This window comes from Streptomyces sp. OfavH-34-F (assembly GCF_022347745.1).
Lineage (GTDB): Bacteria > Actinomycetota > Actinomycetes > Streptomycetales > Streptomycetaceae > Streptomyces.
This window is the reverse complement of record NZ_JAKRGC010000001.1, coordinates 56,677-138,532: the sequence shown is the minus strand read 5'-3', so window position 1 is coordinate 138,532 and position 81,856 is coordinate 56,677. Positions and strand designations below refer to the sequence as shown.

General features: G+C 70.2%; 75 protein-coding genes and 3 pseudogenes (1 of these 78 cut by a window edge). 47 read left to right on the top strand and 31 right to left on the bottom strand.

What is annotated here, in order from left to right; translation table 11 throughout:
* The 5 genes and pseudogenes from MHW47_RS00665 to MHW47_RS00645 all read left to right on the top strand — a co-directional run.
* A pseudogene (locus MHW47_RS00665) lies at window positions 1–228 on the top strand (hypothetical protein); the annotation flags it as partial.
* Window positions 228–1,766 (top strand): class I adenylate-forming enzyme family protein, encoded by a 1,539-nt coding sequence (locus MHW47_RS00660; protein ID WP_239220577.1) that lies wholly within the window; start codon window positions 228–230, stop codon window positions 1,764–1,766. The pseudogene MHW47_RS00665 and the gene MHW47_RS00660, both read left to right, overlap by 1 nt.
* Entirely contained in the window at window positions 1,753–2,397 is a 645-nt protein-coding gene (locus MHW47_RS00655) for a hypothetical protein (protein WP_239220576.1), read from the top strand. The genes MHW47_RS00660 and MHW47_RS00655 overlap by 14 nt, the downstream gene beginning before the upstream one ends.
* Window positions 2,394–3,305, top strand: a complete 912-nt coding sequence (locus MHW47_RS00650) for an NAD(P)-dependent oxidoreductase (protein WP_239220575.1) — start codon at window positions 2,394–2,396, stop codon at window positions 3,303–3,305. The genes MHW47_RS00655 and MHW47_RS00650 overlap by 4 nt, the downstream gene beginning before the upstream one ends.
* On the top strand, window positions 3,302–4,252 hold the full coding sequence (locus tag MHW47_RS00645; RefSeq protein ID WP_239220574.1) for an aldo/keto reductase: 951 nt from the start codon (window positions 3,302–3,304) through the stop codon (window positions 4,250–4,252). Before MHW47_RS00650 ends, MHW47_RS00645 begins: the two co-directional genes overlap by 4 nt.
* Here MHW47_RS00645 and MHW47_RS00640 read toward each other — a convergent pair.
* A complete protein-coding gene (locus MHW47_RS00640) occupies window positions 4,237–5,325 on the bottom strand; it encodes a hypothetical protein (RefSeq protein ID WP_239220573.1) in 1,089 nt (362 codons plus the stop codon). The genes MHW47_RS00645 and MHW47_RS00640 overlap by 16 nt on opposite strands.
* A gap of 66 nt (window positions 5,326–5,391) precedes the next feature.
* Here MHW47_RS00640 and MHW47_RS00630 point away from each other — a divergent pair, with 66 nt between their 5' ends.
* Window positions 5,392–6,120: a PIG-L deacetylase family protein gene (locus tag MHW47_RS00630; RefSeq protein ID WP_275448673.1), complete on the top strand. Its 729-nt coding sequence runs from the start codon at window positions 5,392–5,394 to the stop codon at window positions 6,118–6,120.
* Here MHW47_RS00630 and MHW47_RS00625 read toward each other — a convergent pair.
* On the bottom strand, window positions 6,071–6,514 hold the full coding sequence (locus MHW47_RS00625) for an NUDIX domain-containing protein (RefSeq protein ID WP_239220572.1): 444 nt from the start codon (window positions 6,512–6,514) through the stop codon (window positions 6,071–6,073). The genes MHW47_RS00630 and MHW47_RS00625 overlap by 50 nt on opposite strands.
* 203 nt (window positions 6,515–6,717) lie before the next feature.
* Between MHW47_RS00625 and MHW47_RS00620 the strand changes: the two genes are divergently transcribed.
* Together MHW47_RS00620 and MHW47_RS00615 are read left to right on the top strand one after the other, a co-directional pair.
* The gene (locus MHW47_RS00620) at window positions 6,718–8,112 is read left to right on the top strand and encodes a hypothetical protein (protein ID WP_239220571.1); all 1,395 of its coding nucleotides are present in this window, start codon (window positions 6,718–6,720) and stop codon (window positions 8,110–8,112) included.
* A complete protein-coding gene (locus tag MHW47_RS00615; protein ID WP_239220570.1) occupies window positions 8,109–8,690 on the top strand; it encodes a GNAT family N-acetyltransferase in 582 nt (193 codons plus the stop codon). The genes MHW47_RS00620 and MHW47_RS00615 overlap by 4 nt, the downstream gene beginning before the upstream one ends.
* On the opposite strand, the gene MHW47_RS00610 is transcribed toward MHW47_RS00615, so the two are convergent.
* The 7 genes from MHW47_RS00610 to MHW47_RS00580 all read right to left on the bottom strand — a co-directional run bounded on the left by MHW47_RS00610 (window position 8,669) and on the right by MHW47_RS00580 (window position 21,520).
* Window positions 8,669–9,568 (bottom strand): hypothetical protein, encoded by a 900-nt coding sequence (locus MHW47_RS00610; protein WP_239220569.1) that lies wholly within the window; start codon window positions 9,566–9,568, stop codon window positions 8,669–8,671. The two genes, MHW47_RS00615 and MHW47_RS00610, sit on opposite strands and share 22 nt — an antisense overlap.
* A 117-nt stretch (window positions 9,569–9,685) precedes the next feature.
* The gene (locus tag MHW47_RS00605; RefSeq protein ID WP_239220568.1) at window positions 9,686–12,688 is read right to left on the bottom strand and encodes a DUF499 domain-containing protein; all 3,003 of its coding nucleotides are present in this window, start codon (window positions 12,686–12,688) and stop codon (window positions 9,686–9,688) included.
* Window positions 12,689–12,737: 49 nt separating this feature from the next.
* On the bottom strand, window positions 12,738–15,458 hold the full coding sequence (locus tag MHW47_RS00600; RefSeq protein ID WP_239220567.1) for a DUF1156 domain-containing protein: 2,721 nt from the start codon (window positions 15,456–15,458) through the stop codon (window positions 12,738–12,740).
* Entirely contained in the window at window positions 15,455–18,691 is a 3,237-nt protein-coding gene (locus MHW47_RS00595) for a helicase-related protein (protein WP_239220566.1), read from the bottom strand. The genes MHW47_RS00600 and MHW47_RS00595 overlap by 4 nt, the downstream gene beginning before the upstream one ends.
* The gene (locus MHW47_RS00590; RefSeq protein ID WP_239220565.1) at window positions 18,688–19,806 is read right to left on the bottom strand and encodes a hypothetical protein; all 1,119 of its coding nucleotides are present in this window, start codon (window positions 19,804–19,806) and stop codon (window positions 18,688–18,690) included. Before MHW47_RS00590 ends, MHW47_RS00595 begins: the two co-directional genes overlap by 4 nt.
* A 215-nt stretch (window positions 19,807–20,021) precedes the next feature.
* Window positions 20,022–20,687 carry a M15 family metallopeptidase gene (locus MHW47_RS00585; RefSeq protein WP_239220580.1) on the bottom strand — a complete coding sequence of 222 codons (666 nt, stop codon included), beginning with the start codon at window positions 20,685–20,687 and terminating at the stop codon, window positions 20,022–20,024.
* A 602-nt stretch (window positions 20,688–21,289) separates the two neighbouring features.
* The gene (locus tag MHW47_RS00580) at window positions 21,290–21,520 is read right to left on the bottom strand and encodes a hypothetical protein (protein WP_239220564.1); all 231 of its coding nucleotides are present in this window, start codon (window positions 21,518–21,520) and stop codon (window positions 21,290–21,292) included.
* 28 nt (window positions 21,521–21,548) lie between these two features.
* Between MHW47_RS00580 and MHW47_RS00575 the strand changes: the two genes are divergently transcribed.
* Genes MHW47_RS00575 through MHW47_RS00560 form a run of 4 tightly spaced genes read left to right on the top strand, consistent with a single transcriptional unit; the run spans window position 21,549 to window position 27,458 of the window.
* Window positions 21,549–23,021, top strand: coding sequence for a tyrosine-type recombinase/integrase (locus tag MHW47_RS00575; protein WP_239220563.1), 1,473 nt, complete (start codon window positions 21,549–21,551; stop codon window positions 23,019–23,021).
* On the top strand, window positions 23,018–24,835 hold the full coding sequence (locus tag MHW47_RS00570; protein WP_239220562.1) for a hypothetical protein: 1,818 nt from the start codon (window positions 23,018–23,020) through the stop codon (window positions 24,833–24,835). The genes MHW47_RS00575 and MHW47_RS00570 overlap by 4 nt, the downstream gene beginning before the upstream one ends.
* Window positions 24,832–26,988 carry a hypothetical protein gene (locus tag MHW47_RS00565; protein ID WP_239220561.1) on the top strand — a complete coding sequence of 719 codons (2,157 nt, stop codon included), beginning with the start codon at window positions 24,832–24,834 and terminating at the stop codon, window positions 26,986–26,988. The genes MHW47_RS00570 and MHW47_RS00565 overlap by 4 nt, the downstream gene beginning before the upstream one ends.
* Entirely contained in the window at window positions 26,985–27,458 is a 474-nt protein-coding gene (locus MHW47_RS00560) for a hypothetical protein (protein WP_239220560.1), read from the top strand. The genes MHW47_RS00565 and MHW47_RS00560 overlap by 4 nt, the downstream gene beginning before the upstream one ends.
* A 207-nt stretch (window positions 27,459–27,665) precedes the next feature.
* Here the strand turns inward: MHW47_RS00560 and MHW47_RS00555 are convergent, their stop codons facing one another.
* The 4 genes from MHW47_RS00555 to MHW47_RS00540 form a co-directional block, all read right to left on the bottom strand.
* Window positions 27,666–27,887, bottom strand: coding sequence for a DUF397 domain-containing protein (locus MHW47_RS00555; RefSeq protein WP_239220559.1), 222 nt, complete (start codon window positions 27,885–27,887; stop codon window positions 27,666–27,668).
* A 437-nt stretch (window positions 27,888–28,324) separates the two neighbouring features.
* A complete protein-coding gene (locus MHW47_RS00550) occupies window positions 28,325–28,954 on the bottom strand; it encodes a DUF305 domain-containing protein (protein ID WP_239220558.1) in 630 nt (209 codons plus the stop codon).
* 117 nt (window positions 28,955–29,071) lie between these two features.
* On the bottom strand, window positions 29,072–29,407 hold the full coding sequence (locus MHW47_RS00545; RefSeq protein ID WP_308381172.1) for a DUF6153 family protein: 336 nt from the start codon (window positions 29,405–29,407) through the stop codon (window positions 29,072–29,074).
* Between the two features lie 159 nt (window positions 29,408–29,566).
* Window positions 29,567–30,412 carry a class I SAM-dependent methyltransferase gene (locus MHW47_RS00540; protein WP_239220556.1) on the bottom strand — a complete coding sequence of 282 codons (846 nt, stop codon included), beginning with the start codon at window positions 30,410–30,412 and terminating at the stop codon, window positions 29,567–29,569.
* A gap of 109 nt (window positions 30,413–30,521) precedes the next feature.
* On the opposite strand from MHW47_RS00540, the gene MHW47_RS00535 reads away from it, so the two are divergent.
* Entirely contained in the window at window positions 30,522–31,103 is a 582-nt protein-coding gene (locus MHW47_RS00535; protein WP_239220555.1) for a TetR/AcrR family transcriptional regulator, read from the top strand.
* A gap of 252 nt (window positions 31,104–31,355) precedes the next feature.
* Window positions 31,356–32,393, top strand: a complete 1,038-nt coding sequence (locus tag MHW47_RS00530) for a C40 family peptidase (RefSeq protein WP_239220554.1) — start codon at window positions 31,356–31,358, stop codon at window positions 32,391–32,393.
* 28 nt (window positions 32,394–32,421) lie between these two features.
* On the opposite strand, the gene MHW47_RS00525 is transcribed toward MHW47_RS00530, so the two are convergent.
* Both MHW47_RS00525 and MHW47_RS00520 read right to left on the bottom strand, forming a co-directional pair.
* The gene (locus MHW47_RS00525; RefSeq protein WP_239220553.1) at window positions 32,422–33,303 is read right to left on the bottom strand and encodes a M56 family metallopeptidase; all 882 of its coding nucleotides are present in this window, start codon (window positions 33,301–33,303) and stop codon (window positions 32,422–32,424) included.
* On the bottom strand, window positions 33,300–33,668 hold the full coding sequence (locus tag MHW47_RS00520) for a BlaI/MecI/CopY family transcriptional regulator (RefSeq protein ID WP_129266808.1): 369 nt from the start codon (window positions 33,666–33,668) through the stop codon (window positions 33,300–33,302). Before MHW47_RS00520 ends, MHW47_RS00525 begins: the two co-directional genes overlap by 4 nt.
* 982 nt (window positions 33,669–34,650) lie before the next feature.
* Between MHW47_RS00520 and MHW47_RS00515 the strand changes: the two genes are divergently transcribed.
* From MHW47_RS00515 to MHW47_RS00460, 12 genes are all read left to right on the top strand, one after another.
* Window positions 34,651–35,808, top strand: coding sequence for a PLP-dependent cysteine synthase family protein (locus MHW47_RS00515; protein ID WP_239220579.1), 1,158 nt, complete (start codon window positions 34,651–34,653; stop codon window positions 35,806–35,808).
* Window positions 35,805–37,070, top strand: a complete 1,266-nt coding sequence (locus tag MHW47_RS00510) for an MFS transporter (RefSeq protein WP_239220552.1) — start codon at window positions 35,805–35,807, stop codon at window positions 37,068–37,070. Before MHW47_RS00515 ends, MHW47_RS00510 begins: the two co-directional genes overlap by 4 nt.
* 199 nt (window positions 37,071–37,269) lie before the next feature.
* Window positions 37,270–37,686 (top strand): DUF6153 family protein, encoded by a 417-nt coding sequence (locus tag MHW47_RS00505; protein ID WP_275448672.1) that lies wholly within the window; start codon window positions 37,270–37,272, stop codon window positions 37,684–37,686.
* Window positions 37,687–37,762: 76 nt separating this feature from the next.
* Entirely contained in the window at window positions 37,763–39,391 is a 1,629-nt protein-coding gene (locus tag MHW47_RS00500) for a multicopper oxidase family protein (protein ID WP_239220551.1), read from the top strand.
* Between the two features lie 348 nt (window positions 39,392–39,739).
* A complete protein-coding gene (locus MHW47_RS00495) occupies window positions 39,740–40,090 on the top strand; it encodes an NADH-quinone oxidoreductase subunit A (RefSeq protein WP_239220550.1) in 351 nt (116 codons plus the stop codon).
* On the top strand, window positions 40,081–41,505 hold the full coding sequence (locus MHW47_RS00490; protein WP_239220549.1) for a hypothetical protein: 1,425 nt from the start codon (window positions 40,081–40,083) through the stop codon (window positions 41,503–41,505). Before MHW47_RS00495 ends, MHW47_RS00490 begins: the two co-directional genes overlap by 10 nt.
* Complete coding sequence (locus tag MHW47_RS00485; protein WP_239220548.1) at window positions 41,498–42,427, top strand: NADH-quinone oxidoreductase subunit H; 930 nt, start codon at window positions 41,498–41,500, stop codon at window positions 42,425–42,427. The genes MHW47_RS00490 and MHW47_RS00485 overlap by 8 nt, the downstream gene beginning before the upstream one ends.
* 19 nt (window positions 42,428–42,446) lie before the next feature.
* Window positions 42,447–43,016, top strand: coding sequence for an NADH-quinone oxidoreductase subunit J (locus MHW47_RS00480; RefSeq protein WP_239220547.1), 570 nt, complete (start codon window positions 42,447–42,449; stop codon window positions 43,014–43,016).
* On the top strand, window positions 43,013–43,318 hold the full coding sequence (locus MHW47_RS00475) for an NADH-quinone oxidoreductase subunit K (RefSeq protein ID WP_239220546.1): 306 nt from the start codon (window positions 43,013–43,015) through the stop codon (window positions 43,316–43,318). Before MHW47_RS00480 ends, MHW47_RS00475 begins: the two co-directional genes overlap by 4 nt.
* Window positions 43,315–45,186: a proton-conducting transporter membrane subunit gene (locus MHW47_RS00470; RefSeq protein WP_239220545.1), complete on the top strand. Its 1,872-nt coding sequence runs from the start codon at window positions 43,315–43,317 to the stop codon at window positions 45,184–45,186. Before MHW47_RS00475 ends, MHW47_RS00470 begins: the two co-directional genes overlap by 4 nt.
* A gap of 6 nt (window positions 45,187–45,192) precedes the next feature.
* Window positions 45,193–46,701, top strand: coding sequence for a NuoM family protein (locus tag MHW47_RS00465; protein WP_239220544.1), 1,509 nt, complete (start codon window positions 45,193–45,195; stop codon window positions 46,699–46,701).
* On the top strand, window positions 46,698–48,119 hold the full coding sequence (locus MHW47_RS00460; RefSeq protein ID WP_239220543.1) for an NADH-quinone oxidoreductase subunit N: 1,422 nt from the start codon (window positions 46,698–46,700) through the stop codon (window positions 48,117–48,119). Before MHW47_RS00465 ends, MHW47_RS00460 begins: the two co-directional genes overlap by 4 nt.
* Before the next feature lie 785 nt (window positions 48,120–48,904).
* On the opposite strand, the gene MHW47_RS00455 is transcribed toward MHW47_RS00460, so the two are convergent.
* Complete coding sequence (locus tag MHW47_RS00455; protein WP_189898459.1) at window positions 48,905–49,564, bottom strand: class I SAM-dependent methyltransferase; 660 nt, start codon at window positions 49,562–49,564, stop codon at window positions 48,905–48,907.
* Between the two features lie 162 nt (window positions 49,565–49,726).
* On the opposite strand from MHW47_RS00455, the gene MHW47_RS00450 reads away from it, so the two are divergent.
* Window positions 49,727–51,001: an APC family permease gene (locus MHW47_RS00450; RefSeq protein WP_189898461.1), complete on the top strand. Its 1,275-nt coding sequence runs from the start codon at window positions 49,727–49,729 to the stop codon at window positions 50,999–51,001.
* 40 nt (window positions 51,002–51,041) lie between these two features.
* Here MHW47_RS00450 and MHW47_RS00445 read toward each other — a convergent pair whose 3' ends face one another.
* Window positions 51,042–51,347 carry a PadR family transcriptional regulator gene (locus tag MHW47_RS00445; protein WP_189898462.1) on the bottom strand — a complete coding sequence of 102 codons (306 nt, stop codon included), beginning with the start codon at window positions 51,345–51,347 and terminating at the stop codon, window positions 51,042–51,044.
* Window positions 51,348–51,537: 190 nt separating this feature from the next.
* Between MHW47_RS00445 and MHW47_RS00440 the strand changes: the two genes are divergently transcribed.
* From MHW47_RS00440 to MHW47_RS00430, 3 genes are all read left to right on the top strand, one after another.
* Window positions 51,538–51,987, top strand: a complete 450-nt coding sequence (locus MHW47_RS00440; RefSeq protein WP_189898464.1) for a hypothetical protein — start codon at window positions 51,538–51,540, stop codon at window positions 51,985–51,987.
* 100 nt (window positions 51,988–52,087) lie between these two features.
* Complete coding sequence (locus tag MHW47_RS00435) at window positions 52,088–53,023, top strand: hypothetical protein (protein WP_189898466.1); 936 nt, start codon at window positions 52,088–52,090, stop codon at window positions 53,021–53,023.
* 121 nt (window positions 53,024–53,144) lie between these two features.
* Entirely contained in the window at window positions 53,145–54,320 is a 1,176-nt protein-coding gene (locus tag MHW47_RS00430; protein ID WP_189898598.1) for a permease, read from the top strand.
* Between the two features lie 73 nt (window positions 54,321–54,393).
* Here MHW47_RS00430 and MHW47_RS00425 read toward each other — a convergent pair whose 3' ends face one another.
* Window positions 54,394–55,329: a M56 family metallopeptidase gene (locus MHW47_RS00425; protein ID WP_189898468.1), complete on the bottom strand. Its 936-nt coding sequence runs from the start codon at window positions 55,327–55,329 to the stop codon at window positions 54,394–54,396.
* 18 nt (window positions 55,330–55,347) lie between these two features.
* Window positions 55,348–55,734 carry a BlaI/MecI/CopY family transcriptional regulator gene (locus MHW47_RS00420; RefSeq protein WP_239220542.1) on the bottom strand — a complete coding sequence of 129 codons (387 nt, stop codon included), beginning with the start codon at window positions 55,732–55,734 and terminating at the stop codon, window positions 55,348–55,350.
* Window positions 55,735–55,871: 137 nt separating this feature from the next.
* Here MHW47_RS00420 and MHW47_RS00415 point away from each other — a divergent pair, with 137 nt between their 5' ends.
* The 7 genes and pseudogenes from MHW47_RS00415 to MHW47_RS00385 form a co-directional block, all read left to right on the top strand.
* Complete coding sequence (locus MHW47_RS00415; RefSeq protein ID WP_189898471.1) at window positions 55,872–56,573, top strand: phosphatase PAP2 family protein; 702 nt, start codon at window positions 55,872–55,874, stop codon at window positions 56,571–56,573.
* Window positions 56,570–57,406 carry an undecaprenyl-diphosphate phosphatase gene (locus tag MHW47_RS00410; RefSeq protein WP_189898473.1) on the top strand — a complete coding sequence of 279 codons (837 nt, stop codon included), beginning with the start codon at window positions 56,570–56,572 and terminating at the stop codon, window positions 57,404–57,406. The genes MHW47_RS00415 and MHW47_RS00410 overlap by 4 nt, the downstream gene beginning before the upstream one ends.
* A gap of 58 nt (window positions 57,407–57,464) precedes the next feature.
* A complete protein-coding gene (locus MHW47_RS00405; protein WP_189898475.1) occupies window positions 57,465–58,097 on the top strand; it encodes a DedA family protein in 633 nt (210 codons plus the stop codon).
* Between the two features lie 214 nt (window positions 58,098–58,311).
* Window positions 58,312–58,815 (top strand): CrcB family protein, encoded by a 504-nt coding sequence (locus MHW47_RS00400; protein ID WP_189898477.1) that lies wholly within the window; start codon window positions 58,312–58,314, stop codon window positions 58,813–58,815.
* Window positions 58,812–59,165, top strand: a complete 354-nt coding sequence (locus tag MHW47_RS00395) for a DUF190 domain-containing protein (protein WP_189898479.1) — start codon at window positions 58,812–58,814, stop codon at window positions 59,163–59,165. Before MHW47_RS00400 ends, MHW47_RS00395 begins: the two co-directional genes overlap by 4 nt.
* Window positions 59,162–59,539 carry a fluoride efflux transporter CrcB gene (gene crcB / locus MHW47_RS00390; protein ID WP_189898481.1) on the top strand — a complete coding sequence of 126 codons (378 nt, stop codon included), beginning with the start codon at window positions 59,162–59,164 and terminating at the stop codon, window positions 59,537–59,539. Before MHW47_RS00395 ends, crcB begins: the two co-directional genes overlap by 4 nt.
* A gap of 65 nt (window positions 59,540–59,604) precedes the next feature.
* Window positions 59,605–59,931: pseudogene (locus tag MHW47_RS00385) on the top strand (FAD-dependent oxidoreductase); the annotation flags it as partial.
* 147 nt (window positions 59,932–60,078) lie between these two features.
* On the opposite strand, the gene MHW47_RS00380 reads toward MHW47_RS00385, so the two are convergent.
* The 10 genes and pseudogenes from MHW47_RS00380 to MHW47_RS00340 all read right to left on the bottom strand — a co-directional run bounded on the left by MHW47_RS00380 (window position 60,079) and on the right by MHW47_RS00340 (window position 71,734).
* Complete coding sequence (locus MHW47_RS00380) at window positions 60,079–60,486, bottom strand: hypothetical protein (RefSeq protein WP_189898483.1); 408 nt, start codon at window positions 60,484–60,486, stop codon at window positions 60,079–60,081.
* Window positions 60,483–62,624, bottom strand: coding sequence for an integrase (locus MHW47_RS00375; protein ID WP_189898484.1), 2,142 nt, complete (start codon window positions 62,622–62,624; stop codon window positions 60,483–60,485). The genes MHW47_RS00380 and MHW47_RS00375 overlap by 4 nt, the downstream gene beginning before the upstream one ends.
* A complete protein-coding gene (locus MHW47_RS00370; protein ID WP_189898486.1) occupies window positions 62,621–64,354 on the bottom strand; it encodes a hypothetical protein in 1,734 nt (577 codons plus the stop codon). Before MHW47_RS00370 ends, MHW47_RS00375 begins: the two co-directional genes overlap by 4 nt.
* The gene (locus MHW47_RS00365) at window positions 64,351–65,901 is read right to left on the bottom strand and encodes an integrase (protein ID WP_189898487.1); all 1,551 of its coding nucleotides are present in this window, start codon (window positions 65,899–65,901) and stop codon (window positions 64,351–64,353) included. The genes MHW47_RS00370 and MHW47_RS00365 overlap by 4 nt, the downstream gene beginning before the upstream one ends.
* A gap of 237 nt (window positions 65,902–66,138) precedes the next feature.
* Complete coding sequence (locus MHW47_RS00360; RefSeq protein ID WP_239220541.1) at window positions 66,139–67,251, bottom strand: NUDIX hydrolase; 1,113 nt, start codon at window positions 67,249–67,251, stop codon at window positions 66,139–66,141.
* A gap of 47 nt (window positions 67,252–67,298) precedes the next feature.
* A complete protein-coding gene (locus MHW47_RS00355) occupies window positions 67,299–68,057 on the bottom strand; it encodes a PIG-L deacetylase family protein (protein WP_239220540.1) in 759 nt (252 codons plus the stop codon).
* A gap of 802 nt (window positions 68,058–68,859) precedes the next feature.
* Window positions 68,860–69,153, bottom strand: a complete 294-nt coding sequence (locus MHW47_RS36050; protein WP_374230034.1) for a hypothetical protein — start codon at window positions 69,151–69,153, stop codon at window positions 68,860–68,862.
* A gap of 292 nt (window positions 69,154–69,445) precedes the next feature.
* A pseudogene (locus MHW47_RS36045) lies at window positions 69,446–69,703 on the bottom strand (class I SAM-dependent methyltransferase); the annotation flags it as partial.
* A gap of 166 nt (window positions 69,704–69,869) precedes the next feature.
* Complete coding sequence (locus MHW47_RS00345; RefSeq protein ID WP_239220538.1) at window positions 69,870–71,249, bottom strand: phosphotransferase; 1,380 nt, start codon at window positions 71,247–71,249, stop codon at window positions 69,870–69,872.
* A complete protein-coding gene (locus MHW47_RS00340) occupies window positions 71,246–71,734 on the bottom strand; it encodes an LD-carboxypeptidase (protein WP_239220537.1) in 489 nt (162 codons plus the stop codon). The genes MHW47_RS00345 and MHW47_RS00340 overlap by 4 nt, the downstream gene beginning before the upstream one ends.
* 411 nt (window positions 71,735–72,145) lie before the next feature.
* Here MHW47_RS00340 and MHW47_RS00335 point away from each other — a divergent pair, with 411 nt between their 5' ends.
* From MHW47_RS00335 to MHW47_RS00315, 5 genes are all read left to right on the top strand, one after another.
* Window positions 72,146–72,415 (top strand): hypothetical protein, encoded by a 270-nt coding sequence (locus tag MHW47_RS00335; RefSeq protein WP_239220536.1) that lies wholly within the window; start codon window positions 72,146–72,148, stop codon window positions 72,413–72,415.
* Window positions 72,416–72,524: 109 nt separating this feature from the next.
* Window positions 72,525–73,550 carry a site-specific integrase gene (locus tag MHW47_RS00330; RefSeq protein ID WP_239220535.1) on the top strand — a complete coding sequence of 342 codons (1,026 nt, stop codon included), beginning with the start codon at window positions 72,525–72,527 and terminating at the stop codon, window positions 73,548–73,550.
* Between the two features lie 7 nt (window positions 73,551–73,557).
* Window positions 73,558–73,716: a hypothetical protein gene (locus tag MHW47_RS00325; protein ID WP_239220534.1), complete on the top strand. Its 159-nt coding sequence runs from the start codon at window positions 73,558–73,560 to the stop codon at window positions 73,714–73,716.
* Complete coding sequence (locus MHW47_RS00320) at window positions 73,713–74,063, top strand: helix-turn-helix transcriptional regulator (RefSeq protein WP_239220533.1); 351 nt, start codon at window positions 73,713–73,715, stop codon at window positions 74,061–74,063. The genes MHW47_RS00325 and MHW47_RS00320 overlap by 4 nt, the downstream gene beginning before the upstream one ends.
* A gap of 4 nt (window positions 74,064–74,067) precedes the next feature.
* Window positions 74,068–76,380, top strand: a complete 2,313-nt coding sequence (locus MHW47_RS00315) for a hypothetical protein (RefSeq protein ID WP_239220532.1) — start codon at window positions 74,068–74,070, stop codon at window positions 76,378–76,380.
* A gap of 26 nt (window positions 76,381–76,406) precedes the next feature.
* On the opposite strand, the gene MHW47_RS00310 is transcribed toward MHW47_RS00315, so the two are convergent.
* Window positions 76,407–77,150 (bottom strand): hypothetical protein, encoded by a 744-nt coding sequence (locus MHW47_RS00310; RefSeq protein ID WP_239220531.1) that lies wholly within the window; start codon window positions 77,148–77,150, stop codon window positions 76,407–76,409.
* A 120-nt stretch (window positions 77,151–77,270) separates the two neighbouring features.
* Here MHW47_RS00310 and MHW47_RS00305 point away from each other — a divergent pair, with 120 nt between their 5' ends.
* Window positions 77,271–78,233 (top strand): transposase, encoded by a 963-nt coding sequence (locus MHW47_RS00305; protein WP_239220530.1) that lies wholly within the window; start codon window positions 77,271–77,273, stop codon window positions 78,231–78,233.
* Between the two features lie 159 nt (window positions 78,234–78,392).
* Here MHW47_RS00305 and MHW47_RS00300 read toward each other — a convergent pair whose 3' ends face one another.
* The gene (locus MHW47_RS00300; protein WP_239220529.1) at window positions 78,393–78,998 is read right to left on the bottom strand and encodes a TetR family transcriptional regulator; all 606 of its coding nucleotides are present in this window, start codon (window positions 78,996–78,998) and stop codon (window positions 78,393–78,395) included.
* Between the two features lie 137 nt (window positions 78,999–79,135).
* Here MHW47_RS00300 and MHW47_RS00295 point away from each other — a divergent pair, with 137 nt between their 5' ends.
* The 4 genes from MHW47_RS00295 to MHW47_RS00285 all read left to right on the top strand — a co-directional run.
* Entirely contained in the window at window positions 79,136–80,059 is a 924-nt protein-coding gene (locus MHW47_RS00295) for an SDR family oxidoreductase (protein WP_239220528.1), read from the top strand.
* Between the two features lie 128 nt (window positions 80,060–80,187).
* Window positions 80,188–81,171 (top strand): alpha/beta hydrolase, encoded by a 984-nt coding sequence (locus MHW47_RS00290; RefSeq protein ID WP_239220527.1) that lies wholly within the window; start codon window positions 80,188–80,190, stop codon window positions 81,169–81,171.
* 111 nt (window positions 81,172–81,282) lie between these two features.
* Window positions 81,283–81,405, top strand: coding sequence for a hypothetical protein (locus MHW47_RS35645; protein WP_275448670.1), 123 nt, complete (start codon window positions 81,283–81,285; stop codon window positions 81,403–81,405).
* Between the two features lie 121 nt (window positions 81,406–81,526).
* Window positions 81,527–81,856: the beginning of an MFS transporter gene (locus MHW47_RS00285; protein WP_239220526.1), read on the top strand. It continues 1,041 nt past the right edge of the window; the window shows 330 of its 1,371 coding nt (coding positions 1–330); the start codon lies at window positions 81,527–81,529; its stop codon lies beyond the right edge, outside the window.

The following is an 81,856-nucleotide window of genomic DNA, read 5'->3' as shown; positions in this document are numbered from 1 at the left end:
CAGCGGGCGCTGCTGCGCACCGCGTGCTGCCAGATGGCCGAGGCCGCCGAAGCCGCGTGCCGGACGCTGTTCGACGCCGCCGGGGCGGCCGCGATCCACCGCGCCGCGGGCCTGGAGGGCTGCTGGCGCGACGCCCTGGCCATCTCCCGTCACGCGCTTGTCGCCGCCCGCGGCCGTCAGCTCGCCGCAGCCCACCACCTGACCGCGACCACCGCCCGGGACCTGTGATGGCCGACCGTCTCCTTACCCGCTTCCTCGCCCACCCCGGCAGGCAGCCGGCCGTCGTCGACCTGAACGGCACCGCCTGGACGTTCGACGAGGTCCTCGGCCGGGCACTGACCCTCGCCCAGCAGCTGCGCGCCACCACCGACGTGACCGGACGCGTCGTGCTGCTGCGCACCGGGCCTGGCCCGCTGTTCTCCGTCGCGGACCTGGCCGTTCTCCTGGCCGGCGCGGTCCCCGCCGTCCTGCCGGACCTGCCCCGCGACCAACTCGCCGCGCTGTGGCCGGTGGTGCGGCCCGCCGCCATCCTGGACACCGTCGGCGACGGCGCGCTCGCCGCCGGCCACGCCCGGACGCCCGTGCTCACCGTGGACGAGCGGAGCACCCGGCCGGGCGGCACCCCCGCGCAGTGGCGCACGGCGGCCCGCCGCCTGGCCGGACGCCGACTGGAACAGACCGCCGCCCTCGTGTTCACCTCCGGCACCACCGGCGTGCCGCGCGCCGTCGCCCTCACCGAGGCGGCTCTGGTGCACGGAACCGACACCTGGACCGCCCAGTGGACCGGCCGGCCCACGCGCACCCTGTGCTACCTGCCCGTCTCCCACATCGCCCAGCGGATCATGGGCCACACCCTGATGTGCCTGTACGGGACCACCGTCATCGCCTCCACCCCGGCCCGCCTCGAACAGGACCTGCGCCAGCACCAGGCGGACACCCTGCTCGGCGTCCCCCAGGTGTGGGCCCGCCTGGCCGCCGCCTGCCGGCAGCCGGACGAAAGCGGACAGCGGCTGCGGCAGGCCCTGGCCCAGGTGCGCACCGCCGTCAACGGCGCCGCCGCCCTCGACCGCACGGTCGCCGACACCCTTCACCAGCACACCGGACTGCGGATCTGCGGCGCCTACGGCGCCACCGAGACCACCGTCCCTGCCTTCCACCAGGACGACGCCACCGCCCCCGGGCTGGGCCGGCCGGTCGGCGTGGACCACCGGATCGACGACGGCGGCCAACTCCTCCTGCGCGGCCCCCACGTGGCCGCCGGATATGTCGAGCGGTGGCCGCGGCTGAACGCGGTCACCGACCCGGACGGCTGGCTGCACACCGGCGACCGGGTGAGGAGCACCAGAGACGCGTCCGGCGAGCTGTGTCTGACCGGCCGGATCGGATCGGCGTTCAAGACCGGCGCGGGCGAGATGATCCACCCCGAACCGGTCGAGGCGCACCTGCTCACCCACCCCGCCGTCGACGCCGCGTGCCTGCTTGGCCCCGGCTTGCCCCGCGCCGTCGCCCTCGTCTCCGCGCCCACCACCGCCGACTGGCTGCCCGACCGGGTCGCCGCGCTGGAGGGCGAGCTGTTCCACGGCATCGAGACGGCCCGGCGCGAAGGCGAACTGCCCTACTGCGACCTGGCGGCCGTCCACGTCCTGCCCGACCGGTGGCCCGACCTCCTGCTGGTCACCTCCACCGGCAAACCCCGCCGCGACCTGGTCACCGTCCACTACAGCCACCTTCTGCCGACCCTGGAGACCACCCGTGCCCTCGTCTGACCGCCCCCGCCGCGTCCTGCTCGTCGACATGGGCGGCGTCTTCTTCAGCTACTCCTTCCTCAAGGCCCTCGACGCATGGGCCGACGCCGCCGGGCAGGACCCCGAGCAGCTGCGGGAGCGCTGGCTGATCGACGCCCCCTTCGACGCCTTCGAACGCGGCGACATCGAACCCGCTGACTACCTGGAACACCTGCGCCGTCTCCTGGCCGTGGACCTGAGCGACGAGCAGCTGGAGGCGGGCTGGAACGCGATCTACGGCACCACCGACCCCGCCCTGCTCGCCCTGCTGGCCGCCCCGCCGGTCCGCAGCCGGTTCGACGCGGTCGTCGGAGTCTCCAACACCAACGTGCTGCACGCCGCGTTCTGGCGAGACCTGTTTCGCGAGGACTTGCCGGTGCTGGACACGGTGCACTGCTCGCACGAGATCGGAGCCACCAAGCCCGGCGCGGAGTTCTTCGACCACGTCGCCGCCGCCCACCACACCACCCGCGAGCACCTCGTCCTCGTCGACGACATCGCGCTGGTCACCGACGCCGCGACCGAGCTCGGCATCCGCGCCCACACCTACCAGGGCCCCGCTGCCCTGGCCTCCTACCTCGACACCCTCGACCCCGCCAAGGACCGCTCGTGAACCTGCTGATCACCGGCGCGGCCGGCTTCATCGGCTCCGCCCTCACCACCGCCCTGCGCGCCGCCGGGCACGCCGTCACTGCCCTGGACGACCTTTCCGTCCGCTCGCCCCGGCCCCGCCCCGACCACCTGGTGAAGCGCGACGTCCGCACCCTCAGCCCCGCCGACCTGGACGACTTCCACACCGTCGTGCACCTGGCCGCCCACAAGTCCGTCCCCGCCTCGTTCGACCCGGGCGGCTTCGAGCACAACACGACCGTCGACCGGCACATCATCCACACCTTCACGGCCTCCGGCGCCGGCCGCCTGCTCCTCGCCTCCTCCTGCGAGGTCTACGGCGAGCAGAACGGGCCGCTGGCCGAGACCAGCCCGCACCGGCCCCGCTCCCCGTACGCGGCCGGGAAGGCCGCCACCGAGCACCTGGCCGACATCTACCGTCCCCGCCTCGGCCCCGGCCGGCAGATCGGCACGGTCCGGTTCTTCAACACCTACGGCCCGTGGGAGGACCCAGACGCGGTCGTCCCCGCCTTCATCGACGCCGCCCTCGCCGACCGGCCCCTGATGATCGAGGGCACCGGCAACCAGGCCCGGGACCTGACCCACATCGACGACACCACCGCCATGCTCGGCCGCATCCTGCAGACCGACCGGCTGCTGCCCGTCGTCAACGTCGGCTCCGGGCAGGCCACCACCGTCCTCGAGCTGGCCCGGGCGGTCATCCGCGCCACCGGTCGCGGCACCCTCGCCCACACCCACCCCCGGCCCAACGAGATCCGCTCCTTCACCGCCGACACGACCCTGTTCACCTCCACCTACGGGCCGCTGCCCACCCGGCCGCTCGAAGAGGCCCTCGCCGACACCGCCCGCACCCGCGCTACCGCCTGGACCCCGGCCGGGGCACCCCAGTGACCCTCGCCCCCGCCGGCGCCGCCACGCCCCCGACGGGCGTGGCGGCGCTGGGCACCTTCGAGTTCGGCACCCGCGCGCTGCCCGCCGACGTCGCCCACCAGCTCCTCGACACCTACCAGGAGCTCGGCGGCCGGCTCATCGACACCGCCCCCACCTACGGCCCCCACAGCGGCGCGTTCCTGGCCGAGCCGCTGATCGGCGCCTGGCTGCAAGCCGTCGGCGCCCCCGGGATGCGGGTGATCACCAAGGCCGGACTCGACCCCACCCGCCCCGACCGGGGAGACCTGCGCCCCGAGACGATCCTTGCCTCCGCCCGACGCAGCGCCGAACGCCTCGGCCGGCCCACCATCCTGGTACTGCACCGCGACGACCCCACCGTGCCGGTCGGCGAGATAGCGGACGCCGCCGACCGGGCCGTTGGGGAGGGCCTCGCCGAACAGGTCGGCGCCTCCAACTGGACAACCGCCCGCCTGAACGCCTGGACGACGTACGCCGCGGCAGCCCGACTCGCCGCCCCGGCGCTCACCGCGCCGCTGTGGAGCCTGGCCGCGCGCGCCGATCCGCCCGCCGAACCCTGGCTCGTCGAAGCCGACCCCGCGCACCTGGACATGGCCGCCAGGCACGGCATGACCCTCACCCCGTACCGGACGCTCGCCGCCGGCTACCTGGCCGCCCGCCACAGCGGCCGCCACCGCGCCCACCACAGTGCCGCCTACGACACGGCGGCCGGGCGCGGACGCCGCGCCCGGCTCCACCAGGTGGCGGCCGCCCTCGGGATGACTCCGCACGGGCTGGCCCTGGCCTGGCTGCGCGCCCACCGCCCGGCGCCGGTGATCCCCGTCATCGGCCCGCGCACCCCAGAGCAACTGGCCCAGAGCATGGCCGGCGCCGCGCAGGCCGACCGCGTCACCCCCGCGCTCGCCGCCTACCTTCAGGACGGCCCGTGACCGGCGCCGTCCAGCAGCCGCGCGAACCGCTGCGGCACCAGACCCCGGCTGTTCGACCCGTACGGGAACTGCCACGTCGCCCTGCGGCAGTGATCGCGCAGATCGTGCCCGAGCTCATCCAGCACCCCGCGCACCGTCAGCGGCTCACCGAACCCGAACACCACCATCTCACCACCGTCCGGCCGCAGTTCGACGCGCACCGCCCCGGCGCCGACCGCAAGGAGGACCGCCCAGCGTCCGCCCCGGCCCGTCACCTCCCACCCGGCCCGGCCCACACCGCCCGGCACCGGACGCACCGCCAGGCCCTTGAACGCCAGGCGCTCGATCCAGCCCTCCACCAGTGCGGACACCATCTCGCGCCGCCTCGCCGCATCCAGGGCCCGCGGCTGAAGACGGCGCTTGACCACCGCGGGCACGCCGGCCGCGAGCACCCCGGCGGGCAGCGGCCGCGTCACCGTGGCGCTCGCGGCGACCACGGTGCCCGCTCCCACCCGTACCCCGGGCAGCAGCACCGACCGCAGGCCCAGCCACACCCCGTCCTCGACCTCGACGCCGGCGAACGCCGCCGCGTGCCCGTCCCGGACCGGGTGCCCGGCGTGGTAGCCGTGGGTGAAGACCGCCACCTGGGCGCTGATGCCCACCTCGTCGCCGATCACGACCGGCTCCGTGCAGTTCAAGGTCACGTCCGGGGCGATCTGACACCGGGCCCCGATCCGCACCAGCGAGCGCTCCTCCATCGTCGCCCCCGCGCCGATCCGCAACCGGTGCCCCACGTAGGTGCCCTCGGCGATCGTCAGCTCCCGGCACACCACCTCGGCGCCCGCGTCGACGACCGTCGCGGCTCCCAGCCGGGCCAGGTCCGCGACCAGCCACCGGCCACCCTCGCCGACCCGGGCGCCGGGGCCGAACTCCAGGCACGCGGAGCGCAGGTCGCAGCCCGGCCCGATCACCGCCCCGGCGCCCAGGACCAGGTCGTCGGCCACGATCACCGTGCCCTCACCGATCCGCACCCCCTCGCCGATTTCCATCCGGCCGACCCGCAGCTCGACTCCGGGAAAGCACGTCTCCCGCATACCAGTTCCCACCCCTTCTCCAGCGGGCCGCGACGCGACCCGAACCGATCCGCCGACAGGAGCGCCATGAACACCACCACCGCCCGTACCGTGCTGGCCGTCGCCGCCCACGCCGACGACGAGACCCTGGGCGCCGGCGGCACCCTCGCCGAGCACGCCGCCGCCGGGGACCGGGTACGGATCCTGGTGCTCAGCGCCAGCTCCACCAGCCGCCCCGAACACGACCACGACCAGGCCTTCGCCCACCGCAGCGCCTGCGTCCACCGGGCCGCCGCCCTCTACAACGCCCAGGCCGAGATCGCCGCCTTCGACGACAACGCCTTCGACACCGTGCCCAGGCTGAAGATCACCCAGGCCGTCGAGAACGCCGTCCGGACCTGGCAGCCCGACATCGTCTACACCCACAGCAGCGCCGACCTGTCCCTGGACCACCGCATCACCGCCGAGGCCGTCGCCGCGGCCACCCGGCCCCAGCCCGGCTGCCCGGTCACCACGGTCCTGGCCTGGGAAGTCCGCTCCGCCACCGAATGGGCCCCCCAACGCCCCTTCCGCCCGACCTGGTTCCAGCCCCTCACCCCCCACGCGCTGGCCGTCAAGGAACAGGCCCTGGAGGTGTACGCCACGGAGATGCGGCCCTGGCCGCACACCCGCTCCCCGGAAGCCGTACTGGCCGCAGCCCGGCTGCGCGGCGCCCAGATCGGCCACGACGCCGCGGAAGCGTTCGAGGTGCTCCGGCACACCGTCCTCACACCGGCCGGAACCACGCCCGCTCCCGCTCCTCCAGGCCGAGCCTGAGCAACTCGCCGGTCCTCGCCCGCATCGGCGGCAACGCGTCCACCGGGAACCAGCCGACCTCCAGCGACTCGTCGTCCGCGACCCGGGCCACCTGGCCCGGGCCGTCCGGACGGCACACGAAGACCAGCTCCAGGTACTGCGCCCGGTGCCCGTTGGTGTGCACCACCTGCGGGGAGACCGTTACCCCGGCGAGGCGCTCGACCACCACTCGCACCCCGGTCTCCTCCGCCACCTCGCGCACCACCCCGGCCGCCGGCTGTTCGCCCGGGTCGAGGATGCCGCTCAGAATCGACCAGTCCCCGGTGTCGGAACGACGGTGAAGCAGCACCTGCCCCTGGTCGAGGACGACCGCGTTCACCCCCGGCAGCCAGAGCCGGTGCTCAGGGCCGACCAAGGAACGGAGCTCGGCAACGTACTCAGGAATCATGAAAGCCACCGGGTGACGTGAGGAAGCAGGAGGTACGGCATCGTCCCAGCCCACCACCTCCGCCCGGCACCTGCCAGATGCCCGGGCCGTGAAGGACGTGAAGCAGGCACCGGAAGCGTGAAATCCCGTGAAACCTCCCACCCTCACCGGTTGTGACCTAACGTCATGGCGTGGTGACTGATCTCGTCCCCTCGTCCGTACTCGCCGACGCTCTGGACCGCGCCAAGTGGTCGGCCCGTGAGCTTGTGAAAGCCATCAACCCGCGGCTGAACGCCATGGGCCAACCCTCGGTAGACCTGACCGCGGGCTACAAGTGGCTGCGCGGGCACCGGCCCCGCTCCGCCGCCGTGCGCGACGTCGTGGCAGTCGTCCTGACAGAGGCGACAGACCTGCGCTACACCTCCGCGCAGCTGTGGGGCGTCGACCAGCCGGCTGCCGAGGCCGCCGAGACCGAAGACCTGCTCGGCCCTCTGCCACTCGAACACGTGCTGCGCACCGCGTCCGAGTGGACAAGCGGCGCCGTCCAGCCCGCCCTCGTCCACTCAGCTGCCGCCGAACACCTCACCGCGGCCGTGTGGGACGCCACCCGCCAAGCCCCCGTCCCTCCCGCCCCCGGCCTGGGCGACGGCAACTACGTCGCCCCCGAGTTCGTCGACATGCTCTTCGAGCAGCTCGCCGCACTGCGCCGTCTCGACGACCGCGCTGGCGGCGGCCCCCTGAGCCAGCGCCAGGCCCGCATCGCCCTGCATGAGGCCCTGACCCTCATCCACACCGGCCGCTACAACGCAGCCACCGGCAACCGCCTCCTCCAGTACGCCGCCAGCGCCGCCCAGCTCGCCGGCTGGATGAGCTTCGACGCGGGCCTGGACCCTGCCGGCCACCGTTACCAGCTCCTGGCCATCCGGATCGCGCGCGCCGCCGGCGACACCACCACGGTCTCCAACGCCCTCGGCATGCTCGCCTACCAGCACGCAGCAGGCAACAACCCGATCCTGGCCCTGCGCTTCGCCCACGCCGCGATAGAACACTCCGCCAAAGCCGTCCCACTGGTCCAGGCCCGGGCATGGGGGCGACTCGCCACCGCCCAGGCCGCCGCCGGAGACCTGGACGCCTTCCGCCGGGCCACCGACCGATGCCGGCAGCTGAACGGCCAACGCCACAGCGACGACCCACCCTCCCTCTACTACTTCACCCCCCATCAGATCGACGCCGAGTCGGGCCAGGCACTTGTCGACCTCGCCAGCCACACCCCCGGGCGACGATCCCTCCTGCTCAAGGAGGCCGCCCACCTCCTGAACCCGATCGCCGCCCAGGGAACGGCCACCGGCTACCGCCGGTCCGGTCTCCTCCACGGAATCCACCTCGTCCGCGCCAGCATCGGAGCCCGGGACGCCGAAGCCACCGCCCACTGGATCACCGCCCTGACCACCACCCTCCCGCAGGTCCAGTCCATCCGCTGCCGCACCCTCCTCACCGGAGTCCGCACCGCCGCCGGTCGACAACTGCGCGCCGCCGGGCACGGGGATGCGCTGGACGCACTCCACACGGCACTATCGACACCATGACGCTGCTCCAGGCCGGACTTCAGTGGACACTCACCGCCGTGCCGTACGGCACCGCCGACGCCCGCGCCCTCACCCGAGCCCTCCACCAGGAGCAGCTCGCCACCTACGGCACCGCCGACGACCCCGAAGCCACCGAGAACGCGGAATTCCACGCCCCCAACGGCCTGTTCCTCGTCGCCCGGCTCGGAGACGGGCCGGCACTGGCCTGCGGAGGCTGGCGCACCCTCAACGCCTCGGCCGCCGAAATCAAACGGATGTACGTCGCGCCGCCCGCTCGCGGGCAGGGACTCGGGCGCCGCATCCTCGCCGCTCTGGAACAGGACGTGCTCGGACGAGGCCCCACCGAGATCCTGCTGGAAACCGGCATACACAACGTCGCCGCCCTCGGCCTGTACACCGCATGCGGCTACGAGCCGATCCACTCCTACGTCCCCGGCCGCAACCCCGACATCAACCGGGCACTCAGAAAGGACATCCGGCAACAGCAGGTGTCACGAGAGCAAGTCGACTCCCCGGTGCCTCCGGGGAGTCGACTTGCAGAGGCACCCTCAAGCGATCAACGCACCCCCCACGGATGATCATGTGATCGTGGAGGTACAGGTGCGTGACTACGGGTTTTCGCCGGCACAGCCGGATGAGATCTGGAGACGCTGGCGCGAGGGGCAGTCATTCGGTTTGATCGCGCGGGCGCTCGGAGCATGCCCACACCGGCACCGGCCTGGCACCGTCCCCGTTCCGCGTCGGCCTGCTGCCGCGTACCCGCTCCGAGTACGCCGTGCTCGCCGACCGGCTCTGCCACACGCTCGCCACCGCCGACGGCTACCTGCCCGCGGCTGTCACCGCGGACGTCGTCCGGACCGACCTGACCAGCGCTGAGACCGGCCACAGTCACCCGGTCCTCAACCTCACCCCCACCCAGGCCGGAAAGGTCGCACTGACCGGGCTGCGCCGGGGCAAGGGCGCCCAGATCCTCGCCGCGCTCCGCCGCCCCGAACTCGCCCGTGCCGAGGCGGCGCTGATCGCCGAGACCGACACCCACACCCCCGACGTGGTCCTCTACAGCGTGCTTCTGGACCAGGTTCGCGTGCAGAGCGGCCAGGGCGTCGGCAAGGTTCGGCGGCCGACCGGGCCCGGCCGCGGCGGGCAGGGCTGTCTCCCCCCGCCCGGCGATCCGTTCCACCGCCCGCCCGAGTTCCGCCACGGCGGCGGCCTGCTGCTCCAGCTGGACGAAGAGCCCCGCTGCGGCCGTCGCGGCGTCCTGCGGGGTGTAGAGCGACCAAGGGCTCGACAGCGCCGTCACAACGGCACGGGCGGTCTCCTCGGCCGTGCTGATCATCTCCACCGAGTCCACCGGATCGTTCAGCCCGTACTCGACCGCGGTACGGACTTCCCCGACCAGGTCATTGGGCTCGCGTACTGCCTGCCGGTCCTCCGCGTGGAGGGGCGCCAGAGCCAAGGCATCGATGACGCCTTCCCCCGTCGGCGACCGAGCCTGCTCGGCCGCCGACGGGGGAAGGCGCCGCCAACCCTTGTCGCGCTGTGGCGCGGCCCCGGCCGCGTGCTCGACCCGTGCCTAGATCTCCTTGAAGTTGGCCGTGATGCCCAGCTCCTCAAGGCGCTGCTGGACCTGTTCGGCGGCATCGGCACTGAGGACGACCTGGATCGTTCCCTGCAGGTAGCTGATCTGCCGCTCATCCAGGGCCATGTAGAACGCGCGGAACAGTGCGGCGAACCCGTCGGCGCCGTCGGCGCTGGCCAGCAGGTTGCTGGTGAACGAGAACGCCGCTTGCTTGTCCTTAGCGGATGGAGGAGTGTCGACGTCTGAGCTGCGACCGCTGGTTCCTCGGCTGTCGTTGTCGTTCGGGCTGCTGGACGGGCCGGGGCTGGCAGCCCCGCTCGGGGCGGCTCCACCCGGGGCTTCGGGGGCACTGTTCGTTGCGCACGGGCCCTCGTGGGCCGGTGCGCTGCATGTCGGGCACGCCCGGGGCTGTGGCTTCGCCAGCCGCAGGCTGGTGCTCGAAAGGTTGACCTGTCCAGGTGCGGTGACGGCGACTTCTGTGCCCGTGCCGTCGACGATGCTGACGAGGCCCTCGTTGACGGCGTCGTGGATCGCTTGCTGGAGGTCGCGGTCGCCGCCGTAGAGCAGGGGTAGTCGCGGAGCGCTGTAGAACGCGGCCCGGATGTCCGAGAGGGTCTTGCCGTAGTCCTGGTCGCGGAGGTTGTGCTGCAGTGCCCTGGGAGTGAATTCACCGACGTCGAAGACCTTGTCCCGGGCGGCGAGCGCCTTCCAGACGGCGGTGCCGTTCAGGGCGGTGAAGTTGTCGTCGTCGTGCGTGAGCTCGTCGAGGTACCGATCTCCGTCCGGGTCGGGCTGGGCGAGGAAGACGATGTGCTGGTAGGTCCGCCTGAGGGCCTTCTCCAACTGCTCCTTTGCGGCGGCGAGCTCCTTGGTTCCGGTCGTCTTGAGTTCGCTGTCGTTCTGCACTTCGGGTGCAGCCAGGGCTCTCTGCCGAGCCAGGTACTCGACGGCCAGGCTGCGTACGAGGCTGCGGCGCTGCGTGTTCGCGACCGCGTAGACCGCGCTGCTGGCCCACTGGACGGGGAGTTGCTGGGCGCCCTGCCCGAGTCCCATCGCGACGGTGAGTGCCTCGAGGGTCGACTTCTCCATGCCGTTACGCAGGCTGAACTGCGCAGGGTCGAGCACGATGAGGCGGGTCGTGTAGGCGGTGTCCAGGCCGCTCGTGGCCATGACCTCGGCTGCGGTGCTCTGCGGGTCGGCGGGCAGGAACTTGAGTTCGCGGAACGGGCCGGTGCTGGCCAGCTTCTGGGCGAACTCGGAGATGACCTGGTCACGCTCGTCGTCGGTGATGGTGCGCCGGATATTGGTGACGAGCATCCGGTGGGTGAGACGGGTGGACAGGAAGTACCTGGCCGGCTTGTTGTTGCCCTGCCCGCGGACGATGTCGAGGGCGCTTATGCCCCGGCCCTGGTCGACGAGTTCCTCGACCACGCTGTCGGCATCCGTGATCGTGTAGCGCATGTCCGGCACGCTGGTGACGGCTTTGACCTCGGGTGCGCTGGCGCCGCGTCCGCGTCCGGGACGCAGGGTACCGACGATGCTTGCCAGGAAGATGAAGGTGGCCGCGCGCTCGGCCGCGTGCGGATTGGTTTCGATCCAGGGAGCTTCGGGACGCTCCAGGTCCTGTCGGCGTGCGGTTCCCGTGGATCCGTCGTGGTTGACGATCTCGATCTCGGCGAGACTGCGGTAGTTCGCGATCGTACGGTCGTCCTCGACGAGTCCGCTGCCCAGGAGCGCTTCGCGAACGGTGCTGTCCGAGAGCGGGAGGTCGCCGGGGCCGATGAGCGCTGGCGCCCACTCGCCGGCCTTGCCGCGCTGCTGGAGGGCGTAGACCGTGGCGGCGAAGATACGGATCGTGGATCGTACACGCTGGAAGCCGGTGACCCTGCTCCACTCGTCCTTCGCCAGGGCCATCAGCATGGGGTGGAAGGGGTAGCAGGCGGCGACCTCGTCGGACCAGTTGCGTCGCCAGTCAGCACCGATCTGCTCCCAGACGTGCTTGGCCCAGGCCCGGTCGGTGAGCACCGGTTCGTAGAGTGCGGCTGTCGCGGCGAGGACCTCGCGGGCGGGCTCGGTATCGAACAGTCGCCGGCGCAGGATGTTGGCGAAGTCGCCCACCTCGGTGACTGTGGACGGAAGGCCGTTTCGTTCGAGCTGGGTGTTGAGGTCGTCGCGGCGTTCCTTGGCGGCAGCCGACAGGGCGGTCTTGTCGGTGTCGGAGGCGATCATCACCACGAGCATGGCGACGTGGGGCACGTCGTTGACTGTGTCGAGCAGGGCTCGGAGGAATGCCATGTCCTGGGCCGCGAGCTCGGGCTTGTTGCTGCCGTCGAGGCCGTTGCCGATGTAGTCGAGGATCTCGTCGACGATGATCAGCACGGGCCGGTTCACGGCGCGGATCGCCTCGGCGATCTTGTGCTTGTCGCTCCAGAACGGCTGATAGCGCTCATAGAGGGCGTAGTCCTTGGAGAACAGCCGCCACAGGAACCTTTCGTGGAGGCTGACGGCCGGCCCGTCGAGTTCCTTCACTCCGGCCCCTGCGGTCATGTTGTCGCAGGGCAGGACGACGACGTGCGGCTGGCCGAGGTCGTGGGCGAGCGGGCGGCCCATCTTGGCCCGTGCCCGCTCGGCGACCTTCTCGCCGAGCTCTGTGGCCAGCAGGGCCTCGGGGGAGGAGGCCAGGTGGAAGGCGCCGATGCAGGCGTGTGACTTGCCGCCGCCCATGCCCTGGTCGAGGCGGGTGACGGCCCGGGCCTTGAGGTGGTCCTCGCCGCCACCGATGCGGACAGCGATCTCGGTGAGCAGATCGATCAGGCGCTCGGTGGGGTGGGTGATGTCGCCGTAGTAGCCGGCGTCGGCGTACGGCGGCCGGTCCGCGCCGGTTGCGTGGACGGCCCGGAACAGTGACATCTGCACGTCATCGATCTGGCCGGAGGCATTGAGGATCTCGTCACGGATCTTCAGTGCCTTCCACCACGGTGTCACGCTCGTCGTCACTGCTGGTCTCCTGGGCTGGTGGTCATGGGGGCTCGTACGGTGTTCGTCATCAGTGCAGCCTCAGCTGGGCGTCCTGCTCCTGCTGGCGGCGGGCGCTCGCGAAGGCGCTGGCAGCGGCGGCTTCGGCGGCGCTTCCGATTCCGGCTCGGGTACGCAGGACACGGGTGAAGGCGATGGAGTCCGGGTCGTTGTCGGGGAGCCGGTCGGCGAGGAACTGCACGGTCGACCACAGGTAGGTGTCGTCGACTCCTCGCTCCGACGCCGCCAGCACCTGACCCATGGCCTGCAGTCCTTCGCCGGATGCTGCGGCGAGCGCCAGGGCGACGTCGATGGAAGCGGAGTCCCCGTCGACCTTGCCGATGTATTCGCGGGAGGTGATGAAGCGGACGCCCTTCTCGGCGTCTGCGACGAGGTTGCGCACCGAGGCCAGATCGAGGGAGGACGCGAGCGCCTGCCACCGCAGCTCGGACTTCGCCTGGACCTGACGGCCGTAGAGCCTGATCCACCACAGGGCGAACCGGGTGCGGGCGTCGAAGGCTGCCAGCGGCTGTCGGTTGACCTCGACCGCCATGGCCTCTTGGACCGCGGCGCGCGCCAGCGGCAGGAACGTGTGGATGTCGACGGGCGCGCCCTTGGCGTCGAGGACTTCGCTGTAGCGGCCCACGACTTCCATGGCCGGGCCGGCGGCGGCCATCAGCATGTCCGCGGGTGCCAGGCCCCACCGCTCCCAGTCGGGGTAGCGCTGCTTGATCTCCGTCTTGATCTCCGCCTCGACGGCGCCCTTACGGCCGGCCGGGCGGCCCGCCGGAGCCGGGCGGCAGGCCATGGTCAGGGTCGTCTCGATGTTGGCCTTGCCCTGCTGGCCGCCGGACTCGGTGTTGGCCGGCCAGGAGCCGGTCATCACCAGTCCGGCTCGCTCGATCGAGTGCAGCAGCCGCTGCCACACTTCGGGTTCCCCGTGGCCGAAGACGATCGTGACCACACCGTCGTCCCGGACGACCTGCCGCATCTGGGCGAAGGCGTCGGCGATGAGGGTGTCGTAGTGCTCGCGGGTACGGTGCTCGTCGGGGGCTTCGCCCCGTACCCGCTTGACGATGATCTCCTGACTCTTGTCCTGACAGCCGTGCGGATCGGCCGTGATCGCGAGCTCCGGCCAGGTGTTGTGCAGGCACCGCTTCGCCCACGTGTAGAAGAGGTCGGAGGCGTCCGCGTACGCGATCATCTGGTCGTACGGCGGGTCGGTGACGACCGCGGTGAAGGCACGGGGCGGGAAGGGCAGGGCGGTGGCGGTTCCCCGCTGTACGGAGGCCGGTGCGCCGCGCAGGTCGGCGAACAGGTTGCGGCACGCGGCCAGCACGTTGCTCGCGATCGAGTTCCATGTGCCGGGGCCGTCTCCGATGCCGGCCTCGAAGAAGTCGTGGGAGAAGGTGATCGACCCTTCGTTGACGAACAGGTCCCCGACGCGGGCGCCACCCGAACTCTGGAACCGGGCGCCGCGTGTGGAGCGGCGCAGCTTCTTCACCACGACGGCGGTCGCATACCCGGTCAGGGCCCGCACGTAGTCCCGTGTCATTCCGGCGGCGGTCAGTTCGTCGCCGAGCTCGTTGATGATGCGTGCGAGCCGTACGTACGACAGGGTCTGGCGGGTGACCATGAAGTCGCCGTAGGTCTTGGCCCCGTAGATGCTCGGGCCGATGATGTTGTTGTTGCCCGGTGCGATGCCTTCGTCCGGAACAGCGGGCAGGAACGGGCTGAACGCCGGCTCCGCGGCCAGCGCCCGGTCGGCCATTGCGACCGCCTCGCGTTCTGCGTCCGTGGGCTGGCGGAAGGTCTTCTGGCTCTTGACGTCAGTGTCCGCAGCGAGGACCAGAGCGTCCTGACCTTGTCCCTCGTCCAGCAGGCGGCGGTGCACGGCGAGCGGGTGGACGTGGTTGCAGAACACGCAGATCGCGCTCTTGCCCGCTACCTTCTTGCCGTTCACCACGGCGTTGGTCAGCGTGGGCGTTCGAGTGGGCTTGCCGGGGGTCACGACCGCTTCCCACGTGCCGGAGGCCCGGTCCGCGTCGATGTAGAACGACACGGCCCCTCTGTCGCCGCGGGCCGGCATCAGCTCGTAGGAGCCGATGAGCGGGAACCGGTGGTGGCATTCCTGGCAGGGGATCGTGACGGACCACAGGTAGCCCCACGGCAGGGCGCCGTTGTGGCGGGGGTAGACGTCGCTCATGGCTGCCGCGTGCCGAGTCTGGATCTCCGCGAACAGTGTTTCGAGATCGCCGAGCAGCCGGTCGGTACGGGACATCAGGAGCTGGTCCCGCTCTTCCCCGAAGGGAAGCTCGGGCTCCTCGCTCCAGTCCTCGAACGGCGCGGAGGTGAGCAGGTGGCTGGCGAGCACCGCGACCGGGCTGTAGTCGACGGCCGATGCCTGGACGCCCAGGCGCGCGGATTCCAGGGGGATCATGCCCCGCCCCGAGAACGGGTCGAGCGTGGTCGCGCCTTCGGGGTTCGTCTTGGCGATCTCGGCCTGCAGGTCGCCCCATGCGGAGTAGCGGCCTGTCATCGCCTCCCGGACCAGATTCTGCAGCCGCGTCTGCTCCTCGGCGTCGTCGGGCCACGGCAGCAGCGAGCAGATGGTGGCGGCCTTGGCCTGGGCGGTGGGCCGCTTGGCGAACCACATGAACAGGGAGATCTCGCTGTTGCCGGAGCCCCAGCCCTTGTCGCTGTTGGCCGACACCTCCGCGCTGGGAAACCATCGTTCGATCATCCTGGTCATGTGTTGCTCCCCGGTGCGTTCTTGAGGCTGCTGCCCGGGACGCGGAAGACCGCGCTCCCGGTCATGTCGTTGGCGAAAAGGGTGGCGGGATCCTGGTAAGCGCCGAAGAAGCGGCCCCGGCCGTCGGCACACTGGTCGATGACGTAGAGCCAGTAGTCCTTGCGGTGCTGGGTGGCGATCAGGACCTCGTTGCCGGTCATCCGGATGCCGTCACTGGCCGCGCTGCCCAGCACGCCCTTGACCTCGACGTGCCGGATCTGGCTGTTGCGGCGAGCTTCCAGGTCGTAGCCGCGGCTCTCGGTGTGGACGTCTTCCACGGTCCACCCGTCATCTTCGAGGAGGTTCTGGACGTGCCGCATGGAGACCAGCTCGGCATCGAGCTCCGCCTGGACTGTGACGTCGGCCGCGGCCAGGACACGGATCCGACCGATCAGTTTCGGGTCGGTCAGCTGCACGTCCGCGAGCCGTTCGAGTTCGTCAAGGCGCTGGGCAGTCTGGGCCTGAAGACGGCGCCGCAGCTCGACCCGCTTGGTCCGGTCGTCGATGTCCTCGGTAAGGCTCAGCGGCAGATTGGTCAGGTCGCGGCGCGCCTGGGCGAACCAGTCGGCCCGTACCCGCCGGTGCTCGGCAACCGTGGCGGCGGCCACCTCGCGGGCCGTCGTGAGCGCATGCCCTTCGCGCGCGGGATGAGGCGCGGTCCCGTGCTGGCCGGTGGGCACCAGGTTGGCCAGGGTCTCCCACCGCACCGGGCGGGCGTTGCCGCTGTCGTCGACCTTGACCAGGCTCGCCCAGATGCTGGCACGCTTGCCATCGCTCTCGGTCATGGTCGCCGTGTACGCGTACAGGTCGTACGGGGTGAGGCTGGTGGGGTCGGCGGCGGCGCCGGACTGGTGCAGGTCCTCGGCCAGGGCGTGCTCGGCCATGCCGATCAGGTCGGCGAAGCCCGGCTCGCCGGGCCCGAGGGTGATGGTGTCGCCGACGTCGATGCTCTCCGCGGCCTCGCGCACCGCGTCGCCGCTGGTGGCGATGTGGACCTCGCTCGCGCTGCCGAGCGTGGCCGGGAACCGTGCCCCGCCGGTCAGCGACAGTCTCCGGAATCCAGTGCCGGCGGCGGTAGGGGCCGACCGGAGCACGCCGGCGGCGGCGAGCCGGTCGAGGTACGCCTCGACGATCGCGGGGTTGATCCGGGCGAACAGGTCGCGCTGGAGCAGGGTCAGCGCGGCGACCGCGTCGACCTGGCTGGCCAGGCGGCGCTCGTTGTCGCGTACCTGCCGGGCTGCGCGGGTGAGTTCCTGCGCCTGGACGGCGCGGGCGGCGTCGATCGCCTGCTGTTTCTTGATCTCGTCGTTGCCGTACAGGTCGGACAGCCACTTGTCGTAGTCGATGCCCGTGATCTCGGCGACCGCTGACAGGCTGTCGAACATCTGCCCGCGCAGCTCGTTGGCCGCGGTGACGAAGTGGTCCAGCAGTCGTAGGAGCGTCTCGCCTTCCCGTGTGTCGGTGGCGACCAGGTTGTACAGGTGGACGTCGCGGAGCTGGCCGACGCGGTGGATGCGTCCCATGCGCTGTTCAAGGCGGACCAGGGACCAGGGGATGTCGTAGTTGACCAGCACGTGCGCGGCCTGCAGGTCGATGCCTTCGTTGCCGGCGTCGGTGGTGACGATGACCTGGAACTCGCCTCGCATGAAAGCCCGGCGCACCTCGTCGCGCTCGGGCTTGCTCTGTCGTCCGGAGTACAGGCGGGCGGTGAACCCCTCGGCTTCGAGGCGCTTGGAGATCCACTCGGCCGAGTCCGCGTACTCGGTGAACACGACGGCCTGCTCGCCGTTGCCCGGGAGAATGCCGTGCTTGGCCAGGCAGTCCCCGGTCAGCCGCTTCCACTTCGACGGCGTCCACGCCGGGTTGCCGATCGTGGCGTTGATCTGGTCCGCGAGGTTCTTGATCGCCGCCCGCTCGGCTCGCGTGGACGTCGAGCTCGTGTGGATGACCTTGGCCTCGTCGATCTCCGCCTCGTCGCCCTGGTCCTCGCGGTCGGCGATGAGGGCTGCTTCGGCCTCGCTCATGGCGCCCATGTGGTCGTGGCGCCGGCGGAGCGTCTCGGCGAGGGCATGCAGACTGGACGCGGCCCGCTTGCCGTAGACCATGCGGGCAAGCGGCTGGGCCGAGGGCGCGAAGTACCGGTCGACCATGTCCAGCGCGGCCTGGTAGAAGCCGTACTCGGTCTGCGACAGGGCGACGCTGTGGTTGTGCGCGGTTCGGCCCTTGAACAGGCGCGTCTTGCCGTCGTAGTCGACCAGGTCTTCCTTCATGCGTCGCAGGAAGTGGATCGGGCCCGGCCGGAGAGCGCTGAGCTCGACGTTGGGGTCGCTACCCGGGTCGGGGTAGATCTCCGGATCGACCAGGTGCAGAAGATGCCGGAAGAGCCACTCCTTGCCCCGGTGCGGGGTGGCGGTCATCAGCAGGGCCCGCGGGGTGTTCTTGGCCAGCAGCCGGCCAACTTGATGAAATCCGGCCGCGGTCGGGGTCAGCCGGTGTGCCTCGTCGAAGACCACCAGGTCCCAGCCGGCCTTGTCCGGCCGGATCGCGTCCTGGACAGCGGGGTTGACCGCTGCCAGCTCCAGGGAGGTCACCCACAGGTCGTTGGAGTTCAGCGCGTTCTCACGGACCGTGGCCGAGGTGAGCTGCCGCAGCCCGCCACCCAGCAGCCGCTCGAAGTCGTCCACCCACTTCGTGGCCAGGTTCGCCGGGCACACGATGATGGCGCGCTTGACCAGGCCCAGTCGCTGCATCTCCCGGATGTAGAGACCGGCCATGATCGTCTTGCCGGTGCCCGGCTCGTCGGCGAGTAGGAAGCGCAGCAGGGGCTGCGGCAGCATCGCGCCGTACACGGCCGTCGTCTGGTGCGCGTACGGCTTCAGCGGCGTGGCCGCCATGGCACTCGACTCTGCGTTCGTGGCCGCCGCGTACATCCACTGAGTCCACATGGCTGCCAGCACCCGGGCAGAGTCGGCCCGGCCATCACTGACCAGCGGACGAACCGTCTGGGTATCACCGGCCGCCAGGTTCACCTCGTGCCGGCGGTCTTGGTCGTCGACGAGGATAAGGTCCCACGAACCCGGCTCGTCGCCCGGCAGAGCGAAGCGGATGGTGGCGAACTCAGGCACTCCGGCCGCCCGGACCCGCACCCGCTGCCCGCGTTCGAACACCACGTCGTGCTCAGGCTGCATGCTCATGCGCGCGTCCCGTAGTTCGTCCGGATCCAGCGGGCCAACAGCGGATCGATCACACGCCATCCCTGGTCTGTGTCTTCGATGAGCCCAGTGGCGACCAGGTGCGGGGTCGCCTTCTGGGCCGTGGTCTTGGGAAGCCCCAGGGCCCGCAAGGCCCGGGCCGCCATGGGCGTGCCGTATTCGGCCACCGCCCGCAGTACCTTGCGCTGCCCCACAGTGAGCCCGCTCATCGTGGCGCGGGCCTCCGCGTCGACCTGTCGCAGGGCTGAGGCGATCGCTGCTTCGAGATCATCGGGGGTAGCCCGCTCACCCGCAGCAACTTCCAGCCACAGCAGATGGGCCAGCAGCATGGTCCTCTGGGGATGCCCCTCACCCGCCGCAACGAGCCCGTCCACCACGCCGGACACGTCCCGGTTTCCCGCAGCGAACCGGTCCTTGATCACCTCACGGAGTTCCGCGGGCGGCAGCCGGTCCAACCGGAGCGTCCGCGTCTGCCCCATGCGGTGCTCCCCATCGTCCGGCGCGGTCGACAGCATCCCCGGTCCGCCGCCGGCGAAGAGGTAGGAGACGGCCTGCCGCTGCCGCCACGCGTGCTGCCAGATCAGGGCCTGCGCCCCCGGGACCCCGGCGACGGACTGAAACTCGTCCAGCACGATCAAGATCCGCCCGGGCTTGTGCTGAGCCAGCTGAGCGGGCAGCTCCATCAGCGCGTGCAGCGCCGGCCCCGGGTCGGTGGCGGGCTTGTCCGCCATGGTCAGCGCGAAGCCGGCCCCAGAGATCGACACGCCGACCTGAGCGCTGCCGAGGATCTTGCCTGCCGTTGGTCGGAGATCCTCGGGCGTGTGCTGGGCCCACGCACGCTCCAGGCGAAGTACCAGGTCGGAGAGGCTGGCAACCTCGAACAGGTCGGCGGTCACCACCATCAGCTCGGCCTTCTCGCTCTCGGACGCGATCTTGCGGATCAGGCTCGTCTTGCCGTAGCGCCGCGGCGCCACCAGGCTCATCAGCCGGCTCTCGCGGGTCCACTCCCTGATCGTGTCGGCTTCCGACCGCCGGTCGATCATGCAGTCAAGAGGGACTGGCCCGTCGAACGTGAACGGGCTCGCGGTGTCCCGCATCGCCGACTCCCAGAGGTATGCCGCAGGGCCTACAGAAGGTACGCCGATAGCGTACCCGTCCGGTATGCCGTCGGCGTACGCCTTTGGATGATCCGATGCATCCGCCAGGCGGCGTGGCTCGTCGGCGGCTTCGCCGCCCTTCCCGCAGGGCAGCGAAGCCCAAAAGGAGGCCGTGCCCTCCGCCGGGGTTGTGGCCGCCAGCGGTGGTGGCTCGGTCAGTGACGGTCGAGGGGCCCATACAGTGCCGCCGGCTGGTTGGTCATCAAGGCCCAGTACCGATCGCCGCAGCTCCAGTGCCACCACTCGGTCGAATAATTGACCAGCCCGGCTGCGGACAGGGCGTTGGCCAACAACGCCCTGTTCGCGCGGGCCTGGGGGCTGATCAAGGCGGCGTCCGTGTAGCAGGCGCCGTCGCTCTCCTCTGGGTTCGCGTTGACATGGGTGCCCATGTCCAGTTCGGCACCGGCGGCGTTCACGAGGGTGAGGTCGACGGCGGCGCCAGCGCTGTGCGGGGCGATCTCCGGAGGGGACACGAACCGGCTGGCGGCCTGGTGGACCTGCTCGTCGGACCAGGCCGGGTTGGCCGCGCGAAGCTCGCCGGAGTATTCGTCGAAGTACCGCCGCTGAAGGTCGGGCGGGCGGTAGCCCTCGACGAAGAGGAGGCGCAGCCCATTGGGCAGGAGCGACTGGGCGTGGACGAGCCGGTCGAGGACGCCGCGGCGCAGGTGGACGTACGAGCCGGTGGAGTCGGCTCGGCGGTCGTCGACCAGCAGAGTTCCCCGTACGTCGACGAGCGGCTCGCCGCAGTCGGCGACGGGGATGGCCGCCACGCGGGGGTCGGACATCAGGACGATCGGAGCGGGAGCGAGGGTGATGTGCATCCAGGGCGCGGCGTTCTCGCGGTAGGAGTGGCCGAGGGGCTCGATGCCGCTCTGGTCGGTGAGGGAGAACCCGGTCACCATGACCGTGGTGGAGCCGTCGGCCACGGACACCACGTGTGACCCGCAGTCGGGACAAAAACCACGCCGGAGAGTCGGATAGGTCGCGTACCACTTGGGCTCGCCCCCGGGCCCGGTCCAGATCAGGGAGTCCAGGGGGAAGCCGACCCACAGCACTGCGGGCCCGCCGGAGATCCGCGTTTCATGGACACAAGAACACACTTCCCTGTCAAGTGCTTGTGTTCACATCTTGCGCCCCTTCTTTGTAGCGGCGCGCAGTGGCGGCTGCCGGAGGAGCGGGACGGCCAGCCGAAGGACGGGATGAACCGTTCCCGTATGGCCAATTTTGCTGTGTTGTCTGGTGTGTTGAGGCCGCTTCGATGAAATTGATGTAACCCTTGCCCGAGGGCGGCTCGCTATTCGTCACCGGTACCCCGATGCTTGGAGCACCCAGATTCCTGGAATCCGACACCGCCTGAATACTCAAAGCCCTTGCTCTCACTTCCGCTTTCGCCCCTCGGTGGGGTGGCAGCTCGAAGGCGGTGTCAGCCGGTCGCGCTGGGCTCTGTCTGTGCCACCGAAGGCAGCCAGCGCACGGCGTTGTCGTGGAAGGACGCGTGGATCGGCACGAGGTCTTCGCCGGTCGTGTCGTCGAGGGCCGTGACGTTGATGCCGATCTCCGGGATGTCGCTGTCGATCGCCGCGGTGCGGCTGCCGCAGGTTATGGCGGCACTATGAGGTGTCTCAAAGATCGCGAGATTATGCGGTCTTCTCATGTGTCTCACCATAGGTCAGGAGTGCGGGTTGTCCGTCACCGTGGAAGAAGCGGCTGCCGAGGTATTGGTCGCCAGTCATCGCACTGTCACAGGGCTCGCCACCGTGGACGGTGCGGACGTATCCGGGGTTCTGCGCAGGGCTGGTGTCGAGGAGGGGCAGCGATTCGTCCTCATGCCTGCCGGTTCCTACGACGTGCATCTGAACCGGATGATCAGGGACTTGCCGAGCTGGGGTGTCCGCTCAACCAACGGCCAGGAGGCGTACTGCTCGGACTTGACGCTCGTGTGCCGTTTTCTTCACGAAGGTCGGGGCGGCAAGACGATCTGGGAGATGAACGGTGCGGATCTGCGTGCTCTCAAGCAGGCCCGACTCTTCGCAGCGAACCCCGACGAGCGGATCGAGTACGGCACTTGGAACCGGATGGTCGCTTCGCTCGACAAGTGGGTGCAGTGGTCGCTCGACGCGGAACTCCTGACCGAGGAGCCGTTCCGGTACGTCGACAAGGTGGTGATGACTCCGCACGGTGCTGTCCAGGTCCGGGTGAACGCGGAGGCGGAGCCGGGCAGGAGTGACCGGCCGATCAGGTTCCTTCCGTACGAGGACTACCTGCTGTGGCGGGACGTGGGGCTGCGCGGCTTTCTGCCGGACGGCGGCCGCGACCCGAAGTGGCGTGGGCGCAACGGTGAACGCAACGCGCTGTTCGCGGACCTGCTGGTGTGCACCGGGATGCGCCTGACGGAGGCGTCATGCCTGCTGGTACCCGAAGCCCCGCCGCTGGCCCACGGTCGAGGGGCCTTCCATTTGTCAAAGTCGACGACGAAAAGAGAGAAGGCCCGCACGGTCTACGCGCGCCGGCGTGTGGTGCGCGATCTGCACCACTACCTCACGATCGAGCGCGATGAGGTGGTCCAGCGTACCCGCGAGGCCGGGGGCTACATCTGGAGGAACGGGCACCGGGTGCTGCGGTCGAGCCGGCAGGCACTGCTAGTTGAGGGCCGGCCGCGGGCCTGGGCCTATGCGGGCATCGGGTACGAGGACCGACTACGGCTGGTGTCGGTGGATGCGCAGGGCAGTGAGCTGGGGCCGCTGTGGCTTTGGCTGGGCGAGGGCGGGCAGCCGCTGAAGAGCTCCACATGGCAGTCCGCGTTCCGGCGAGCCAATGAACGGTGCGCGGGCTTCGGCCTCGACTTCGACGTGCACCCGCACACCCTGCGACACACGTTCGCCGTGCACATGTTGGGGCTGCTGCTGCGGCAGACGATCCGGGCGATGGGCATGGCCGAGGACCGCCGTTTCACGTTGGCCCAGATCAAGCGGATGCTGATCGGCAATCCGATGCGCAAGCTGCAGCTGCTGCTCGGGCACACCCAAGAGCGAACGGTCTACCTCTATCTGGATGTTCTGGACGAGGCTCAGGAGATCGTCCTCGCGGCGCTGGCCGAGTGGGACGAACAGGCAGCGGTGCTGGACAGCATCGAGGTCCCGGAGGCTGGCCTGTGAGCCCGAAGCGCGTTCGGTTCTCGGCGACCACGGCCCCACCGACGGCGGATCCGGTGCCGAGCATCGGGCCGGTGGTGTTCTCCGTGCCCGTCCTGGTGCTCGGCACGGAGCAGGAGGTCGATCTGTCCGATCTCGGCCATCCTCGGCTGGTCCGGCCACTGGCCAGTGCCCTGATCGAGGAACTCGGCACCAGAGGAGGCGTGCGGCAGCGAACGCGTCTGCAGGAAGCCGTCCAGACGGTCCGCGCATTCGTCACGTTCACCACAGCCGCCTTGGAGGGGCACGGAGAGCTGGCTCTGGACGACCTGGAACCGGGCCTACTCGACGGCTTCGAGCAAGCCCTGGCCAACCGATACAGCGCGGATAGCAAAGGGGCCAGGGCGGCACTCTTGCTGCTCCTACGGTTGCTCCGCAGGATCGATGAGTCCCATCCCCGCCAGTTCGAGCTGGAGTTCAGCCACCGGATCAACTCCAAACGGACTTCCGAGGAAAGCATTGCCGCCAAGCCGCTCAACGCCTACCCGTTCCCGGTGTTCGAAGCGTTGGAGGCTGCGGCTCTGGCCGGCGTCGGCACGGTCCGCGACCGGATCCTGGAAGGCGAGACGCTCGCAGAGAAGGGCCATGACCCGCAGGTACACGGATGGGACCGGCTGGAGAACATCTGCTGGTACCTGGCGAACTGCGGTCCGCTCACCTTGGACCACCGCGGAATCCCCGCGATCACCAAGCACGGCGGGAGGGCAGCGCTGAACTCCCGCTTGTACCTGACGCCCAGAGACATGGTCCGCTTCCAGGTCCTTCTGGCATGCCAAACGGGGCTGGAGCCCGAGGCCATCAGAGAACTGCGAGCCACCTGCCTGGTCAGCCCGGCTCGCGGCTACGTCACGATCAGCTACCTCAAGCGCCGGTCCCCAGGCGAGCAGAACAAGTCGCTGCGTGTACGCGACGGCGGCACACTCCGCACCCCGGGCGGCGTCATCCGGCTTTCTCAGCGGTTGACCCAACGGGCCCGGGACATGATCGGAGCTGAGGAACTGTGGGTGCTTCCCTCCGGGACTACGGGCGTGCTGGCGCCCCGATTCACCCGGACTGTCGCGGTGGACACGGTTCCCCGACGGGCATTCCTGGCGGAGCACAAGATCGACGCGATGAAGGACCACGACGGTGGTGGCGTCTCGCTGGACCTGCGCCGGATCCGCAAGACGTTCAAGTCGCGGCAGTACCTCCGCGCGGGCGGGATCCTGCCCGACTTCGTCAGCGGGCACTCACCCGGGGTCGCGGCCCGGCACTACGCAGACATCCCCGCCCACGACGAGATCCACGACTCCGCCGTGGAGGCCGGACTCGCGGAGGCGCTGGCAGTCGCGCTGCCGCCGCCCGTCGTACTGGCCGACGATGGCAGCCGGCTGGACGACGGAGACGAGGACCTGCCGCCTCAGGCCGTGCAAGACGCGCTGTCCGGCGCGACGGACGTGTGGCTGTCCTCGTGCACCGACTTCTTCGCCTCACCGTATGCGCCGAAGAAGGGGGCACCGTGCCCGGTCCCGCCCTGGGTGTGCCTGGAGTGCCCGAACGCCGTGTTCACCACCCGACACCTGCCGGCCGTGCTGTCCGTTCTGGACACCATTGAGCGCCAGCGCGAGGAGTTCTCGGTCCCCGAGTGGCAAGCCCGATTTGGCCTCGCGCACGAGCGCATCACCACCGGGGTCTTGAACCGGTTCAGCGCCCGCCAGACCACCACCGCCCGCGCGATCGCAGAGGCCGGCGGCCCTCGGCTCGCCCTGCCCACCTCCTTCTTGGAAGCGATCAAGTGACCCTCAAGTTCGAGACCTCACTCCCGGTGCAGACCGGCCCCGCCCCCGACGACTTCGTGCTGCCGAAGAAGTTCACCAAGGGCAAGGCGAACCGGGGCCCCCGGTTCGCCGACGACGTGTGGGACCTGCGGGAGTTCCTCCCGCGGACCTCACGGCACACCCGGGTGAACTTCCTCCTCTTCGAAGAGGGCCTGCAGCGGCACACAGCGAAGGAGTTCGCGTTCGCGCTCCTGCGCGAAACGCCAGGCAGTCAGCTTCGCCCGGCCAAGCCCACCTCCCTCCCCCAGGCGCTCACGACCCTGGCCCGCGTCTGGACGCATCTCCGGACCGTCGGCGTGGAACGGCTCCAGGACGTGCGCCGCGAGCACTTGAAGGCCCTGCTCCCACTGCTGCGATCGTCGACTCCGGCCGGGGTCGAGGACCAGGTCAACGCACTCAAACGACTGGCCGAGTTCGGCCCGTACCTGTCCTACGACAGGCTCACCCTCAGGCCCTGGCCCTACCGAACCGCCCGGCAGATCTCCGGAGCCACGAGCAATCACGAGAACAGCACTCCGCGTATCCCTGAGGAGATCATGCGGCCCTACCTGGCCGCGGCCGTGTTCTACGTGCGGCTCGCCAGCCACGACCTGCTGGCGGCCCGCGAGGAGCTCGCCCGCACGAGGGAAGCGACGAAGGCTCAGCCCCTGCCAGCGCCGTTCGGCAGAGAAGGCAGCCAGACGCGGCGAAAAATCGAGCAGTTCATCGAACGGCGGCGGGCGGAAGGCCGCGGCCTTCCGGCTCTCCCGATCGAGCGTCATCACACCGCGCCCGACGCGCCGGTCATCGACGGGATAGTCCAAGCCCCGAACCTGGCAATGATCAAACACTTGAGCGGAACCCGGTCCATCCATCACCTACGCCCCCTCCTCGTGGCCGTCGGCAACGAGCTGGGCTGGGAACCAGGCGGACTTCCCGCCCGAGCACTGTGGCCAGCGACCGGCAAACCCTGGCGAGCCTCGCTGAGCGCAACCTCGATGAACACCGAGACCGTTCAACTGCGCGTCGCCTGCTGGATCGTCATCGCCTACCTGTCGGGCATGCGCGACATGGAAATACGGGAACTCGGGCGCGACTGCGCATTCACCGAGCTCGGCGCCGACGGCCGAACCCGGTACAAGATCCGCGGACGTGTCTACAAGAACCGCAAGCTCTCCGGCGACGAGGTCAACTGGATGGTTCTGAAAGTCGTCCACGAAGCTGTCGAGGTGCTGAAGCTCATCAATGACGACCCGACACACTTGTTCGGATATCGGCAGGGCTCGGGCTACGTCCTCCTGTCCACGATGCCACTCCGGCTCAAGAACTTCCGCGACCATCTGAACCTCCTGTTCAGCACGCCGGAGGGCCCCTACATCCCGCTTCCGATGGCTGAGGAACTTGAGTTGGACACAGAACTCGTCGACGATGTCGACAGCGACGGGGACGACGAAGCAACGGACGAGGACCCCCTGGCCTGGTCGTTCGATACACGGCAGTTCCGTCGCACGCTGTCCTGGCACATAGCCAACCAGCCCTTCGGGGTCGTCGCCGGAACCCGGCAGTACAAGCACGCCAGCCACGTGATCTTCGAGGGATACGCCGGGACTTCGGCTTCCGGGTTCGCCGACGAGGTGGCCGCCGACAAGGCCGTCGCCCTGCTGGACTACGTCGAAGACCTCTACCACGACTGGAACGAGGGCGGCCGGTCCGCGGGCGGCGCGGTCAAGCGGGTCGAAGCCGAATTCGACCGCATCCGCGCGGAACTCGGGGACTTGCCAGGGGTAGTCGCGAGCCCGGAACGGCTGCGGACCATGCTGCGGCATCTGACCCGCACCCTGCACCCCGGCGCCCTCAACGACTGCTTCCACCACGCCGACACCGCGGTATGCGGCAAGCGTGCCAAAGCTGTCGGGCGGCCCCTGCCCATGCTCAACATGTGCCTAACCTGCCCGAACTCGCGCCGCTCGTCCATCCACCTGCCCCGATACCGCATGAGCCGCGACTTGGCCGGCGAAGAGCTCAAGGACACCGAACACCTGCCGCCGCACCAGCAGACGGCCATCGGCGAGTTCATCGCCATGCTGGACGGCGCCATCGAGGAACTCAAGGACGAGGACGGTGCTCGCGTATGACCACCCCGCCCACCCAGACCGTCTTCGCCCGGTTGGCCCGAGACAACCCGGACCTGACCGACCGCGACCGGCAGATCATGAGAGCCTTCGAGCGACTGCTGGACAGCCAGCCGGAGATCACCGACGGGTCGATCACCGCGATGAACATCGCCGCCGAGGCCGGCATCTCCCGAGCCTCGTACTACCGCTCCCCGGTGGCCGCCGCCGTGAAGGAAATCCTGGCCATCCCGCAGATCAAACTCCCGGAGGTCGACGAGCTCAAGACCGAGCTCATTCGCCTGCGCAAGGAGATGCGCACGCTGCGTGCAGACCGGGCGGCCGAGATCCGCGAGCTGAAGGACACCGTGGCCACCTACGCCAACCAGATCCAGGCCCTGACGTTGCTCAATGAGGAGCTGGTGGAAGACGCGCGAAAGCTCCGCACCCAGTTCGCCGAGCACTCCGACGGTGTCGTACGGCCCTTGCGATAGACCCGCATCCCAGGCGCGACGACCGTACTCGCGGCGCCGAGGAGTCCGCACCGGCTCCTCGCCGTGCTCCTGGTCCCACCCTGAGGAGTAGCGGCGCCGCCGGAGTGGGTACGTCTGTACGGCGAAGGGGCCGCATCCCCCCGCTATCGACCGGGGGATGCGGCCCCTTTCGGCACCTGGCCGGGGCGTTCTACAGGGAGCCGTCGATCATGCCCTTGCAGAGGGCTGACCACTCGCGGCGGTTAGGCACAGAGCGGGGCGGGAGAGTTTCTTGGAGTCGCGGACGGCGATGCCGCCGCCGGGCAGGTCGGTGATCTCCACGCTCGACCTTCCCCCGGGCAGGGACCAGGCCCAGGAGGAGTCCGTGTCCTGGTCCAGCAGCAGGATCTTGCCGGCGTCGATGACGATGCCCGTCACGCGTACATGCATGCGCCGACGCTACCGCCTACGAGGACCTCCCGAAGGAAACACCGATGACACAGCCGTCCACCCGCGCCGCGGCCCCGGTGGTGATCGCCGTAGGCGGACTCGGTGCCCGCGTGGGGAACTGGTCGCCGTATCTACCCAAGCCACTTCGCCCGGTCGGGGGACGGCCGGGCCTCGCGCGCATCGTGGACGAAGCCGCCGTCCTCGGCAGCCAGCATGCGGTCGTGGTCCACCATCCCTACTACACACCGCTGATCGACTGGGCCCGGCAGATTCTCGCCCCCGGCGCCCTGGCCCGATACCACGCGCTCACCACACAGCCGCCCAGCCAGCGTGCCGGAATTTGCCGGCAGGAGTCATGGCGTCGGGCCAAGGCATGTCGGGGAGGAGTCGGCGCACCGGTGTGGGGCGTGCATGTACGCCCCACACCGGTGTTCGGGTCAGTTCTTGCCGAGCAGGGTGTTCATCTGGGTGATTTCCGCGCTCTGCGAGGTGACGATGGCATCGGCCATCTTCTTGGCAGGCCCGTAGACGCCGTCGGTCTGCTCGCTCTTGGCCATGGCCACCGCACCCTCGTGGTGCTTGATCATCATTTCCAGGAAGGCTGTGTCGAACGCCTTGCCCGAGGACTTCTCCAGCTTGTCCATCTCTTCGGCGGTCATCATCCCGCCCGACTCGTGCATGGAGTGGTCCATGGCGTCCTCGGCGGGCACGTCCTCGCCCCAGGAGGTGAGCCATCCAGACAACGTCTGGATCTCCGGGTCCTGGGCCTTCTTGATGTCTTCGGCAAGCGTTTTGACCTGTGCCCCCTGGGCGCGGGTGGATGCCAGATCGGCCATCTCCACCGCTTGGCGGTGGTGCGGGATCATGCCCTGGGCGAACATCACGTCCGCGGCGTTGTGCTGTCCTTGGGAAGCCGACGCTGAGGCGGACGGCGACTTCGTGGTGTGGCCGTCGTGTCCGGAGGTGGTGCTGTCGTCACTGCTGCCGCAGGCGGCGAGGACGACAGCGGCCGCGCCTGCGGTGGCCACGGCAACGGTACGGCGGACGAGGGATCGCTTGCTGGTCATGGTGGTGCAACTCCTTCGAGCGCGGCGGGGCGCGCTGAATTCACGGAAATGAGGTCTGCCGAAGCGCGGCGCAACTTCCCGGCAGTGCCGGGGCAAGGTGGTGCCGTGCAAGGCGCTCTAAATCCGCAGGAGTTGCAGTTGAGACAGGTCCGGCGGGGCCCGGCTGGCCTGGGCCGACGCCGGCGCGCTCTCCGAGAGCGGGGACGCGGAGGGTGCGTCGACTACGGCGGCGGTCAGCGCGGGCGGAGCGTAGGGGGAGCCGACGCCGGTTGCGGAACATGTCCCGTCGGCGTGGTTGAGGTGACCCGGTTCGTGGTGCGCGTGCGAGCAGCCGTCACCCGAATGCGGAGCCTCCACCGTCCGGACCGTGTCGTGCCGGGCCTCCGCGTGCTCTGCGGGTACTCCGCCAGGAGCCAGAGCGTGCATGCCCAGTACGCCGGCCAGGACTGTCATCACCAGCAGCACAAGCCACCGCCCGGCAGGGCGGTGGCTCGGATGATGCGTACTGCTGGTCATGCGGGCCATCGTACGGGCCCCCCGGGCCTCAATGCCTGTGACGTGGCCTGCGCCACGCTTCGGCACTCGTAAGCCGGTGCGATCACCGCGGTTCCGTTACGGCCGTTCGGCGGTGACCAGCCACGCCGAACTGCGCATCCGGACCACGCCCTGGGCGTCTTCGTAGGGGCGGAGCGTTTCGGTGAGTCGGCGCCGTGCCCGGTCTCCGGTCTCGGTGTCCACCTGCTGCAGCAGGTTGCGGCCGGGACCTGAGCCGAGCAGGAAGTCCGCGGCGTCCCCGGCGCCCTGTCCCCACCTGCCGTGCGCTTCTACGGGCCGTATCCGGAAGCGTGTGAACGCAGCAGCCTTGAGCACTTCCTCCACCCGGGTGGGATCGGCGAGCGAGAACATGCCTGGCCTGCCGGTTGCCCCGAAGCCGCCGACCGGCAGGCAGTCCCGCAGCGAGGCGAGCGCTTCGAGCCACTCGTTGCCTTCGGCGCCGGCCGCGCAGATGAACGCCATCCGGCCCCCGGGACGCAGACCGCCGCCGATATTGGTGAAGGCTGCCACGGGGTCGGCGAAGAACATGACGCCGTAGCGGCTGATCGCCACGTCGAAGTCCCGCCCTGCCAGTGGGTGTACCTGGGCGTCGCCCTGCTCGAACGTCACGTTGTCGAGGTGCTCGGCGCGCGTGGTGGCGCGGGCGCGGTCCAGCATGGGCCCCGACAGGTCGACGCCCGTGACCCGCCCCTCGGCGGCCCGGCGGGCGCCGAGGCGAGTGGTGGCTCCCGCCCCGCAGCCGATGTCCAGGACCGCGTCGGCGGGCAGGATCGCGGCGGCGTCGAGCAAGTGCGCGTTGAAGCCTTCGTTGACGGCATCCCATCGCTCTTGGTTGCGGGCCCAGTGCTCACCCTCGTAGCCGTTCCATGCTTGCTGCTGCTGGATGTTGACGCTCTGCCGCATGACGGGTCTCCCGACCTAGAATGGGCGTACGCCCAAACAGTATGGGCGCTTGCCCATACTGTCTACCCGTACCCGAACCCGTACCCGCCCGTCTGTCGGAAGGTGTTTGATGTCCCCTCGTGGAGTGGCTGTCCCCGATGTCCGCGAACTGCTTTTCGCCGCCGCCGAACGTGTCGTCGCACATGACGGACCCGGCGGCCTGACCAGCAGGGCCGTCACGACTGAGGCCGGCTGCTCGAAGGGCCTGCTGCACGCGCACTTCGCGGGCGGGCTGGACGAGTTCGTCGCCGAACTCGTGCTGGACCGTCTCGCCGGCACAGCCGCACTGGCCGCCGGCCTGCCGGATCGGGCGGGGCAGGGTGCGGTCGCGGAAAACCTCTCTTGTGTGGCGAGGGCGCTGCTCACCTCGGCCGGTCCGGCGATGGCCGGCCTGGCCCTTACCCGCCCCGGCGCGGCCACTCTCTTCCGCGAGGCACTGGCCGCCGGCGCGCCTGGTTTCACCACCATCCAGACATCGATCGCCTCCTATCTGGCGGCCGAACGGCACTTGGGCCGGGTAACCGCCACCGCAGACGTCGAAGCCTGCGCCCTCGCCCTGGTCGCCACCGCCCACCATCTGCTGATGACCAGCTGGCCGGGCGCTCCCGAAGTGACCTATCAGATGGACCGCGTCATCGCGGCTCTCGTCTGACAGGGGCCGAGGCCCGGATCCCGTGGGACACGCACCGTCCTCGGTGGGCTCGCGGCGGGCCATGTCAAGGGGCTCGAGGGCCACTGCTCTTGGAACGAGGTCACTAAGCTGCTTAGTATGCGGGCGTCGAGTCTTCGCCTGTTCGACCGCCCGCCGGGGGCGGCAGCGAGGATCTGTCGCATCGCGCTGCCTGCGCGAATCCGGACCGTGTGCGTCCGGGGTGCGGCGGCCGAGGAGAAGGAGCTTGCCTCAGTGGCGTCCCACCGTCGTCCCAAGCAGTCGAATGCCGCCTACGCCACTGTGCTCACTGCTGCCACCGCTGCCGCGGTGGCGATATCGACGCAGTCTGCCACCGCCGACCCGCTACCCGACCCCGGCAAGAAGGGCGTCCAGGCGCAGGTCGACCGCCTGTACGAGGAGGCGACCCAGGCGACGGAGAAGTACAACGGGGCCAAAGAGAGCGCGGACAAGCTGAAGAAGCAGGTAGCCGACCTGCAGGAGGCCGCCGCACGCAAACAGGGTGACCTCAACACCCTGCGGGCCCAGCTCGGTTCGGTGGCCTCCGCGCAGTACCGCAGCGGGGGCCTTGACCCTTCCGTGCAGCTGCTGCTGTCTACCGACCCCGACTCCTTTCTGGACAGGGCCGCGGGGCTGGACCTGCTCTCCGCCCGTCAGTCGCAGACTTTGCAGACGTTCCTGTCCCAGAAGCGCGCCTTGACGCAGCAGCGCACCCAGGCGGCCGGGAAACTGCAGGACTTGCAGGAGTCCCGCAGTCTGGCGGCCGCGCATAAGAAGAAGATTCAGTCCAAGCTGGCGAAGGCCCAGCGGCTGCTCAATACCATGACCGCGCAGGAGCGCAGTCAGCGTGCGGCGGAAGAGGAGCGCGCCAACCGGTCCAGCGAGCGGGTCGACCTGGGGAACGAGGCCAGCGCCTCCGGGCGAGCGGCCGCCGCTCTCAGCGCGGCCAAGTCCCGTGTCGGCCTGCCATACGTCTGGGGTGCGACTGGCCCCTCGTCCTTCGACTGTTCCGGGCTGACCTCGTGGGCGTTCCAGCAGGCCGGCGTGTCCCTCCCCCGGACCTCGCAGGCCCAGGCCAATGTGGGCACCCGGATCAACTCCCTCAGCGCACTCCAGCCCGGCGACCTGATCATCATGCGCACCGACTTGAGCCACGTCGGTTTCTACGCCGGCAACGGCCAGATCCTGCATGCCCCGAAGCCTGGCGCTCAGGTGCGCTATGAGTCCATCGCCCGCAGCGGCATGCCGTTCATGTGGGGCGTCCGGATGTGAGCCGGTGCGGCCGGCTGTTCGGTATACGTCAGCAGGCAAGAGCCAGCGGAAGCACCGGCAGAAGCGCAGACGCCGCCAGAGTCACCCACCTCGCGGCAGGATGTGCGGCGGGCCCAGGTCTGATGATGCGCTGCAGGCGTACCACCGCCGTGGGGCCCGCGGCGGACAGAGCCCCACGCGGAGCCGGCTGCCCGGAGGCCATCTCGACCAGCGCGGCGGCAAGTACGCCGTGCGGGTAGTGGCGCAGGGCCCGGTCGTCGGCGGCCATCTCCAACAGCAATGGAATCTGGCGCAGCAGATGGCGGGCGAGTGGTAGCGGGCCGAAAACGGTGGCGAAGCCGTGGACAGCCGCCAGCATCAGATGGTGACGGCCGGCGATGTGCGCGTGTTCGTGCTCGACGACAGCTCCGAGTTCGGCATCGCTCAGGCGGTCGACAGCACCACGGCTGACGACGATCCGAGGATGACGCCCGGGCAGGCAGTAGGCGGCCGTCGCCGGGTGCTCGATCACGGTGGCCCGCAGGGCGGGCGTACGGCGCCCGATCATGTCCAGCACAGTGCGGTGGCGGTTGCGCGCACCACGGGCCCGCAGCGCGTGAAACGCGAAGACCCCGAGGTGGGCGCCGGCCACGACAGCCAGCGTGGTGATGCCCCACCTGGCCACTGCCCCCTCACCGGGGCTGATTCCGAACGCGACCTGACAGGAATAGAGCAAACCGACGTGCGCGTCGGGAGTGAGCACATGGACGACGGCCAGCGCAAGGCACAAGGAAAACGACACGGCCAGAGCTGACCACAGAGCCGCGGCCAGCCGCGGTGACCGGTACGGCCAGCGGGCCCGGGCCATGACCGGCGGCACGATCGTTGCGACGGCGGCTGCATACCCCAGCAGAGCGGGAGCCGTGTTCACGACGCCGGACGCCGTCCTGCGGCTCGCAGTGCCTCGCGCAGCGCGGCGACCTCGTCCTCATTCATCTGCTCGATGAAGTGAGCGAGAGCCGCCGGGCGGTCCTCACTGATGCCGAGTGCGTCCTCCATCAAGGCCGCCGCATACGCCTCGCGGCTGCGCACCGGCGTGTAGAGCCATGCCTGACCCTGCTTCTTCCGGGTCAGCCACCCTTTGTTGAACAGGATCGTGGCTACCGTCATGACCGTGGTGTACGCCGCAGGACGACGGATGTTGATCTCATCGACGACGTCGCGGACCGTGGCTGGTCTGCCCCATGTCCACAAGCAGTCCATGATCTCGGCCTCGAGATCCCCCAGCCGCCGCATGGCCCGCACCTCTCTTTATCCACCGCATCCGCTCACGTCATCGTAGAGGCACGCAAGGGCTGCCCCTTCGGCGAGGGCTGAGGTTCCAAGGCGGACTGCGGCGAAGGCCCAGGCTGTCAAGGACCTCGCCGCGAGGGTCGAGAAGGTTCAAGACTCGGAGATCACCATCATGTCCGGCCGGCTGAACGTTCGGGGTGCGAAACGGGCGGCGTCGACCCCGGCCAAATCGGTCATCTCGGTGACTGCGGGTTACAGCGGACCGGGGGCGCGGGTTGAGGCTGACGCGGGGGCGGCGGCGAAGACGAGCCGTCCTCCCAGGGGGCTGGATGCTCCGGCAGGCCATACGGGGGCGAGGGGGCGCTGACGACACTGACGAGAACTTTACGTAGCTCTCTGACTACAGTGAGCTAGTGATGATCGGTGTGGAGCTACCAGCGCGCGGGGTCTGCCGCCCGCTCGGGTGGGTGGGGCTCGTGCTGATGGTGCTGTTTCATCTGCTGGGCTGTGCGCACGGGCCACTGGCAACCGATGCGCTACGAGCGGATACGGCAATGGCGGTGGCGACTGTGCCGGTTCCCGTTCTTCATTCGCCCGACCAGGCGCGGGCACATTCCGCGCCATGCACGGGTCATCACCACCAATGCACTGTGTGCACGGGGCTGGGCGAGTCGGTCGTGAGTCATACGGAGGGCGGGAAGAACCCGTTGCCGTCCTCTGCGGCTCTGCCGCCGGGGCTGAGGTTCGAGGTCACGCCGGGACGGGGCCCACCGGTACTCGGCGTCCCGCCTTCCGGCGCGGGAGAAGTACAGGCGTTGTTGCAGGTGTGGCGGAACTGACAGGTATCGCCGCTTCGGCTGTTCGTGGCAGGGCGCGACCCTGTCCGGGCCCGGAGTGGCTCTGAGTTCTGTCGCCTGTCACTTCGTCCTGCACACCGCTGCGCCCGGGCATACGGCTCCGGTTCGGTGGTGGGAGAGCCGTGATGATGAACCACCTGTCCTCTGTCCTCGACTCCGTCGCCTTTTCCCCCGCACAGTTGCTGGCCGCCGGTGGGCGGCAGGCAACCACGCCTGCCGCGCTGGTGGGCGGCACCCCGGTGCTGTGGGTGGGTGAGCCGTTCGCAACGCCGGGCCGGGGTTTCTGGGCCAAGCTGGAAGGCCACAACCCGGGCGGTATCAAGGACCGCGCCGCGCTGTACATGGTGCAGGCTGCCCGGGAGCGCGGCCAGCTGCTGCCCGGAGCGCGGATCGTTGAGTCCACTTCCGGAACCCTCGGCCTGGGCCTCGCGCTGGCCGGCGTCGCCTATGGCCATCCCGTCTCGGTCGTCACCGACCCGGGCATGGAGCCCCAGGTCGCCGGACTGCTGCGCGCGTACGGCGCCGAGGTCCACACCGTCAGTGAGCCGCACCCTGCCGGAGGCTGGCAGCAGGCCCGCCGTGAACGCGTCGGAGAGCTGCTCGCCGCGTACCCGGACGCGTGGTGTCCGGACCAGTACAACAACCCCGACAATGTCGCCGCCTACCAGCCGCTCGCGCACGAACTGGTCGCCCAGCTCGGCCGCATCGACACGCTGGTTGTCTCGGTCGGCACCGGAGGCCACTCCGCCGGCGTCGGCCGCGTGCTGCGCGGCTTCTTCCCCGCCCTGCGGGTGGTGGGCGTCGACACGTGCGGATCGACGATCTTCGGGCAGCCGGCCGGCACCCGGCTGATGCGTGGACTCGGCTCATCGATCTATCCCGGCAACGTCGCCTACGAGCTGTTCGACGAGGTCCACTGGGTCGCCGCCCCCGAAGCCGTCTGGGCCGCCCGCGCTCTGGCCAACACCCAGTACGCCACGGGCGGGTGGAGCGTGGGGGCGGTGGCCCTGGTCGCACGCTGGATCGCCCGTACGTGTGCGGCAGAGGACCGGATCGCGGTCGTCTTCCCCGACGGCCCGCACCGCTACGTCAGCACCGTCTTCGATGACGACTGGTGCCGCACCCACCAGCTGCTCGGACACACCCCGGCCGAAGACCCGCTGGAGATCGAACGCCCGGCCGATGCGGTCGTGAGCCGGTGGGCCCGCTGCCGCACTGTCGAACGGCCCCATCCCGCACTCGGCACAGAGCCGGCGGGCTCGGGTCTGGTGGGAGTAACCCGATGAGGAACCTGATCCGCCAGTCCCGTTCCTTCACCCCAGCGGTCCGGTTGCTGATGGTGAACCAGTTCGCCATCAACCTCGCCTTCTACATGCTCATGCCCTACCTGGCCGCCCACCTGTCCGGCGACCTCGGACTCGCTGCATGGACGGTCGGGCTGGTCCTGGGGGCGCGCAACCTCTCCCAGCAGGGCCTCTTCCTGATCGGCGGCACCATCGCCGACCGGTTCGGCTACAAAGCGCCCATCCTCGCCGGATGTCTACTGCGCACGGGCGGTTTCGCGCTGCTGGGCTGGGTCAACACCGTGCCCGCGCTGATCGCCGCCTCGGCGATCACCGGCTTCGCCGGCGCCTTGTTCAACCCGGCCGTGCGTGCCTACCTCGCTGCAGAGGCGGGCGAGCGCCGGGTGGACGCGTTCGCGACGTTCAACGTCTACTACCAGGCCGGCATGCTGCTCGGTCCGCTCGTCGGTCTGGCGCTGCTGGCCGCAGACTTCCGTCTGGTGTGCACGGTGGCAGCCGCGATTTTCGCGGCCCTGAGTGTCCTGCAGGCCCGAAACTTGCCCGCCCGGAGCGGCACAGATGGAGCCGATGCGCTGAAGGCGGGAAGCGGAGTGTGGGCGCAGTGGCGCACGGTCGTCGGCAACCGGCCGTTCCTGCTGTTCTCGGCGGCGATGATCGGCTCCTACGTGCTGACTTTCCAGGTCTACCTCGCGCTGCCGCTGGCCGCGGACGCCGCGCTCGGTGCTGACGGCACGAAGGCGACCAGCGCTCTGTTCGTGGTCTCCGCGGCGGTCGCGGTGGCCGGGCAGCTGAGGCTGACCGGCTGGGCCAAGCGCCGCTTCACCCCTCATCAGGCGCTGACGGCCGGCCTCGCGGCGATGGGCGGGGCTTTCCTGCCCCTGGCCCTGATCCCCGGCTCGTCCAAGGCCGCGGTGCTGGCAGCACTGGTGGTTGCCGTCGCTGTCCTGGCGGCGGGCAGCGCGGTGGTCTACCCCTTTGAGATGGACACCGTCGTTGCCCTGTCCGGCAACCGACTGGTCGCCACCCACTACGGCCTCTACAACACCGTCTCCGGCCTTGGTATCACTCTGGGCAATCTGGCCTGCGGCGCCCTGTGGGACTACGCACACACCCACGACTCCACATGGCTGGTGTGGGCGGCACTCACGGGCACCGGCGTCGGGTGTGCGGCAGCGGTCGGCGCGCTGGCCCGAACCGGCCGGCTCACCTGCCCCCTGCCGCAACCCGCCCCCGCCCCCGCCTAGAGGCAATCCAGGTGGTCGCGGGCGGCCAGCCCGCGACCACACGGTCACGGCGTCGCCGTCCGGGACCGGCGCATCCGGCTGCCGCCCGATAGCCTCGTACGCGGCGTTCCCCTGCGTCCCCCGTGGCTGGGCCCGCAGTTACCCCCTGGGGGTAGGATGGCGGGGTCAGTCATCGGCACACACGACACGGGCGGAGTTCATGGCGCGACGGGCAGCTCGCAGCAGCGGTGGCACAGTCCTCCGCTGGGTGTACGGGGTGTTGGGTACCCTGTGCATCGCGCTGGCGGTGCTCGTCCATCACGAAACCGTTGCGCCTGCCATGCCGCCCATGCCGGCCACTGGTATGCCGTCCACGTCGTCCGCCGGTCATGATGCTCATGTCGTGGCGGGCTGGGCGGGAGCGCCCGTGTATGGAAACGGTTCCGACGGTTGCGGCATGTCCGGCATGCAGCACTGCACCGCCGCGGGCGTCGGTTCTGTCCAGCTCGCTGTGCCCGGCCAGAGCCCCGTGTTCGCACCGGCGGACCTGCACCAGGCGGTGCCGGGGAGCGCCCCTGCCGGTGCGGTCGGCCGAGCTCCGCCTGATCTGTCTGTCCTGTCTCAACTGCGCATTTAGGCCGCGCCGGACGGCGCGCGATGTGCCGTCCTCATGCGACCACATCGGCAGTTTCGAGACAGAGGACAGCAATACGATGAAGAGCATCAACCGGCGTTCCGTCCTGCTCGCGGGCCTGGGAGCGGCCGGCGCGGGCGCGCTCGCCGCGTGCGGCGGCGATGATTCCGGCACCAAAGCCCTGGTCAGCCCCTCGGGCGCGGCGGTTGCAGCCACCGAGAAGAAGCGCACCAGCACCGGACGTACGCACCGGCTCACCCTGACCGCCGCACCCGCCATGATCGACCTGGGCAGTGGCGTTATGCCCAGGACCTGGGCTTTTGACGGGCGTGTTCCCGGCAAGGAGGTCCGGTTGTCCCTCGGCGACACCCTGGCCGCCGAGCTGTCGAACCAGCTCCCGGACAAGACCGCCACCTCGATCCACTGGCACGGCATCGCGCTGCGCAATGATAGTGACGGAGTGCCGCCCCTCACTCAGACCTCCGTGCGGGCCGGCTCGACCTTCACCTACCGGTTCACCGCCGACGCCCCAGGCACGTACTTCTTCCACCCGCACGTCGGTGTCCAGCTCGACCGAGGGCTGTACGCCCCGCTGATCGTCGAGGACCCCAAGGAGCCTCTCGCGTACGACGACGAGTGGGTGGTCCTCCTCGACGACTGGGTCGACGGTGTCACTGGCACGCCGGACGAGGTCTTCACCGAACTCAAGCACGGCATGGGGGCGATGAGCGGCCACACGGACACGGGAGACACCCCCAGCCCGTCCAGCAGCATGGGCGGCCATGACATGGGAGACATGGGCGGAATGGACATGAGCCAGGCGTCGTCCCCGCCCGCTTCGGCCGCCTCACCGTCCGGGGACATGCCGATGAAGTTCATGCTTATGGGCGCCACCAGCAAGCTGCTGGGAGGCGACGCCGGCGATGTGAAATACCCGCACCACCTGATCAACGGCCGAGTGGCCACGGACCCGGATGTCTACGCGGGCAAGCCCGGGAAGAAGGTGCGGCTGCGGATCATCAACGCCGGCTCCGACACCGCCTACCGAGTCGCTCTCGGTGACCACAAGCTGACCATCACCCATACCGACGGATTCCCCGTCCGGCACCAGGAAGTGGATGCTTTGCTCGTCGGTATGGGCGAGCGCTACGACGTCCTGGTCACCCTCGGCGACGGCGTCTTCCCGCTCGTCGCGGTGGCCGAGGGCAAGAGGGCGAGCGGCCTGGCCCTGGTGCGGACGGGTTCGGGGAGCGCACCGTCGGCGACCGTCCGGCCGAGGGAACTCGACGGCATGATCGTGACCGCGCCGCAGCTGCGGGCGGCCGACGGCGCCCGGCTCGCCTCGGCCAAGACCGACGTCACCCACCGGATCAAGCTGACCGGTGGTATGGAGAAGTACAACTGGTCCATCAACGGGCGGCCGTTCGACATGGCCGACCCGCAGGCGAACCCGATCGTCATCCAGGAGGGCCAGCGGGTGCGGCTCGACTTCGTCAACGGCACCGACATGTGGCACCCGATGCACCTGCACGGCCATACCTACCAGCTCGGCAGCAGCGGGCCGCGTAAAGACACCACCATCGTCCTGCCAGGTACGAAGACGTCCGTCTTCTTCGATGCCGACAACCCGGGCCAGTGGATGCTGCACTGCCACAACACCTATCACGGCGAAGCCGGGATGATGGCCAACGTCGCCTATCGCGCCTGACCCCCAGGGGGTTGCGCCGGGAGGCCCTGAGGCCCTGCTCCCCGGCGCAACCCCGCCGCAGGAGTGCAGCGTGCGCGCCATCGGCACGGTCGCAGACGGAAACCTTCTCCAGCGCGGCGCGCCACGCCCCTTTTCGCAGCCCGCAGCCGGAATCCTCACAAGGGACGCCCGGCCGAGTCTGATTACGCATGCCCCCGGGGGGTACGCGACTGGCTCAGGACGGCAGCAGAGAGGAGCACCGGAAATGCCCGCCCAGGCCGCCAACACCGTTGATGCGCTCCGCCCCGGGCTTGCGACGGGGCGGAACCGCGGACGCCTTCCGGTCGCCTGCCAAGGCGGTGAGACGGGGTGAGCGGCACCACGGCGGCGCTGTCGCTCCTGGGCGTCGCCGCGCTGGCCGTCGTCGGCGTCTACGGGGCGGCCTGGGCGGCGCGGTTGTCTGCTGATCCGGTGGCCGCTGCGCCGTTCGGGTCGGGGCTGGAGCCGGTCGAGCATGCGGTGAGCCGGTTCCACGTGCGCTGGTACACCGTGACGATGCTCTTCCTGGCCTTCGATATGGAGATGGTGTTCATGTACCCGTGGACGCGGGTGATCTCTGCCATGGGGCCCAGTGCAGTGATCGAGATGTTCGTCTTCCTGGGGGTTCTGCTGGCCGGGGTCGTCTACGCCTGGCGGGAGGGTGCGCTGCGATGGACGTGACCGGCCTTGCCCTGCGCGCTGCCGCGGCTCGGCCCCGTGTGCTGCTGGCCACCCTGCCGGGCGGAGCGGCTGCGCGGCTGGAAGCAGAGCGCTTGCTGCGGCTGCGGGACTGGCCACTGGTCGCAACCCCGGCGCAGGCGGATGTGCTGCTCATCGCCGGGCCGGACTGCCCGGACCTGCATCCGGCGCTGAATCGGCTGTGGCAGGACCTGCCCGCGCCCCGCGCTCGCGTCCACGCGCCCGGTGCCGGTGACGTCGAGGCCGCGCTGGAGACCGGACAGGCCCGGCTCACCACGCCAGTTGATCAGTGCACGCAGGCCGAGGCGCCTGCCGGAGCAGGCCGGAGTGGTGATGATGCCGGCCCGCACCACCAGGAGTCTCGCGGTGGTGAAGACCACGACGAGGGGCACGGCGACGCCAACGGTTCACACGACGAGCACGACGACGGGAACGGCGACCATCATCATGATGCGGAAGCGCAGCGCGGGGACAGCCAGGCCGACCCGCAGGATGAACACCACGAAGCCCACGACGGCCACGGCGGCGGCGAGGGTGACACAAGCCAGGGCCACGGCGACCATGAGGCGCATGGCGGTCACGGCGGCGGTGACATGGAGATGCCGGGCGGGCTGCCGATGGCCGAGCAGGGTGAGGACCGTGACGGCCTGATGCTCGACCAGCTGCACGTGGGCCTGGGGCCGTTGCTTGCCGACTGGCCGGCCGGACTGACCATCCGCGTGACCTTGCAGGGCGACGTCGTGCAGGAAGCCAAGGTCGAGGAGCCGCTGCGGTCCGACACCACGGGAAGGGAAGCGTTCTGGGTGCAGCCGTGGCTGCGCGCTGCGGCTGGTGAGCCGGTGAGCGTGGGTGAGGCGGCCCGGCGTCGGGCGGCCGCGCATCTGGACAGTCTGGCCCGGCTGCTGTCGGTGGCCGGGTGGCCCGCCGAGACGATCGTGGCGAGGCGGCTGCGCGACGACCTGCTCGACGGTGCGCCCGGTGAGGGGTTCGCGCCTCGGCTGGAGCGTTTCGCCCGCCGGGTCGGCCGGTCGCGGACGTTGGCCTGGATGACCCGAGGGATCGGCCAGGTGAGCACGGAAGAGGCGCGTGAGGCCGGGGTGAGCGGGCCGGCGGCGCGGGCCGGTGGGGACGCGACCGATCGCTACCGGCAGTGGCTTGCCGACCTCCGCCGCGATGTGGGGCGGCTGGAGGAGCCGTCACCGCTTCGACCGGCGAGGGAGGAAAGCCCCCGCGGCTGCTGGAGGGGGGATGACCCGCCGTCGGCCCCGCTGATCGCGCTGCTGCCAGGGCTGCTGACGGGGGCAGAACTGGCCGCGGCCCGCCTCATCGTGGCCAGCCTCGACCCGGACCTGGACGAACTCGCTACGGCACGAAGCGAGGTGGAGGCCCGTGGTTGAGGCAGGGGCATGGTGGACGCTGCTGGCGGCACCCGTGATGCTGCTCGCGCTGGCCGGGCTGGCGGTGGTCGGCCATGCGGCGCTTGAAGCCCGGGACGCGGGCCGGTCTGTCAGCCCTGCGACCATGGTTCGGCCGTTTCTCGGCGTGCCAGGGGCGCTGCTGGCACAGCCGCGGCGCCTGCCGGCCTCGGATGTGCTGCTGTGGCGGGCCGGTGTGGTCACGGTGCCGGTGGCGGCGGTGCTGTCCACGCTGGTGATCCCGTTCGGTGGCATGGCGGTGGCCGACCTGTCGGTCGGGGTGGTGTGGTTCAACGCCATGGAGGTGCTGACCTGGGCCGGGTTGTGGCTGGCCGGGTGGGGCCCCAACGCGGCCTTCTCCCTGGTCGGCGGCTACCGGTTCCTGGCCCAGGGCCTGGCCTACGAACTGCCGATGATGTTCGCGCTGATCTCGACCGCGACCGGGGCGCAATCCCTGCGGGTGAGTGACATCGCCGCCGCCCAGCACGGCCTGTGGTACGCGGTGTGGATGCCGGTCGCCTCTGTCGTCTATCTGGCCGGGGTGCTCGCCTTCAGTTTCCTGGGACCGTTCGCCTACCCGGTCGGCCGTGACCTGGCCGGCGGGGTACTGAGCGAAGTTGCCGGGGCGGACCGGCTGCTGCTCGAGGCCGGGCGGTGGCTGTGGCTGGCGGCCGGCGCGGCGATGGCGGTCCCACTGTTCCTGGGCGGCGGTGCGGGACCGGGCATGCCCGCCTGGGCCTGGTCGCTGGTGAAGACGCTGCTGGTACTGGCCGTGCTGGTGGTGGCGGTGCGGCGGCTGCCGGTCATCCGGGCTGACCGGTATGTGGAGTTCGTCTGGGTGGTGCTCATTCCGCTGACGATCGTGCAGGTACTCATTCCGGCCCTGGTCGACCTGAACCGATGAAGAGCAAGGGGATCACACCATGAGTACGTCGGACCTCGTGCTGCTGGGGGTGCTGGGCGCGCTCGCCCTGGCCGGCGGCGTGCTGGTGTTCACCCTCAACTCGATGGCCCGCGTCACCTTCTCCCTGCTGGCGTCTCTGGCTTGCGTCGGTGGTGTGGTGGCCGTGCTGGGGCTGCCGTACCTGGGTGTGGTGATCGTGCTGATGATGGTCATGGAGATGGTGATCATGGCCGTGTTCATGATCGCTTACATGATGAACCCGGCCGGTCTGATGCCGATGTCCATGCTGCACAACACGCGCGGCGCGCTGGCCGTCAGCTCCGTGGTGTTCGCCGCCCTGGTCGCCGGGATCTTCGCCGTGCCCTGGCCACGCCGGAGCGGTGCCCGGCCGAGCGATACCACCCTCCAGGTCGGCATGTCCCTGATGGGCGACCAGATGCTGACCATGGTCACCCTCGGGTTCGTGCTGCTGGCCACCATGGTCGGCGCCACCGTGCTGGCCACCCACCGGGGCCGCTACGACCGCTTCGGCGACGACCTCGACCAACGCCCCGCGAAGGACCCGGCCGGCGGAGGGGTGGGCCGATGACCTTCGAACTGCTTTTGGTGCTGGCCGCGGGCCTGTTCTGCACTGGCCTGTTCGGTGCACTGTCCCAGCAGTCCATCGTGATGATCATGATGGGAATCGAGTTGATGATCGGCGGGATCATCGTGGCGGCCGCCGACTTCTGGCACTTTATCGCCCCCGCCGCAGGCAGTGGCCAGGTGGTGATCGTGGCGGCGGTGGTGGCGATGGCGGTGGAGATGGCGATGGGCTTCGCCGTCACCACAGCGATCTACCGGGCCCGGCAGGTCGACATGACCGACATGGCCGAGGACCTGAAGGGGTGACCGTGCTGCTCTGGCTGCTGATCTGTGTGCCCCTGGGCGCGGGGACCGTCCTCTGCCTGGCTGGCCGAGGCGTCAACCGGTCGGCTTCCTTCCTCGGGGTGGCGGCGGCCCTGGCGACGCTGGGTCTGGCCGTGACCGCCGCGCTCACACGGCCCGAGGCGAGCGCGCCGCTGTTTACCGGGATGCGGGCAGGGCTCGCGGTGGACGGTCTGTCCGCCGTCATGGTGATCACCGTTGCCGCGGTCACCCTGGGGGTGCTGCTGTTCTCCACCGGGGAGTTCGGTCAAGGCGAGAACCGGGGCCGGTTCTACGGACTGATGCTGCTGTTCGCCGGGGCCATGCTGGTCACCGTCACGGCAACCACGCTGCCGCTGCTGCTGATGGCCTGGGAGGTCATGGGCGCGACCAGCTGGGCGCTGATCGGCTACTGGTGGCAGCAGCCGGAACGGGTTCAGGCCGCGAACGTCGCCTTCCTCACCACGCGCACCGCCGACCTCGGCCTGTATCTCGCGGCCGGGGCCGCGCTCGCGGGCGGCGTCGGCTCGCTGCGCCTGGACGCGCTGCCGCAGGCGGCCTCGCCGTGGCTGCACGTGGTCACCGCGGGAGTCGTGGCCTCGGCGTTGGGCAAGTCCGCACAGTTGCCGTTCTCCTTCTGGCTTTCCAAGGCCATGCAGGGTCCCAGCCCGGTCTCGGCGCTGCTCCACTCGGCGACCATGGTCGCCGCCGGTGCCTACCTGCTGCTGCGCCTGCACCCGCTGCTGGCCGCCACCGACTGGGCGGGACCGATGGTCGCCTGGACCGGCGCGGCCACCGCCCTGGTCCTTGGCCTGGTGGCCGTCGCCCAGAACGACCTGAAACAGCTGCTCGCGGCCTCCACTTCAGCGCAGATCGGGTTCATGGTCCTTGCGGCCGGAAGCGGCGGCGTGGCCGGCGGCCTCACCCAGCTCGTCGCGCACGCCGCCACCAAGTCGGGACTGTTCCTGGCCGCAGGGGCGTGGCTGACAGCGCTGGGCACCAAGCAGTTGCCAGCCCTTCGCGGCGCCGCCCGCACCTACCGCCTGGTCGGTGCCGCCTTCTCTCTTGGCACCCTGACGCTGGCCGGGCTGGCGCCGCTGTCGCTGTGGGCGGCCAAGGACGAGATCCTCGCCGCCGCCCGCGCCGAGAACACCGCCCTGTACGCCGTCGGGCTGGCCGCCGCGGCCGTGTCGGCCGTCTACAGCGTCAAGGCCCTGTGGTACGTCACCCGGCCACTGCCCGCCGACGCAGAAGCGGGGTACGACACCGAGGAGCACGGCACCCGCCGCGTCCCGCGCGCCGCACCCTTCCCGCTGTGGGCGTTGACCAGCCTCGCGGCGGTGCTGGGCGTACTGGCTCTGCCCGGCCCCGCTTCCTGGATCGAGCGACTGGTCGGCGCCCCTTCCGAGCCCTCGCCGAAAGCGTGGGAGCTGGGTCTGTCGGCCGGCGTGGCGCTCGCCGCTGCGACGTGGGCCTGGTGGCACTCCTCCCACCCCACTCCGGCACCGCGGGTTGTGGCGGGCTGGGCGGAGGGCTGGTTGGGCCTGGAGCGGGCTGCGTACCTGCTCGTCGTCGGTCCGGTCCTGGCCCTGGCCCGTGCCCTGACCGTCTTCGACGACCGGGTCGTGGACGGCGCGGTCCGGCAGACCGCCCGGGCCGGCCTGGCGGCCTCCCGGTTCGCGCGCCGCCTGGACGACGACGGCATCGACGCCGCCGTAGGCGCGGTCGCGTCCGGTGCGCGCCGTCTCGGGCGGTGGGCGCGCCGCCCGCAGACTGGGCTGCTGCACCAGTACTACGCCCAAGCTGCCGTCGGCTTCTGCGTATTGACCCTGATCGTGCTGTTGGTGAGGTAACGCCCTGTGCTGAGTGTCATCACCTTCCTCCCGCTGGCCGTGTGCACGGTACTGCTGCTTCTGCCGCCACGCGCGCTGTCGAACCGTGTCTGCAGTTGGGTGTGGATCGTCACCGCGGCCGCCGATCTGGCCCTCGTGATCGCCCTGTGGGCGGCATTCGATCCCGGCGGCGGCCTCCAGTACCAGCAGCGGGTGCGCTGGATTCCCAGCGCCGGCGTGAGCTACCACGTCGGCGTCGACGGGCTGTCCCTGCCTCTGATCGCGCTGACCTGCCTGCTGTTCCTGGCCGTCGCCGTGTACTCGCTGCGCGAGACGAAGCGCGTGCGCTCGTACGTCTGTCTGTTCCTATTTCTGCAGACTGTCAGCCTGGGGCTGTTCGTAGCCCTGGACCTGATCCTGTTCTTCGTCTTCTTCGACCTCTCCATCGTCGGCATGTTCTTCGTCATCGCCGGCTGGGGCCACGGGGAGCGCGCACGCGCAGCGGCGCTAAAGTTCTTCCTCTACACCTTCATCGGATCCCTCGCCCTGCTGCTCGGCTTCATCGGCCTCTACCTGGCCGCCACTCCGCACACCTTCGACATCGTCGACCTCACCCGCGCCAATCCGCTGGCCGGGCGCGGCCTGTACGCCGGCCTGGTGCTGCTCGCCATCGGCGTCGGGCTCGCGGTCAAGACGCCGACCGTGCCCTTCCACACCTGGCTGCCCCCGGCTCACACCGATGCCCCCGCCGCAGGCTCGGCGATCCTGGCCGGCGTGCTGCTGAAAATGGGCACCTACGGCGTCGTCCGCATCGCCATGCCCCTGCTGCCCGGCGGCTGGCGCCACTACGCCCTGGTCATCGTGATCGTCGGAGCCGTCTCCGTGGTCTACGGAGCCCTGGTCGCCCTCGCCCAGACCGACTTCAAACGCATGATCGCCTACACCTCGGTCAACCACATGGGCTACATCATCCTCGCCGTCGGCGCCGCAGGAACCCTCGCCGGCAGCGACGCCCAAGCCCGCTCCCTGGCGGTGACCGGCGCGGTCACCCAGATGGTCAGCCACGGCCTGATCACCGGCGCTCTCTTCCTGCTCACCGGCGTCCTGTACGACCGCGGTGGCACCTACTCCATTGACGCCTACTCCGGCCTGGCCGCCCACACACCGCGCTTTGCCGCCGTGACCGCGGTGGCCGCGTTCGCCTCCCTCGGCATCCCCGGCTTTTCCGGGTTCATCGCCGAATTCCAGATCTTCACCGGCTCCCTCGCCTCCCAGACCGTGGCCACCGCCATCGCGGTGACCGGGATCCTGATCACCGCCGCCCTGTTCCTGCGGGCACTGCACGGCATGTTCCTCGGCGTCCCCCAGTTGCCGCAGACCACCCCCACCAGCGGCATCACCGACCTGAAGCGCAGCGAAGCGCTGTCCACCGTGGCGCTGCTGGCCGTCGCACTCATCATCGGCGTCGCGCCGCGCTGGCTCCTGGACGTCATCGAACCCGCCAGCCACACCGTCATCGGATTGGTCGCCCGGTGAACGAGAACCTCACCGCCCTCATCCCCGAACTGTCCCTGGTCGGCGCGGCCGTGCTCGGGCTCCTCGCCGGATCCTGGCTGCCGCGCCGCCGCCAGTGGCTCATTGCCGCCCTGGCGGTCGTCGCCTGTACCGCGGGCCTCGTCGCGACCGCGATCACCATGGCCACTGGCCGCGAACAGACAGTGTTCTCCGACCAGTTCGCCGTGGACGTCGCCACCGACGCTGGGCGCCTGATTGTTCTCGGCGCACTGCTGCTGGTCATCGCCATGTCGGCGGAAACCGTGCGCGGCCACAAACGCGAAACCGAGTACTGGGTCCTGCTCCTGCTGACCAGCGCCGGCACCCTCGCCCTCATCGGCGCGAACGACCTTCTGATGCTGTTCGCCGCCTACCTGCTCGCGTCCATCCCCGCCTACGCCCTGGTTGCCTTCGCCAAGGACAACTTCGGGACGGAAGCAGCCTTGAAGTACTACCTGATGGGCGCGCTGCTCGGAACCACCATGCTCGCTGGCGTCGCCCTGTTCTACGGCGCCGGGCACGCCACCCTCTACCACGAACTGCGCACCACCCTGCCCGAAGCCCCTTACGGTCTCGTCGCCGTAGCCCTGGTTGCCGTTCTGGCGGGACTGCTGTTCAAGGCCGGCGCGGTGCCCGCCCACTTATGGGTCCCGGACGTCACCGACGGCGCACCCGCCCCCATCGCCGCCTACGTCACTACCCTGCCCAAGGTCGGCGCACTGATCGCCAGCTACCGGCTGCTGCACCAGGCTCTGCCCGACAGCGACGTCAACTGGCCGTTCCTACTGGCGGTCCTGGCCGGCGTCACAATGACGTTGGGCAACCTGGCGGCGTTCTTCCAGACCTCCGTCAAACGCCTGCTCGCCTACTCCACCATCAGCCAGGTCGGCTATCTCCTGATGGCCCTCGCCGTCGCCACCCGCACCGACCTCGCCCAACAAAGCCTGCTGTTCTACCTGGCCGCCTACGCCGTCACCAACCTCGGCGCCTTCGCCGTCGTCACCGCACTACCCGCCGCCCGCACCCTGGAGGACTACCGCGGCCTCGCCAGCCGCCGCCCCGGCCTCACGGCCGTCCTCGTCCTCTGCCTCCTCGGCCTGGTCGGCACCCCGCCCACTGGCGTCTTCCTCGGCAAACTGGAAATCTTCAGCGCCACCATCGACGGCGGCTACACCTGGCTCGCCGCCCTCGCCGTCGCCAACACCGTCGCCTCCCTCTTCTACTACCTCCGTTGGCTTACCCCCCTCTTCACCATCACCGACTTCGCACCGCTCGCCACTCATGCAGCCGCGGGCCGGTTGACTACTGCCACCGCCTACACCGCCGGCACCCTCGCCCTCGGCCTCGGGATCGCCGGTGAAGCAGCGCTTGCATTCGGGACTGGGAACCTGCTGCCATGACACCCTGCGGCGGTCTGCGGTAGAGACCCGGGATGATTGTCCACAGCCTGAGTCTGAGACATGAGATGTCTGGACACACAATCTGCTTGCATAACGCAGGTAGGGCAGAAGCCGCGCTTCGCTTCGCCGGGGAAGGTCTCGTACCAGGTTGGTTCGCCACCATCGCCGGTCCAGGTGATCGTCTTGAAGCCCACCCACCACATCACGGGGGTGCCGCCGAGTTTCTGGCAATGATCACATTCGCAGGTGTGGGGGAAGGCTGCCGGGCCCTGGGCGGTGAAGCGGATGCGGCCGCACAGGCAGCCGCCGGTGCGGACCTCGGCTTCTTCGGCTCCCTGGGTGTTGGGGGCGGGGGTGGCGTTCATCAGGTGATCTCCCAGGTGGAGTGGGCAAGTTGAGCCCATCAGTGTGCCATCGCTTCCGTGATCGCCAGGACGCTGTTGGCGGCTCTGGCGTGGCCCCGGCCGTGTGCGCCGATCGTGGAGGCGTCATGGGCCCGGGCGACGAATCCGCGCTCAGGGGCGTCCCAGGGCGTGCACGGCCATCGGGCATCGCGCCGGTGCACAGTGCCTGTCTGAACCGCGGGGTGGTGTGCCGAGCCCGACGAAGCGCCACTCGCCACTGCGGTGACCGGCCTCGTCCCTCCCGATCTTGGCTGCGAAAACGTACGAAGCGTGCGGGTTCGCGGATTCCCGGAGTGGTGGAAAGGAGGACCCGCTCGCCAGATCGCCGTGGAGAGCGAACGGGGAACGGGTTTGCAGGAGCGGTGGTGCGGACCGGTTCGGTCAGCGGGGCCGGGACTGCGTGATCCGCCATAGGCGGCGCGGCAGTTCTCCCTCTTCGAAAGCGTGGACTTCGTCGAGGTTCCAGCCGTCGGCGAGTTGCTCGACGAGGCTGCGGTCGAAGAAGTGCACGGCGAAGCCGCCGTGCTCGAAGATGTCGTCGCCTCGGGCGATGCCGGAGTTGTAGTGGGCGTCGCCGGTGTGGCGGACGGTGTAGAGGAAGATGCCGCCGGGTCTCAGCACCCGGCGGCCCTCGTGGACCGCGGCGTGGATCTCCTCGGTGGACAGGGCCATGCACAGCAGCATGTGCGCGAAGACGGCGTCGACGGACGCGTCTTCCAGGGGCAGGGGTACCCGCACGTCGTGCACGGTGGTGGTCACCCGCTCGGCCACCTGTTGGCGGAGGGCCGCCGCGCGCAGCTGCTGAAGGCCGGCGGCGGAGAAGTCTGCGGCCTGGACCGTGAAGCCCTCACGTGCGAGGTACAGGGCGTCGCGGCCGTGACCGGCCCCCAGCTCCAGGACGTCCCTGGCTCCGGCGCTCCGGAAGGCGCCGGCCGCGTGGACGGCTGCGGTGGAGGGTGCCTCGCCGTACATCGAGGGGTGCGCGGTGTAGGTGTTCTGCCAGTGGCGGCGCTGGGCCTGCGCCAGATCCTCGTCGTTCATGCTGGCACTCCCGGTCGTCCGTCCATGGCCAGGCGCCAGCGTAGATGTCGTTGCCGGCAGCCCTGCACCTCGCGGGACGGGGCCTGTACCTCGCCCGTAGGGGCTCAGATATCGTCTTCCGATATCGGGCACCGTTAGGTGCAGGGGTTGAGGGAGTGGTCCATGACTAATCCGGTAACCGTCAGCGGCAACTCGGGTGAGCTGCGGCGGCGCCTCGGGGTGACGGACGCGGTCGTGATCGGTCTGGGGTCGATGATCGGGGCCGGGATCTTCGCCGCGCTCGCCCCCGCTGCCGGTGCGGCCGGCTCCGGGCTGCTGATCGGTCTGGCCCTAGCGGCCGTGGTGGCCTACTGCAACGCGACCTCCTCGGCTCGTCTCGCGGCCCGCTATCCGGCCTCCGGCGGCACCTACGTCTACGGGCGTGAGCGTCTGGGCGAGTTCTGGGGCTATCTGGCGGGGTGGGGCTTCGTCGTCGGCAAGACCGCCTCGTGTGCGGCGATGGCGCTCACGGTCGGCACTTACGTGTGGCCGGGCCAGGCCCATGCGGTCGCGGTCGCCGCGGTCGTGGCGCTGACGGCGGTGAATTACACCGGTGTGCAGAAGTCCGCGCTGCTGACCCGGGTGATCGTGGCCGTTGTGCTGGCGGTGCTCGCCGCTGTCGTGGTCGCCGCCCTCACCTCGTCCGTAGCGGACGCTGCCCGGCTGAGCGTCGGCTCCGATGCCACCGCCGGCGGGGTGCTTCAAGCGGCGGGTCTGCTGTTCTTCGCCTTCGCCGGGTACGCGCGCATCGCCACCCTCGGCGAGGAGGTCCGCGACCCCGCGCGCACGATCCCGCGGGCAATCCCGCTCGCGCTGGGTATCACCCTCGTCGTCTACGCGGCCGTCGCCGTCTGCGTCCTGATGGTGCTGGGCCCGGACGGGCTCGCTGCGGCGGCGGCTCCTGTGTCGGACGCCGCCCGGGCCGCGGGTGCCGGCTGGCTCGTCCCCGTGGTTCGCGTCGGTGCGGCCGTCGCTGCTCTGGGCTCGCTGCTCGCGCTGATCCTAGGTGTCTCGCGGACCACTTTGGCCATGGCCCGCGACCGGCACCTGCCGCATGCCCTGGCGGCGGTCCACCCGAAGTTCAAGGTGCCCCACCGTGCCGAACTGGTGGTCGGCGCCGTGGTGGCGGTGGTCGCCGCGACCGTGGACGTGCGCGGAGCGATCGGCTTCTCCTCGTTCGGGGTACTGGCGTACTACGCCGTCGCGAACGCCTCCGCGTGGACGCTCTCACCCGGCGAGGGGCGTCCGGCGCGGGTCATCCCGGCCGTCGGGCTGGCCGGCTGCATCGTGCTGGCCTTCGCCCTGCCCGTGTCATCGGTGATCTGGGGTGCTGCGGTCCTGGTGTTCGGCGCTGCCGCGTACGGGGTCCGTCGCACTGTGCGCAAGCGCAACCCTTAGGAGTCCGGCCGGCACGGCGGTCCGCTGACTGGCCGCCGGCCTACGGGGCGCCGTCGCCAAGGACCTCGCGGGCCAGCTCCTTCAGCGCCCGCCGGTCCTCCGCGAGGGCTTTCTTCCCGGCTTCGGTGGCCGTGTAGACCCGTCGGGTGCGGCCGTCGACCACCCGCTGCTCGGAGACGAGCAGGCCGTCGGCCTCCAGGCGGTGCAGCGTCGGGTAGAGGGTTCCGGGGCTGATCTGGTAGCCGTGAGAGGCCAGCTCCTCGGTCATCCACGCGCCGTGGATCTCCTCCTCGGCCGCGTGATGCAAGATGTGCAGCCGCACCGCAGCCCGCTGGAACTCCCGCACCCCGCACCCGCCTCCGGCTGTGACGAAACCGATATCGGCTTCCGATCCTACGGTGACGACCAGACCGCCCCGCACCGTCCGGACCGGCCCCGCTCCCGCGCACCGCGGGCCGCGGGTACGGGGCAGGGGTATGGTCGAGGCATGACTGCCGGTCCCGGGAGGGAGCGGAGCGACGGGCGAGGGAGCAGCCGTGGAGCACACCGGACGCACCGGCGGGCGGGCCGTGGCCCGGCTGCTCGCGGTGTGTGCGGTGTTGTTCGGCCTGTTCCTGATGCACGGCGCCCCGGCCACGGCCGCCGGCGGGTGTCACGGCGAGACGGCCGTCGCCGCCCCGGCCTCGCACGCCGAACAGGTCTCCAGTCATCACGCCGACACGCCGGTTGCCCCTCCCGCCGGGGTCAGGGTGTCGCAGGCCGTCCCGCCGGCACCGTCCGCCGGGGCGGGTTCCGTGTGTGTGGCGGTCGCGCCTCGAGATCGGCTGCTCGCGCCGGTGGTGTGGGTCCTGGCGGCGCTGGTCTTCACCGTGTTCTACGCCGGGGCCGGCAGCGGGTGGCGGGCTGCCGCAGGACGGGCCGGCAGGCGCGGTCCTCCAGGGGGCGGGCGGGAACTGCTGCTGAGAGTGTGCACCGCGCGCAGGTGACAGGGCCTCGCCCGGGGTCCGTTGCGTACGGGCCGTGGGCCACACGCGCCCCGACCACCCGCGCGCTGTTGCGGCGCGCACCAGCCGAAAGCCACCTGCCATGTCGTTCATCTCCCGTTCCACCGCCTTCCGCCGTGCCCTGGCCGCGGCGGGCAGCGCCGTCGTCCTCGCCGGGGCCCTGGCCGCCTGCGGCTCGTCGAAGGACTCCGGCTCCTCCATGCCCGGCATGGACCATGCCGCCACGCCGTCCGCCCCCGCGTCCTCTGCCGATGCCGGGCACGGCCACGACTCCATGTCTGGCATGGACCACGCCGGCATGGGCAACGGCCTGGCCGACGCCCGGGACGGCTACCGGCTCGCCTCCTCCGCGGCCACGCTGCCCGCAGGCCGGCCCGCCCCCTACACGTTCAAGGTCACCTCTCCGGACGGCAAGCCGCTCACCGCGTTCGCGCCGGACCAGAGCAAGCTGATGCACTTCTACGCCATCCGCTCGGACCTGACCGGCTTCCAGCACCTGCACCCCGCCATGAGTGACGACGGCACCTGGACCGCTGACCTCGCATCCCTGGAACCCGGCAGCTGGCGCGTGTACGCCTCCTTCATCCCCGGCACGGGTCCCGGCAAGGACCAGGACTTCGTCCTCAGCCGCACCGTCATCGTGCCCGGCGACGCCCCCACGACCCCGCTGCCCGCCGCGGCCACGAGCACCACCGCCGACGGCTACACGGTCACCGTCAAGGGCGGCGAGCTCATGGCCGGCATGACCCACCCGCTGACCGTCAGCATCAGCAAGGACGGCAAGCCGGTCACCGATCTCCAGCCCTACCTGGAGACCTACGCCCACCTGACCGCCTTCCGCGAGGGTGACCAGGCGTTCGCCCACCTCCACCCGCAGACCGAGGTGAAGGGCGACCGGGGCGGCCCTGACCTGGCCTTCCAGGCCATGCTGCCCGAGTCGGGCAACTGGCGGCTGTTCCTGCAGTTCCAGACCGGTGGCAAGCTCCACACCGCCGCCCTGACCCTCAAGGTCGCCTGACCCAGTCCGGGGCGCCACCCCGTGGCGCCCCGGACCCCCGCCCTCACCCCGCCCGGCGTTCCGCCGCGCCGACGTGTCGGTGTGCCCCGAGCGGTGCCCGAACCGGGAGGCTTCGAGAATGATCCACGCCGTACTCCACGCACTGTCGATCACACTGTCCATGACGTGGGAGATCACCTGGGCCCTGATCCTGGGCTTCGCCCTGTCCGCGGTGGTGCAGGCCGTCGTCCGCAAGTCGACGGTGGTCTCGCTCCTGGGGGACGACCGTCCCAAGACCCTGGCCATCGCGGCTGGGCTGGGGGCGGCATCCTCCTCCTGCTCGTACGCGGCCGTAGCACTGGCCCGCTCGCTGTTCCGCAAGGGCGCGAACTTCACCTCCGCGATGGCCTTCGAGATCGCCTCCACCAACCTCGTGATCGAGCTCGGCGTGATCCTGGCCCTTTTGATGGGCTGGCAGTTCACCGCGGCGGAGTTCGTCGGCGGCCCCGTCATGATCATCGCGCTGGCCGTGCTGTTCTGGCTGTTCCTGCACGAGCGGCTCCTGCGCCAGGCGCGCCAGCAGGCCGAACGCGGGGTCGCCGGGGCGATGGAGGGCCACGCGGCGATGGACATGTCCGTCCAGCGCGAGGGCTCCTTCGCCCGGCGGCTGCTGTCGGGCGAAGGGTTCACCTCCACCAGTCACGTCTTCGTGATGGAGTGGGCGGCGATCCTGCGGGACCTGGTGGTCGGACTGCTGATCGCCGGGGCCATCGCCGCCTGGGTCCCCGACTCGTTCTGGAGCGCTCTCTTCCTCGACGGGCATCCGCTGGCGTCCAAACTGATCGGCCCGCTCATCGGCCCGCTGGTCGCGATCGCCTCGTTCGTCTGCTCGATCGGGAACGTGCCCCTCGCCGTCGTCCTGTGGAAGGGCGGCATCAGCTTCGGCGGCGTGGTCGCGTTCATCTTCGCCGACCTGCTGATCCTGCCGATCCTGAACATCTACCGGAAGTACTACGGCGCGAGGATGGCCCTCTTCCTGCTGTGGACCTTCTACGCCGCCGCGGTCCTCGCCGGCTACGTCGTGGAATTCGCCTTCGGCGCCCTGGGGCTCATCCCCGACCAGGCCGACGCCACGATCCCGACGGAGGGGATCTCCTGGAACTACACGACGTTCCTCAACATCGCCTTCCTCCTGCTGGCCGCCGCGTTCCTGATCCGGTTCTTCCGCACCGGCGGCCGGCAGATGCTCGCCATGATGGGCGGCGCCCCTGGCAGCCAGGAACAGGGCGGAGAAGACCGCCACGACGGCCACGGCTGAGGAACACCGCGAGCCGGTCGGTGAAGCGCGAGCCCGGACCGGTTGGCGGGCGCAGTCTCGCCGGTGACGGTGTTCAGCGCGTGTGGGCGAGCTCGAGGAACCGGTGGAGGTCGTGTGCGGCCTCCACGGCGCACAGGCCGGTGGCCGCCAGGAGTACTGCAGCGGCGGCCAGGAGCAGGGGCGGGCTCTGCGGCGGGGGTGCGAGGAGGGCCGCGACACGGCGGGGGACGACGCCGGGACTCGGCCTGCGACGGCCGAGGATGCCGAGAGCCGCGGCGGGAACGAGACGCCGGGTGCGGCCGCGTTTGGTGGCGACGGCGGCACGGGCGACGGTCTCGGCAACGGCGCGGCGGTCGCCGGTGTGGCGGGCGGCATGCTCGTCGGCCCAGCGTTCGACGGTGTAGGCGACTGCGGTAGCCAGGGGACGCAGCAGCGGGTTGGCCGCGGCCGCGATCTGGCTGAGGGACACGAACGCGTAGTGGTGGTTCTGCAGATGGGCGCGTTCGTGGGCGAGGAGGATCTCGTGCCCGGCGGGGTCGAGGGCATCGAGCATGCCGTGGGAGATGACGATGCGGCCGGGCAGCCCCGGCATCGTGTAGGCGTCGGCGCCGGGCTCGTCGGTGACTACGACTGGGTCGGAGCCGGGCAGGCAGGCGGCTTCCAGAGCCGCGGACCACAGGGCCCCGGCCCGGCGTACGGTCAGCCGTACGGCGGCCAGGACGGCGAGGGCGAGCAGGACGGCGCCCGCCAGGGCGGCCGGCCACGCGGCGGGGTCCTGGCTGGCGATCACCTCGGGTGAGTAGCCCTTGAGGGCGGCCACGAGCGGGATGCGGACGAGTCCGGCCAGGGCGAGCAGGCCCAGGACCAGGGTGCTGGAGGCGGCCAGCAGCAGGCCGGCGCCGGTCAGCAGCCAGGTCGCCAGGCGAGGCTCCAGACGGCGGGCCAGGGGGCTGGCGCTCAGGGCGGCGAGGGCGGGGAAGAGCAGCGGCAGGTAGACGGCCAAGTGCATCGCTGACAGGGGCTCTCTCTACTCGTCGGTGCCCAGCAGGCGGCGCAGCAGGTCCTCGTCGTCGTCGGACAGCTCGTCGACGAAACGGGTCAGGACCGAGGCGCGGTCGCTGCCGCTCTCCATGACCTGGCGCATGTGCCGGGCAGTCAGCCCGGACTCGTCGGTGACCGGGGTGTAGGCGTAACTGCGCCCGGCCGGGGTGCGTTCCAGTACGCCGCGGGTGTGCAGGCGCCCGAGTGTCGTGGCCACTGTGGTGTGGGCCGGGCCGTTCGACAGTCGTTCGGCGACCTCGCCTGGGGTCAGTGCCCGGCCGGCGGTGTGCAGCAGGGCGAGGACCTCGTTCTCCAAGGCCCCGTTCGCCCGGCGCCCGCCACCCGCGCCCGGCGCCTGTTCCTGCGCGCCCACGCTCATCCCCCCTTTTGCTTCGTCGTCTACAGTCCACAGTAACTTCTATTCGCGAATAGAAGTTACTGTGGTCGTCGTCCGTGCCGAGCCGTGCCCTGCCCGTGCCGTTGTTTCTGCCTGCCCAGACAGGATGCCCGATGCCCCGTTCCCCAGCCGCTCCGCCCCACGCCGCCGGCGTGCGGTGGTGGCCGGCCGCCGTGCTGGTGCTGGTGTGCTCGGTCTCGCTGGCCGCCCTGATAGGGGTGACCGCCTCGGCGCACGGGGCGCCGTTCGCGGTGGACCGTGCGCTGCACGGCTGGGTGGTGGAGCACCGGACCTCCTGGGCTGCCGTCGTGGCGGTGGCGGTCACGGTGACCGGCAGCGGAGTACCGGCCTACCTGCTGGCGGCCTTCGCCGGATCCGTCCTCTGGCCGGCCGTCCGGTGGCGCGGGGCACTGGCCGGGGCCTTGGCCCTGGTGTCGGTGCAGGTGCCGCGCATCGCCCTGGCGTCGTGGCTCGCCCGGCCGCGTCCGCCCGCCGCCGACTGGGCGTGGTCGGCGAGCGGGTACGCGATGCCCTCAGGGCACACCACCACCTCCGCGGCCGTCGCGGTCCTCCTCGCCGCCGGCGTGTACCGCTCGGTGCGGGGACGGGCCCGTCGCGTGCTGCTCGTACTGCCAGCGCTGTGGGCTTTGGCGGTCGGCGTCAGCCGCATCTACCTCGGCGTGCACTGGCCCAGCGATGTGCTGGCGGGCTGGCTGCTGGCCTCCGTCTGGGCCGGACTGCTCGGGATGTTCCTCGTTCTCCTGCGGCGTCGTAAGGCCGGCGCCGCCCCGTCAAGCGAAGGTGAAGGCTCGTGAGTGCGATCAGTGTGGGACAGGCGATCGTCCTGGGTGTCGTGGAGGGGGTGACGGAGTTCCTGCCGGTCTCCTCCACCGGCCACCTCAAGATCACCGAAGGGCTGATGGGCATCCCGGTCGACGACAAGTCCGTCGTCGCGTTCACCGCCGTCATCCAGGTCGGAGCCATCGCGGCGGTCCTCGTCTACTTCTTCAAGGACATCGTGCGGATCGTCTCCGCCTGGGGCCGGGGACTGGCGAACAAGGAGGAGCGCTACCACCACGACTACAAGTTCGCCTGGTGGGTCATCTACGCCACCATCCCGATCGTCGTCGTGGGTCTCGCGGCCAAACCCCTGATCGAGGGGCCGCTGGCCTCCCTGTGGGTGGTGGCCGGCTCGCTCATCGTCGGCAGCGGCCTGATGTGGGCTGCCGACCAGATGGGCCGCCACAAGCGCGGCGAGGACGACACCTCCCTCAAGGACGCCATGCTGGTCGGCTCCTCGCAGATCCTCGCCCTGCTCTTCCCCGGCTTCTCCCGCTCCGGCGCCACCATGTCCACCGGCCTCATCCTCGACCTGGAGCGCGTCGCCGCCACCCGCCTTTCCTTCTTCCTCGGCATCCCGGCCCTGACCGGCGCCGGCCTGTACGAGCTGAAGGACGCCATCGGCGCCGGAGTGGACACCCTCCCGCTGATCGTCGGCACCGCGGTGTCCTTCGTCGTCGCCTACGCCTCGATCGCCTGGCTGCTGAAGTTCGTCGCCAAGCACTCCTTCAACGCCTTCGTCGCCTACCGCGTCGTCGTCGGCGTCCTCCTGTTCGGCCTGCTCGGCACCGGCATCCTGCACGCCTGATCCCCCGACCGCACCGCCGCAACGCCGCCTCCACCTGCCCGGACAGGAGCCCCCTCCCATGACCGCCCTCGCGCTCGGCCCGCAGTGGCTCGACCCCGACCACCTGATCTCCGTGTTCGGCCTGATCGGCATCCTCGCGGTCGTCTTCGCCGAATCGGGCCTGCTCATCGGCTTCTTCCTGCCCGGTGATTCACTGCTGTTCACCGCCGGGCTGCTCGTCGCCTCGCACCGCTACCTCACGCAGCCGCTATGGCTGGTGTGCCTGCTCGTCGTGATCGCCGCAGCAGCGGGCGACCAGGCCGGATACCTCTTCGGCCGCAAGGTCGGCCCCGCCCTCTTCCGCCGCCCCGACTCCCGCCTGTTCAAGCAGGAGAACGCCGCCAAGGCCGCCGCGTTCTTCGCCGGGCACGGGCCGCGCTCCCTCGTCCTTGCCCGCTTCGTGCCCGTCGTACGCACCTTCACCCCGATCGTGGCCGGTGTCAGCGCCATGCACTACCGCACCTTCATCCGGTTCAACCTCATCGGCGCAGCCCTGTGGGGCACCGGAGTGATCCTCCTGGGCTACTTCCTCGGACAGATCACCTTCGTCACCGCCCACATCGAGCTCATCCTGATCGCCCTGGTCGCCGTCTCCGTCCTGCCACTGGCCGTGGAATACCTGCGGGCCCGTCGTCGACGCCCAGCTTCATGACCAGCCGCCCGCCAGAGCCGCCGCCGGACACTCCGGCCACCGGGCGGCGGGCCGCAGCCCGCTACCCGGTAGCCTGGGAGGAGCAGCGGCCTACGGGCTGCCGCGCGGCGGTGGGGCCCGCCGTACCCGAACCGCGGCACACGCCGCCAACGGTCCCTACTCGTGACCCGACCTGCCCGCACCCGCGGACAGGAGACCACGTGTAGGGAGAGGTATGCGTTCCGAAGAGTCCCGGTCCCCGCAGGCCACAGCAGCCGACGAGCCTGTCGACCCCGACGTCGATCTGAACGACCCTGGGCAGCGACGAGAGCTGAGGCGTTCCCACTACGGCGTCCTCGCCGTCATCGCGGCCGGCGGCGCACTCGGGGCACTCGCCCGCTTCGAAGCCTCCCGGCTGTGGCCCACACCTGCGGGCGCCTTCCCCTGGACGACGCTGCTGGTCAACGCCGTGGGCTGTCTGGCGATCGGGGTCTTCCTCGTCGCCGTCACCGAAATCTTCACCGCCCACCACCTGCTGCGCCCGTTCCTCGCGACCGGCGTGCTCGGCGGGTTCACCACCTTCTCCACCTACTGCGTGGACATCGAACGTCTCGTCGACGCCGGCCATGCCGCGACCGCACTCGCCTACCTCGCCACGACGGCGGCCGCCGCGATGGCCGCGGTCGGCGTCGGCGCGTTCAGCACCCGCCGTCTCCTTGCCGATCGGAGCCAGTCATGACCTTCCATACGCACCCGGCGGTGCGCCTGACCATCGTGGTCGACGACACCGACACCTGGCACCACAAGCCGGTCTGCAGCGAGATCGTCCACCGCGCCCACCGCGCCGGACTTCGAGGCGCCTCGATCTTCCACGGTGTGGAGGGCTTCGGCGGCCGGCAGATCATCCACACCACCCGACTGCTGTCCCTGGCCGACGACCTCCCCGTCGCCGTGGTCATCGTCGACACCGGCGAACGCATCCACTCCTTCCTGCCCCAGTTGGAGGAACTCGGCATCGAAGGACTGATCACCCTGGAAGACGTCCGCACCGTCCACTTCGGACACGACACCCCGGCGGACCGGCCGTGAACGACTTCCTCCTCGTCGCGATCGGCGGCGCCATCGGCGCACCCCTGCGCTACCTCACCGACCGGGCCGTCCAGGCCCGCCACGACACCGTCTTCCCCTGGGGCACCTTCAGCGCCAACGTCACCGGCTCCCTGATCCTCGGCATGATCACCGGCGCCGCCCTGTCCGGCGCCGCCGGCCACACCGTGCAGCTGCTGCTGGGAACCGGCCTGTGCGGCGCACTGACCACCTACTCGACGTTCTCCTACGAGACGCTGCGCCTGGCCGAATCCGGCGCGAAGTTCTTCGCCGCCGCCAACATCATCGCCTCGCTCGCCGCCGGACTCGGCGCCGTCTTCCTCGGCCTTGCCTTTACCCAGGCACTCTTCCCGTGATCCACCACCGGACTGACACGACCGAGGGTGCCCGGAACGAGCCGGGGCCGGCGCAGAACGGCATGCTCGGCGGCGTCGTCCTGAGCGATGTCTTCACCGGCGCCACCCGCGATCTGGACGACGTGACGGGCCTGTTCATCGCCATCGGCCGCGACCCGCGCACCGAACTCTTCAAGAGCCAGCTCGACCTCGACGGCGAGGGCTACATCACCGTCGCGTCCCCGACGACGCGGACCAGCCTGCCCGGGGTGTTCGCCGCCGGCGACGTCGTCGACCACACCTACCGCCAAGCCATCACCGCCGCCGGCACCGGCGCGTCCGCGGCCCTCGACGCCGAGCGCTACCTCGCCGCCCGCGGCACGGCCGAAGCCGAGTCGGCAACTGGTCCGTCGACATCCTCGCCCGCGTCCAGTCGAGCCAGGCCAAAGACCACGTCCGCGAGTTCAATGACGCCCTCGCCCACGGGCGGCGCGAGCCGGCCGTCCGCGAATCCATCCCCCGCGAGGAGCTCGGCGTCGCCGCTTGACGGCACGCTCTCTTCAATCGCTGGAGGGGCGGAGCGGGATGACGTTGTCGGGGGCAGGTCGGTCCTGGCTGTCGGGTCCCCGGAGGATGAGGACGGCTGCTGCGAGGGCCATCAGCTCCGCTCGATGCCGGGAGGCGGCCTCGGCAGCCCGGGAGTCCTTGAGGGCTTCCTTCAGGCGGACGACCTCTTTGCGAAGCCGCGTTTCGACTTCCGGCGTCTGGTGCGTTTCTGTACGTACCCGCGTGTAGAACTCCTCCTTGAGGTCGGCGTGGCGCTTTTGGAGAGCCATGCGGTGAACACCGGCCTCTGCGGCGAGCGCGACCACCGTGAGGCCGCCGTTGGAGCTGGTGGGCTGTCCGGCCAGGAGGCGGTCCATGGCCGTACGGATGCGGGAGCGTTCGTCCTCGTGCTGCTGGTTCATGCGATGGCTTCCTCGGCGGTCTGGGCGGCGGAGTCGTGGGCGTCGGCGAGAGCGCGGAAGCGGTTGGCGGTCCGGCGGAGCCGGTTGCCCAGAGGCTGGGGCACGTTGGCTGCTTTTGCATCGAGCCGGTCGGCGTGCTCTCGTGCCGCGCGTGCGTGGTTGTCGGTGCGGACCGTGTTGCCGCAGCCGAGCTGGCAGGCGAACTGGTTGGGTGCCGTCGCTCCGAGGTCCGGATCGCACAGGGCAGTGTCTCGCTTGAACGCGCAGATGAGAAACGCGTCGGGGTTGTCGAAGAGGACGAGTCCGTCGCGTGCGAGGAACTTGGCGGCGGCCTTCGGGGTGGTCAGGGCGCCTTCGAAGCTGGGCATCGAGGCCGCTCCGACGATCGCCCGCCGCGCTGCCGGGCCGGAGATCTTCTCGCCGGCCGCCGTGGCGTCGCGCAGCCGCGCCGCGGTCTGCGCGGCGGCGAGGGCGGTCTCGACGTCGAGCTCCCCGTGGAAGCCTCTGCGCTCGCGGCTGCCGTAACCGCTGGAGGTGCGGGCATCCAGGGCGGTGCGCATGTGCCCGTACTGGATGGCAAGCGCGACCAGGCCGCCGGGCCGGCGGGCGATGTGCCAGGCCAGGGTTCTGCGCAGACGGCTCAGCCCAAGGCCGCCGTGCGGGTCCCCCGGTACCCGTTGAGCTGGCAGGCCCTGAGCAGTGGCCTCCTGGTTGATCCACGACACGAGGTCCTCGACGCGGCGATCCAGCGTGGCCCGCTTCAGCGCACCGTGGTGCCTTCGCTGGGAGACGATGTCGTGGTGGGTCGAGCTGAACAAGAGCTCGCCCCTGGGGACGATGCGTTCCAGGACACGGATGGCGTTGACGACCGGAGTGATCGCGACCCAAGGGACTGCCCGCTCCTCGCCGGCGGAGACATGGTGCCCGTCGGAGTCGCGGACGTTCTTGTAGTGGTGGGAGCGGATCAGGTGCCGCGGCATGGAGCCGTCGGGATTCGGTTGCGGGTCGGGGCAGCAGCCGGATCGCAGCGACCGTGCCTCCTGGGAGCGCATCCCGGTCAAATACAAGATCACGATTGCGGCTGCCGTAGCCAGGTGCCGCACCAGGATCGGCGTCTCCTCGTAGTCCATGAACTCGCGCCATGCCCGTCCCTCGATCCGGCCTGTAACCGGCACCTGCATCGGGCTGGGGCCAGGCCGCTGAGCCGCGAGTCGGTAGAGTCCGCGCTGGGCGACGATGGTCTGGACTTGGGTCCGGCTGCACCCGGTGACCGCGGCGACGTAGTGGTGGGACAGTGTGACGCCGTGCAGCCGGCTCACGGTGGCGGGCAGCGGTGCACCGGAGTTGATCAGAGGCAGCAGATAGCTCTTGAGAGCTGCCAGGCCCTCGCGGGTGGTCTTGGCGGCTCTCACCTGTGAGTGCATGCGGCGGCGTTCGTCCCAGGCAGCCAGGATGTCGCCGGAGAAGTCCTCGACCAGACGGATCGACCACGTGAGCAGAGGGCCGATCACGGTCGGATCCAGCGGCTCGGTCTTGTTCTCCCCGCCTGCCTTTCCCATCTCGGCGGGTAGATAGTCGTCGATGCCCTCGTCCTCCCAGGGAGGACGCGTAATCCCGCAGGGGCTGGCCGAGAGCTGGTCGAAGGCCCACAGGTCCGAGAGCCAGCGCAGAATCGTCAGGGCATGACCGCGCGTACAGCCGCTGGCGCACTTGGCGGCGTACGCCTTCCAGTGCTCCGTGGTGCAGTCGCTGAACTGGGAAACGCCTTGCCGGTCGAGCCAGCGTACGAACTTCATCCACTGGATGATGTTGTCGCGCATGCTGATCACGCCGTCGCGTGTCCGGTTCTGAAAGCCGCGTTCCCGTATGTACGTGGGGCGCAGCTCGCCGTTGATCAGGACCCAGAGGACACGACGGACCTCGCTGCGCAAGGTGGCCGGACACTTCCTCAAATTGATCTTGTGGATGCTGTCCCCGGGGTTGTCGGTCAGTGGGCCCAGTGACCAGATGTCGTCGCTGTAAACGGAGTTGGCGTGGGTGTTGCCGGCGCTGATCCACCGTTCCATGACGACCGGGCTGTCTGGCTCCGGCAGCGGCAGGATGTAAGGATCGGCCTCGACGGACAGTGCGGTCGTCACGGGGCCAGGTCTCCCTCGAGCAGGTGGTCGATGATCATTCGGTCGCGGTCCGTTACCCGGCCCAGTGCGGCATCCCAGGTGCTCTCGTTGACCTTCGCCCGCAGGTCGTCGAGTCGCTGGAGATGTTCGTCCCAGCGCTCGCGCCAGAGTTTCTCGGGCCAGGCGGAGCGAAGCGAGAGCAGCTGCCGGCGAAGAAGCGCGAGGCGCGGGTGGTGGCCGGTGTGGACCCGGGAGTTCTCGCAGGACAGGCAGAGCAGGAAGTTGGCGCCGCAGCCCCCGTTCGGGTCAGGCCAGGGGCTGCTGTCCTCATCCGCGCAGTCCGCCGTCGCGGTCTCCTGGTGGGCCGCGTCGGCCCTGTCCGTCAGGCGCCCGTGGAAGGTGTAGTCACGGGCCTGCTCAAGGGCCTCCTCGGCGCCCGCCGCGATCACGTCCACGGCCGCTTCCTGAACGTTCTCGTCGGGCAGGACGTAGATGCTCTCGTGGGTGCCGGGCTTGTGCTGCAGCGGCTTTCCCGTCGTGGTGACGGTCGTCCTGCGGGCACGCTGGAAGGGCGAGCCGATGTTGTGGGACCTGGCCCACACTCGCGCATCGGCCTTGGACACCCCGAAGCACAGCGGGCCGACGTTCCGGGGCCGGTCCAGATTGGAGTCCACGTCCGTACGGCGCCGGTTGCGGGCAATCATCAGCAGGTCGTGGCCCGGTGACAGGGCGGCAGCCAGCGCCCGCCCGTGCTTCGTGGCTTCCAGGGCCTGGGTGATGAGCCGTCCCGGCGAGTCCGCGCCGGAGTCGGTGTAGTTCTCCGTGGCGAACCACCTGCCCTCGCCGGAGCGGCGCTTCTCCACCAGGACCTCGTAGGTGACCGTGGTCTTCTCTCCCGCGGACGGGGTGATCACGGGCACGTGCAGACGGTCGTAGACCGACAGGTTCCAGCCGTAGCGGTCGGTCATCATCACAGCCAGCGCCGTCAGCTCCGCCCTGCTCAGGAACAGCCGGCCGGCCGCCCTCCCGCGGTTCTTTCCGCGCAGCAGATGCTCGGCCCGGGTGTAGACCTGCGCCTCCTTGTCCGGGTACCCGGGCAGTTCGCCCGTGGCGGCCAAGCACTCGAGGACGGACGCGACCCTCCACTCACGGCTGGTCGGGTCCAGCAAGCCCGCCCGGTAGCGGTCCAGCAGCGTGGTGTTCTCCCGGATCCGCAGCAGCGCGGCCCGGAACTGTCGCTCGGCGGCCAGGAGCACCTGCTCGCGCTCCGACGGCCGGTAGGACTGCTTGGACGGCTTGCCCTTCTTCGGAACCGGACGGGCCAGTTCCTCGGCGGCCAGGCCCTGCGCCAGCCGCGGCTCGCGCTTCAGCAGCGTACGCATCTTCGCGAGGGCCTCGCGCCCGCCGGGGGTGTCCTTGTGGTTGTTGCGCCAGAGCCGGAGCGTGGCCGAGGTGAGGCCGCCGAGGTCCTCTGCCGGGTAACCCTGGTCTTTGAGGAACCGGGCGAAGACCTCCACGGACCGCCAATACGATTCGCCGCTGGAGTGGCTGTTCCATCCCATGGACTGCGCGGCGAACGCTCGCGCGAGTGCCCCGCGCATCGGCTGCGGTACGGAGAGTTCGGCGAAGTCGAAGACCCGCTTGAAGCCCTCCTTGTTGACCACCGTGACCTGCAGTCCGTCGGCGGCTATTCGCTGGGCCGCCTGGAAATCCGGCGGCGGCAGGACCGCCCGGCGGCCCCGCCCGCTCATGACGCTTCCGCGACGGGCAGGGCGTCAACCAGCACCTCGATGTCCTGGATCCCGGAGGTCTCCCGGGCCAGCCGGGCGAACAGACCGTTCAGATCCTTCGTCTCGTCGGTCTCACCGTGCTCGTCCTCGGTGTCGAAGGCGAGGATCGACTCCAGCTGCAGATGCAGGACCGGGCGGAGATAGTGCTCCTTCGTCGTCTCAACGTCCTTGTGCCCCAACAGGGTCTTCACCAGCCACCACGGGTCGCCGTAGAGCTGGGCGAAGTCCCGCCGGTCCGCGGCGGTCAGCCCGTACTTCCTGTCCATCAACTCGTTGAGCAGGATCAACATGTAGAGCGCCATCGAGTGACGCATGGAGTGGGGCGTCGCGTACGGGACCTTCCCCCGGATCTCCGCCACCCGCAGCAGCCGGGATGTCTCCCGCTCCTGCGGAGTCAGCAGAGCCTGCTCGCACCGTTGGTTGGCCTGCCGGAACACAGTGTTCCAGCGGTCCGGCAGCATGGGCAGGCCCTGCTCGGTCAGCCACAACCACGCCGGCTCTGGGCCCTGTGGCCCCTCGACGAACAGCCACTGCCGCTCGCGCCAGTCGAGCAGGTACAGGTCACGTTGGCCTTGGACGCCGTCGCGGTCGACCCAGTGGACCGTCGAGGTGCGGCCCGTCGTGACCTTCGTGATCAGCCGCATCAGCGGCAACTTCTCGTAGCGTCCCTGGTCCTGGGCCCGTTCGACTGCCCAGGCCCGCTCCGACTCGGCGTAGGCGCTGACCTGGCGCAATGAATCGACCGACGCGTAGAAGGTCCGGTCTCGCTTCGACCGGGACAGCGCTCGGGCCATCTGCCCGTGGCAGTAGCGGCCCGAGCGCAGTGGGCGGGATGGCACTTCGAACGTCAACATGGCGCCGGATTCCTGCCGCCGCAGTCCCGAGCTGAGTGTGAACCCGACGAACGAGGTGTTCCGAAGCTCGGTCCGCGCGTCCCAGCCCGGCACCGGCGTCCTGTCGGGACCAAGGCCGCGAAGGCCCACGTCCTGCCAGAGACCCCAGGTTCGAGGTGTCAGCCACGACACTCGCGAGCTGCGGGCGTCCGCGGCCCGGTCTGTCCGGCGCCTGCTGTCTACCGGCAGCGGCGTGACCTTCCCCCACCGGTAGAGCCGCGTGAAAGCCGACGCTTCCCGATCCCACTTCGCCCCGCTGATTGGGCTCGGGTTGAGTGGCGAGTCGCACCGAAATTCCCTGTACGCGCGCAAGTCACTCTCGGTCGCCTGCCGCCACGGGATCCCGCGTCGCCACAACCAAGTCAGCAACAGCCGGATATCCAGCGCGTAATTCCGCCGAGTTTCCCGCTCCAGCGGATGGAATTCTGCGGAGAGCACGAATTCCAGCAGCTCGGGATCGACCACAAAATCAGGCCGTACAAAAACCGGATCGCCCGGCTGAAGCCCCACCGCAGCCACCGCTGCCGGCAAGTCGTGGACCCCCAGCACCCCCTCCTCCGGCAGCGGCCCCCACCGCTCCGAATCCGGCACGAACACCAGCCACCACTCGTCCATCTGTCACCCCTGTGAGTCCCTTGAACTCACTCAATCATCAGGGAAACACAGATGTGGATCATTCGGTACGCCGGTGACCTGGTAAGAGATCCGGCCGCACTGGCAGTGCCCTGTCCGCACCGGCGCCGTAGCCACTGATGCGGATGGTGCGGCCGGCAGGGGGTGAGCGGGCACGGCCGGGGTGCTGGCGGCGGGTGAGGTGTTGCTCATGGGCGTCCTCGTTTCGGAATGGCCGGGCTACAGGGTGGTGAGGTCGGTGGCGTCGGGCAGTTCGGTGAGGGGCTGTCGCGCGGCGCGGGGGATCTCGAGCCGTGCTCGTGCGTGGTGGACGGCGGTGAGCTGGTCGGCGCTGCCGGGGCCCCAGTTGAACAGTTCGATGACCTGCTCGGGGGTGGCCAGCGCTCGCACGTAGGTCTGCCCGGTGGCGGGGTCGGGCCGGGAGGGGCCGAGGTCCGTGAGGGCAGCTGCCATGCGGACGCGGGTGCATGGCCCGGCACTGTGCTTCTGGTCCGGCAGGTGGCCGAGGAGCACCGGAGTGCTGATGTGGGCGGAGGCCTCTTCATGGGCCTCGCGGGTGAGGGTTGCCGCAGGGTCCTGGTCGTCTTCTGGTTCAGGTGTGCCGCCGGGGAGGCAGGCGGCGCCGTGCGTGGGGTCGAGGAGTACCAGGACGCGGCCGTCGGGGGCGAAGAGCCACCCCCAGCTCTGGCGGACGGGGAGCCCGGCCGGGGCGGGCCCTTCGTGCCAGGGCCAGTGGTGGACGGCGCGGTGCCGGGTGAAGGTGTTCACGCGGTCGAGCAGGGTGGGGGCGAGGGGGCGGCCGTCCTCAAGGATCGCGGGGCCGGTGCCGTTGACGCGGGCGCGCAGGGCGGACAGTGCGCGGCGGGCGTCGTCCGGGGACATGAGGGCGGGAAGGTCGGCGGGTTCGACGAAGTCGACGCCCTCGATCTCGCCCGGGGCCGGGCGGATGGACGCGATCCGGTCCTCGTCCCAGACGCCGCCGTCGAAGACGTGCAGCAGTTCGCCAGGGAACCGTACGGCGGGAGCGGTCCTGCGGCCTGCCGTGGACACCCAGTCGACGGCCAGCCCATGGGTGAGGGGTACCGCGAGGCCCAGCTCTTCCTTCAGCTCACGGGCGGCACCCTGGGCTGGGGACTCGCCGGGATCCAGTGCGCCGCCGGGCAGGAGACGGGTGGGCCGGTAGCCGACGCGCTGGACCAGGACCCGGCCGTGCTGGTCGGTGACAAGGACCGAGGTGCCGGCCCACAGCGCGTGGGAGGCGCGCAGTGCACCGTACGCCTCGTCGGTCATCCTCACGCTGGGACGTTCGTCGGGTGCGGATGTCGTGGTCATCTCCATGCCTTTCTCTTGGATCGGTGGGGCATGCCCGTGGCGGCAGATCAGGCGGTCAGCTGGGTCGGGTCGCCCCGCACGGGGCCGGTGTTGAGACGAGTGAAGTGCTCGGTCTGGATGCGGTGCCGGTCTGCTTCGGGGAGACGGGCGAGGATGCCGGGCAGGGACCGCTCGCGCGCGATCTCCCCGGCGTGCGAGCTGATGGCGCGCCACTTCACCTCGGTGTAGGGGGTCACGTCGATGGTGGTGGTGACGTACGAGTCGGGTACGGCGAGGATGCGCTTGCCGACGCCTTCGAGCAGCGCGCGCAGCGGTCCGACGCCGGAGACGGGGTGTGTGGCGGCGTACATGGCGGAGGGCTGCCACGGGGGGCCCGCGTCGGGGTGAAGGTGGGCGAGAGCTGCGGCTTCGACGGCGAGCAGGGTGATCTGGTGGGTCCGTACGTGGTCGGGGTGGCCGGTCAACTGTCCGACTGCGTCGTGGGTGATGACGATGTCCGGGCGGAAGTCGCGGATGTGGGCGACGAGGTGGCCGACGGCTTCGTCGAGCGGGGCGTCGACGAGCCGGGGCCGGCCGGGCGCGGCTTCGGGGTTGCGGGCGTCGTTGTAGCCGAGCAGGCGCGGCTTGCCGGCGCCGAGGACGGCGAGGGCGTTCGCGAGTTCCGGGGCGCGTCGGCTGTCGGGTGTCCAAGTGGCGGTGACGACTGCCGTACGGGCCCGGGCGGCGTGGTGCTGGGCGAGTACGCCGCCGGCGAGGAGGGACTCGTCGTCCGGGTGCGCGAAGACGGCCAGGATGCTGGGATACACGGGGTTCTCCGGAGCGGTCACGGTACGGGGGTGGCGGTGAGGTATGCGGCGTGGCGGGCGAGGTGGGGTGCAAGGTCGGGGTGGCCGCCGCGCGCGGTGACCTGGAGGAGCTGGGCGAGCGCGACGAATTCGTCGGCCCGGCCGGCGGGTGTGTCCAGGACGTGGGTGAACTCGCGGCGGATCCGGGCGGCCGTGCCGGGCTGCAGGAGGCTGTAGGCGTACAGGAGCCCGATGTCGAAACCGACCGGGATCCGCCCCCAGCCCTCCCAATCGCAGATGACCAGCAGGGGGCCGGTGAGGTTCGCGAAGTGCAGATCCGCGTGTCCGGTGGTCCACGCGATGGGCGGGTCCGGGATGCCGAGGAGGCGGGTGAAGTGCCGGTCGATCCATTGCTGCCGCACCGTCGTACGGGTGGTGGGCACAGTGGCGGTGGCGGCCAGCGCCTCCCGTAGATCGGCCCACCAGGAGGCGGGCAGGTCGAGTTCCCGGCCCAGGACCGGCCCGCCGGCGGCCAGGGCGGGCCGCGGCAGGTATTCGGACAGCTCGGCGTGGTAGACGTACCCATCGGCGCTCCACTCGGCCATGTCGTACAGCCTGGGGCGGGGCACCGACCGGGGGAGCAGTGCGTCCGCGCGCGCGTTCCCGTCCCAGGTCGCCCCCGGCGCCTTGTTCACGGGACGGGCGACGACGCGCAGCCAGCGGTCTCCGGCCCGGCGGCTGAGGGTGCGCCGACGCATCCGGGCACGCTCGGAGGACTCCCGGGGCGGGGCGAACACCGCTGTTGGGGGCGCCTCGTGCGTCGTCATGCCGGTCCGCCCAGCAGCCGGGCCGCCCCGGCGTGCAGGAGCTGCTGCCCCGCTCGGCGCCCGGTGCGTGCCGCTTCGGCGGACGGGCCGACCGCGGTCGTTCGGACCGGGGCGCCGCCGGCGGGGTCGAGGACGACGGCGTGCACGGTCACCGTTTCTGATCCCGGGGTGTGAACGGCGTGGACCGAGGCGGCGGTCAGGCAGCCGCCGCCGAGCGTGGCGAGGGCGGCCCGCTCGGCGTCCAAGACGACACGGGCCGGGGCATGGGTCAGCGGGGCCAGCAGCTTCACCGACGTCTCGTCGTCGGTGCAGGACCCGGCCGGCGTCGTCGGTGACGACTGCGAGGGCACTGGTCAGGGCATGGGCGGTGGGCGGCCGTTTCTCGACGGCCCTCGTACCGGTGGGGCAGGGGCCGCGCAGGACCAGGACGGCCAAGCCGTCCGCGTCCAGGCGTTCCACCGTCGCCCATCCGGCGGTGAGCACGGCGATCTCCTCTTCGTCCAAGGCGATGCCGCGCCGCTCCTCGGGCGTGCTCTCCGCCGTCGGGGTGATGACGACAAGAGCGCCACCGTCCCGCAGCCGCTCACCCAGCCCGCGCAGGACACGCCCCCGGTCCCGCACGAACGCCCACACCAGGCGGAGCGTGATCAGGTCGTACCCCTCCTCGTGCAGCGGGGCGGGGTCGTCGCGCTCGATGTCCAGACGCAGCCAGCGCACGCCCTCGACGCCGGCGTGCTCCTCGCGGGCCCGGGCGAGCGCACTGTCGGCGAAGTCGACGGCGTCCACGGTGTAGCCGAGCAGGACGAGGTAGGCGGCCAACTCGCCGGTGCCGCAGCCCACGTCGAGCGCGCGGCCACCGCCCGGGGCGGGGGCGTGCTCGGCGAGGATCTCCCGCTCCCGCTCACCGACCGGCCGGAACCCCCTGCCCTCGCTGAAGTGCTGCTCCCACTCGGTGCGGGCTGTGTACGTCACCGTGGCTCTCCTCGTACATAGGCGGTTTTGATGTTCAGAGGCGTTGTGCGGCGCGGAGCCGGGCCAGCGTGCGCTGGCCGCGCTCCACGAGCTCGGGATCGCCGTGGGCTGTGCCGTAGGACAGACCAGAGACGGCGTCCATGACGGACAGGGCCATGAGGTGGGCCTCTTCGTCCGGGGTGAAGGGGCGGCCGTACCCCTCCAGCACGGCGGCCAGGAGGTCGGGGCGGCCGTGCCAGGCGTCGGATAGCCTTACGAAGTCCCTGACCGCCGGGCCCTCCTCCGACCGCTCGAAATCGATGACGTACAGGACTTCGGCGGCCTCGTCCCAGCGCAGATTGCGCAGTTGGAAGTCACCGTGTGTGGGCACCGCATCCAAGGCGGGAAGGCCGGTGGCCCTTTCCACGGTGGTGCGGATGAAGTCCTCGTCTCCGAGCGTGAGATGGGGCCGGGCGCCGTTCAGATGCCGCTCCACCTTCCCCGCGGGCGGGAGGGAAGCGGCCGGGCGTGGCGGGGCGCTGGTGTGGATGGCGGCTGCGAGCTGCCCGATGCGGTGGAAGATGTGGCGCTGCTGCTCGGGTGTGTACGTGGCGCCGTGCAGGGGCCGGCCTCCCACCGCGGTGATCACCACGGCCCGCAGTTGCGCGTCGGCGGCCACCAGGCGCGGCGCGGCAGGACCGAGGGTGAGCGCCCAGCCGCGGTACGCGGCTACTTCACGCTGGTGGAAGCGCTCGTTCTGGTGGACCTTGACGTACCAGGTGCCGCCCTCGGCGCCGCCCGCCCGCCACACGCGGCTTTCCATACGTGCCCAGGACACGTCCGTCCAGGTCGCGATCCGGCCCACCGCATGCTCGGCGAACTCCCGCACCTCCTTCCCGGGCCGGGGCGAGCCGGATCCCGGGGCGGGCACGAGGCGGATCCGGTCGGCAGCCGGGTCATGACCGATCGTGTCGCCCGGCTCCTGGAAGTGCAGCGCCACGGGGACACCGGCCCGGTAGGCGTCCAGCCCCGCGCGGCAGTATGCGACCATCGGCTCCGGCAGAGCGTCGTACGCGAACCACTCCATGGCGTCGCACACCTCGGGCTCCATGACCTTCGGCGTCCCGGACCAGCGGCGGACCTCGAAGAAGAACCCGACCCGCGCGCCCCCGGCCGGTGCCCGGTGGTGGAGGGTGACCGCGGCCCGCACGTCGCCCGGATCCACCACCAGGCCCGTCTCCTCGTACGCCTCGCGTACGAGCGCGGTGACGACGTCCTCGAAGGGACCGTCGACGTGCCCGGACGGGAAGTGCCAATGCCCTGCGGCGTACACGTTGCCGGCCCGCCGAGACAGCAGCACCTCCGGCCCCTTCTCGCTTTCGCGGACGGCGATCATGTGCACGTCCACCGCCACCGTGTGCCGCTCCCCGCTCATGCGGCACCTTCCGGCCGGCGCGCGAGCAGGACATCGAATTCCGCCTCCTCGACGAGCCCGCCCTCCCGCAGCACTGCCGGGCCGTGGAAGGTGATCAGCCCGGTGCGGGACGTGATCGCGTTCAGCAGCAGAGACGGATCGCTGACCCCCACGATCGGTTTCGGGTGTTCGGCGATCAGCCGGTAGTCCAGGTTGCGCAGAAGCCGGTTGGCGCTCTTGCCGCCGCCGGCGCAGAGCACCGTGTCGATTTCGGGATCCGAGATGAGGGCGTGGAAGTCGTCGGCGAGCTGGGTCTCGGTCGCGGCGCGGTACCCGTGGCTGGTTGCGGCGTGCGGGGCGAGGACGGGCTCGAAGCCATGGGCGCGCAGACGCTCCAGGCCGCGCTCGAAGATGTCGGGGTGGGCGGCCGGCTCGGCAGCAGAGACAGTGAGGACACCGACGCGGCCCCCCTTGGCCAGGGGCGCGGGCAGGAGGCGGGCAGGCAAGAAGCTCTCCTAACAGGGACGGAACAACGGCCACTTGAGGTAGCAGTACGGGTGCTGAGGGTGACCGTAGGGGGTGTGGGCGGGCGGGAGCCAGCCGCACGCGAGTCGCCGCCCGGGCGCGGGGCGGTCTCCTGCCTGGTCCAAGGAGGCAGCACGCTGTAGGCGAGGACGGTAACGGGCTTGGGATGCGGGGTCGACGTCGTCCCTCGCGGTGATGACGCTCGTTGACCCGCTCAAGGGCGTGAGACAGCGAGCGCGTTGGCCCGTGTGGGACTTGCTCTGCTTGTAGAGTGCGGGGCTTCCGGTACGCCACGACCCTTGTGGAGCTGACTGTGCACGTGCTTCATGGCCGCTTTCGAGCGGCCCCTCTCGGCGAGACCTCGTTGCGGGCCGAGCGGAGGGCGATGACCTGTGGCGATCACTGATTCCGACATTGCGGAAGAGCTCCGCACCTACATCGAGCGCCATCCGCAGGAGGCAGGAGAGCTGGCTGGGCCGCTGCGTCTGCTGGCCGAGGGCCAGGGGTTCGCATCGAGGCGAACCTTCCCGATGCACGTTACCGCCGGCGCGCTGCTGGTCCGGGACGGCGCCGATGTCCTCTTGATCGATCACCTCGCGTACGGGATCACTTTGCAAACTGGAGTAGGAGCGGGTTCCCGGGAGCTCTCCCTCGCCGCGTAGCCGCATCTCAGCAGCTGAACCACCACCTGCAGTCCGAACGCCAGCGATTCAGGATTCTGCCAGTCTCACCAGGATTCCTGGAGAGACTCGTGTAATCTGCCGTGCTGTGGTGGATTCCAGGACACGCCTGCTGTCCGTCGTACGGCCCCGCGGGGGTGGCGACGCGGACGACCCTGCCGAGGAGCCGGTGCTGGAGCCGGGCCTGGCGGACGTCGTCACGCTGCAACGGCGCCAGTCGGCCGCCCTCACCGATGGGGACGAGGAGTCGTTCTTCCTGGACACCGTCGCCGAGTACCAGTGGGCCCGGGACGCGGCCGGGCTGGCGGTCACGACGCTGGACCGGCTGGTCAAGCCGGTCATCGAGATCTGCCAGCACTACGGCCTGGTGCCGTGGCGGCTCACCCCTCGGCAGGTCGACCGGTACTTCGCCGGGCCGGGCAAGCGCGGCCGCTCCACGGTCCGCCAGAAGATGAACCAGATCGACCACTACTTCGCGTTCCTCGAACAGCGCTATGCCGGAGAGATCGCCCGCCGGTTCGGGGCGGCAGTCGAGTCGCCCATCGACCCCTTCAACCGGCCGAAGCACCGCGGGGACTTCGGGCTGCGGGTGCCGCCGTCGCAGCGGGCCACCCGGGAGCTTTTCGCCGGTTGGCGCAACTCGTTGGAGGACGCGCGCAAGCCCGTCATCGCTCGCCGCGACTACGTGATGGGCAAGCTCACCTACATCTCCGGCGTGCGGGCCGCCGAGCTGTGCGGCGTGTGCATCGGCGATGTGCACTGGGAGTCGGGGCAGTGGGGCCGCTTCCTGGTCAACGGCAAGGGAGCCCACGGTTCCGGTCCCCGGCAGCGGGAGGCGTACCTGTTCCAGGAGGGCCGCGACCTGCTGTGGTGGTACATGGAGGAGGTCCGTGGTGAGTTCAGCGACGACCCGGAGGACCCGAGGGCGCCATTGTTCCCTTCCGAACGCCTGCCGCCGGCGGTCGCGGCGCTGAACGTGCCGACGCCGGGGATCGCGGTGACGCCGTCGACGTTCCGGAAGGCGCTGAAGACGGCCGGGCAGCGGTTCCTCACCCGGGCCGGTCACTCATCTACATCCCCACCTGCTAAGACATGCTTGCGCGACCCACAACTATGAGCGCGGGATGTCGCTGTGGGAGGTGCAGAAAATGCTCGGACACGACCGGCCCACGACCACGGTTTCGTACCTCGCGACCGCCCATGCGGATCCTGAGCTGGCGAGCCTGGAGGCTTCCGGGCGGGCCGTGCAGCGACTGGTGATGGACAAGGGGAATCTGCGGTGAAGTGGAATCTGCGCTGGGCAGCGGCCAAGCGTGACATCTGGCGGCCCAGCGACCTGCTGGCCGCGTTCCAACAGGTCGGCTTCAACCCGTCGTTGAGCAAGGTCGCCGCCCTGTGGGGTGGCAAGCCGATCTCGGTGAGGCTGGACGACCTGGACAAGATGTGCGCCGCGCTGAACTGCACGGTCGCCGATCTGCTGGAGGCCGAGCCGCTGGCCGCCGCCGACGGAGGAGAGCGGGAGACCGGCCAGCGGGCGGTGGGGGCCGAGGACGGAGCGGACCGGCCGGCGGTCCGACCGATCCCACGCAAGGGCCAAGGCCGCTCGCGCCGGTCGCTGCCGCCGAACTGACGCCGTGGCACGACGGAAGGCATGGCCCGTCGGGCAGTGCCGGGTCTGCCTGGGCTGGGGCGAGAAACCGCAGTACGCCGACTGCGTCGCCTGCTCGTCCTGGCGGCATCTGCATCCCGAGCAGGCACCCTGTCGCCGCTGCGGGCACGCCGGCCACCTCAACACCGATGGGCTGTGCCGTCTGTGTCTGCAGGTCATCCGGACTTTCGACGCCGAATGGATCGCCGACCCTGTCGCCGGGCGGCCGTGCCAGCTCGCGCTGATCCTGCCCGGCGTCCGTCTGCCCAGGTCACAGCCGATCGACCGCCCGCTGAAGGGGCGGCCGCGCGACGGGAGCCGGCCGCGGTCCTGGCTGGATCGTCAGCGGATCGCGTCGGCCGAGCCGAGCGACGACCCGCGCGTGTGTCCGCCGGCCGTACGCGGCCAGCTCCTCCTGTTCCGCCCGCGTCGACAGCTCGCCCAGGAGCATGTCCGGCGCATCCGCGACCGGGACCTCGCGGACTACGACCGCCTCCAGGCCATCGCCATCGCCCAGGCCGCCGAGCAGGGCTTCAGCAAGGCGTGGTGGCGGGCGGCCTGCTGGATGATCCGGCTGGCCCTGGCCGTCCGGGGCGCCGACGGCGAGGCTCTGGTCGCCGAGGAAGTCCTTGACGATCTGCCCCGCAGCCAGAGCGCGGTCGCCGACATCCTGCGCGAGGCCGGTCTTCTCCGCCCCCGCCTTCGTCGTCGGCCCATCATCCCGCCCAAGCCGCACCGCAGCTGTCGGCACTGCGACTGCTGGGGCTTCCGCTCTGTCTGCTCGGGCTGCAGCAGCTGGAGCACGTGGCCGGGCAGACACCCGGTCGGCGACTGCGGTCGCTGCGGACGCCGAAGTGTCCCGCTGCTGAACGGCATCTGCCGGGCCTGCTGTCTCCACATCGACCAGCACGGCCCCGACGCACGAAGAGGGATATGGACTCAACTGTGGTTCGGCGGTGACCTCGCACCCAGGCTCGCGATCCGCCCCGGGGCTCTCGGCTACGACGCACCGCACCACAAGGCCCGGAAACGAGCCGCCGCCGCGCGCCCGCCCGCACCACCGACATCGCCGCACCTGGTGAACCCGGCCCAGACCGCGCTGTTCGACGCCCGGCGCGACTGGACCTGCATCACCGTCGGCGAGCTGGACCGCCTGCCTTCCCTCACCCTTGCGGCCGAGGTCCTGCTCGACGAGTTCCGGCACCATGCGGAGCAGCAGGGCTGGGACGAACAGGTGCGGCGTCTCGCCGCTCGCAGCCTCCGCATCCTGCTTGCCCGCCTCGGCGCCGATGCCCCCATCCACGAGGCCGACATCCGGTCGCTGCCCGCCGACCGGCCGGGCACCAGCGCACGGCGAATCCTGCAGTTCCTGACCCGCCGCGGCCTGGTCGTCCCCGACCCCGCCCGGCAAGTCGACATCCACCAGCGGGCCATCGACCAGCGCATCCAGACCTTCCCCGAGGACATCGCGGATGAACTCCGCCGCTGGGTCCTGGTCCTTCGGGGCGAAGGCCGCCGCGAACACGCCGCGATGCCGTTCGAGACGATCCGCAAGTACCTCGGCTACCTCCACCCGGCCCTGAAGGACTGGGCCGCCCGCGTCACCAGCCTGCGCGAGATCACCAAGGACGACATCCGGGACGCCCTCGCCCAACGGCGCGGTCCGACGGGCCGGGATCTCCTCAGCGCACTGCGCAGCCTCTTTCAGGCCCTCAAGCAGGAACGGCTGATCTTCCGCGACCCCACCCGCGGGACCTCGCTGTCCACCTCCGAACGTCTACCCGTCCCCATTCCCACCGACCGACTCCGCGGCCTGATCGACCGAGCCGGCACACCGATGGCCAAGCTCGTCGTCGCGCTCGTCGCCATCCACGGGCTCGGCCGACGTGAGACCCGCTGCCTCCTCCTGGCCGATCTCGACCTCGCTCGCGGCCGTCTGACGGTCCGGCGGCAACTAGGGCACACCGTCTACCTCGACGAACTCACCCACATCCTCGCGAGCGACTGGCTCCGCGACCGCCACCAGCGGTGGCCCCTGACGGCCAACCCCTACCTCCTGGTCAGCCAGCAGACCGTGGCCGACGACCGGCTCCCGCCCGTCTCCACCATGGTCATGAACGACATCTTCCGGCCCCTCGGCCTGACTCTGTCCAAGCTCCGCCAGGACCGCATCCTCGACGAAGCCCGCCAGACCGCCGACCCCGTCCACCTCATGCGCGTCTTCGGTATCGCCGCCGAGACCGCGATGAAGTACATCTACGCCGCTCACCCCGAACGCACGTCGAAGCTACCCAGATAGCCATCACCGAGATTTGCCGAGCGCCGTCAGGGCGTGACCTTGCCCGCAGCCTTCACCTGCTTGACCGCATTGACCACGAAGGCTTTGACCTGCTGAAGAACCTCGTCGCACTGGTCACGGACTGCTGTCATCGTCCGGTCTCGGCGGCTGGAACTGCCTCGGCCGGTCGGATCGACGAGGTCGAGTTCATGGGCGATCTCGTTGCGCGCGGCGAAAAACGGGCTCAGCCCCGCCAGAGAACTGTCGCTTATGTCTGACTCTGGGATGCCGAGGGCGTTCCGCACCCTCTGTAGGTCCTTGTGCCCTTGCAGACTGGAGCCCGTCAGAGCCTCTACATAGATGTCGATCAGCTTCGTCCTGGGGTCGGGGTCAATGACTGCGGCCCTGAAAGCCTTGCTGGCCTTCTCGTTGAGTTGCTCGCTGATGAACTGTTTGAACTTGCCCTCGGCTGCACTGTTCCCGTTGACCAGGGTCGGTAGCGCGTCCTTGAGCAGTCGCCGGAGGCAAGCGTCCAGGCCGGCTGAGGTGAATACGATTGCGGCCCTGAGCTGGTCCGTTTGATCGTGTGACAGCCGCCCCCGCGGGTCGGTGTCCCCAGCGGACTTCAGCCGGATCACATGGAGGGTGTCGAACAGCCCAGAGACACTCTCGTGGGCCCCCTTGAGATACTTCCAGGAGCCTGACACCTCATCCGGGCAAGCCCTCGGCCGGCTGCCGAGCGGAGTCAGTTCCAACTTAGTGATCTTGCTGGTGGCCTTGGTCGACGCCATCGTGTCCTTGATCCCCTCACCACACGCGCGGCCCCCAGCCCTCTGGCCACGACGCCGACAAGGGCAATTTGGGGGCCGCTGCGCATCTCAACCCGTCTGCTGGTGCTATATCTATCGTGAATGACGCGCGGGTTCAGGTCATGGGCAGCCCGAGAATCTCGGAACCCGCGCGCTTCCCGGCCCGGCGGCATCGCCTACCACCACGTCGCCGACACCTACATCGCGCTGTTCACCCACTTCATCCCCTGCGGGGTGTGGGAGGCCGTCTACATCATCGAGGGGCTGCTGAAGAACGAGTCCGAGATCCAGCCGACCACGATCCACGCGGACACGCAGGGCCAGAGCTACCCGGTGTTCAGCCTGGCCCACCTGCTGGGCTTCGAGCTGATGCCCCGGATCCGCAACTGGAAGGACCTGGTGTTCTTCCGTCCCACCCGGCAGACCACCTACGTGCACATCGACGCGCTGTTCGGCGAGGTGGGGCGCAACGTCATCGACTGGGACCTCATCGAGCAGCACTTCAAGGACTTGATGCGGGTCGCGCTGTCGGTGCGCGAGGGCAAGGTGTCCTCCGTGCTGCTGCTGCGGCGCCTGCGCTCCGGGTCGCGCAAGAACGCCCACTACGCGGCGTTCCGCGAGGTGGGCCGGGTGATCCGCACCGTCCAGCTGCTGCGCTACCTGACGGACCCGCAGATGCGCCGGCGGGTGACGGCCGCGACCAACAAGGTGGAGGCGTACAACGGCTTCTCCGAGTGGGTGCGCTTCGGCAACCGGGGTGTCATCACCGACAACGACCCGGTCGAGCAGGAGAAGGCGGTCAAGTTCAACGCCCTGCTCGCCAACTGCCTGATCTTCCACAACACCCTGGACATCGCCCAGGCGGTGCGGGAGCTGCAGGCCGAGGGCTGGAAGGTCGAGCCCGAGGACCTGGCGGAGGTCTCGCCCTACCTGACCGAGAAGATCATGCGGTTCGGCGAGTACTCCACCCACGAACTCGACCTGGCGCCGGAGGCGTACGAGCCGCACCTGGACGTCGACTTCGCCAAGCTCGACCCGCAGGACCAGGCCGTCCCCGGGCGGTAGCGCACGTGCTTGGGGTGGTCGAATCCGCGCAGGCGGCTTCGACCACCCCCGGCCGCTGGCGCCGGACCTGCGGCACCTACGCGACCCGTGCAGCGGCGACGAGACCGACACGACGAGGACGGATGGCTGCGGGCCCCTTGCTCGGGGTGCCCACTGCATTCATGCCGCGTTCTCGCTCGCGTCGTCGGTCGCGGCGGCGTGTTCGGGCGGTGCGGTGAGGTGCCGGGTGGCGTCCAGGGTTTCCCGAATGTGCTGGGCGAGGGGGCGCTGGTCGGGGTCGTTGATCCAGCGTTCGAAGGCGACCTTGAAGGCGGCGATCCCGATTTCGGCCGCGAGTGCCGCAGTGGTGGCATCCAGACCGCGTTCCCGGAGCGCGCGGTCGAGGGTGGAGACGAGTGAGGCCTGTTTGGCCAGTTCGCGTTCCTGCAGTTCGGGATTGGCGGCGATGACGGCTTGGCGCTGGCGTACCAGGTCTTCGCGTTCTTCGAAGACGGAAGCGGCTTCGGTCAGGGCGTGGGTGATCACCTCCAGCGGCGCCAGAGGGCTGGCGGCGGTGGCCGTGGCGTGCGCGAGGACATCGGCCAGGGCGTTGGACTGGAAGAGGACTTCCCGTTTGTCGGCGAAGTGCCGGTAGAAGGTCCGTTCGGTGACCTCGGCGCGGGCGGCGATTTCCGCGACGGTGGTGGCGTCGAAGCCCTGGTGGTTGAAGAGCTCCATCGCCGCCTTCTCAAGGCGGCCTCGTGCGTCGGGTTTCCATCGGCTCATGCCCCGATCCTACCCCGCGATGACAGGATCTGACATCAAAGTGATGACAGATCCTGACATGGGTGCTACGGTGATGTCACGAACTGACATCATGGCTCTTCGCCCCTGGTGAGGAGCCCGCAGCAAAGGGCAACACCATGCGCGTATTCGTCACCGGAGCCTCCGGACACGTCGGCTCCGCCGTCGTTCCCGAACTTCTCGAAGCGGGACACCAGGTCGTCGGCCTGGCCCGCTCGGACAGGTCCGCCGCCGCACTGACGGCTGCTGGTGCCGAGGTGCACCGAGGCGACCTCGACGATCCCGACGGCCTCGCCGCGGCCGCCGCCGCGGCCGACGGGGTCATCCACCTGGCCTTCAAGCACGACGCCATGTTCGCCGGCGACTTCGCCGGCGCGGTCGCAGCGGATCTGCGCGCCATCAACACGCTCGGCAACGCGCTCGCCGGCACCGGCAAGCCCTTGGTGGCCACATCGGGAACCGCGCTGTTCGCCTTCGCGGGACTGCGGGGCGCCCTCACCGAGGCCGACGTGCTCGACGCAGGGCCGCGGATCGACGCCGAGAACGCGGTGGTCGCACTCGCCGAGCGCGGTATCCGCTCGTCCGTCGTCCGGCTTGCTCCGACCGTGCACAGCACGCTCGACCACAACGGCTTCATCCCGACCTTCATCTCCATCGCCCGGTCCAAGGGCGTTTCGGCCTACGTCGGCGACGGGGCCAACCGCTGGCCCGCCGTGCACACGCTGGATGCGGCACGCCTGTACCGGCTGGCGCTGGAATCCGCCCCGGCCGGCTCCCGGCTGCACGCCGTCGACGACGAAGGGATCACCTTCCGCCAGATCGCCGAGGGCATCGGTCGCGGGCTGAACCTGCCCGTGGTCAGCATCCCGGCGACCGAGGCCGAGGCCCACTTCGGCTTCCTGAGCGCCCACGCCCAGGCCGACAACCCGTCCTCCAGCACCATCACCCAGGACCTCCTCGGCTGGAAGCCCGTCAAGCCCGGCCTCATCGACGACCTCGGCCAGGGCCACTACTTCGCTGCCCCCGCCACCACCGCAGGCTGAGCCCACCCGTTTCTCCACCCCGGTCCGGTCCCCGCGCCCGTCCAGACGGCCCGGGCGGAACCGGTCCGAACGACCCACCATCCCCCTGCACGACCCGGCTGCCGCGCAGCCGGAAGGAGACGAACGACATGAACACCAAGAACGCACACGAACGGCTCGACGCGGAACTCGCCGAGGTCCTGAAGGCGGTGCCGATGACGGAGGCCGGGGTGTTCGACCTCAGCGACCTGGAAGGCACGCGCGTCGGCGTCCGCGCCTTCGCCGAGGCCATCGCGGCCCAGATTCCGGACGAGCCGTCCGTGTCGGTCGAAGAGGTCCAGGCGTCCCGCCCGGACGGATCCACCCTCGCCATCCGGCTGCTGCGGCCCACCGAGGCGGCCGGGCCGCTGCCGGTGCTGGTCTGGTTCCACGGCGGCGGGCAGGTCCTCGGGTACGCGGCCCAGGACGATCCCACCCTCAAGCACCTGGTTCTGGAGGTCGGCTGCATCGTCGCCTCCGTCGACTACCGGCTCGCCCCGGAGGCACCCGCCCCGGCCGCCGCCGAGGACGGCCTGCTCGCCTACCGCTGGCTGCGCGGTCAGGCCGCCGCGCTCGGCATCGACGAGGGCCGCATCGCCCTGGCCGGACAGAGCGGCGGCGGCGGTATCGCCGCGGCCACCGCGCTGATGATCCGCGACCAGGGCGAGCCGGCGCCGCTGTTCCAGGCGCTGAGCTACCCGATGCTGGATGACCGCAACACCACCGCGTCCAGCCACGAGATCACCGACATCGGCATCTGGGACCGCGCGACCAACATCCTGGCCTGGAACCTGATCCTCGAAGGCCGTGCCGGCGCCGACGAGGTGCCGCCGTACGGCGCACCCGCGCGCGCGACGGACCTCACCGGCCTGCCGCCCACCTTCATCGCGGTCGGCGAACTCGACGTCTTCCGCGACGAGGACCTGACCTACGCGACGCGGCTCCAGGCCGACGGCGTGCCCGTCGAACTGCACCTGTACCCCGGCGCCTTCCACGCCTTCGACCTCTTCGCCCCCGAAGCCGCGGTCAGCGCCGCCTACGTCCACGCCTGGTACGGATACCTGCGCCGCCAGTTCGGTGCCCGTCAGCCCTGAGCATCCGTCACGGCCCCGGCCGCGCGGTGATGGCCGGCAGGCCGCCACACGGGCCCGCTGAGGGCCGGTGACCGGCCGACGAAGTCTCCCCACTTCGGCTTCCTCGGCCCCGTGGTCTGGCTCCCGCGCCTCGACGTCGAGCACCCGGACCCGGCCCTCACGAACGGCAACCCCGCCAGGTCCGACCTGATCGGAGACCTCGACCAGGGCCGGTTCGAGACCCCCACCTCCTGAACCCGGCCTCGCGCGGCCCACCGGCAGCACCAATCCGCCGCCCGTTCTCGCACACATGCGAACCGCGCCCGCGGCCCACCCCTGCATCAGCGCTTCTGCGCATTCCCCTGAGGAAGCCCCCATGACAACGCCAACGGCCACACAGCCGCACCCGCCGGCCACAAGAAACGCCTGGAAAATGGCCCTGCTGCTCCCCGTGCTGTGCGGCGTGCAGTTCATCGACGCCTTCGACGTGGCGGCGATGGGCCCCGCGCTGCCCAAGATCCAGCAGGCGCTCGGCATGACGCCGCAGACGCTCCAGTGGGTGGTGACCGCATACGTCCTTGGATACGGCGGATTCCTGCTCCTGGGCGGCCGGCTCGCCGACCTGTTCGACCGAAAGCGGCTGCTGCTGGTCGCGCTGGCCGTATTCGTCCTGGCCAGCATCGTGGGCGGCTTCGCCACCGACGCC

Coding starts and splice junctions, on each gene's coding strand:
- MHW47_RS00660 (WP_239220577.1), top strand. CDS start 228: ATGGCCGACCGTCTCCTTACCCGCTTCCTCGCCCACCCCGGCAGGCAG.
- MHW47_RS00640 (WP_239220573.1), bottom strand. CDS start 5,325: ATGCGGGAGACGTGCTTTCCCGGAGTCGAGCTGCGGGTCGGCCGGATG.
- MHW47_RS00630 (WP_275448673.1), top strand. CDS start 5,392: ATGAACACCACCACCGCCCGTACCGTGCTGGCCGTCGCCGCCCACGCC.
- MHW47_RS00615 (WP_239220570.1), top strand. CDS start 8,109: ATGACGCTGCTCCAGGCCGGACTTCAGTGGACACTCACCGCCGTGCCG.
- MHW47_RS00600 (WP_239220567.1), bottom strand. CDS start 15,458: ATGACCAGGATGATCGAACGATGGTTTCCCAGCGCGGAGGTGTCGGCC.
- MHW47_RS00595 (WP_239220566.1), bottom strand. CDS start 18,691: ATGAGCATGCAGCCTGAGCACGACGTGGTGTTCGAACGCGGGCAGCGG.
- MHW47_RS00590 (WP_239220565.1), bottom strand. CDS start 19,806: ATGCGGGACACCGCGAGCCCGTTCACGTTCGACGGGCCAGTCCCTCTT.
- MHW47_RS00585 (WP_239220580.1), bottom strand. CDS start 20,687: ATGCACATCACCCTCGCTCCCGCTCCGATCGTCCTGATGTCCGACCCC.
- MHW47_RS00580 (WP_239220564.1), bottom strand. CDS start 21,520: ATGAGAAGACCGCATAATCTCGCGATCTTTGAGACACCTCATAGTGCC.
- MHW47_RS00560 (WP_239220560.1), top strand. CDS start 26,985: ATGACCACCCCGCCCACCCAGACCGTCTTCGCCCGGTTGGCCCGAGAC.
- MHW47_RS00555 (WP_239220559.1), bottom strand. CDS start 27,887: ATGCATGTACGCGTGACGGGCATCGTCATCGACGCCGGCAAGATCCTG.
- MHW47_RS00550 (WP_239220558.1), bottom strand. CDS start 28,954: ATGACCAGCAAGCGATCCCTCGTCCGCCGTACCGTTGCCGTGGCCACC.
- MHW47_RS00545 (WP_308381172.1), bottom strand. CDS start 29,407: ATGACAGTCCTGGCCGGCGTACTGGGCATGCACGCTCTGGCTCCTGGC.
- MHW47_RS00540 (WP_239220556.1), bottom strand. CDS start 30,412: ATGCGGCAGAGCGTCAACATCCAGCAGCAGCAAGCATGGAACGGCTAC.
- MHW47_RS00535 (WP_239220555.1), top strand. CDS start 30,522: ATGTCCCCTCGTGGAGTGGCTGTCCCCGATGTCCGCGAACTGCTTTTC.
- MHW47_RS00520 (WP_129266808.1), bottom strand. CDS start 33,668: ATGCGGCGGCTGGGGGATCTCGAGGCCGAGATCATGGACTGCTTGTGG.
- MHW47_RS00515 (WP_239220579.1), top strand. CDS start 34,651: ATGAACCACCTGTCCTCTGTCCTCGACTCCGTCGCCTTTTCCCCCGCA.
- MHW47_RS00510 (WP_239220552.1), top strand. CDS start 35,805: ATGAGGAACCTGATCCGCCAGTCCCGTTCCTTCACCCCAGCGGTCCGG.
- MHW47_RS00505 (WP_275448672.1), top strand. CDS start 37,270: ATGGCGCGACGGGCAGCTCGCAGCAGCGGTGGCACAGTCCTCCGCTGG.
- MHW47_RS00500 (WP_239220551.1), top strand. CDS start 37,763: ATGAAGAGCATCAACCGGCGTTCCGTCCTGCTCGCGGGCCTGGGAGCG.
- MHW47_RS00490 (WP_239220549.1), top strand. CDS start 40,081: ATGGACGTGACCGGCCTTGCCCTGCGCGCTGCCGCGGCTCGGCCCCGT.
- MHW47_RS00480 (WP_239220547.1), top strand. CDS start 42,447: ATGAGTACGTCGGACCTCGTGCTGCTGGGGGTGCTGGGCGCGCTCGCC.
- MHW47_RS00475 (WP_239220546.1), top strand. CDS start 43,013: ATGACCTTCGAACTGCTTTTGGTGCTGGCCGCGGGCCTGTTCTGCACT.
- MHW47_RS00455 (WP_189898459.1), bottom strand. CDS start 49,564: ATGAACGACGAGGATCTGGCGCAGGCCCAGCGCCGCCACTGGCAGAAC.
- MHW47_RS00450 (WP_189898461.1), top strand. CDS start 49,727: ATGACTAATCCGGTAACCGTCAGCGGCAACTCGGGTGAGCTGCGGCGG.
- MHW47_RS00435 (WP_189898466.1), top strand. CDS start 52,088: ATGTCGTTCATCTCCCGTTCCACCGCCTTCCGCCGTGCCCTGGCCGCG.
- MHW47_RS00425 (WP_189898468.1), bottom strand. CDS start 55,329: ATGCACTTGGCCGTCTACCTGCCGCTGCTCTTCCCCGCCCTCGCCGCC.
- MHW47_RS00415 (WP_189898471.1), top strand. CDS start 55,872: ATGCCCCGTTCCCCAGCCGCTCCGCCCCACGCCGCCGGCGTGCGGTGG.
- MHW47_RS00405 (WP_189898475.1), top strand. CDS start 57,465: ATGACCGCCCTCGCGCTCGGCCCGCAGTGGCTCGACCCCGACCACCTG.
- MHW47_RS00400 (WP_189898477.1), top strand. CDS start 58,312: ATGCGTTCCGAAGAGTCCCGGTCCCCGCAGGCCACAGCAGCCGACGAG.
- MHW47_RS00395 (WP_189898479.1), top strand. CDS start 58,812: ATGACCTTCCATACGCACCCGGCGGTGCGCCTGACCATCGTGGTCGAC.
- MHW47_RS00380 (WP_189898483.1), bottom strand. CDS start 60,486: ATGAACCAGCAGCACGAGGACGAACGCTCCCGCATCCGTACGGCCATG.
- MHW47_RS00370 (WP_189898486.1), bottom strand. CDS start 64,354: ATGAGCGGGCGGGGCCGCCGGGCGGTCCTGCCGCCGCCGGATTTCCAG.
- MHW47_RS00365 (WP_189898487.1), bottom strand. CDS start 65,901: ATGGACGAGTGGTGGCTGGTGTTCGTGCCGGATTCGGAGCGGTGGGGG.
- MHW47_RS00360 (WP_239220541.1), bottom strand. CDS start 67,251: ATGACCACGACATCCGCACCCGACGAACGTCCCAGCGTGAGGATGACC.
- MHW47_RS00345 (WP_239220538.1), bottom strand. CDS start 71,249: ATGAGCGGGGAGCGGCACACGGTGGCGGTGGACGTGCACATGATCGCC.
- MHW47_RS00325 (WP_239220534.1), top strand. CDS start 73,558: ATGTCGCTGTGGGAGGTGCAGAAAATGCTCGGACACGACCGGCCCACG.
- MHW47_RS00310 (WP_239220531.1), bottom strand. CDS start 77,150: ATGGCGTCGACCAAGGCCACCAGCAAGATCACTAAGTTGGAACTGACT.
- MHW47_RS00305 (WP_239220530.1), top strand. CDS start 77,271: ATGACGCGCGGGTTCAGGTCATGGGCAGCCCGAGAATCTCGGAACCCG.
- MHW47_RS00300 (WP_239220529.1), bottom strand. CDS start 78,998: ATGAGCCGATGGAAACCCGACGCACGAGGCCGCCTTGAGAAGGCGGCG.
- MHW47_RS00295 (WP_239220528.1), top strand. CDS start 79,136: ATGCGCGTATTCGTCACCGGAGCCTCCGGACACGTCGGCTCCGCCGTC.
- MHW47_RS00290 (WP_239220527.1), top strand. CDS start 80,188: ATGAACACCAAGAACGCACACGAACGGCTCGACGCGGAACTCGCCGAG.